This is a genomic window from Streptococcus caprae, from assembly GCF_042649745.1.
GTDB classification, from domain to species: domain Bacteria; phylum Bacillota; class Bacilli; order Lactobacillales; family Streptococcaceae; genus Streptococcus; species Streptococcus caprae.
The window spans coordinates 477-115,819 of sequence record NZ_JBHRZV010000050.1; the positions used below are offsets into that span (position 1 = coordinate 477).

91 protein-coding genes and 6 pseudogenes (1 of these 97 only partly in view) are annotated in these 115,343 nt (G+C 44.5%); 28 read left to right on the forward strand and 69 right to left on the reverse strand.

All coding sequences use genetic code 11. The features are described 5' to 3' along the window. Position 1: 1 nt before the first annotated feature. Both ACFORF_RS07985 and ACFORF_RS07990 read left to right on the forward strand, forming a co-directional pair. A pseudogene (locus ACFORF_RS07985) lies at positions 2-133 on the forward strand (helix-turn-helix domain-containing protein); the annotation flags it as partial. Then, positions 114-427 (forward strand): annotated as a pseudogene (locus tag ACFORF_RS07990) (transposase); the annotation flags it as partial. The pseudogenes ACFORF_RS07985 and ACFORF_RS07990, both read left to right, overlap by 20 nt. A 49-nt stretch (positions 428-476) precedes the next feature. Here ACFORF_RS07990 and ACFORF_RS07995 read toward each other — a convergent pair. The 5 genes from ACFORF_RS07995 to ACFORF_RS08015 all read right to left on the reverse strand — a co-directional run bounded on the left by ACFORF_RS07995 (position 477) and on the right by ACFORF_RS08015 (position 6,952). Further along, positions 477-1,406, reverse strand: a complete 930-nt coding sequence (locus tag ACFORF_RS07995) for an ATP-binding cassette domain-containing protein (protein WP_380427116.1) — start codon at positions 1,404-1,406, stop codon at positions 477-479. A gap of 9 nt (positions 1,407-1,415) precedes the next feature. Then, positions 1,416-2,468: an ABC transporter ATP-binding protein gene (locus ACFORF_RS08000; RefSeq protein ID WP_380427118.1), complete on the reverse strand. Its 1,053-nt coding sequence runs from the start codon at positions 2,466-2,468 to the stop codon at positions 1,416-1,418. 9 nt (positions 2,469-2,477) lie between these two features. Continuing rightward, positions 2,478-3,404, reverse strand: coding sequence for an oligopeptide ABC transporter permease OppC (gene oppC, locus ACFORF_RS08005; protein WP_380427120.1), 927 nt, complete (start codon positions 3,402-3,404; stop codon positions 2,478-2,480). Then, positions 3,404-4,903, reverse strand: a complete 1,500-nt coding sequence (locus ACFORF_RS08010; RefSeq protein WP_380427122.1) for an ABC transporter permease — start codon at positions 4,901-4,903, stop codon at positions 3,404-3,406. Before ACFORF_RS08010 ends, oppC begins: the two co-directional genes overlap by 1 nt. Positions 4,904-4,975: 72 nt before the next feature. Then, complete coding sequence (locus tag ACFORF_RS08015; protein WP_380427124.1) at positions 4,976-6,952, reverse strand: peptide ABC transporter substrate-binding protein; 1,977 nt, start codon at positions 6,950-6,952, stop codon at positions 4,976-4,978. Between the two features lie 384 nt (positions 6,953-7,336). Here ACFORF_RS08015 and ilvD point away from each other — a divergent pair, with 384 nt between their 5' ends. Next, positions 7,337-9,049, forward strand: a complete 1,713-nt coding sequence (ilvD, locus tag ACFORF_RS08020; RefSeq protein ID WP_380427125.1) for a dihydroxy-acid dehydratase — start codon at positions 7,337-7,339, stop codon at positions 9,047-9,049. A gap of 298 nt (positions 9,050-9,347) precedes the next feature. Beyond that, positions 9,348-9,808 (forward strand): annotated as a pseudogene (gene tnpA, locus ACFORF_RS08025) (IS200/IS605 family transposase). Positions 9,809-9,964: 156 nt separating this feature from the next. Here the strand turns inward: tnpA and ACFORF_RS08030 are convergent. From ACFORF_RS08030 to ACFORF_RS08075, 10 genes are all read right to left on the reverse strand, one after another. Further along, positions 9,965-10,306 (reverse strand): metal-sulfur cluster assembly factor, encoded by a 342-nt coding sequence (locus ACFORF_RS08030; RefSeq protein ID WP_380427346.1) that lies wholly within the window; start codon positions 10,304-10,306, stop codon positions 9,965-9,967. Between the two features lie 411 nt (positions 10,307-10,717). Continuing rightward, positions 10,718-12,136: a Fe-S cluster assembly protein SufB gene (gene sufB / locus ACFORF_RS08035; RefSeq protein WP_380427127.1), complete on the reverse strand. Its 1,419-nt coding sequence runs from the start codon at positions 12,134-12,136 to the stop codon at positions 10,718-10,720. 61 nt (positions 12,137-12,197) lie between these two features. Beyond that, positions 12,198-12,647, reverse strand: coding sequence for a Fe-S cluster assembly sulfur transfer protein SufU (sufU, locus tag ACFORF_RS08040; RefSeq protein WP_380427129.1), 450 nt, complete (start codon positions 12,645-12,647; stop codon positions 12,198-12,200). Continuing rightward, positions 12,634-13,860 carry a cysteine desulfurase gene (locus ACFORF_RS08045; protein ID WP_380427131.1) on the reverse strand — a complete coding sequence of 409 codons (1,227 nt, stop codon included), beginning with the start codon at positions 13,858-13,860 and terminating at the stop codon, positions 12,634-12,636. Before ACFORF_RS08045 ends, sufU begins: the two co-directional genes overlap by 14 nt. Positions 13,861-13,897: 37 nt before the next feature. Beyond that, the gene (gene sufD / locus ACFORF_RS08050; protein WP_380427133.1) at positions 13,898-15,160 is read right to left on the reverse strand and encodes a Fe-S cluster assembly protein SufD; all 1,263 of its coding nucleotides are present in this window, start codon (positions 15,158-15,160) and stop codon (positions 13,898-13,900) included. 84 nt (positions 15,161-15,244) lie between these two features. After that, complete coding sequence (sufC, locus tag ACFORF_RS08055; RefSeq protein WP_380427135.1) at positions 15,245-16,015, reverse strand: Fe-S cluster assembly ATPase SufC; 771 nt, start codon at positions 16,013-16,015, stop codon at positions 15,245-15,247. A 105-nt stretch (positions 16,016-16,120) separates the two neighbouring features. Beyond that, positions 16,121-17,281 carry a glycosyltransferase family 4 protein gene (locus tag ACFORF_RS08060; RefSeq protein WP_380427137.1) on the reverse strand — a complete coding sequence of 387 codons (1,161 nt, stop codon included), beginning with the start codon at positions 17,279-17,281 and terminating at the stop codon, positions 16,121-16,123. Positions 17,282-17,285: 4 nt separating this feature from the next. Continuing rightward, positions 17,286-17,996 carry an adaptor protein MecA gene (gene mecA / locus ACFORF_RS08065; protein WP_380427139.1) on the reverse strand — a complete coding sequence of 237 codons (711 nt, stop codon included), beginning with the start codon at positions 17,994-17,996 and terminating at the stop codon, positions 17,286-17,288. A gap of 135 nt (positions 17,997-18,131) precedes the next feature. After that, positions 18,132-18,983 (reverse strand): undecaprenyl-diphosphate phosphatase, encoded by an 852-nt coding sequence (locus ACFORF_RS08070; RefSeq protein WP_380427141.1) that lies wholly within the window; start codon positions 18,981-18,983, stop codon positions 18,132-18,134. A 271-nt stretch (positions 18,984-19,254) separates the two neighbouring features. Next, complete coding sequence (locus ACFORF_RS08075) at positions 19,255-21,171, reverse strand: DUF2207 family protein (RefSeq protein ID WP_380427143.1); 1,917 nt, start codon at positions 21,169-21,171, stop codon at positions 19,255-19,257. Between the two features lie 235 nt (positions 21,172-21,406). On the opposite strand from ACFORF_RS08075, the gene ACFORF_RS08080 reads away from it, so the two are divergent. After that, positions 21,407-22,975, forward strand: a complete 1,569-nt coding sequence (locus tag ACFORF_RS08080) for an ABC transporter permease subunit (protein WP_380427145.1) — start codon at positions 21,407-21,409, stop codon at positions 22,973-22,975. Positions 22,976-22,977: 2 nt separating this feature from the next. Beyond that, positions 22,978-23,718, forward strand: coding sequence for an amino acid ABC transporter ATP-binding protein (locus tag ACFORF_RS08085; protein ID WP_380427147.1), 741 nt, complete (start codon positions 22,978-22,980; stop codon positions 23,716-23,718). A 577-nt stretch (positions 23,719-24,295) separates the two neighbouring features. Here the strand turns inward: ACFORF_RS08085 and ACFORF_RS08090 are convergent. The 7 genes from ACFORF_RS08090 to ACFORF_RS08120 all read right to left on the reverse strand — a co-directional run bounded on the left by ACFORF_RS08090 (position 24,296) and on the right by ACFORF_RS08120 (position 32,120). Continuing rightward, on the reverse strand, positions 24,296-24,508 hold the full coding sequence (locus tag ACFORF_RS08090; RefSeq protein ID WP_380427149.1) for a helix-turn-helix transcriptional regulator: 213 nt from the start codon (positions 24,506-24,508) through the stop codon (positions 24,296-24,298). Beyond that, entirely contained in the window at positions 24,501-25,088 is a 588-nt protein-coding gene (locus tag ACFORF_RS08095; protein ID WP_380427151.1) for a DUF3796 domain-containing protein, read from the reverse strand. The genes ACFORF_RS08090 and ACFORF_RS08095 overlap by 8 nt, the downstream gene beginning before the upstream one ends. A gap of 314 nt (positions 25,089-25,402) precedes the next feature. After that, complete coding sequence (locus tag ACFORF_RS08100) at positions 25,403-26,296, reverse strand: SPFH domain-containing protein (protein ID WP_380427153.1); 894 nt, start codon at positions 26,294-26,296, stop codon at positions 25,403-25,405. Positions 26,297-26,396: 100 nt separating this feature from the next. Beyond that, positions 26,397-27,647 (reverse strand): threonine ammonia-lyase IlvA, encoded by a 1,251-nt coding sequence (ilvA, locus tag ACFORF_RS08105; protein ID WP_380427155.1) that lies wholly within the window; start codon positions 27,645-27,647, stop codon positions 26,397-26,399. A 1,145-nt stretch (positions 27,648-28,792) separates the two neighbouring features. Then, on the reverse strand, positions 28,793-29,815 hold the full coding sequence (gene ilvC, locus ACFORF_RS08110; RefSeq protein WP_380427157.1) for a ketol-acid reductoisomerase: 1,023 nt from the start codon (positions 29,813-29,815) through the stop codon (positions 28,793-28,795). Between the two features lie 132 nt (positions 29,816-29,947). Further along, positions 29,948-30,424, reverse strand: coding sequence for an acetolactate synthase small subunit (gene ilvN / locus ACFORF_RS08115; RefSeq protein ID WP_380427159.1), 477 nt, complete (start codon positions 30,422-30,424; stop codon positions 29,948-29,950). Continuing rightward, positions 30,417-32,120, reverse strand: coding sequence for an acetolactate synthase large subunit (locus ACFORF_RS08120; protein WP_380427161.1), 1,704 nt, complete (start codon positions 32,118-32,120; stop codon positions 30,417-30,419). Before ACFORF_RS08120 ends, ilvN begins: the two co-directional genes overlap by 8 nt. Before the next feature lie 286 nt (positions 32,121-32,406). On the opposite strand from ACFORF_RS08120, the gene pgfM1 reads away from it, so the two are divergent. After that, entirely contained in the window at positions 32,407-35,325 is a 2,919-nt protein-coding gene (gene pgfM1, locus ACFORF_RS08125) for a glycosyltransferase PgfM1 (protein WP_380427163.1), read from the forward strand. A 237-nt stretch (positions 35,326-35,562) separates the two neighbouring features. On the opposite strand, the gene ACFORF_RS08130 is transcribed toward pgfM1, so the two are convergent. From ACFORF_RS08130 to ACFORF_RS08145, 4 genes and pseudogenes are all read right to left on the reverse strand, one after another. Continuing rightward, entirely contained in the window at positions 35,563-37,158 is a 1,596-nt protein-coding gene (locus ACFORF_RS08130) for a glycoside hydrolase family 13 protein (RefSeq protein ID WP_380427165.1), read from the reverse strand. A 436-nt stretch (positions 37,159-37,594) separates the two neighbouring features. Continuing rightward, positions 37,595-39,043 (reverse strand): annotated as a pseudogene (gene gtfA, locus ACFORF_RS08135) (sucrose phosphorylase). 61 nt (positions 39,044-39,104) lie between these two features. After that, on the reverse strand, positions 39,105-39,935 hold the full coding sequence (locus ACFORF_RS08140; RefSeq protein ID WP_380427167.1) for a carbohydrate ABC transporter permease: 831 nt from the start codon (positions 39,933-39,935) through the stop codon (positions 39,105-39,107). 10 nt (positions 39,936-39,945) lie between these two features. After that, on the reverse strand, positions 39,946-40,818 hold the full coding sequence (locus ACFORF_RS08145; protein ID WP_380427169.1) for a carbohydrate ABC transporter permease: 873 nt from the start codon (positions 40,816-40,818) through the stop codon (positions 39,946-39,948). Positions 40,819-40,845: 27 nt separating this feature from the next. Here ACFORF_RS08145 and ACFORF_RS08150 point away from each other — a divergent pair, with 27 nt between their 5' ends. Next, a complete protein-coding gene (locus ACFORF_RS08150; protein WP_380427171.1) occupies positions 40,846-40,977 on the forward strand; it encodes a hypothetical protein in 132 nt (43 codons plus the stop codon). A gap of 5 nt (positions 40,978-40,982) precedes the next feature. Here the strand turns inward: ACFORF_RS08150 and ACFORF_RS08155 are convergent, their stop codons facing one another. Further along, positions 40,983-42,224: an extracellular solute-binding protein gene (locus ACFORF_RS08155; RefSeq protein ID WP_380427173.1), complete on the reverse strand. Its 1,242-nt coding sequence runs from the start codon at positions 42,222-42,224 to the stop codon at positions 40,983-40,985. A 9-nt stretch (positions 42,225-42,233) separates the two neighbouring features. Beyond that, positions 42,234-44,399 (reverse strand): alpha-galactosidase, encoded by a 2,166-nt coding sequence (locus tag ACFORF_RS08160; protein ID WP_380427175.1) that lies wholly within the window; start codon positions 44,397-44,399, stop codon positions 42,234-42,236. A 111-nt stretch (positions 44,400-44,510) separates the two neighbouring features. Between ACFORF_RS08160 and ACFORF_RS08165 the strand changes: the two genes are divergently transcribed. Next, the gene (locus ACFORF_RS08165) at positions 44,511-45,380 is read left to right on the forward strand and encodes an AraC family ligand binding domain-containing protein (RefSeq protein ID WP_380427177.1); all 870 of its coding nucleotides are present in this window, start codon (positions 44,511-44,513) and stop codon (positions 45,378-45,380) included. Beyond that, the gene (locus ACFORF_RS08170) at positions 45,349-45,564 is read left to right on the forward strand and encodes a DUF3237 family protein (protein WP_380427179.1); all 216 of its coding nucleotides are present in this window, start codon (positions 45,349-45,351) and stop codon (positions 45,562-45,564) included. The genes ACFORF_RS08165 and ACFORF_RS08170 overlap by 32 nt, the downstream gene beginning before the upstream one ends. 661 nt (positions 45,565-46,225) lie before the next feature. On the opposite strand, the gene ACFORF_RS08175 is transcribed toward ACFORF_RS08170, so the two are convergent. The 16 genes and pseudogenes from ACFORF_RS08175 to ACFORF_RS08250 all read right to left on the reverse strand — a co-directional run bounded on the left by ACFORF_RS08175 (position 46,226) and on the right by ACFORF_RS08250 (position 63,702). Continuing rightward, positions 46,226-46,897, reverse strand: a complete 672-nt coding sequence (locus tag ACFORF_RS08175) for a glucosaminidase domain-containing protein (protein ID WP_380427348.1) — start codon at positions 46,895-46,897, stop codon at positions 46,226-46,228. A 453-nt stretch (positions 46,898-47,350) separates the two neighbouring features. After that, a complete protein-coding gene (locus ACFORF_RS08180) occupies positions 47,351-48,364 on the reverse strand; it encodes an alpha/beta hydrolase (protein WP_380427181.1) in 1,014 nt (337 codons plus the stop codon). Positions 48,365-48,427: 63 nt separating this feature from the next. Further along, positions 48,428-49,363, reverse strand: coding sequence for an alpha/beta hydrolase (locus tag ACFORF_RS08185; protein ID WP_380427183.1), 936 nt, complete (start codon positions 49,361-49,363; stop codon positions 48,428-48,430). Between the two features lie 25 nt (positions 49,364-49,388). Further along, on the reverse strand, positions 49,389-50,909 hold the full coding sequence (locus ACFORF_RS08190; protein ID WP_380427185.1) for a sialate O-acetylesterase: 1,521 nt from the start codon (positions 50,907-50,909) through the stop codon (positions 49,389-49,391). Positions 50,910-50,924: 15 nt separating this feature from the next. Beyond that, positions 50,925-52,391, reverse strand: a complete 1,467-nt coding sequence (locus tag ACFORF_RS08195; protein WP_380427187.1) for a DUF1593 domain-containing protein — start codon at positions 52,389-52,391, stop codon at positions 50,925-50,927. Between the two features lie 9 nt (positions 52,392-52,400). Beyond that, positions 52,401-53,252 (reverse strand): MBL fold metallo-hydrolase, encoded by an 852-nt coding sequence (locus tag ACFORF_RS08200; protein ID WP_380427189.1) that lies wholly within the window; start codon positions 53,250-53,252, stop codon positions 52,401-52,403. 85 nt (positions 53,253-53,337) lie between these two features. After that, a complete protein-coding gene (locus tag ACFORF_RS08205) occupies positions 53,338-54,729 on the reverse strand; it encodes an MFS transporter (protein WP_380427191.1) in 1,392 nt (463 codons plus the stop codon). A gap of 515 nt (positions 54,730-55,244) precedes the next feature. Further along, positions 55,245-57,659, reverse strand: a complete 2,415-nt coding sequence (locus ACFORF_RS08210; protein ID WP_380427193.1) for a glycoside hydrolase family 2 TIM barrel-domain containing protein — start codon at positions 57,657-57,659, stop codon at positions 55,245-55,247. A gap of 135 nt (positions 57,660-57,794) precedes the next feature. Further along, positions 57,795-57,989 carry a hypothetical protein gene (locus tag ACFORF_RS08215; protein WP_380427195.1) on the reverse strand — a complete coding sequence of 65 codons (195 nt, stop codon included), beginning with the start codon at positions 57,987-57,989 and terminating at the stop codon, positions 57,795-57,797. A gap of 11 nt (positions 57,990-58,000) precedes the next feature. Next, positions 58,001-58,552 (reverse strand): hypothetical protein, encoded by a 552-nt coding sequence (locus tag ACFORF_RS08220; RefSeq protein ID WP_380427197.1) that lies wholly within the window; start codon positions 58,550-58,552, stop codon positions 58,001-58,003. Positions 58,553-58,676: 124 nt separating this feature from the next. Further along, positions 58,677-58,790, reverse strand: a pseudogene (locus ACFORF_RS08225) (type II toxin-antitoxin system RelE family toxin); the annotation flags it as partial. A gap of 121 nt (positions 58,791-58,911) precedes the next feature. Next, the gene (locus tag ACFORF_RS08230) at positions 58,912-59,208 is read right to left on the reverse strand and encodes a WXG100 family type VII secretion target (RefSeq protein ID WP_380427199.1); all 297 of its coding nucleotides are present in this window, start codon (positions 59,206-59,208) and stop codon (positions 58,912-58,914) included. A gap of 287 nt (positions 59,209-59,495) precedes the next feature. Continuing rightward, positions 59,496-60,488, reverse strand: a complete 993-nt coding sequence (locus ACFORF_RS08235) for an AraC family transcriptional regulator (protein WP_380427201.1) — start codon at positions 60,486-60,488, stop codon at positions 59,496-59,498. 221 nt (positions 60,489-60,709) lie between these two features. Continuing rightward, complete coding sequence (locus ACFORF_RS08240) at positions 60,710-62,053, reverse strand: family 43 glycosylhydrolase (protein ID WP_380427203.1); 1,344 nt, start codon at positions 62,051-62,053, stop codon at positions 60,710-60,712. A 96-nt stretch (positions 62,054-62,149) separates the two neighbouring features. Further along, positions 62,150-63,064 carry an AraC family transcriptional regulator gene (locus tag ACFORF_RS08245; protein WP_380427204.1) on the reverse strand — a complete coding sequence of 305 codons (915 nt, stop codon included), beginning with the start codon at positions 63,062-63,064 and terminating at the stop codon, positions 62,150-62,152. Between the two features lie 143 nt (positions 63,065-63,207). Then, positions 63,208-63,702 carry a YkgJ family cysteine cluster protein gene (locus ACFORF_RS08250; protein ID WP_380427206.1) on the reverse strand — a complete coding sequence of 165 codons (495 nt, stop codon included), beginning with the start codon at positions 63,700-63,702 and terminating at the stop codon, positions 63,208-63,210. Between the two features lie 244 nt (positions 63,703-63,946). Between ACFORF_RS08250 and ACFORF_RS08255 the strand changes: the two genes are divergently transcribed. The 5 genes from ACFORF_RS08255 (at position 63,947) to ACFORF_RS08275 (ending at position 72,243) form a co-directional block, all read left to right on the forward strand. After that, entirely contained in the window at positions 63,947-65,641 is a 1,695-nt protein-coding gene (locus ACFORF_RS08255) for a glycoside hydrolase family 3 protein (RefSeq protein ID WP_380427208.1), read from the forward strand. Between the two features lie 293 nt (positions 65,642-65,934). Continuing rightward, positions 65,935-68,730 carry an alpha-L-rhamnosidase gene (locus ACFORF_RS08260; RefSeq protein WP_380427210.1) on the forward strand — a complete coding sequence of 932 codons (2,796 nt, stop codon included), beginning with the start codon at positions 65,935-65,937 and terminating at the stop codon, positions 68,728-68,730. A 154-nt stretch (positions 68,731-68,884) separates the two neighbouring features. Further along, positions 68,885-69,541 (forward strand): beta-phosphoglucomutase, encoded by a 657-nt coding sequence (gene pgmB / locus ACFORF_RS08265; protein WP_380427212.1) that lies wholly within the window; start codon positions 68,885-68,887, stop codon positions 69,539-69,541. A 222-nt stretch (positions 69,542-69,763) separates the two neighbouring features. Beyond that, positions 69,764-70,657 (forward strand): glycoside hydrolase family 43 protein, encoded by an 894-nt coding sequence (locus tag ACFORF_RS08270; RefSeq protein WP_380427214.1) that lies wholly within the window; start codon positions 69,764-69,766, stop codon positions 70,655-70,657. Between the two features lie 35 nt (positions 70,658-70,692). Beyond that, positions 70,693-72,243: a glycoside hydrolase family 43 protein gene (locus ACFORF_RS08275; protein WP_380427216.1), complete on the forward strand. Its 1,551-nt coding sequence runs from the start codon at positions 70,693-70,695 to the stop codon at positions 72,241-72,243. A 52-nt stretch (positions 72,244-72,295) separates the two neighbouring features. On the opposite strand, the gene ACFORF_RS08280 is transcribed toward ACFORF_RS08275, so the two are convergent. The 9 genes from ACFORF_RS08280 to rhaB form a co-directional block, all read right to left on the reverse strand. After that, the gene (locus ACFORF_RS08280; protein WP_380427218.1) at positions 72,296-72,505 is read right to left on the reverse strand and encodes a hypothetical protein; all 210 of its coding nucleotides are present in this window, start codon (positions 72,503-72,505) and stop codon (positions 72,296-72,298) included. A gap of 19 nt (positions 72,506-72,524) precedes the next feature. After that, positions 72,525-73,694 carry an SIS domain-containing protein gene (locus ACFORF_RS08285; RefSeq protein ID WP_380427220.1) on the reverse strand — a complete coding sequence of 390 codons (1,170 nt, stop codon included), beginning with the start codon at positions 73,692-73,694 and terminating at the stop codon, positions 72,525-72,527. A gap of 143 nt (positions 73,695-73,837) precedes the next feature. Beyond that, positions 73,838-74,521 (reverse strand): ABC transporter ATP-binding protein, encoded by a 684-nt coding sequence (locus tag ACFORF_RS08290; RefSeq protein ID WP_380427350.1) that lies wholly within the window; start codon positions 74,519-74,521, stop codon positions 73,838-73,840. Continuing rightward, positions 74,518-75,603 (reverse strand): ABC transporter permease, encoded by a 1,086-nt coding sequence (locus tag ACFORF_RS08295; protein WP_380427222.1) that lies wholly within the window; start codon positions 75,601-75,603, stop codon positions 74,518-74,520. Before ACFORF_RS08295 ends, ACFORF_RS08290 begins: the two co-directional genes overlap by 4 nt. Before the next feature lie 335 nt (positions 75,604-75,938). Beyond that, positions 75,939-78,197: a bifunctional glutamate--cysteine ligase GshA/glutathione synthetase GshB gene (gene gshAB, locus ACFORF_RS08300; protein WP_380427224.1), complete on the reverse strand. Its 2,259-nt coding sequence runs from the start codon at positions 78,195-78,197 to the stop codon at positions 75,939-75,941. A gap of 195 nt (positions 78,198-78,392) precedes the next feature. Continuing rightward, positions 78,393-80,168: a pyruvate oxidase gene (gene spxB / locus ACFORF_RS08305; protein WP_380427226.1), complete on the reverse strand. Its 1,776-nt coding sequence runs from the start codon at positions 80,166-80,168 to the stop codon at positions 78,393-78,395. A gap of 247 nt (positions 80,169-80,415) precedes the next feature. Continuing rightward, positions 80,416-81,237 (reverse strand): rhamnulose-1-phosphate aldolase, encoded by an 822-nt coding sequence (gene rhaD / locus ACFORF_RS08310; protein WP_380427227.1) that lies wholly within the window; start codon positions 81,235-81,237, stop codon positions 80,416-80,418. Positions 81,238-81,411: 174 nt separating this feature from the next. Continuing rightward, on the reverse strand, positions 81,412-82,677 hold the full coding sequence (rhaA, locus tag ACFORF_RS08315; protein WP_380427229.1) for an L-rhamnose isomerase: 1,266 nt from the start codon (positions 82,675-82,677) through the stop codon (positions 81,412-81,414). Positions 82,678-82,719: 42 nt separating this feature from the next. Further along, positions 82,720-84,180 carry a rhamnulokinase gene (gene rhaB / locus ACFORF_RS08320; RefSeq protein ID WP_380427231.1) on the reverse strand — a complete coding sequence of 487 codons (1,461 nt, stop codon included), beginning with the start codon at positions 84,178-84,180 and terminating at the stop codon, positions 82,720-82,722. A 189-nt stretch (positions 84,181-84,369) separates the two neighbouring features. Between rhaB and ACFORF_RS08325 the strand changes: the two genes are divergently transcribed. From ACFORF_RS08325 to ACFORF_RS08345, 5 genes are all read left to right on the forward strand, one after another. Beyond that, entirely contained in the window at positions 84,370-85,323 is a 954-nt protein-coding gene (locus ACFORF_RS08325) for an AraC family transcriptional regulator (protein ID WP_380427233.1), read from the forward strand. 233 nt (positions 85,324-85,556) lie between these two features. After that, positions 85,557-86,411, forward strand: coding sequence for a DNA adenine methylase (locus tag ACFORF_RS08330; protein WP_380427235.1), 855 nt, complete (start codon positions 85,557-85,559; stop codon positions 86,409-86,411). Further along, entirely contained in the window at positions 86,401-87,213 is an 813-nt protein-coding gene (locus ACFORF_RS08335; protein WP_380427237.1) for a DNA-methyltransferase, read from the forward strand. Before ACFORF_RS08330 ends, ACFORF_RS08335 begins: the two co-directional genes overlap by 11 nt. Then, positions 87,210-88,118 (forward strand): type II restriction endonuclease, encoded by a 909-nt coding sequence (locus ACFORF_RS08340; protein WP_380427239.1) that lies wholly within the window; start codon positions 87,210-87,212, stop codon positions 88,116-88,118. The genes ACFORF_RS08335 and ACFORF_RS08340 overlap by 4 nt, the downstream gene beginning before the upstream one ends. A gap of 22 nt (positions 88,119-88,140) precedes the next feature. After that, entirely contained in the window at positions 88,141-88,578 is a 438-nt protein-coding gene (locus ACFORF_RS08345) for a hypothetical protein (protein ID WP_380427240.1), read from the forward strand. A 162-nt stretch (positions 88,579-88,740) separates the two neighbouring features. Here the strand turns inward: ACFORF_RS08345 and ACFORF_RS08350 are convergent, their stop codons facing one another. From ACFORF_RS08350 to ispE, 4 genes are all read right to left on the reverse strand, one after another. Beyond that, positions 88,741-89,559, reverse strand: coding sequence for an iron chelate uptake ABC transporter family permease subunit (locus ACFORF_RS08350; protein ID WP_380427242.1), 819 nt, complete (start codon positions 89,557-89,559; stop codon positions 88,741-88,743). Next, positions 89,549-90,259 (reverse strand): metal ABC transporter ATP-binding protein, encoded by a 711-nt coding sequence (locus ACFORF_RS08355; RefSeq protein ID WP_380427244.1) that lies wholly within the window; start codon positions 90,257-90,259, stop codon positions 89,549-89,551. The genes ACFORF_RS08350 and ACFORF_RS08355 overlap by 11 nt, the downstream gene beginning before the upstream one ends. Beyond that, entirely contained in the window at positions 90,256-90,702 is a 447-nt protein-coding gene (locus ACFORF_RS08360) for a zinc-dependent MarR family transcriptional regulator (RefSeq protein WP_380427246.1), read from the reverse strand. Before ACFORF_RS08360 ends, ACFORF_RS08355 begins: the two co-directional genes overlap by 4 nt. Before the next feature lie 191 nt (positions 90,703-90,893). Next, the gene (ispE, locus tag ACFORF_RS08365; RefSeq protein WP_380427248.1) at positions 90,894-91,742 is read right to left on the reverse strand and encodes a 4-(cytidine 5'-diphospho)-2-C-methyl-D-erythritol kinase; all 849 of its coding nucleotides are present in this window, start codon (positions 91,740-91,742) and stop codon (positions 90,894-90,896) included. Positions 91,743-92,115: 373 nt separating this feature from the next. On the opposite strand from ispE, the gene ACFORF_RS08370 reads away from it, so the two are divergent. The 3 genes from ACFORF_RS08370 to ACFORF_RS08380 all read left to right on the forward strand — a co-directional run bounded on the left by ACFORF_RS08370 (position 92,116) and on the right by ACFORF_RS08380 (position 93,646). Beyond that, complete coding sequence (locus ACFORF_RS08370) at positions 92,116-92,583, forward strand: DUF805 domain-containing protein (protein WP_380427250.1); 468 nt, start codon at positions 92,116-92,118, stop codon at positions 92,581-92,583. 86 nt (positions 92,584-92,669) lie between these two features. Further along, positions 92,670-93,062 carry a hypothetical protein gene (locus ACFORF_RS08375; RefSeq protein ID WP_380427252.1) on the forward strand — a complete coding sequence of 131 codons (393 nt, stop codon included), beginning with the start codon at positions 92,670-92,672 and terminating at the stop codon, positions 93,060-93,062. Positions 93,063-93,151: 89 nt separating this feature from the next. After that, a complete protein-coding gene (locus tag ACFORF_RS08380; protein WP_380427254.1) occupies positions 93,152-93,646 on the forward strand; it encodes a hypothetical protein in 495 nt (164 codons plus the stop codon). Between the two features lie 185 nt (positions 93,647-93,831). Here ACFORF_RS08380 and dinB read toward each other — a convergent pair whose 3' ends face one another. Continuing rightward, positions 93,832-94,926: a DNA polymerase IV gene (gene dinB / locus ACFORF_RS08385; RefSeq protein ID WP_380427256.1), complete on the reverse strand. Its 1,095-nt coding sequence runs from the start codon at positions 94,924-94,926 to the stop codon at positions 93,832-93,834. Between the two features lie 300 nt (positions 94,927-95,226). Between dinB and pflB the strand changes: the two genes are divergently transcribed. From pflB to ACFORF_RS08405, 4 genes and pseudogenes are all read left to right on the forward strand, one after another. Continuing rightward, positions 95,227-97,557 carry a formate C-acetyltransferase gene (pflB, locus tag ACFORF_RS08390; RefSeq protein ID WP_380427258.1) on the forward strand — a complete coding sequence of 777 codons (2,331 nt, stop codon included), beginning with the start codon at positions 95,227-95,229 and terminating at the stop codon, positions 97,555-97,557. A 288-nt stretch (positions 97,558-97,845) separates the two neighbouring features. Next, positions 97,846-98,268 (forward strand): hypothetical protein, encoded by a 423-nt coding sequence (locus tag ACFORF_RS08395; RefSeq protein WP_380427260.1) that lies wholly within the window; start codon positions 97,846-97,848, stop codon positions 98,266-98,268. A gap of 404 nt (positions 98,269-98,672) precedes the next feature. After that, on the forward strand, positions 98,673-99,326 hold the full coding sequence (locus ACFORF_RS08400) for a CHAP domain-containing protein (protein ID WP_380427262.1): 654 nt from the start codon (positions 98,673-98,675) through the stop codon (positions 99,324-99,326). A gap of 184 nt (positions 99,327-99,510) precedes the next feature. Beyond that, a pseudogene (locus tag ACFORF_RS08405) lies at positions 99,511-100,711 on the forward strand (transposase). A 608-nt stretch (positions 100,712-101,319) separates the two neighbouring features. Here the strand turns inward: ACFORF_RS08405 and ACFORF_RS08410 are convergent. The 3 genes from ACFORF_RS08410 to ACFORF_RS08420 form a co-directional block, all read right to left on the reverse strand. Next, positions 101,320-102,255, reverse strand: a complete 936-nt coding sequence (locus ACFORF_RS08410; protein WP_380427264.1) for a serine hydrolase domain-containing protein — start codon at positions 102,253-102,255, stop codon at positions 101,320-101,322. Between the two features lies 1 nt (position 102,256). Continuing rightward, positions 102,257-103,009 (reverse strand): CppA N-terminal domain-containing protein, encoded by a 753-nt coding sequence (locus tag ACFORF_RS08415; RefSeq protein ID WP_380427266.1) that lies wholly within the window; start codon positions 103,007-103,009, stop codon positions 102,257-102,259. Between the two features lie 236 nt (positions 103,010-103,245). Beyond that, on the reverse strand, positions 103,246-104,100 hold the full coding sequence (locus tag ACFORF_RS08420) for an MIP/aquaporin family protein (protein WP_380427268.1): 855 nt from the start codon (positions 104,098-104,100) through the stop codon (positions 103,246-103,248). A gap of 217 nt (positions 104,101-104,317) precedes the next feature. Here ACFORF_RS08420 and ACFORF_RS08425 point away from each other — a divergent pair, with 217 nt between their 5' ends. Continuing rightward, positions 104,318-106,594: a Xaa-Pro dipeptidyl-peptidase gene (locus ACFORF_RS08425; protein ID WP_380427270.1), complete on the forward strand. Its 2,277-nt coding sequence runs from the start codon at positions 104,318-104,320 to the stop codon at positions 106,592-106,594. Positions 106,595-106,831: 237 nt separating this feature from the next. On the opposite strand, the gene ACFORF_RS08430 is transcribed toward ACFORF_RS08425, so the two are convergent. The 8 genes from ACFORF_RS08430 to cysS form a co-directional block, all read right to left on the reverse strand. Then, positions 106,832-109,300, reverse strand: a complete 2,469-nt coding sequence (locus tag ACFORF_RS08430) for a heavy metal translocating P-type ATPase (protein WP_380427352.1) — start codon at positions 109,298-109,300, stop codon at positions 106,832-106,834. Positions 109,301-109,484: 184 nt separating this feature from the next. Further along, positions 109,485-110,399: an aminotransferase class I/II-fold pyridoxal phosphate-dependent enzyme gene (locus ACFORF_RS08435; protein WP_380427272.1), complete on the reverse strand. Its 915-nt coding sequence runs from the start codon at positions 110,397-110,399 to the stop codon at positions 109,485-109,487. Between the two features lie 609 nt (positions 110,400-111,008). Further along, positions 111,009-111,248 (reverse strand): 30S ribosomal protein S18, encoded by a 240-nt coding sequence (rpsR, locus tag ACFORF_RS08440; RefSeq protein ID WP_380427274.1) that lies wholly within the window; start codon positions 111,246-111,248, stop codon positions 111,009-111,011. Between the two features lie 75 nt (positions 111,249-111,323). Continuing rightward, positions 111,324-111,830: a single-stranded DNA-binding protein gene (locus tag ACFORF_RS08445; protein WP_380427276.1), complete on the reverse strand. Its 507-nt coding sequence runs from the start codon at positions 111,828-111,830 to the stop codon at positions 111,324-111,326. Between the two features lie 11 nt (positions 111,831-111,841). After that, positions 111,842-112,132: a 30S ribosomal protein S6 gene (gene rpsF, locus ACFORF_RS08450; protein WP_380427278.1), complete on the reverse strand. Its 291-nt coding sequence runs from the start codon at positions 112,130-112,132 to the stop codon at positions 111,842-111,844. Between the two features lie 198 nt (positions 112,133-112,330). Further along, positions 112,331-113,713, reverse strand: coding sequence for an LPXTG cell wall anchor domain-containing protein (locus ACFORF_RS08455; RefSeq protein ID WP_380427280.1), 1,383 nt, complete (start codon positions 113,711-113,713; stop codon positions 112,331-112,333). 122 nt (positions 113,714-113,835) lie between these two features. After that, the gene (locus ACFORF_RS08460) at positions 113,836-114,240 is read right to left on the reverse strand and encodes a Mini-ribonuclease 3 (protein WP_380427282.1); all 405 of its coding nucleotides are present in this window, start codon (positions 114,238-114,240) and stop codon (positions 113,836-113,838) included. Then, positions 114,233-115,343 carry the 3' portion of a cysteine--tRNA ligase gene (gene cysS / locus ACFORF_RS08465; RefSeq protein ID WP_380427284.1) on the reverse strand. Its footprint extends 233 nt past the window's final position, so only the last 1,111 of its 1,344 coding nucleotides appear in the window; its start codon lies off the right edge, out of view; it ends in the stop codon at positions 114,233-114,235. The genes ACFORF_RS08460 and cysS overlap by 8 nt, the downstream gene beginning before the upstream one ends.

Genomic DNA, 115,343 nt, shown 5'->3' on the forward strand with positions numbered 1-115,343 from the left:
TATGAGCTACTTACATCTTACCATAACTGAGAGAATAAAGATAGAGACTTATTTGGAATTAGGGTTAAAACCTTGCCAGATTGCTAATAAACTAGGTGTTCACAAGTCTACTATTTCAAGAGAAACAGGCCGAGCATTTCTTTGACCTGATACACGAGACACTCCCGAATGTGAATCCTATTTTTCAGACGATCTTTAAAACCTTTAAAAAAGACAGGGACAAGGTTATCAATGCCTTAGAGCTCCCTTACTCAAACGCCAAACTAGAGGCGACAAACAATCTCATCAAGGTCATTAAGCGAAATGCTTTTGGCCTTCGGAAGATGAAAACTTTGAAAAACGGATTCTGATCGCTTTGAACATTAAAAAGGAGAGAACATCTTTGTTCTCTCCATATGTTAGCTATAAGTCAACCCACTACAGTTGACAATGAGCCTAAACTAATGCTTTATGGAATTAATAAATTATTTAAAATTTCAATTAGATAATTTATTTTTGTATTCAGCAAGCTCTGTAGTATTGGCCCAAACAAAGTGACCTGGTGTAATCTCATGCATTTCTGGTTTATCAATACTATAATCATGTTGATTAGCATCATAAACAAGGAGTTGCTTTTGCCGTTCCAAAATCGGATCTGGAATTGGCACTGCTGATAAAAGCGATTGTGTATAAGGATGAATTGGATTTGTGAAAAGTTCTTCAGTCTCTGCAACTTCAACAATGACACCTTTATGAATAACCGCAATACGATCAGATATAAAGCGAACCACTGACAAATCATGAGCGATGAATAAATAGGTAAGACCTAAGTCGCGTTGAAATTCTTTCAGCAAGTTTAGAACCTGCGCACGAACAGACACATCCAATGCAGAAATCGGTTCATCAGCAATGACAAGTTCAGGTTCCATGACTAAAGCACGAGCGATTCCAATACGTTGACGCTGACCACCAGAAAACTCATGAGGATAACGTGTCAAATGTTCTGGCAAAAGCCCAACTTCACCTATCATTTTTTTAACTTTTTCCTTACGATCTTCTTCATTATCAAATAATTTAAAATTATAAAGACCTTCAGAAATAATATAGTCGACCGTTGCACGTTCATTCAGACTAGCCGCAGGATCTTGGAAAATCATTTGAATCTTACTGATTATCTCACGGTGCTTTTCACGTGTAACTTTGCCATTGATTTTCTCACCCTTGTAAAGGATGTCTCCTCCACTTGTATCATTGAGGCCAATAATGGCACGACCAATAGTAGTTTTTCCCGAACCAGACTCACCTACAAGAGAGAACGTTTCACCTTTGTTAATGAAAAAGTTTGCATTTTTTACCGCAACAAAACGTTTTTTACCTTCACCAAAGGAAATTTCTAAATCTTTAATTTCTACTAATTTTTCAGTCATTTCCTTCTCCTAATGTGTCAATGTAGTTTTTATTTTTTCATGAAGGTCACGAATCACCTCTGGTTTTTCAACTTTTGGTGCATCAGGATGCAAAAGCCAAGTTTTTGCCCAGTGAGTATCTGTAACTGAAAAAATAGGGGGATGTTCTTCGAAATCAATTTGCATCGCATAATCGGACCTCATTGCAAATGCATCACCTGGAATTTTTGTGTAGAGTGATGGAGGTGTCCCCGGAATAGAGAACAATTGTCCGTTAGCGTCCGCCAATTGTGGCAAACTCGAAAGTAGAGACCATGTGTATGGGTGACGAGGATCATAGAAAACTTCCTCTACCTGACCAAACTCGATAATCTCACCAGCATACATTACCGCCACCTTGTCTGCAATACTTGCTACAACTCCAAGGTCATGGGTAATAAAAATAGTCGTAAACCCATACTCTTTTTGCAAAGATTTCAAAAGATTAATAATCTGGGCCTGAATGGTAACGTCTAAAGCAGTTGTTGGTTCATCACAAATTAGGATATCTGGACGACAAGCCAAGGCAATCGCAATAACGATACGTTGACGCATCCCACCTGAATATTGGAACGGATACTCATTAAACCGTTTTTCAGCTTCAGGAATCCCGACTTTTTTCATATAGTCAATTGCCATCTCTTTAGCTTCTTTGGCTGATTTCCCTTGATGTTTGATGATAACCTCAGTAATTTGCTTACCAATCGTAACAATCGGGTCTAAACTTGTCATTGGATCTTGGAAAATCGTTGCGATTTTTGATCCACGAATCGATGTCCAGTCTTCATTCTTTGTCAATTCCGTCAGTTCTTGACCACGGTAGTTAATAGAACCTTGAGCAACACGCCCATTTGATTCTAACATTCCAGTAAAGGCACGAGTTAACACTGACTTACCTGAACCAGACTCACCAACAAGAGCCAAAACTTCACCTTCAACAAGTTGAAGAGATACATCACGAATTGCTGTTAGCACACGATCGCGAACATCGAATTCAACGACAACATTTTTAGCTTCTAATATTACATTTTTTGTTTCTGTCATATTAAACTCCTATCTATGCGTCCTTGGATCACTAGCATCCGCCAAATTTTGTCCAACAATATACAAGGATAAAGACACTAAAACAATCGTTGCCAACGGAATCCAAAATAGATAGGCATTCGTTGTGATGTTAGTAGCATAGTTTGAAATCAACCGTCCCAAACTTGGTGTCGTATACGGTAAACCTAGACCAAATGCCGACAGAAAAGCTTCGTAGGAAACATAGGCTGGAAGCATTTGAGAAATTTGAGTAACAATTACTGAGACTAACTGAGGCAACAAGTTTTTAACAACAATCTTAGATGTAGGAGTCCCCAAAGTTTGACTTGCTAAGTTGTATTCTAAGTCACGATAACGCATGATTTGTTGACGGATAAAGAAGGCAACACCAACCCAACCGGTAACAGTCATCGCAAAGATTAATTGCCAGAACCCAGATCCTAAAGCATAAGTCAAAACGATAATTGTCAACATTGACGGGATGTTTGAAATAATATTATAAATTTCAATCATAATACGGTCAATTGACTTAGAAACGCCCCAAATTCCACCAACAATAACACCAATTGAAATGTTAATAAAAGTTGCAATAAATGAAATCAGGATAGAATTACGGGCACCGAACCAAACGCCATCAAAAAGAGAATGACCGTTTTTATCAGTACCAAACCAATATTGAAGGTTAGGAGAGTTATAACGCTTTGAAAAATCGTTGATATTGCTTACATCGTTGAAATCATAATCAGAAAACATTGGATAGATAAAACTCATCGCAATGATAACAAGCAAAATAACAAGAAATACCTTTGTCGAACGTTTTCTAAAAAACTGCCGCAACACGGAATGCCAATAAGAATAAGACGGTGCGTCAATGACCTCGGAGGCGAAGTCATCCCGCTCAACAAAGCTAAATTTTGTTTTATCAAGAGTTGACATTATTTGCCTCCTTTCGTTGCAAGTTTAATTCGTGGGTCAAGGACAGTCATCAAGATGTCACCAAGCATTACAGCTAAAATTCCAAGAGCTGAGAAAATAAAGCTTAATCCAACAACCATATTATTATTAGAAGCTTGGATTCCATCAATCAATGTTTTACCCATACCTGGGAAAGCATAGATTTTTTCTGTCAATGTTGCTCCAACAATAACTCCTACGATAGCTCCTGGAATGTTCGCAACAATAGGAACCATTGAGTTTTTAAAAATGTGATTGTTGGAAATTTCTTTTTCAGATAACCCTTTTGCACGGGCGAAACGAACATAATCGCTCAACTGCTGATCGATGAGATAACGACGTACCCAAACAGCAAGTCCAGGAATACCCAAAACTGCAAGTACAAGAGCAGGACCTGCATAAGAGCGCCAATCATCTGCCCCGAGGGTAGGGAATGCATCTGGCCATCCAATCAGACCAGTCAAGAAACGAATCACATAGATTGTTGCAATACTTGGCACGGCCAACATGAAGGTCATTCCCATTGTCCCAAGAGAATCAAACCATGTGTCCTTAAACCGAGCCATGTAAACTCCAAGTGGGATACCAATCAAATAAGATAAAATGACACCTACAAGCCCTACTACAGATGAACTAAAGAGCATCGATGGGTCTTTATAATTGTTGGTTGTTGCAGTGTAGGCATCTCCCTTACCAAAGTTTGCAATGGTTTGTGCATCTAGACTATTTGGGTTTTTGTATGTTCGACTATAGATATTGATAGAACTATTTTTAGTGACCCCAGTTGGGAAAGTAACTTCCTTAGATTCAGTTTTACCTTGTCCTTGAGTAATAACTTGAAGAACTGAATACCCTTGGTACGTTGGATAAGAGTTCCCAAGGTTCAACGTCACGAAATTTTGATGAATATAAGGGAAACTACCGTTGAAATACAACAAGTACTTATGCTTTGTTCCTGAACCGACCACTGACCATCCGATAGACGGATCGTTTTCAATACGAACGTACCGCTCTAAGTCTGGATTTTCCTTATCCTTAATTTTCCATGGATGATCAATCTGAATAAGATGTGAGTAGAAATCAAAGATACGTTCATAAAGCGGAATCTCACGCGTTGCATAAAAAGTCTTGCTTTCTGGCAATTGCTTTAACGTCCATCCATTACCGAGTGATTTAACATATTTCTCGTAAATCGCCTTATTGGCATCGGTAACCTCAACAGTTACACTTGAATCAGACTCAGATGCCCCTTTTTGCAACTCTTTTGCGTTCAAATAGTCGATATAGCCCATGTTTTCATAGACTGTATTTTCGTAATCCGTTTTTTGATCAGGCTTGGCGGCCATTTTACTATAGTTAGAGTCTTGATTGAAAATTTTATGTCTCGGAACGAGCGCAAAAATTATAGCATAAATCAAGGTCGTAACCAAAAAAATGGACACTAATGATCTTAAGACACGGTTGAAAATGTATCTTTTCATTCTTTCCTCCAAAATCCAAAAGAACTCTCTCAATATTGCAGAGAAAGCTCTCTTGGAACAGTTCTTTATAGATTATTCAACGTGATCTGCCAATGATTCTTGGTATTCTGCGTTAGATTTTGCTTTCGCTTCTTGCCATTCTTTGTAGGCTGCATCATATTCTTTCTTAGTTACAGTATCTTCTTGAAGATCGATGTACTTAAATGATTCAGAACCTTTGATACCAGCCCAAGCAAATGAACCTGAGAATGGTTTAGCTTTAGAAACGGTTGGTGTACCACCACGAGTGTAGGTTGGCAATACATAAGATTGATCAGCCAAGTATGCCGCAGCTTTTGCATAAGCTTCATAGCGGGCATTAATATCTGTTGTAATAGCGTTAGCTGATTTCACCAATTCTTCGTACTCAACCAAGCCCACTTCTTTGGCAACATCAGATGCTGTTTCAGACGGATCAAGACCGATTTGGTGGAGGGATGCACCATCAGAATACTTAAAGATATCAAGGTATGTTGATGGGTCATTATAGTCAGGTCCCCAACCGGTAGCAGTTGAAAGGTCGAAGTCGTTTTGAGCCGCAGCTTCTGCATAGTAAGTAACGTTCATGTAAGTATCTTCGTCAAGCATTTGAAGATCAATGACTACGTTATCTGTTCCAAGTGACGCTTCAATCGTTTGCTTCATTGATTGAGCTGATTGTACTTGAATTTCACTGTTTTGAAGTACAGGCATATCAATATGAATTGGGAATTGAACACCATCTGCTTGAAGTGTTGATTTAGCAGCAGCCAATTGTTCTTTAGCCTTATCTACATTGTAAAGACCATCTTGTGCATCTGACAAGTTTACATCAGACCATTCAGAACCATATGAAGCAAGATTAGCCGTCACTAAGTCACCAAATGATTTTTCACCAGCACTTACAAATGTTGGAGGCACAAGCATGTTACGGATGACACCACTTGATGCATCTTCACCAACGTTTTGTGATGTATAAGCATTACGGTCAATCGCAAAGTTAAGAGCTTGACGGAAGTCTTTATTTCTCAATGCTTTTTGAGTTGATGTTTTTTGCTCATCACTTGTTTTTGAAGTATGTCCGTAAGTTGTACGGTTCAAGTTCAACGCAGCATAGTAGATTGTACCGTTTTGTGGGCCGTAGTAGATATTATCACCAAACTCTTTTTTGATTGAAGAATAGTTAGCAGATGTTGGGTAAACACGAGCACCAGTATAGGTTCCATCTGCAAATCCATTAATTAAAGCATCTGGATCTGAACCATCAAAGTAAGTCAATGCCACTTCTTCAATACTTACATTGTCAGCATCCCAATAATTTTCATTTTTCGCGAAGACCATTTGAGATTTACTTGTCAAGGCAGACAAGAGGTATGGACCTGAATAAAGGATAGAATCAGGTGATACAGACCCGTAATCTTCACCTTTAGAAGCAAGAAACTCAGCATTAACTGGGAACATAATACCCATAGTCATTTTTGAATTCCAGTAGCTTTCAGCTTGTTTCAGAGTATATTGAACAGTTTTTTCGTCAACTGCTTTTACACCTACAGTTGAGAAATCGCTTGTTTTACCACTAACATAATCATCCAATCCAACGATTGAACCTTGAACCAAATAGAGGGCTTCAGATTTGCCATCTGCAGCATGTTTAAGACCTGTTACGAAGTCTTCTGCTGTAATGTCACCATATTCTTCGCCATCAACTGTATACCATTTTGCATCATCGCGGATAGTATAAGTGTAAGTCAAGCCATCTGCAGAAACTTTCCAGTCTTCAGCCAATGATGGAACAAGATTGCCATACTCATCATTTTCAAGAAGGCCATCTTCCAAGTTGGCAACTACTTCCCCAGTTGTAGACTTGTTAGATATCGTATAGTCCAACGTTTCTGGATCTGAAGTATACACATAAGTGTATTTAGATGTCGCTGAACTTGATGAGCTACTTGAAGAACCACAGGCAGCGAGAACGCTTGCTGAGAGAAGTGTAACTGCTGCCGCAGCAAACCATTTTGTCTTTTTATTCATAAAAAAGCACCTCGATTTTTTTCTTTTTCAACAGACTAAAAGTCTATAGGAACTATTATAGCATAAACTAACCTTAAAGGAAAACGTTTTTTTCTGAAAATTTTGTCTAATCCTCTAATTGGGGTGAATTTCACTGATATTTCAAGTTTTTTGCCCCTTTAAAAAATTATCGTTTTTTCTTTTTCAATCACATATTTCTCTGAAAAGTAGAACGATTCTAAATTACATTGTTTTTAAAATAGGCATCTCCGGTAGAGTGAGAGAGAAAAACAGTTTTTCAAAGTTTTCGAAATTGTCTGATAAAAACAATTTTATAGGAAGTTCTTCAACTTTTTATGGTATAATGATTCTATCAATAGTGATTCTAAGAAAGAGGACAAGCTTATGGCTGACAAAGAACAATTAAAAGCCCTGCGTCATCGCTCATCTGTCTATGACAGCATGGTTAAATCACCCAACCGTGCCATGTTGCGTGCGACAGGGATGACCGACGACAGTTTTGAAAAGCCGATTATCGGGGTTATCTCCACCTGGGCAGAAAACACACCGTGTAATATCCACCTGCACGACCTTGGAAAACTGGCCAAGGAAGGCATCACAGACGCTGGTGGTTGGCCGGTTCAATACGGGACCATCACCGTTGCAGACGGGATTGCCATGGGAACACAGGGGATGCGTTTCTCCTTGACTTCTCGTGACATCATCGCAGACTCGATCGAGGCAGCTATGGGCGGACACAATGTGGATGCCTTCATCGCTATCGGTGGCTGTGACAAAAACATGCCAGGCTCTGCCATTGCCATGGCCAACATGGACATCCCTGCCATCTTTGCTTACGGTGGTACCATTGCCCCTGGCAACCTCAACGGGAAAAACATCGACCTGGTTTCTGTCTTTGAAGGAATCGGGAAGTGGAACAACGGTGACCTGACCGAAGAAGAAGTCCGTGAGATTGAGTGCAATGCCTGCCCTGGCCCTGGTGGATGTGGTGGGATGTACACTGCCAATACTATGGCAACAGCCATCGAAGTGATTGGCTTGAGCTTGCCAGGTTCTTCTTCTCACCCTGCTGAGTCTAAAGACAAACTCGATGACATCGAAGAAGCTGGACGCGCTATTGTTCGCATGTTGGAATTGGGTATCAAGCCATCTGACATCATGACCCGTGAAGCCTTTGAAGATGCCATTACAGTAACGATGGCCCTCGGTGGATCAACCAATGCAACTCTGCACTTGCTGGCCATGGCCCATGCTGCCAACGTTGAATTGACCTTGGACGACTTCAACGTCATCCAAGAAAAAGTGCCTCACTTGGCGGACTTGAAACCATCTGGACAGTACGTCTTCCAAGACCTTTACGAGGTCGGAGGCGTTCCTGCCGTGATGAAATACTTACTTGCCAACGGCTTCTTGCATGGCGACCGTATCACCTGTACTGGTAAGACCGTGGCAGAAAACTTGGCAGAATTCCCAGACTTGACGCCTGGTCAGAAGGTCATCATGCCACTTGAAAATCCAAAACGGGCGGACGGCCCGCTCATCATCCTCAAGGGGAACCTGGCTCCTGACGGTGCCGTTGCCAAGGTATCTGGGGTGAAGGTCCGCAACCACACAGGACCTGCTAAGGTCTTTGACTCAGAGGAAGAAGCCATCGAAGCCGTGCTGACCGATGAAATCGTTGATGGCGACGTAGTCGTTGTCCGCTTCGTTGGCCCCAAAGGCGGTCCTGGTATGCCCGAGATGCTTTCTCTGTCTTCTATGATTGTCGGTAAGGGACAAGGCGACAAGGTTGCCCTCCTGACAGACGGCCGTTTCTCTGGTGGTACTTACGGTCTGGTTGTCGGACACATCGCACCTGAAGCCCAGGACGGTGGACCGATTGCCTACCTCCACACCGGCGATATGGTAACGGTTGACCAAGATACCAAAGAAATCACCATGCACGTCTCCGACGAAGAAATCGAACGCCGCAAGGCTGAGACAGTCCTCCCACCACTTTATAGCCGTGGGGTACTGGGTAAATACGCCCACATCGTCTCCTCAGCTGCCAAGGGAGCTGTTACAGATTTCTGGAACCGTGATGATTCAGGCAAATAGACACAAACAAAAACAAGTTGAGCTGATTGGCTAAACTTGTTTTTTTATTATGTGACTTTAAGTCCGTCACGCTCCGCAGGTGCGTGACCAATAAACCACCCGCTATGCGGGTGCGCATCGCAGGTTATACCAAAAAACTCCAAACGCGATACAATAAAGGTGTTCAAGCCTATTGTAGAGCGAAAGGAGGAGAAAAATTATCCAGTGGATGATTTTTGCCGAAACCTAAAAATAAAAAAGTTGAGGGGCTCAAAAAGCACATAGTTTATCACACACAAAGTGGAAATGTAAATATCACATTGTGTTCAGCCCTAAGTATAGACGAAAAGTCATCTATAATCAATATCGAAGCAGTTTAGGAGAGATATTCCGCCGTTTATGTAGCTATAAAGGTGTTGAAATTATAGAAGGACATTTAATGCCAGATCATGTTCACATGCTAGTTAGTATTCCACCAAGAATCAGCGTTTCCAGTTTCATGGGCTATTTAAAAGGTAAGAGTGCTCTTATGATGTTTGATAAACACGCCAACTTGAAATATAAATTTGGCAATCGCCATTTTTGGGCTGAGGGATATTATGTGAGCACAGTAGGACTTAACGAAGCCACAATTAAAAAATAGATACAGGAGCAAGGAAATTATCCAGTGGATGATTTCTTCATGAGCTTAGAAATAAGAAGGCGAATTAACATGATATCGCACTTGATAAATTGAGTGTGAAAGAATACGAAGATCCCTTTAGGGATAATGGCAAGTAATACTAACGCCTCTTTAAGAGGCGAGTGACGAGTCAAAAGCGGTTAGGCTTGAACAAAGTGAAAGAGAGCAGCATAGGCGCTGGCTGGTGTCGTGGGCTTATAGCCCTTATTCAAACCACCCGTTTGACGGGTGGTCATGATTGCTCCATAAAGGTTTTACCGTGGCGAAATCCCCAGGAAAATTCGGCCGTAGCGGCTGATGCGGGTCATCTTCCAAACAGGAGAATAGGTCACCTGTACATCAACTGACTCAATGCCGTCAATTTGCTTGAGCTTATCTGCTACTTCAACTGGCATGGTGTCAGCACATCCACAGTTGGTATCCGTAAAAGTCATAAGGATAAACATATGTCCGTTTTCATCCAAATTGAGTTCGTAAATAAGACCAAGGTTATACATGTCCAACTCAATCTCTGGATCAATAATGGTTTCAAAGGTTTCAATCAACTGGTCTGACAAGGCTAAAGCTCGGTCGTTGATGACAATATCATCGCGCATACTCATTCAAATTTCCTCTTTTCAAAACTACTAGGTCCTATTTTCTCATAAACTCAATACTTTGACAAGAAGAATAAAGAATTTTCTGACTTTTTGAAAACAGTTTCTTTTTGCAACAGAAATAGAAATAAAAAATCACCCCTTTGAGAGGTGATAATTTCGTTAATCTAACACATAAGTGAGATAGGAGAAAGATTGGACGTTTCCCTATCCACCGAGAGCGTTAGCAGAAGAAAGTCTGAAGACTTTCCCGATTTCCCACTTCAGTCGGTAGACTAGTGGCACCAGCAAGCTTTATGGCTTACTGATTGCTCATTGATGAGAAGAAAGCTATCACTTCCTCTTATTTCCCGAGATCGTTAGGCATTTGTGTGCACCTAATCGCTAAAAAGCGATTAGGCGCTACACAAATTAGCCTACGCTCCCCTCCATCTCATAAGCAATCAAGCGGTTAAGTTCGACGGCGTATTCCATTGGGAGTTCTTTGGTAAATGGTTCAACAAATCCCATGACGATCATTTCTGTCGCTTCTTGTTCAGAAAGTCCACGGCTCATGAGGTAGTAGAGTTGCTCCTCTGAGATTTTAGAGACTTTGGCTTCGTGTTCTAAGGCAACTTGTGAGTTGTGGATTTCGTTGAAAGGAATGGTGTCAGACTTGGAGATATCGTCCATCAGGATGGTATCACATTCGATGTGGCTGACCGATTTTTTAGAATCCTTATTAAAAGTTACCTGCCCACGGTAGTTCACTTCACCGCCATTACGGGCAATTGATTTAGATACGATAGAAGATGACGTATGCGGTGCATTGTGAATCATCTTAGCACCTGTATCCTGGCGTTGACCTTTATTGGCAAAGGCGATAGACAGCATGGTCCCGCGAGCACCTTCACCGTCCAAAATAACTGATGGATACTTCATAGTTACTTCTGCACCAAGGTTGCCATCGATCCATTCAACAGTTGCATTCTTCTTGGCTGTTGCACGTTTGGTTACCAGGTTATAGACGTTGTCCGACCAGTTTTGGATAGTGGAATAACGCATATAGGCACCCTCGAGAGAGAAAATCTCTACGATAGCTGCGTGAAGACTAGCTGTCGAATAGGTCGGCGCTGTACACCCTTCAACGTAGTGGACGCTTGCTCCTTCGTCTACGATAATAAGCGTACGCTCAAACTGAGCAGTCGCTTCGTTATTAATACGGAAGTAGGCTTGGAGGGGAATGTCAACTTTGACACCTTTTGGTACGTAGATGAAGGTTCCTCCTGACCAGAAGGCTGAGTTCAGAGCTGCTAATTTATTGTCCGTTGGTGGGACCAGCTTAGCAAAGTACTCGCGGAACAAGTCTGGATATTCCTTGAGGGCTGTATCCGTATCGGTAAAGATAATACCGAGCTTGTCGTACTCTTCCTTCATATTGTGGTAGACCACTTCTGACTCATATTGGGCAGAGGCTCCCGCCAAATAAGCACGTTCTGCTTCTGGAATACCCAAGCGTTCAAAGGTTTCCTTGATTTTGTCAGGAACCTCATCCCAACTACGAGCCGGCTTATCTGATGGCTTTTGATAGTAAATCAAATCATCAAAGTTGATACCAGACAAGTCTGGCCCCCAGTCTTGCATAGGCATTTTGTTGAAGGTTTCCAGTGATTTGAGACGGAATTCCAGCATCCATTCTGGTTCGCCTTTTTCCTTAGACATGGCACGGACTACATCTTCACTGATTCCGCGACCTGTCGAGAAGATCGGTGTATAGTCATCGTGGAAGCCGTACTTGTACTCCTCAAGCTCAATTGGCTTGGGTTCTACTTTTTCATTTGTTTCAGACATAATGTCCCTTTCTTATTCATTTGTAACATAGCAGAGCTTATTGTATACCTGGGCTTACTGCCTAAAGCCCTCGGACTTGCTCATTATCTCTTTCAATGGCCTTTTTGAGGGCATTCCAGGAAAGGGTAGCACACTTGATACGCTGAGGAAATTTTGAGACCCCGGCCATGAGTTCTGCCTCGCCTAGCTTTTCCTGGTCAGGATTGGACTGGCCTTGGACCATCTGGGAAAAAAGTTCCGCTAACTCCAGGGCTTCTGCTTTACTTTTACCAATCACACTATCAGTCATCATGCTGGACGAGGCCGTCGATATGGTACAACCCTCACCCGCAAAGGCGATATCCTCAATAATGTCATCCTGAAACTTGACCGTCAAGGCAATGACATCCCCGCAGGTTGGATTGTTAAGCTGGAGGGCTTCAACTCCCTCTAGAACCCCATGATGATGGGGACTCTTAGAGTGATCCGCCACAACCGCCATATAAAGACTATCTAATCTAGAAAGCGCCATTGAAATACTCCTTTGTCTCAAGCAGGGCCTCAACCAAACGGTCACAGTCCTCCTTGGTATTATAAAGGTAAAAGCTAGCCCGTGCTGCCGAGTGGATCCCCAGATGGGTAATCAAGGGCTGGGCACAATGGTGACCGGCCCGAACAGCAACACCCAGATAATCCAGGGCAGTCGCCAAATCATGTGGGTGAACACCATCTAGGTTAAAGGCAATAACTCCCGCATGCTCTGCTGGATTCTGTGGACCGTAAATGGTCAAACCAGGAATGGCCTGCAATTTTGGCAAGACATAGGCTACTAACTCATCCTCATGGGCCTGGATGGCGTCCATTCCGACTGTTTCTAGGTAATCGATAGCTGCTCCCATGGCGATAGCCCCAGCGATGTTTGGAGTCCCTGCTTCAAATTTCCAGGGCAACTCTTTCCATGTTGCTTCTTGTTCATAGACGAAGTCAATCATTTCTCCCCCAAATTCAAAGGGATTCATGAGATTGAGTAGGTCTTCCTTACCATAGAGAACGCCTATTCCCGTTGGCCCCAACATCTTATGACCAGACAGGGTAAAGAAATCACAGTTCAACTCTTGAACATCAATGGCCATGTGGGGTGCCGACTGGGCACCGTCAACAACCATATAGGCTCCAACTTCGTGGGCCAGCTCTACTATTTCCTTAACAGGCGTGATGCAACCCAAAATGTTAGAGATGTGGGCAAGGCTGACGAACTTGGTCTTAGTTGTCAATTTGCTCTTGAGATCATCTAGATTCAACTGACCATCCTTTAGGTAGGCATAGACGAGCTTAGCACCCGTTTTTTGACAGGCCTGCTGCCAAGGAATGATATTGGAGTGGTGCTCCATGACTGAGATCAGGACCTCGTCATCCGGCTGGAGGGTTTGTTCTGCAAAGTGAGCCACCCAGTTAAGTCCCGTCGTTGTCCCTCGGGTAAAGAGGATTTCCTTGGTTGATTTGGCATTGAGGAAATGGCGGAGCTTTTCACGGCTAGCCTCGTACTGGGCTGTCGCTCGCTCAGCTAGGGTATGCACCCCGCGATGGACATTAGCATTATCCTCACGATAGTAGCGCTCGATGGTTTCCAAAACCGAGCGAGGCTTTTGGGTCGTCGCTGCATTGTCTAGGTAAACCAAGTTCTCATCGTGAACCAGTTGATCCAAGATTGGGAAGTCCTGGCGGATTTTCTGAGCATCTAGCATGGGCACTCCTTTCCACTAGCCGTGCATGCAAGACGGCCTAACGTTTGTCTAATTTTTTATCCAGCTCTGCAATCATTTCTTCACGGACAGAGGCAACAGGAATTTCTGTGATAACAGCTCCCAAGAAGCCACGAATGACCAAGCGTTCTGCTGTTTCCTTGTCAATTCCACGGCTCATGAGGTAGTACATATCCTCTGGGTCAACCTGACCGATAGAGGCTGCGTGTCCAGCTGTCACTTCGTTTTCATCGATAAGAAGAATTGGGTTGGCATCTGAACGCGCCTTGTCAGAAAGCATGAGAACACGGCTTTCTTGCTGGGCATCGGCACCCTTGGCCCCCTTGATAATATGACCAATTCCGTTGAAGGTCAAGGTTCCACGTTCTAAGATAACCCCATGTTGTAGAATGTGTCCAACTGAGTTATTCCCATAGTTGGTCACGCGCGTATCAACCCCTTGAACTTGTCGTCCAGAAGATGCTGCGACAACTTTTAAGTTGGCATGGCTACCGTTACCAATAAGGTCACTGTCAAAGTCTGCAACGACATTGCCTTCATTCATAACCCCGATAGCCCAATCTACAGAAGCATCGTTGCCAATGCGGGCCCGACGACTGATATAGGTTGTAACATTGTCACCCAAACGGTCAATGGCCGAGAACTTAATCTGACTACCAGCCTGGGCAATGACTTCAACCGTGATATTGGCGCTGGCTTTAGCATCTCCCTCACCGATGGTTTCAAAACGTTCCAAGTAAGAAAACTTGGTGTTACGACCAGCAATAATCAAGACATGCTTGTTAAAGGCCGTACTGCTAGCTCGGTCCTGAAGGAAAATTCCTTCAACCGGTTGGTCAACTTCAACATTGTCAGGGATGTAGAGGACTGCTGCGCTGTTGAAAAAGGCGGTATGGTGGGCCGCAAACTTATCCTCGTCAAAGGAAAGAGCTGTCCCAAAATGCTTTTCAACCACTTCTGGAATGGTTTCAAGCGCGGTCGGTAGGTCTGTGAAAACGACTCCTTGTTCGATGAGTTCTGCTGGCAGTTGCTCAAGCACGGTCTGTTTTCCCACTTGAACCAGCTTGGGATTGTCTCCAAGGGCTGTAAAATCTGGGACATTTGCAACTGTCTCGTCTTCTGCGATGGTATTATCCATAATCGCCCAACGGTGGAATTTCACCCGTTCAATGGTCGGCAAGGGCAATTGGTCAATGGCATCATAGGCAGCCTGGCGACGGTCTTGCAACCAGACAGGCTCAGCCTTGGCCTGCGAAAAAGCTAAAATGGCTTCTTTTGTCATAGTGATGCTTACTCCTTTTCAAATATTCTTTCGTGTAATGAGGTTGCCAGAAGGTCTATAGAGACTCTCTAGCCTTGGCATCTCTTAGACTTCTTCGCTGTACTCATAGCCGAGCTCTTCAGCAAGTTTTGCATAGCCTTCTTTTTCCAAGCGTTGTGCCAATTCTGGACCACCAGAAAGAACGACACGGCCTTCCATCATCACGTGGACCACGTCTGGAGTGATGTAGTTGAGGAGACGTTGGTAGTGGGTGATGATCATAGCACCAAAGCCTTCACCACGCATTTCGTTAACCCCTTTAGACACGACCTTGAGGGCATCGATATCAAGGCCTGAGTCGATTTCATCAAGCAAGGCAAAAGTTGGCTCCAACATGAGGAGCTGGAGGATTTCATTACGTTTTTTCTCACCACCTGAAAAGCCTTCGTTGAGGTAACGCTCTGCCATTTCTTCCTTCATGCCAAGGAGTTCCATCTTTTGGTCCAATTTCTTGATGAAGTCACGGACAGAGATTTTTTCCTCATCTTCCTTGCCAGCGTTCATGGCTGCGCGGATAAATTCAGCATTGGTAATCCCAGGGATTTCTGATGGGTATTGCATGGCCAAGAAAAGTCCCAAACGCGCACGTTCGTCAACTTCCAACTCAAGGATATTTTCTCCGTCAAAAAGGATTTCTCCTTCTGTAACTTCATAGTTAGGGTTACCCATGATAGCGGCTGAAAGGGTTGATTTCCCTGTCCCGTTAGGTCCCATGATGGCTGCGATTTCACCTGTTTTCAGAGTCAAGTTCACCCCTTTCAGGATTTCCTTGTCCTCGATAGACACGTGCAAGTTTTTAATTTCAAGTACTGACATGACAGACTCCTCTGAATTTCTATTTTTCAAGAGCTTGCGAGCAAGCTCACAATTCTTATCGATAATCATTATAACAAAAAAAGCCTTCCTAGGCTTTTTATGTGTTTATTTTTTAGATTTCTTCTGATAATTTTCCAAGACTTCCTGACGATAGCTAGAATTCCCAATAAATTTAAGGGTATTCATGAGAGGCTTACGATTTTTTCCCATGAGTTCGATATTTTCCAAGAAAATTTCAATCATAAAGGCAAAGCCAAGCAACATAAGAATGCCTCCCCAACGACTGGAAACGTTGAGCAGGAGCGATATCAGAGAAAATACGATAGCGATCCCATAAACCACTAAGACTGCTCCGCGATGGGTAAAGCCCATGGATAAAAGGCGGTGGTGCAAGTGCATACGATCTGGCTCATAGAATTTTTTCCCAGATAATTGACGCCGTAAAATCGCAAAAAGAGTATCAACAATCGGAACTCCTAAAACAATCATCGGAGAAACAACCGCAACTGCTGTGGCATTTTTCAAGCCTTGAAGAGAGAGGACCGCAATCATAAAACCAATGTAAAGTGACCCCGTATCCCCTAAATAAATAATGGCTGGGTGGTAATTGTAGGGGAAAAAGCCTGCAATCGCCATAATCAAAACAAAAATCGTCAGTGTCAGATAATAATCTGAATCAAAGAGAAAGAAGTTTGAAATGAGGCCCATAGTCGTCATGCTAATAATAGCAACACCTGAAACCAAACCATCTAACCCATCCAGGAAATTGACGGCATTGGTAATCCCAACAATCCAAATCACTGTAACCAAAAAGGTCACGAAGGGATTGAATTCAATCAGCGGACCTCCAAAGGGAATCTTAAAAGAATCAAACTGAAAGTCTGTAAAAAGGGCAATCACAACGGCACCAAGGACAATGCCAAGCATCTTCCATTTGGCAGAAAGTTCTTTGATATCATCAACAAACCCCGTTATAGCAATAATCAAGCCCCCCAGAACTACTGGAAGCATGTAGTCAAAATAGTAGTGGCCCATGTAGGGGTCGTGAAAGGCGATTGGCATCAAAATTAAGGTTGCAATCGTAAAGGAAATCACAATTGCGATACCGCCTCCACTAGGCATCGGAACCTTGTTAATCCGTCTGGCATTGGGATTATCCACTGCACCAATTTTTGGCGCGATAAATCGTACAACCGGTGTTAGCACTAGCGAGATTAGCAGAGTCCCAATGAGCACCAAAACGTACTCAATGGTAAATGTTCCCATCGTCTCACATCCTTACTGTCTTTAGACTCTCAATAGCCTGGTTATCAATCAACTGAACCCCATGTTCCCGCAGATAAGCTCGCGTTTTTGTTCCAGATTGAGCAAATTCCAACAATCTAGCATGCATTGCATCGGCGTAATACACAGGCTTCTCAATGAGATTAAGCAAAATAGTCAGATGATACTGTTCAGATTCCTTATAGAGTTCCGAAGCTTCCACTGGAATATCAAGTGAGTGCGCAAACTCCACCACTTCGCTAAGACGATTAAAATCAAGAATGTAGTGAACGAACTCGGCTGGTTCAAACTCTTCCTCGGCTAAATCCTCAGCCTTCTCAACTTCTGCCAATTGTTCGTGGGCCGCAACATCTCCATGCTTGGCCATGGTTTCTTCCAGAGTCTTGAAAAATTCATCCGGCGATAAGTGGGCTAATTCTTCCATGTTCGCCAACTCCTCAAAATTGAGGTTTTGATCAAGGTCTGACTTAGTCACAAAGACATCGATACGGTCCTGACGCGGTGTCACCCGAAAGCTGAGCATGCCTGTATTTTTAAAGGTCTCAGGCAAATCCAACTCATCCATAACCGTATAGAAGAATTCTTCAGTTTTTTCTTGAGGAATGAGAAAATCGCGGAGCTCCATGCCACGTTCTTCTAGGTCATCCATACTAATCGTGATTTTTAGCGTTGTATCGCTGATTTGTTTCATTTCCATATTAAGTATCCTCGCACGCGTAGTTCTTCCTATTATACTAGAAAAGTTAAGAGATTTCAATTTATAGCTTAGCAAAAGCCAAGACCAAAATAGCCTTGACTTTTAACGATTTTTAACAGATAGCTCTGCTATTGCCTATGCCAAAAGAAACTTAGCCAGAGCGTAGACTAAAATGATAACCCCTAGAGCAATGCGGTAGTATCCGAAAATCTTGAAATCGTGTTTTTTGACGAAATCGGTCAAGAAACGGATAACGTATAGACTGACGATGAAGGCCGTCAGCATGGCCACAAGCAGAATCAGGAACTGATTCAGGCTTATGTTGGCTCCGCTAATCAGGAATTTAAGAACCTTGAGTCCGCTAGCGCCAAACATAACTGGAATTCCTAAAAAGAAGGTGAATTCCGTAATCACTGGACGGCTGACACCAATCAACATGGCTCCCATGATGGTCGAACCGGAACGACTGGTCCCAGGCATAAGGCTAAGCACCTGGAAAAGTCCGATATAGAGGGCTGTTTTGTAGGACATCTTATTAAGGTCAGTCACTGTCGGCTGGATGTCCTCACGCGCATTCCTATTTTCTAACCAGATGAAAACAACCCCGTAGATAATCAGCATGAGGGCAACAGAAACGAAATTATGGAAGTGCGCTTCAAACCAATCATCCAAGGGCAAGCCAAGTACCATAACCGGTAAAATAGCAATGAGGACCTTGGCCCAGAGTTGCCAGGTTAACTGGACTTCACGCTTGGTTTTCCCTGGTTTGAACGGATTTAGGCGGTCAAAGTAAATGACCATAACCGCAATAATAGCTCCCAACTGGATAACCACATTGAACATTTCAAGGAAGTCAGCATTTTCCTGGGAAAACTTGATAAATTCCTGGACCAGAATCAAGTGTCCTGTACTAGAAACGGGTAACCATTCCGTAATCCCTTCAACAATCCCAAAGATAATAGCCTTTAGTAAATCAATAAATAACATATCATGCTCTCTTCTAAAGTAATGACTTTATTATAACAGGTTTTCTCCAGACTGGCTAGGAGATCGACGGGGGGGCACGCCAAACGTATGAAACAGCTATTTCCGAACTATGGTACAGTTTAAAGTAGGCAATTTCAACGGTTTTCCTATAGAGAAATTAGAAAATATAAAAGTATTATTGTAAAACTCCTGAATGTTGAAATACAGAAAGCTTTATTTTCTTGCTAAAATTCTTTCATGCGCTTGTCGTGCGGGGGGGGTTAGTCAAGAATTAGAAGGCACCACCGCCGCCGCCACCAAAGCCTCCGGAAAATCCACCTCCAGAGAAACCTCCGGAGCCTGAACTTGACGAAGGAACATGAAAGTTTTCAGCCTGGTGGGCAAGCTGCGAAGTTTGTGAAAAACCATGCGTTGACCGATAAAAACCGCTGTAAGCATAGGGATTCACATAAAAATCAGCGACATCTGACGAAGGTAGTTGGATATTGTGAACCTTGATGGCACGGCTGACCTTTTCTGCTTCACCAAAGAGGGTTGCGTAAACCAAAATCCGATTCCAAAGAACCAGCCCCTCCAGTTCAACCTTATCCATGTGCCCAATATCATGAATCATATTTTTAAAAGCATGCCAGCGATAGTATTCCTCAGCCCCTTCCAAGGTCAAAACACCGTCCCGCACATAGTGATGACGACTAACCCAGTAGAGGGTTCCAAGACCTAGCAATAGCAGAGCTGGATAAAGCCACAACCAAGTGCTAAAGGCGGTTGCTAGATAAGCCATGGACAAGAGCACCACCACAATCGGCGCAAGAGCCAAGAGGTTAGTCAGAAGAAGCCAAAGCCATTCTGACATTCCCAATGGTCGGTAGGCCACCCCAACATGATCACGTTCCAATTCTTGGTCAACTGTTTGCTTGAGCAGACGTAAATCGGCATCAAATTGCTTACCGACTTCTCTTCCCTTGGACCGAACTGAGCTTTCCTTAGTCTTGTCCTTGGTGTTCAAGAGAGAGGGAGCAATATGATACTGCTCAAAAATCTCAGAAGCCGACTTGTTGACATTGCCATTGAAGGCCATCAGAACCAAAACCTGTTCTGAGTCAGACAATTGGTCATAATCTTTCAGGTGAAATTCTTTTTTCTCTGTCTTATGATGAGTCGTAACAGTGATATTGCCTCGGTCAATCAAATCAAGAATAGTGGCTTGAATCAGATTTTCAAAGGAGAAGACATTTTTACTGAGGCCTGCTTGATTGGCTTCTAAGACGTCTAGCCCAAAGACCTGTTGAGACAGGACAAGCGGCGAAAGATTTCCTGGTGGCTCATAAAGCCTAGCCTTAAGGTCCTTTCCTGCTAAATTCCGATGGAAAAACTTCTTCATCCCTTCAAAAACCATGACCGCCAAGAGGCAAAGTCCCATGGTGCTAAAGGGGATAATCAGATAGAAAATCTGCTTAGCCTTTTTCGTATTTTTAGCAATATTAGCTTCAGTCTGCTTGAAATCAGCAGCCTTGTATTCTGATAAGCTATCCAAACGGGCCGAATTACTCAGTACGCTAACTGGCCATGAAGCATGAAGTTCTAGAGGACGCCCAGCAGACAGGTGAGACAAGTTTACTGTATAGGTCCCATCAGCTCCCCGACTGATATTCGGTTGGGTTCTGAAATACCCGGTATGGGCATAGAGTGCTGAACCTTGGACTGGTAGGCCAGAAATGGTCAGGGTCACCTCTCCTAAATCTTCATCCCAATCAGAAATCGGCACCCAGTGCAGCTCTGCTATGTCTTGATAAACATTGAGAAGGTTGGTCATCTGCCAAATAATACGGACTTCGACGACATCACCAGCCTGACCACCGTTATAGATTTTATACTGATAGCCGTCAGTAATCCGAGACAGGCTCGTCTCAGCCCCAACTGTCGAATCCTCCCCATTGATTTTCACACTGACATCAGCACCGTCAATAGTAAAGCCAAGTGGCAAAGTTCCAGCCTCACCTAGCGTTACATACTGACCATTGTAATCGTCGTCAAATTCATAGGTTACGGTCTCCGTGTAGACAGCCTTATTCTCCTCTGTGAGTTGTAAATCTCCCACATAAGAAGTAATGTCGTAGTCTACAGCCTGGACAGGGACCGTCCAGATTAAACCAAGGAACACAATCATCATACCGAGATACTTTTTCATAGGCATACTCCTTTATCTTACACCTAGTTTATCACATTTGAGAGATAGATTAAAGCGCTACCCTTAACTTTTAGGATTAAAAACAGCAACTGCCTCTTAAAGCCTATCGCAAAATTTTGAAACAGTTTTAAAATAGAATTTGTATGAAAGATTCCTGTATTTTTAATAGATGCTATTTGCAATAGCTCTACCTTTCTTGTAAAATAGATAGGATAGAATTTTTAAGGAGAATATCATGAAAAAACTTTGGTTAAGCTGTTTGCTTGCCCTGGCCATCATCTTTGGTGGTGCCAGTCAAGTCTCAGCTGATAACTACCTCCGTGTCGGTATGGAAGCGGCCTACGCTCCCTTTAACTGGACACAAAACGATGACAGTAATGGGGCCGTTCCCATTGAAGGAACTGACCAATACGCCAACGGTTACGATGTTCAAGTTGCAAAGAAAATCGCTGCTGCAACTGGCAAGGAATTGCTTGTCGTAAAAACCTCTTGGACTGGATTGATTCCAGCCTTGACCTCTGGTAAAATCGACCTTATCGTCGCTGGCATGAGCCCAACCGAGGAACGTAAGCAGGAAATCGATTTTACAGATACCTACTATACGTCTTATCCTGTTATCGTGGTTCAGGCCGACGGCGACTATGCCGATGCGACTAGCTTGGCTGATTTTTCAGGGGCTAAATTAACAGCCCAACAAGGCGTCTACCTCTATGACCTCATCGACCAAATCGAAGGCGCAACCAAGGAAACGGCCATGGGAGACTTCAACCAAATGCGACAGGCCCTCTCAGCAGGCATCATTGACGGCTATATTTCTGAACGTCCAGACGCGACTTCAGCTGAAAAAGCCGATAGCAAGCTGAAAATGATTGCCTTTGACGATGCCAAGGGATTCACCACTTCTGAATCTGACACGGCTCTGGCTATCGGTGTCCGCAAGGGTGAAGAAGATCTCAAGGCCCAAGTCAATGCTGTTCTTGCAACCATCTCTGAGGACGACCGCCTCAAGCTGATGGATGATATGATTAACGCTCAGCCATTGGAAGAGGAAGATGAAACCACTAAACCAAACTTCTTCGCTCAAATGGGAACCATTATCCAGAAAAACTGGAAATCCCTCCTTCGTGGAACAGGGATGACCCTGCTCATTTCCATCTTGGGAACGGTCATCGGGACCCTGATTGGTCTGGCCATTGGCGTTTTCCGTACCGCACCTAAGGCAAGCAATAAAGTTGCTGCAGCCTTCCAAAAACTCTTCGGCTGGTTGCTCAACATCTACATCGAAGTTTTCCGTGGCACACCTATGATTGTTCAATCCATGGTTATCTACTACGGAACAGCCCAAGCCTTCGGAATCAATATCAATCGCACCCTAGCGGCTATCTTTATCGTGTCCATCAACACCGGTGCCTACATGAGTGAAATTGTTCGCGGTGGTATTTTCGCGGTTGACAAGGGCCAATTTGAAGCGGCAACAGCTTTGGGAATGAACCACGGGCAAACCATGCGTAAGATTGTCTTACCTCAGGTTATCCGCAACATCCTTCCTGCAACTGGTAATGAGTTCGTCATCAACATCAAGGACACTTCTGTCTTGAATGTGATTTCCGTGGTCGAACTCTATTTCTCAGGAAATACGGTTGCGACCCAGACCTACCAATATTTCCAAACCTTTACAATTATTGCCATTATCTACTTCATTCTAACCTTTACGGTGACCCGTATCCTCCGTTACGTTGAAAAACGTTTCGACTCTGATACCTACACTACTGGCGCTAACCAAATCCAAACCAAGGAGTTTTAATCATGACAGAGCCTATTTTAGAAATCAAACAGCTTAAAAAATCCTTCGGTCAAAATGAGGTTCTGAAGGACATTTCCCTCAGCGTCTACAAGGGTGAAGTCATCTCCATCATCGGTTCATCAGGTTCAGGGAAATCAACCTTCCTCCGCTCCATTAACCTTTTGGAAACACCAACAGACGGACAAATCCTCTACCATGGTGAAAATGTCTTGGAGAAAGGCTATGACCTAACCAAATATCGTGAAAAACTCGGTATGGTTTTCCAATCCTTCAACCTCTTTGAAAACCTTAACGTCTTGGAAAATGCTATCGTGGCTCAAACGACTGTGCTCAAACGCGACCGTTCTGAGGCTGAGAGTATCGCCAAGGAAAATCTCAACAAGGTGGGAATGACTGAGCAATACTGGAAAGCAAAGCCAAAACAATTGTCCGGTGGTCAAAAACAACGGGTGGCCATCGCGCGTGCCCTCTCCGTCAATCCAGAAGCCATGCTCTTTGACGAACCAACTTCAGCCCTCGACCCAGAAATGGTTGGGGAAGTTCTGAAAACCATGAAGGAACTAGCCAATGAAGGCTTGACCATGATCATCGTCACCCATGAGATGGAATTCGCAAAAGACGTTTCCGACCGAGTCATTTTTATGGACAAGGGCTACATCGCGGAACAAGGAACACCGCAACAAATCTTCGAAACCCCTCAAGAAGCCCGCACCAAGGAATTCCTCCAACGCTTCTTGAAATAATGAGGTCACAGTCAGCATTTTAGGATGAGCAGATGCGTTCTACATTTGACAGCCACAGTTGCCCTTAAAGCAAGAAAACCCTGACGGTTCTCTCTAGATTACTATCTAGTAGGGAACTGTCAGGGTTCTTTTTTTCCGAGGAACGACCGTAGATATTCATATATATAATCTTAAATGCTAAAGTTGACCACGATAGGGCAACACATTTATTTTGATTTTAGAAGAGTATAATTTTCCTGCTTTCCTATTCATCCTATCCTCTTACAATCATGTGATAGGATTTGTTGGCCCAAGAGGACACCAATCTCCCTAGCATTTCCATCGCTAGAACAGCATAGGGTAAAATCGCAAAGAACAAAATAATAGACATCAAAAAGATACTTTTTTCCATAAAACACCTCGAGTTATCCCACTATTTTGCGGTCAATTCCTTATGTCGAGTCTATTATAACGCTCTACATTTTAAAATCAAGCACTTTGAGACAATCTGAAGAAAGTCTTTATCTTCTCTATTTTCACACAATTATGAATTTTATCAGCTGGCATGCTCAGCACAAACCAGTAAGTTTTTTCTTAACTAATCAAGCTTTGATTTCAGGCTAAAGAGTTCCTCTACCTGAACCTCAAAGACTTGGGCTAATTTGAGGGCCATTTCTAGGGACGGATTGTAGCGGTTGGCCTCCAAGTGCACAATCGTCTCCCGACGGACACCGATAAGCTGAGCTAATTCTTGCTGGCTGAGCTTTTTCGCCAGCCGATAGTCCTTGAGACAGGTTTTAATATTAGTCATGCAATTGTCCCAGTTTTTCAAAGATAAAGTAGGCGAGGTCAAAAGCTAACATCAGACCAGCTATTACGATTAAAACCATACCTGCCGATAGATTGACCTTTGTGAAGAAGAGTAAACCAGTCAGAACGAGAAGGCCGGACAAGGTCACACCCAAACAAACAGCAGCTGCCTTCCCAAGATTGATGTAGAGACGCTCATCAGGTTGCTCTGCTATTTTCTTAACCCCGAAAAAGATAGCGAAAAACAAACAAGCCGCTGATCCCAAACCTAGAAAGAGAGGCTTTAACCAGGTCGGGTCTGTCTCTGGTGTCACTAGCCAAATTCCAAGCCCGTAAATCGTAGCACTGGCAAAAATACTAACAGTATAAATCTTTTCAGTTAGGCCAAAATAGCCTTTCTTGTTCACATTGGGCTGAACCTTAAACAAGTGAAAAAGGGTAAGCACCAGACCCACCAAGCAAGCTGTCGAAGCCATAGCGATATGCTTTATCCAAGCTGGATGGCTAGCCGGAGTCAGCAACCAAATGGCTACAATCACAACTGCAAAGATCAAAATGACCTGTTTTTCTTTTTTCTTCATGGACTAATCTCCTTTTTGTGATATATTCGTAACTCGTTGTTTGTTATAAATATATCACTTCATAACTAAGTTATCAACTGAAAAGTGAACTATTTATAACATATCATTGAACTAAAAACTAACACCTATTGCATTTTAAATTCTAATTTATCAAGCTCTTTAAATGATTCTCCTTATACTCACTCAAAATAAAAACCGGACAAGGCAGGCGGCGGGCTGACGTTGCATAACTGAGGTTAAGCAAAGAATTCTAATAAGGTCTAGATTTGATTTTGGAAGATTATAAAAGAGCAGGCCACAGCCTGCTCTCTTACTTATTTATCTCCCTTAACCTTGAGGGCTGAGAGAATTTGAGTACGGATATCGTCCATGCCACCTGGTGAATTTGGCAAGAAGATGGTTTGATTGCCACCTGCTGCAAACTGGTTCATGGTATCCAGATATTGGTTGGTCAAAAGAATCGCCATAATCTGTTCTTCACTGAGTTCAACATTGGCTTCCTTGAGCTCTTGGATAGAATCTGCCAGACCATCGACAATGGCCTTACGTTGCTGAGCGATACCGACCCCATGAAGACGATCTTTTTCAGCTTCGGCTTCAGCCGCAGTCACGATTTTAATCTTGTCAGCGTTGGCAAGTTCTTGGGCTGCGACCCGTTTACGTTGAGCAGCATTGATTTCATTCATGGATTGCTTAACTTCGGCATCCGGCTCTACCTTGGTAATCAAGGTTTTAACAATGATATAACCATAGCTAGACATTTCTTCTGCCACTTGGTGTTGAACTTCCAAGGCGATTTCATCTTTTTTCTCAAAAAGTTCATCCAGGGTCAATTTAGGAACAGAAGAACGGAGCGCATCTTCGATATAGGACTTGATCTGTTCTTCTGGACGCATGAGCTTATAGTAAGCATCCATGACATTTTCTTCATTAACACGGTACTGAGTCGCTACGTTCAGAGTGACAAAGACGTTGTCTTGGGTCTTAGTCTCTACGACCAATTCACTTTGGAGCATCCGCAATTGAATCCGAGCCGCAATACTGTCAATTCCAAGCGGCAAACGGAGGTGAATCCCTGAGCCAGCAGTTTTTAAATATCGGCCAAAGCGCTCGATAATGACAACCGTCTGTTGGCGTACCACATAAAAACCACTAGCAATCACTGAGAAAATGACCAAAAGTATAAACAAAATAAAGATTACAGCCATAAAATTCATCCTAAACCTCTTTCTAGGGCCAACGCCCAAGCACCAACTCCTCAACCATGGCAGAGCGGTGGACACCACCCTCCTCATCGGTTGTAGAGCATTAAACTAATAAATTATAAAGACTTTCGTTGCCATGAAGGTTGATATAGCTACTGTCAAAAGCTTCCAAGCGTTCTAGGAAGGGTTCATAACCCTCGCGCTCAGCCAGGGTAATCCCAATCAGAACTGGCCCCGTTCCCTTGTTGGCACGCTTGATGTATTCAAACCGAGTGATATCATCATTTGGCCCCAAGATGTCATTAACAAACTCACGTAGGGCACCCGGACGCTGAGGGAAGTTGACCACAAAATAGTGTTTGAGACCTGCGTAGATGAGCGCCCGCTCCTCCATCTCAGGCATACGGTTGATATCATTATTACCACCGGAAATGATACAAACCAGGGTCTTGCCCTTGATCTTATCCTTTAGGACCTCAAGTGCGGCGATGGTCGCTGCCCCAGCCGGCTCTGCTATGATTCCCTGACGAGAATACATATCAATCAGAGACTCTGAAATGAGCCCCTCATCGACACCAACCAGCTTATCCACATACTTACGAGCAACCTCATAGGTATGTCGACCGACCTTTTGTACGGCAATGCCATCCGCAAACTTATCGATTTCCTCCAAACGAACAGGGTGTCCCTTGTCAAAAGCGGCCTTCATGGAGCGAGCCCCCATGGCCTCAACACCAATGACCTCAATCTCAGTCGCCACATCCTTCATGTAAGTCGCTACCCCAGCAATCAAGCCACCACCACCAACAGGGACCAAAATACTGTCGAAGGCAACACTCTCTTCTTGAGCCTGCTCATAAATTTCATAAGCCACAGTCCCTTGACCAGCCTGAACATTGGGATCATCAAAGGGATCAATGAAGGTCTTACCCTCTGACTTGGTGTAATCCTGAGCAGCCTGGGCAGACGCATCAAAGGTGTCCCCCACTAGCTTGATAGTTACATAGTTGCCACCAAAGAACTTAACTTGCCCAATCTTCTGTTGAGGTGTCGTCACCGGCATGAAAATGGTCGCAGGAATTTGCATCTCATTACAGGTATAGGCCACCCCCTGAGCGTGATTTCCAGCCGAAGCACAGACCACACCGAGAGCTTTTTCTTCATCGCTGAGCTGAGAGATCGCATAGTAGGCTCCCCGTAGCTTAAAGGAACGGACCTTTTGCATATTCTCCCGCTTAAGGTAAATCGTCGCCCCGTACTTCTCTGACAGGTAACGGTCAAAATCAAGCGGTGTTTCCACCACCACATCCTTCAAGACGTTATAAGCGTCTACAATATCTCTTGCTGTAATCATCTTCAAACCTCTTCAACTGACCATACTCCTCCAAGCTCAAAAGTAATACGTCGATATGGGTTACCCAGTTTTAATGAGATTTAGGCCAAACCACACGGCACGTTTAGAATGAATATGAAATATCAGTTTTTGTCAAAATTTTCTGTCTATTTATCCATTATAACAAAAAATTCAAGGATTGACATGATCAATCACAGACAAATTGTAAGTCTCCCAATCTTGGGATAAGGACAGAATACACTAAAATTACTTTCCTTGGTCAAGATTTCCTAAACGGTCGCTTTTCGTGCCTGAATGGTTGTGCCAGTTTAAAAAACAAATTTTTTGAAGTATTGTTATCCAAAATGAATTCTACCCGCATGCATCTGATGTTGTAGAACTGAATTTACGATGAATCCAAGAGATATGGATGACTAGATAATATCCTCATAAGAGATCGAACTTACTTTCAAGTTTAACTTAATTTTTATAATTGACAACTTTTTTCAAAAAAATAGTTGCTTCTTTTTGGTTTTTGTGTTATGATTTATTTAAAGGCTAGATAGTACGATATAACTATCAACAAGCTCCTTAGTTTAGTCAGTAGTTTACGTTCCCTTAGTTACTAATTGATACTGACACTAGAGAAGCACCCTTTTATTTGAGACACTCAAAAAGTACCGAATTCATAATGGGTACTTTTTGAGTGTATAAGCAAAATATCAAGGGAGACTCCCTAGCCTTCTAAATTTTATTAACAGATGAGATTGAAGTTGACAATAAAGCTAGAGTAAAATAATAAATTAGAACAAAATAGACAATAGTCAGTAAGAAATCCATTGTCTATTTTTGTAAAACTATTTCAGCGAAGTAAAGCGTAGAGTTGCGATAAAAATTTATCTATCAAAATGAAAGGTGAGTCAACCTAACAAAAAGTTCATCATATCTAATTTTACACTAACTAACATTTTAAAAAAGCAACAGCCTTGCTCCCCATCCTATGGAGAGTAAGGCTGTTGCTTAATTTTTTATGACTTGAGAAGGAGCAATCCACACTGGACCAAGCCTCACGTTTCAACTTCCAGGCTCGGACCTAAAACAGTCTCCCAGACTACCCTCGCTCTAACATTTTCGGGCTAGGGATTAATTTGGTCCCCCGGACCAAATTAATTATAAATACTGAAGTTGCTGTCGTCGTTTTGACTGACGAATGGCATTGCTTTACGGAGTTCTGCTCCGACTTTTTCGATTTCAAGGTCAGCTGCAGCATCGCGGTAGGCTTGAAGTTTTGGACGACCAGCCTTGTAGTCGTTAACGAAGTCGTTGGCAAATTTACCAGACTGGATGTCAGCAAGGACTGCCTTCATGTTTTCCTTAACTTGGTCTGTAATCACGCGTGGACCTGATACGTAGTCCCCAAATTCAGCAGTGTTCGAGATAGATTGACGCATTTTCTTGAAACCACCCTCGTAGCAAAGGTCAACGATGAGTTTCATTTCGTGAAGAACTTCGAAGTAAGCCAATTCAGGTGCGTATCCAGCTTCTGTAAGAGTTTCAAAACCAGCTTGAATCAAGGCAGTCAAACCACCACAGAGAACAGCTTGTTCACCGAACAAATCTTCTTCTGTTTCTTCTTTGAAGGTTGTTTCCATCAAACCAACACGGGCTGAACCAACTCCTTTTGCCCAATCCATGGCAATGTTTTTAGCATTTCCAGTTGCATCTTGGTAAACTGCGTAAAGTGCTGGTACACCAAAGCCTTCAGTATAAGTACGGCGTACCAAGTGACCTGGTCCTTTAGGAGCACACATGAAGACGTCAACATCAGCAGGTGCCTTGATGAATTCAAAGTGGATATTGAATCCGTGCGCAAACCCAAGTGCATTTCCAGCTTCAAGGTTTGATGCGATTTCATCGTTATAAAGGTCAGCTTGGATTTCGTCTGGAGCCAAGATCATGATAACGTCTGCTTGTTTCGTTGCTTCTGCAACTTCATAAGCTTCAAAACCATCTTCTTTAGCTTGGTCGAATGATTTACCTGCACGCACACCGATGATAACATCGTGGCCTGAATCACGCAAGTTTTGAGCGTGGGCATGTCCTTGTGAGCCGTATCCGATAACGGCGATTTTTTTGCCGTCAAGTGCTGCTACTTTTACATCTGCTTCGTATTGCATTGCTACTGCCATAATAATATCTCTTTTCTTTTTTTATTTTTATTAATGAGTTTGGGATTGCTTCCACTTTGTAAATCCTAAGGACTCAACCTGTAGTGACAGAATTAAGCTAGTACGGATTTCTAAGGATAAGGAAACAAATAGTTAATCACGGCTAAAGCCGGTTGCGCCTGTGCGGGCAATATTTTTAATGCCGTAGGGCTGAATGACACGCAGGAGAGCTTCGATTTTCTCACCATCTCCAGTCATCTGAATGGTAATGGTCTTGGGTGCTACGTCAATAACGCTGGCACGGAAGGGTTGAATTACCGCTAGAATCTCAGCCCGCTTTTGCGGTGGTGCTGAAACTTTAACCAAAATTACTTCACGCTCCAAATGGGGAATATCGGTGATATCACGCACCCGCACCACATCAATCATGCGGTTGAGTTGCTTGATAATCAGTTCGACTTCTTCCATACTCTCAACATCGATGATGACGGTAATTCGTGAGGTGTTTGGCTCCGACGTATGCCCAACAGAGATGGATTCAATATTGACCTGGCGTCTGGACAAGATACCAGTGAAACGATTGAGTACACCTGTTGAGTTTTTCATTTTGGCTGTTAACATTCTACGCATTGAACTTCACCCCCAACATTTCCGCATTGCTCTTACCAGCTGGCACCATCGGCTCCACATGTTCACGGTTAGAAATATGAACTTCGATTAACTTAGGACGATTGTCTGTAATCACCTTGAGGTCCTCTGCCAGGCTAGCTGGATTTGTGCAAGCATGGTAATCGATACCATAGGCTGCAGCCAGGAGTTGGAAATTCGGCTCATCGTCAAAGGACGACTGACTGCGGCGTTCATCGTAGAAGGACTCCTGCCACTGCCGAACCATACCAAGTGAATGGTTATTGATGAGGACCACCTTAATCGGCACTCCGTAACCATTGAGAATAGCCAATTCTTGGTTGGTCATCTGGAAGCCACCGTCTCCAACAAAGAGAACGACCTCTTTATCAGGATTGGCGATCTTAGCCCCAATAGCCGCCGGAATTCCAAAACCCATGGTCCCCATACCACCTGAGGTAATCAGTTGGCGAGGATTTTTATAAGGATAGAACTGGGCAGCCCACATTTGATGCTGACCAACGTCGGTAACGATGATAGCTTCACCATCTGTTAACTGACCGATGATTTCAATGGCTTCTTGCGGCTTGATAAAGGTCTCATCCTTATCGTAACCAAAGGGTGCCCGACGCTTGTTGTCCAAGACCTGAGCTATCCAATCGGCATAGTCTGTTTCCACCTGTTCAAAGGCTAACAAGGTTTCCAGCACTCTCTTAGCATCTCCGACCACAGGGATATCTGTCTTGACAACCTTGCCAATTTCCGCAGGGTCGATATCCGCATGAGCTACAACAGCATTTACTGCAAAGTCAGCAACACGACCAGTCAGACGGTCATCAAATCGGGCACCAATATTGATGATAAAGTCCGCATCTGTCAGAGCCATATTGGAAGCGTAAGAGCCATGCATGCCCCCCATGCCAAGGGACAGTTCATGCTGAACTGGAATCGTCCCTAGTCCTAACAAGGTTGAGACAACTGGAATACGATAACGTTCTGCAAAGGCTACCAATTCAGCCGTTGCATCCGCATAGTTGACTCCGCCACCTGTCAAAATGACAGGACGTTTAGATTGGCTCAATTGTTGCAGAATTTTCTTAACCTGCAAACCATTCGGTTCAACTGTTGGTTGATAGCTTGGTAAGTCCAAACTTGCATCATTATAATATTCTACGGTCATCTCTTGGATATTCTTCGGAATATCGATGACTACAGGTCCAGGACGACCAGTCGTCGCAATGTGCACCGCTTCTGTAATCACGCGCGGAATATCCGCCGTATCACGAATTTGGTAATTGTATTTGGTTATCGGCATGGTAATCCCGATAATATCTGCTTCTTGGAAGGCATCCTTCCCAATGCCAGGCATGGCTACTTGCCCCGTGAAGACCAGGAGAGGCACGCTATCCCCCATGGCATCCGCAATCCCTGTAATGGCATTGGTCGCTCCAGGGCCAGAGGTCACTAGGGCGACACCAAGTTTCCCTGTTGACTTAGCAAAACCTTCTGCCTCGTGCAGGGACCCTTGCTCATGTCGGCCAAGAATATGCCGAATTTGAGGATACTTGTAAATCGTGTCGTAAAGGGGAAGAACAGCGCCACCTGGATAACCAAAAATGGTATCGATACCCAGATCTAGTAAGGTGTCCAAGACCAACTCAGAACCTGACTTAGCTCTTTCAAGTTTTATGGTTTCCACACGAACCTCCTTTATCCATTTGCTATGTTCGAAATATTCAAACAATTTAAAAGCTTATGTACTATCATAACATTTTTAAGGAATAATGCAAGGGATAGCAAACAGAATTTTCAGAAATTATGGCAAAGTCCTCTATGAAGCAAAATTCAAGCGCTTCCCTCACATTTCCTCATCAATTCTCTCCCCAAATTAGTGGTATTTATGATAAAATAAAGACGTATAGTGTCTTAGAAAGGATCAGCTATTAAGCTGATAATATGAAAAAATGAAAAACCTTCCGAGCCGAATGATAAGCTGGTTTCGGTCCTTTAAAATAGACCGCAAAAAGCAGATTTTGACCATCAGTACCTTGGCCCCTATGGCCATTATTCTAGTCGTTTGGGCCATTATGGGAATGTTCCCATTTGGCAATAAATCTCAAATGGCCGTCGATTTTAGTCAACAATACATCGGACTTTATGGCTTTATGAAGCACACCTTACTGACAGGTGACTGGTCTGGCTTATTTTACTCCTTCTCCAAGTCTTTGGGGGGATCCATGATAGGGATCTGGGCCTATTATCTAATTAGTCCCTTTAATATCTTCTATCTCATCCTGCCTCTATCTAAATTTGTCTGGGCGGTCTTCATCAGTATCCTCTTACGCTATGGAGCCATGGGCTTTACTTTTGCCTTCCTACTCATCAAGCGCTATCGAGCTATGGAGTACAATCCCTGGCTGGTCCCACTCATGTCGACAGCCTATACCTTGTCTGGGATGATTGTCTCCTATCAGATGAATCCAATCTTCTACGATGCCTTTATCATGTTACCACTGGTGGTATGGGCCTTAGAAGAAATGATTGACGGTAAAAAACCGCTCCGCTATGTATTACTATTAGCCTTGATGGTCTTTTTCCAATTTTATATGGGCTATATGGCCTGTATCTTTATCGCACTCTATACACTCTACTATGCAGCGCCACGTCTGGCGATTGTGGGCGATTGGAAAATTAAGCTCAGCCATTACTTAAAAGCTGTCGTCCCAGTTATTCTCTATTCCTTGCTGGGCGTAGCTAGTGTTTGCTTCATCCTCTATCCAGTCTTTCTCAACCTCTTGACCAGTAAGGGGGCCTATGAGACACCCTGGACCTGGGCCTGGGCCTTCCAAATTAACCCCTTAGATATCTTAGCCAAACTGATGATCGGTGGCTTTGACAATACCTCAGGCTGGTCAGCTGGGCCAAACTTGCCAAATATCTATATCGGATCATTTGCTCTTATTGGTTTTCTTTTCTACTTTAAATACGCTAAGGCGCATCTGGCTCAAAAATGGGCTGTTGCTCTTATCTCCACCTTCTTTTTCTTCTCTATGACCCATGAGGCCACTAGCAAAATCTGGCATATGGGGCAAAACCCGGCTGGTTTCTTCTATCGTTTTACTTGGATAGTCTGCTTCTTCTTTGTTCTCTTAGCTTACCAAACCTTACGTGAAGAAATTAGAATTTCTGTGCGTGACCTCGCAATCGGTGCCTTTGTTGCACTGATTTCAGTCCTCTATGTCAACAGTCAGGACTACACCTTTATTTCCTTAAATCAGCCTGAGGCTCTCACAGCTTTCGTGACTGGACAAAAAACTTTGGTGTTGGTCCTGCTGATTGCTATCTTTGGTGGGTTGGCCTTGCTTGCTCATTCTAAAATAAAATCATCTACTGCCGCACGTCATGGTTCTATGACTTTAGCTGTCCTTACTATTCCTCTCCTATACTTTGGCTTGACAAAAGGAATTTTCTTTAGTCAAACCTTGCTAACGCTGATGACATGGTTGGCCGTCCTGCTCTTTCTCTTTGTTCAACCTAAACAAAAATGGGCATGGATTGCCTTGTCTGTGATGTCTGTCTTAGAATTAGGCTACAATGCCTATCTGTCGCAAGTAACCCTTGGTTATGCTGACGCTGATAAATTCACCAGTGCAACCTTACAGATGAAAGAACTGACTGACGTCGTCAAGAACTATAACAAGGCTGGTTTCTACCGTATCGGTTCAAGCTTTATCTACTCTAAAAACGATCCCTTCATTGCTTCTTATCCTGGGCTGAGCGCCTTCTCCTCCAACCTTGAAAAATCTACCGTCTCTCTCTTCAACTCCATGGGGGATGTTGGTGGGAATGCCTCAACCTATTACGCTAATGGGACCTTATTAACCGATGCCCTCTACGGGGTCCGTTATTACATGGACCGCAAAGACTACACCAATGAAGATGTTGAAAACAATCCTACGACACACTTCTTTAATCGCCGTAATAACCGGACGGATCTCAAAGCTACTTATAATCTCATTTATGAAAATGACCGCTTTGAAATCTACGAAAATCCAAACGTCTTCTCCATAGCCTACGGAACCAATCCAACAACTCGCAATATTAAATTTGGTCTTAATAACCCTGTTTCTAACCAGAACATTATTTTAGCTTCCATGTCTGGTGTGGAGCAAAATTATTTTGAGTATGTGGGAATCCCAACGATTGAGTTATCCAACATGGAGAAGGTCGAAGAAAATGGTAACGTTATTTACCGTCGAATCGACAAGAGCCAGCCAGGTTCTGTAATGGTTAAGTTTACCCCTCAAACTGACTATACCTACTACTTCCAAGCTCCTTATGCTCTGCGATCTTCCATGGGTAAAATCAGCATCATTGTCAATGGTGCCTACTACAACTACTCCCAGTCTTACGACCAAGTTCAACTATGGAACTTGCTGGACCGCAGCCCAGGACTTGAAACAACTATTACCCTCCAAACCTCAACCGAAGATGAGATTAACTTGACCAATATGGGGTTGGTTCGTGCCAATCAAACTGCTATCCAAGAGGTCCTCAATCAACGCTTGAAACAAAACATGACGGTTGATTCCTGGACCAACACCAACATTACTGGTTCGGTTGATATCACAGATGATAGTACTGTCATGATGACCTCTATCCCTTATGATGCTGGTTGGTCTGTAACCGTTGATGGGCAAGAAGTCGAAACCACTGCAGCTTGGGATAATAGCCTCCTCAGCTTCCCAATTACAAGTGGCAAACATAAGATTATCATCCACTATCAAACTCCAGGACTCTGGACTGGTATCATCATTTCCGTGTGTAGCTGGGTGCTTATCGCCTACCTCATTTGGTTGGAAAAAAGCAAAGCTCAGGAAGATATGAAAACTGCTAGAACTTAAATCAGCTTCATATTAAGAACATAACATTCGCCCCTCCATTCTGTTTGGAGGGGCGAATTTGTTTATGATAGACATGGATACTCAATCATATTTAGAATTAGATAATGCTGGTTGACGCAGGCATAAGAGAGTTAGGCAAGAAAACCTAAAGACTTATAGTTTTGATTTTGGAAGAGTATAAGCGAGTCAGCCAGGACAATCAATACTTACAAGGTTCAAGGGAAGTTTGAACGAAAACTATTTTTTAAAGACCAGAGCTTCGTATGGACGCAGCTTAGTGGACTGGTCCGCATAGTTTTGCATGAAGAACTCATAGTCGCTAATATCGTAGTCCAACTGATAGGCTTGATCTCCCTTGCCAAAGTTGACGATAACAATAAACTCATCGTTTTCATCAAATTTGCGGTAGGCCAAAACTTGTGGATTTCCGGCTTCAAGTCGCTCATACTGACCTTGGGCTAGGCATGGATAGGTCTTGCGGTGACGAATCAGCTCTTGATAGGTATAGAAAAGAGAATGTTCATCTGCCAGAGCATTTTCGACGTTGAGCCAGCTGTGGTTTTCATGGATGGCTAGCCATGGGGTGCCTGTCGTAAAGCCAGCACCTGGTTCGCTACTCCACTGAACAGGGCGGCGGGCGTTGTCACGGCCCTTGGTATTGATGGAGCGCAACAGGTCTTCCTTGCTGTAGCCTGCTGCAATCCGCTCTGCATACATGTTGCGACTTTCGATGTCGTCCGCCTCTGAGATATCGGCTATCGGATAGTTGACCATGCCGATTTCTTCCCCTTGGTAGATGTAAGGAGTCCCTGACAAGAAATGCAGGTAGATCGCTAACATCTTACCACTGATTTCACGGTAGGCAGAGCTGTCGTCCCCAAAGCGTGAAATAGCCCGTGGCAGGTCATGGTTATCCCAGAAGAGGGAGTTCCAGCCCTTGCCGACCAATTCTGTCTGCCATTTGGACATGACAGCGTGGAGATCCGCGGGCTTAAGCGGTGCCAAATCCCACTTATCAGGACCCTTCTGGTCCAAGAGAATGTGCTCAAACTGGAAGACCATAGAAAACTCACTACCATCTGGATTGGAATACAGCTTGGCATTGTCAGTATTAGCCGACCAGGTTTCACCCACTGTCACCACATCATGGCTGCCAAAGGTCGCCTGGTTGAGCTCCTTAATCAAGTTATGGAGCTCTGGACCGTCCGCTGTAATCAGCTGGTCTGGCTCCTTGCCAATCAGATCAATCACATCCAGACGGAAGCCGCCCACACCCTTATCCAGCCAGAAGTTAATCATGTCATAGATTTCCTCCTTGACCTTGGGATTTTTCCAGTTGAGGTCCGGCTGTTTGACAGAAAAGAGGTGAAGATAGTACTTGTTGAGGTGGGGAACATATTCCCAGGCAGAGCCTGAAAAGGCCGAGGTCAATTCATTTGGCTCATCTGCCCAGACATAGTAGTCATGATAAGGGTTGTCTGGCCCTTTTAAGGCTTCTTGAAACCAAGGGTGCTCGTCGGACGTATGGTTGAGAACCAGGTCCATGACCATCTTGATGCCATGCTTGTGACCTTCCGCAATTAATTCCTCCATGTCAGCCAGGGTTCCAAATTCAGGAGCAATATCCTCATAGTCGCTGATGTCGTAGCCGTTGTCGTCCATGGGAGACTTATAGACCGGACTGAGCCAAATGGCATCAATCCCCAACTTTGCTAGGTAGGGTAAGCGACTAGTAATTCCCTTCAAATCGCCGATTCCGTCTCCATTTGAATCCTGAAAGCTGCGCGGATAGATTTGGTAAAGGACTGCATTTTTCCACCAATCTGTTTTCATTGCTATACTCCTTCTATTCATTGAATATAATTTACGCAATCGTTTGCATTGTTTAGTAACTTTAGTTTAAGTCAGTTCTATCATTTTGTCAAGCACTGAAACAAAGAAATGTTCAGGCAGGTTGTCTTTGGAAATTCTCAAAATTTACATGCTCCTCTTCAAATTTTTGAAATATGCTAATTTTAATTGAAATTCAGTATAACCTTGACAAATAGTTGGTTTCAACTTGCCCTATCCAGGTACTACCTGCATCTCAAAGTTCATCATTCAACCAAATCTTCAAAAAGCTAAATTTGTTCCTAATCTCTTCCAAAATTAACCTGATTTTCAAACTGTAAATTTTTCTTCTTATTTTGTACATAAAAGCTCATAAAACTAGGATTGCTTATTTCCTGATTCTATGAGCTGTATACTTTGAAAATATTTGACTTCTTTTTTATAATACAATTTCTTTTGAACCTGTAGCGTTGGTTTCTGTGATGGTGAAGCTCTTGTCTGCCAAGTTTGCGACCAAGTGAGCATATACGCCTGCTTCTTGATTGTCCCAAGTGACGTCGATGGTGTTGGCATCTGTCATCTTGACAGCAAATTCGCCGTCAAAGGCTGGGCTTGTATTGCGGAACTTGAGGAGGTTAAAGAGGGATTTGACCACAGGACGCTCTACTTCATGTTTGATCTCATCCAAGTCATAGTAATGACGGTTGATGTTGCGGCCTTCTTTACTGCTTTCAAGGAGCTCGATGTCGTTTTCACCTGCCAAGAGACCTACGTAGTAAATCTGCGGAATACCTGGTGCAAAACACTGGAGGACCCGAGCCAAGAGGTAGGCTTGGTCGTTATTTCCAAGAGCAGAATAATAGGTACAGTTGATTTGGTAAATGTCGAGGTTGTTATAGGCTTCGGTGCTGTAAATCTTCTTGACATTGGCACCTTGGGCATAGAGGGCTTCACGCGTTGCCTCAGTTTCCTCGTCGGTCAAGAGATCTTTGACGTCTACAACTCCGATACCGTCGTGGGTATCCAAGGTTGTGAATTGCTTGCGTGGGCAAATTTCCATCCAGTGTACCAGACGGTTGACATTACCAGAATAAAGGGCATGGAGCACCAACATTGGCAGGGCAAAGTCATAGACATAGTAGTCTTGGTCGGCAATCTTTTGCTGAATAGTGTAATGTTCGTGGATTTCTGGCAGAATTTCAATGCCTTGTGGTGCCAGCAAATTGCGTGGGAAGTGCAACATTTCCCAAATGTCTGGCTCAACGAAGAAACAGTTAGTACCGATTTTCTTGTTGGCGTAGGCAAAGGCATCCAGACGGATAATAGAGGCACCGTGCCTAGCAAGGCCTTCCAGGTTGTCCTTGATAAAGTTGCGAGTAGTCTCTGTCGTCACGTCCAGGTCAATCTGCTGCTCATCAAAGGTACACCAGACCTTTTCTTCAGTGCCATCAGCAAACCGGGCAATACGATATGGTGCGCGTGGTTTACGCTTGTAGATCAATTCCACATCTTCTTGGGTTGGCTCGCCACCTGGCCAGAAGTTTTTGTAGCGGATAAAGAGATCGGCATAGGCAGACTCATCCTTTTTCTCCAAAAAGTCCAAGAAATACGGAGATTTTGCAGAAATATGGTTGATCATAAAGTCAAACATGAGGTAGTAGTCTTCTGCCAAGGCCTCGACGTCCTCCCAACTACCAAAGGCAGAATCCACCTTGGTATAGTCCATCGGTGCAAAGCCACGGTCTCCTGATGACGGAAAAAATGGCAGGATGTGCACACCACCAACGGTGTCTTTAAGCGGACCTTCCAAGACTTTTTTCAGGTCTTTGAGGTTCTTGCCAAGGCTATCCTAATAGGTAATCAGCATGGCTTGGTTTTTGATTTTCATGGGTGTCCTCCTACAAAAATATTATTACAAAATTCTAATTTTTCCAAAGCACACAAAACTATCATTTTACCGAACCACTGGTCATACCAGAAATGATGTTCTTTTGGAAAATCAAATAGACAATCAAAATCGGGATGATCCCAACAACGTAGGACGCAAAGCTAGGGCCGTAGTCACTGAAGTACATCCCTTGGTAATTGTATTGGAAAAGCGGTAAGGTCCACATGTTTTGGTCCTTATTAAGCACTAAGAGGGGCAAGAGAAAGTCATTCCAAATCCACAAGGCATTGATAATTAACACAGTTGCATGCATAGGCTTCATGAGTGGGAAGATAATCTTGCGGTACATGGTAAACTTGTCACAGCCGTCAATCGCTGCTGCTTCATCCATCTCAACTGGGACAATGGTCTTGATATAACCGACATAGAGAAACAATGTCTGCCCGATGGAGTAAGTCAAATAGAGAATGATCAAACCGAATTGGTTGTTCATATTCAAGGTGGACATGAGCTTGGTCATTGGTAACATGATAACCTGGAAAGGGACGAAAATACCAATAATCAAGAGAATGTACATGATAGCAAAGGCACGCTTGCGATCCATGTGACGAGCGATAGAGAAGGCCGCCATGGGCACTACCAAAATAATCAAGGCCACACCTGCTATCGTCAAGAACGCAGAGTTCATAAAGTACTGGACAACGCCGTCCTGGAAGAGACGCTCGTAGTTAGCCAGGGTAAATTCCTGAGGGAGACCAAAGAAATTGCCGGTGATTTCCCGCGTTGGCTTAAAGGAAGAAATAATAGTCATGACCAGCGGAATCAGCATGAGCAAAATACCGCCAAAGAGGATGAGGTAGACCCACCAGTTGGATTGTTTTTGTCGTTTCATAGTTCCCTCCTTAGACTTCAAAGCGTTTGGAAATGGTCATCTGAATGACAGAGATGATGGCGATAAAGACAAAGAGAATCACCGCCAGCGCATTGGCATAAGAAAATTGGTTGTTATTAAAAGCGTATTGATAAACCATAAGTCCTAGTGAGGTCGTCTTGCCATCAGGGCCACCACTAGTCAGGGCATAAATCAAGTCAAAGGCTGTCAAACCAGATTTCATGGCTAGAATAAAGACCATACTGATAGACGGCAAGAGGAAGGGCAATTCAATACGGAAGAACTGCTGGCTCCGGTTGGCCCCATCGATTTGTGCTGCTTCCTTGATATCTTCAGGAATACTTTGCAACCCAGCAAGGAAAATGATGATTGGCATCGCCAAGCCTTGCCACAATGCGACAAAAATAACGGATGTGATAACTGTATTTTCCTGTACCAAGAGGTTTTCAGATAACCAGTCAATGCCCAATACTTCACCAATTTGAGGAATACCGTAGTTAAAGAGTTGGCTGAAAATTAAGCCCAGAGTTACAGTTGACAGAACTGCTGGGAAGAAATACCAGGTCCGAAAGAAACCAACCGCCCGAATTTTGCGGTTGAGTAGAGTCGCCATCCAGATCCCCAAACCAATCTCTCCAATAATCAGACCAATGGTAAAGAGAACAGTGAAGGCTAAACTCTTATAGAAGTCAGGATTGCGGAGGATGTCTGTGTAGTTTTTAAGACCAATCACATTATAATCACTGGTCAGACCACTCCAGTCCGTCAGACTATAGAAAATCCCGTTAATCAGTGGGTAAAAGAAGAATACCACTTGCAAGAGGACAGGGATAGCCACGAACAGATAGGCCCAGTATTTGGCGATAAACCTTTTTTCTTTCATTATGTGCTCCTTTTTAAACATAATAGAATGGGTGTTCGGAAAACAGACAATTCGTCATCTGCTTTCCCAACCACCATTCAGTGGTTGAAACAAACAAGAGCCGGTAAAGTAACTATGACTGCTCACGCGCCCTACCAGCCCGATACTGTTTGTATCTAAAAAGATTATTTCTTCATAGTGTCAAAGAATGTATTCAAATCTTTTGCGAAGGTCTCTGCATCTGGATTTTTCACTTGTTTTACAACGATATTCCAGAATTCTTCTTCAGAATCCCATTCGCTGTGCAACCAAACCAAATGTTTGTCTGTGAAGGCATATTGCGTTACCCCTTCTGTTTCAGGGAACTTACCTTCTGTTTCAACACCTTTAACAGCAGTTGGTGAACCATCTACGTCATAGTATTTTTGCATCACTTCTGCGCTTGAGAGGTAGGCAAGGAATTTCTTCGCTTCTTCTGGATGTTTACTGTCAGCGCTGATAGAAAGGGCCAAGTCAGCAGCTCCAATCGTCAATTCTTGTCCGGCTTCTTTGCCAGGAAGAGCAAAAGTGCCCACTTCAAAGTCTGGTTTTTGCTCACGGATTACTGGCAAGGCCCAGATCCCTTGTGGCAACATAAGACCATCTCCAGACGCAAAGGCTGCAACGGCATCTGCGTATTTGGCACCTGAAGCACCTTTTTGACCGTTGTCTGTCAAGAGAGAAAGAACGTTGGCCACTTGTTTAGTGGTGTCGTCTGCCTTGATTGCTCCCTTGTCGCTAAAACGCAAGATATTTTGCGTCGCGTCAAATCCACCAGCTGTTGTCGCCCAAGCCAACTGACCGTAGCCGTTCAAACTCCAGTTGTCCGCAAGTGACAAGGCAAATGGTGCTTCGCCTTTTTCTTTGGCAACCTTGATGACATTTTCCAATTCTGCAAGAGTTATTGGCACTTCTAATCCCAACTCTTCAAATTTATCCTTGTTGTAGAAAATAGCATAAGCATTTGCGTTAAGTGGGAGAGAATAAATTTTCCCTTCCACTGCATAGGTATCCGCTGCGCCATCCGATAAATTAGATAAACCTGCTTCATCGTCCAATTCTAGAAAACGACCATCTGCCGCCCAGCCTTTAAAATCAGCATTTTGAGGATAAATATGAATGATATCCGGTGCTTCATTGTTAGCCATGCGGGTCTTGAGAACTGTCCCAGCATCTGGAACGCTGGTCAAGGTAACATCAATATCTGGATTTTCCTTTTCAAAATCTGCTACAATTTCATCTAAAGTCGCTTTCATTTCTCCCTTCTGAGAAAAGAATTCTAATTGAACCTTGTCACTATTACTATTACTGTTTGAAGCTCCACAAGCTGTTAACAAACTAGCACAAGCAAGAAAGGTAACTCCCTTTAACACTGTTTTAATTTTCATAAGTTCCTCCTAAATTGACTTAAAAATATATTGTACACTATAGAAATCTTTTTGAACATAGGGAATGATAACTCCTACATTCATAAGCTCATCGCCATAAAATGTTGCATCTAGTTGCTCGCAGTAATATCTAAAGTTAGGATTAAGTCCTCTTAATTTAACTTGAAGATAGGGAGCTTCTGGAACAGCCATTTTTTTAACGAAAGTAAAAACAACTTGACTTCTGTCCTCGTTAACGTAGTTGACCGCCATCGTATTCGTAGTTTTCTTAAGGCGGTATAATTGGCCATATTGCACGGTATGACGAATTGTTTTATAGGTGATAATTTGCTCTTTAATCTTCGATAATTCTTCCTGATTGAGTTGCATCAAATTAAGCTCATAACCAAGATTTCCCATCATTGCAACATTACCCCTAGTTTCGATTGGTGTTATACGACCCACTTGATGATTCGGAGTAGCTGAAACATGAGCTCCTATCGAAGCTACCGGGTAAATTAAACTGGTTCCTTCTTGAATGGACAATCGCTCGATAGCATCAGTATTGTCGCTTGCCCAAGCCTGAGGCATATAGTAGAGCAAACCAAGATCATTGCGCCCACCACCTCCAGAACAGGATTCGAATAAAATATCTGGAAAAGCAGTTGTCAACCGCTCCAAAACATTGTAAAGACCTAAAATGTATCGATGATGGAATTCATAACATTCTCCATTAGCCATTGTTTCCGGAATATTCGTGATATTACGATTCATATCCCACTTTACATAGCTAATATTCGCTGAATGCAGTACCTTAGAAACTGCATCAACAATATAATCACAAACCTCAAGTTGAGATAAATCTAATACCAATTGCTCTCTACTATAGACGTGGGACCGCCCTTTTATCTGAATAGCCCATTCTGGATGGGTGCGATAAAGTTCACTATCTTCTGATACCATCTCGGGTTCAAACCATAGTCCAAACTGCATCCCTAAATCATTAACTTCTTGGGCTAAATGAGACAAATTATTAGGTAATTTCTTAAGATTTACTGTCCAATCTCCCAATGAGGATTCATCACTATTTCGACGACCAAACCAACCATCGTCTAGAACCAAAAGCTCCACTCCAACCTTGCTCGCTACTTGGGCAAGATCAAGAATGCTTTCCTCTGTGAAATCAAAGTAGGTCGCTTCCCAGTTATTAAGGAGTATCGGTCGTTCTTTGTAAGCAAATTTACCACGTACGATGTGGTTTTTAATAAACTCATGATTTATTTGTGTCATACCAGACAATCCCTTATCTGTATAAGACAACAAGGCTTCTGGTGCTTGAAATGTCTCATTAGGCCCTAAAACCCATGAGAAACTCTCGTCATTTATGCCCATACCCCATCTAGTTGTATGAAGAGCTGAGGATTCAACAAAGGCTGTAAAATTTCCACTATAAACTAGATGACTCCAATAAATCTCTCCACTCTCTTCCCGGATGTCCTTTTCAGCAAGAGCCAAGAATGGCGTTCGTGAATGGCTTGAAGCCCCCCTTATACTTCCGATGCTATATTTTCCACTCGTAAGCGAGGTTCGTGTCCATTCCTTCTCATAAGCATATCGACCTGTTAGACTATGGATTTCCCATTCGTCATGTGGTAAATCTAGTGTAAACGACATGACTTTTTCTATTTTAGTAGGATAAGATCCAGTTTTAATACGGACCGATCTGGCCAACATACTCCTTGACTCGAAGACACTGTAGGAAAGAATGACTGTGATATCAGTTAAACTATCATAGAGTTCCAACTCTAAAGTCTCAACCTCCTCCTCACTCCCGTAACTAGCTGGTAAATTCTCCAAAATTTTCTTACCCTTAAATATTTCATAATTTCTATATTTCAAATCAAGGGCAATACCAAACTCATTACGCAAATCAACAGAGGCTGATCTGAAATCCCCAAGTCCGTTACTACTATACTCTAGCAATAACGTATCCAAGGAATAAGTTCGATTCCCCGATATAGGGCTAGGAGAGAAAGCCCTATCTCGATATGGGATTTTGTTATCAACTGAAAAATGTGAAATCCTTTTACCAAAATACCTATGAACAACCTGTTTGTTTTCTTGAACTTGAAGTATGTAAGAAAACTCTTTAGTTTTCAAGTGAAACAAGGCCTGTTCTTCAATAAATTCAATCACTTTTCTTTTTCCCCCAACAAATTTATAAACTCATTCTATCAATTGAAATCGCATCCATGAATAGTTTTTTGTTTTTAAAATATGGTATAATGTTGTCTATAAGGAGTTTCTATGAACGTTTTAAATACTTACAACGAATTCGATTCAAATCATTTTGAACTAAACGTTGACCATTACGGAGCAGAAATTTGCGATAAGGGTTATTCATTCGGACCTAGTATCCGTAGCAACTATGTCCTGCATTTCATTATTGAGGGACAAGGAACATTTACCATAAACAACCAAACGATTACCTTAAAAGAAGGTGACCTTTTTCTTCTTCCGAAGGACCAAGTTACCTTTTATCAAGCCGACAAGGAAAAACCTTGGACATATATATGGGTTGGCTTCTCTGGCTCACGTGCTCAGCAAATTTTAGAGTATACACAACTGCTAGAAACCTACTGCCTTCATTCAAACCTGAAATCTGACATTCTCAATCAAATGCTTGCAATTATTCAATTCGCGGATAAACCTTTAACAAGAGAGAGTGATTTATTGATGACTGGAGAACTCTATAAACTACTGGCTTTTCTTAGTGAGGAGTTCCCAAATCCGAGCTCTCGAACCTCAAACAACCTTGCTGATAGCTATGTTGAACAAGCTTTAAAAATTATCCATAGTCAGTATCATAAAAATTTAAAAATCACTGACATTGCTAATAAATTAGCCCTTAGTCGATCATATCTCTATCGTATTTTCAAAGAAAAAACAGGATTTTCACTGAAAGATTATCTATTAAAAATCAAGATGAACAGAAGTATAGAACTCCTTAGCGACCCTAAACTATCTATCTCAGAGGTAGCTAACTCTGTCGGATATACTGATTCTTTAATTTTTAGTAAGGTTTTCAAACAATATTTTAAGACCAGTCCTACAAATTATCGTAAATTCCATCAGGAAGTCTCCTATGACTCAGAAGAATTTACATCATCGCTCTAGCATGTCTATCACTGTTGATAGACCAATACTTGTCGGTCTGAGTCAGCAGCTTGGACGACGACAACTTATTCCCATTCTCTCAGGTAAAGTAACAGGTGGCGGATTACACGGGCTGGTTCTTCTAGGTGATGTTGATAGCCAAATCATTGTTCCTGATGGCATCTGTCAACTTTATACACGTTAGGATATCATGTTGGATAATGTTTCTTCTTTTCATAGTTAAGAATAATGGCATTCCCACCGTTTCTGAGGCCTATGTGTCTGCCGTACTTGCTGGTGAATTTTTGACCCTAAGTTATATTATTCACGCCCGCCATCCTTCGGGATACATGGATAAAATTTAGAATAACTTACCAAGTAACTCTTTATCTGTAAAGCCAAACGATTGCCGGACCAAGTTTCGTTGGATTTCTAGACTGTTAACTGATGCGCTGAAAGATGGCTTGCCTACGTCTTGCCTCAGCCAATGCACTAACTCCTCAACGTTAAAGATAACCGAAACCAGGCCTGTGCCATAGCGAGACCCTAGGAGGAATTTTAGCAATTTCTCTTTTATTTTTGGGAAGAGCATTGCCACCATCTCCAAAATAGTACTAACTTTATTTCTAAACTTTATACACAAAAAAATCACTAGATGCCTCAAATCTAGTGATTTTTCTGTATTCAAGTAAATGAGTTTCAAAAGACGATGATGCCAGACCAGAAATGACTGGAGCTAAAAACTTAAGGCTAGATAGTACTAAATTCATTCAATGAATTATATATCTTCAAGAAATAACTCTTATCAAGGGTAATTTGATATGAACTAGGCTTGTATAGTCATAGTTATACTATTTCCTAAAGCCTTATCTCCTCCCAGTATGAGTCAACCAGTTTTCATCCTCTTGGAGAATTTCTGGTGTTGTGTACTGACCGCGGTGCTCATTCCACACCAGAGTCCCGTCACTGGTTTCTTCAGAATAATAGCTGGCTACCGGCTCATCATAGGCCGTCAAACCATAGTATTCAATAATGGCATTAAGCTTAGCACCGTAGTTGGTATCTGTCGCGTAGAGTCCCGTCAAGGCTGCTGTAACATCTGCATAAGAGCTGCTGTTTGACTTACGGGCATTAGCATAGATTGGGGTATTCAACAAGTTTGCATAATCATAGAGCGAGCCAGCTACACTACCGTATGAACGGAAGTCAGCATAGATATTATAGGCTCTTCCAGTGCCATCGTCTTCCCAAGTTAACATAGAAACAGAATTCCCATTATAATCTCCCTTAATTCCAAAGAAATTATAGTAGGGTGCTTGACTAAGGGTAGACTGACCGTTAGACGACTCTAAGACCGCTTGAGCAATCATAACCGACGCATAGAGGTCATATTCTTGGCCAATCTGTCTTGCCGTTTCTCCGATGCTGTTGATAAAGTCAGCTGTTGTTTGATTGTAAGTCGTCTCCGCATTAGCAGTTTGCACCGGTTCTCTATAGGTTGTTAGGGCAAAAATAGCAGAGCTAGCAAGTAAGGTCATCAACCCAACTTTGAGAGTTGTTTTTAGAGTCGTTTTCATAGGTCACTTCCTTTTATTTCATTTTAATCTAATCTGTCAAATGGCCTCTATCAGTGCCTTTTTAAGACCTTTGATGACCTCAGTATAACAAAAGATTTTATAAAAACAAGCCCAAAACCCTATGAAATCAAGGTTTTCCGAAGTTTTCCACAAGCCCTTATCCACAGAATAGTTGTTGTTTCCACAAACAACACAAAATATGGGGGGAATTTGGCCAATTCTAGCACAAAATAACCAACTTTATCCACAAACTAGACCTAATTATCCACAGTTATGCACAGATTAAAATATTTTTGTGGACACTTTGTGGAAAACTAAAAAGAGCCAAAACGGCTCTAAATCCTTATATCATGAGGTTTTATGGTTCAAAGCTTTGCTATGGAACAAATTGTGCCAAAAAAACTGGGGATAAGTCTACTTCCAGGTATAATTCAACCAAGTTGTAAGGAGAGACTTCCACTGCTCGACCAGGGTACGGTCCTTGGCAAACTGAGGCATCTGCTCCTCGATGCAACCACCAAAGCCGTGTCCACCCTCCGCAAAGACATGAACCTCTGTTGATACACCCTTGCTCTTGGCGATTTTAGCCAGGTCAAAGATGTGTTCGGCTGGAACAACTTCATCATCCAAGGCGGCACAGATAAAGAGCGGTGCATCCCCTGACTGAACCCGGGTCCGCATGTCATACTGATCCGCAAAGGCATCCCGCTTTGCAGGGTCGTTGTAGATATCCACACCAGCGATAGCTGCTACGATTTTATCACCCTGTACGTGGATGGCAGGATAAATAAGCCCAGTTGCAGTCACGCGCGCTTCTACAGCATCAATCTCATCTGGAACATAGCTCGCATCTACAGCGCTGATGTAGTCCTTATTGCGGGTGACAAAGCTGGTCACGCCTGCCAGGTTACCACCTGCAGAGAATCCAATAATCCCGATATGGTCTGGATTGAGTCCCCATTCCCCAGCATGGTAGTGCAGGTAACGAAGAGCCCGCTGAGCATCGATGTACATGATTGGGGCCCGGTAAGGATAGGTCCGATACCAGAGGACATAGGCTGAGATACCTGCAGCATTGAGCATTTCGGCGATGTGCTGGCCCTCGTTGACCATGGACTTGGTCAGGTAGGCCCCACCAGGGCAGACCAGCATAGCCTTGTCACTGCCCTCAACGATATAAGGCACTAGGAAGGGCTGGTCCTCATAAGTCATCCCAGCTGGGCCGTGTTCAATTTCCTGGCGGTAGACCATGGTGTCATTACCCGACATGTCGCCCACCGTATCAGTCGTCTTATCCCAAATACCTGGGTATTTCTCAAAAAGGTCCTGGGGCGTGTATTCCTCATGGATATCCATGACGTCCGTCTTGCTCCCAGCGTGGTTTCCGGGGATACGCTCGCCCCAGATATAAAGTTTTTCTTGTGTCATTGTTTTCTTCCTTTCTATGGACAATAGCAGAGCAGGGCTCTAAGCCATCTCTGCCTCACTTTCTTATGCCCAGCGGGATTTTTCTTCCAGGGGCAGGGCAAAGCGTTTCTGCAACCAAGTATCTGCCAAATCAATCCACTGGCTAGCATCGCGATTGACCTCCGTCCAGGCTGCGGCGGTCGCTTGGGTAGCAAGAGCCAGCCCATGTGGTCCTTCTTCAAAAATATGCAATTCAAAGGGAATTCTCGCTTCCGCAAGAGCTGTTCCAAGACGCGTGGATTGGCTGACAGGAACCAACTGATCTCCGGCAGTCGCCCAGATAAAGGTCGGTGGTGTTGCCTCATCGACTAGCCGTGCCGCACTGGCTTGGAGCAACTGTTCCTCAGAAGGTGTCTCCGTTCCAAACAAGGATAGATTTGCCATTCTAAAGAGACCTTGAGCCATCTGATCTTGCCTTTTAACATGGGCCTCATGGGCAAAGTAATCCGTAATAGGATAGCCTGCGATAATCGCTGCTGGCTTGATTTTGTTGACATCAAAATGGTCCGTCACGATTGGCTTATTCCAATGGACACTGTAGTTGGTCACGTTATTTCCTCCAGCAGAAAAACCGCAAAGAGCTATCTTATCCGTGTCAATCAACCATTCTTCTGCATGGTCATGGATAAGCATGAAGGCGTGTGCGATATCATGAATGGCTGCAGGAAACACCGTATCTGTTCTGCCTTTGATCTGACCTGAAAAAACGCTCTCAAAATCATCATCTGCTTCTAAAAGGACATGGTAGCGAAGCACAAACGCATGGTAGCCCATACTCGCAAAGCGCAAAGCGACCGCTTCCCCTTCACGGTCTGAACAGTTCAGATAAGCCCCACCTGGACAAATCAAGACAGCAGGCCGCTTTTTCCCATCGAGCAACTCTGGAGAGTCACTAAGGACATAGGTTGTTAAATCAACATTGGTTCTGTTTTCATCTAACGTAAATCTTTCAATAATCATCTCATCACACTTTCTAAATCACTTTTTATAATTGAATTGTTTCGCAAAATGGCAGAGCGGGTATCCCTGCTTGATTATATAAATTGAGGGTCATCCAGTTGGATTGTCCCAAACTGACACGCAATTCTGTGAAATCCTTGGCCTCTGAAAACCTTAGGATCAGGTTATCCCGGTCAAGCCTCTCTGTGAAAGAGAGCGCCTCACCATTAGCCTCCACTTTCAGACATGCTACTCGCTCACCCCTAATCACCAATCCTTCTTCAGCATGGTTAAAATGAAGCACCACTTGACCCGCATCATAAGTTACACTTACGAGAGCAGGTCCATCTGCTTCTACCAAGTGGCCGTAGGTGTGTTTTTGGGCTAACAAGGCTAGTCGTTCCCCTACCGTCTTTTTATTTTTAGGGTGTATGTCAAATCGTTCGCCTAGATCAGAAATGGAGCAGAGGTAGGTCAAATTTGTTTCCTTGACTGCCTCCTGCTGGCAATTACGAATAATGTCATACCGAATAGCCTTATTCTCCAGCCAAGACTCATAACCTGGTAATTGAACGATATAAAAAGGTGTTTCTTCTCCAAAAACCTCACGCCAATCTTTGATGAGTCCCTTCAATAAAGATTTATAGTGGTACTGTTTACCCTCTACATCATTACTTTCTCCCTGATACCAGAGAATCCCAGCTATCGTTATATCCTTTAGCTGAAGAAGCATGTTCTCGTATAGACTGGCAGGGAGAGCTTGGGGCTGCAATGTGCTCCTATAGGTTTTGATTTCCTCACCCACATGTGTCAAGAAGGCCCCAAATTCCTCTGCTTGAACTGTCCTTGGCATCACCAATTCTCCAAAAGCATCTTCAAAAGGGAGCCCTCTGTTGTTCAGTGGAGAAGTGCGTTGCTTTTCCCAGTAAGCTGCCATATCTTCCTTGTTTAGCCAATCTTGGTAGGCATCGAAAGTTTCAGCATCTAGCTCTCGAATCGTTTCCAGTTTCATCCATGATTGGATTTTAGTGCCACCCCAGTTACAGCCGATGACCCCAATCGGGCTGTCTATGGCTCTTGATAAATGTTTCGCAAAATAATACCCAACAGCGGACCACCATTCTACATTTTGAGCATCTGTCATACGCCATTTGCCCATTTCTGAAAAATCAAAATATTCCACAGCCTGCGCAAAAGCCATTTCTGGCACATCGTAGAAATAAATGTGATCCGCCAGCTGTGACAGTTCTTCTTGAAGGTGCTTTTCATAGCGCATGTGGAATTCCATATTGGACTGGCCACCTGCTAGCCACAGTTGCCCGATAGCAAGACGCAAGCAAATCTCGTCTGAGTCTGTCGTCCAAACCCGTAATTCCTCTTGCCAAGAGGTCTCTAGAGGTGGCAGTAAAATCTCCCAATTGCCAACCTCATCAGCTAGAGTTTCCAGCTCACAATTTTGAAGACAAAGGGAAATCTTAGACTTCGGACAAGCATTGCCCCAAACTTTCTGGGGAGCACCTGCTTGAAGCAGCATATGATTTTGGAAATAAGGTGCAAGTTTTAACATGGGTTCACACTTTCTTTAGGCTACTGTTAAAATATAGCGTTGATAGGATTTTAATGGGGTTTCGGCTTGATTTGCCACCTCTAACAAGAGATGAAAGGTATCTCCTAGCTGAGCATCCGCAGGAATGGTAAAGGTGACTTCCGAACTGTCGCTTCCAGCCATAGGGAATTCCGCTTCGAGTAGCATCGGCTCAGAATGCTGGGCAATAGGAATCTCCATATCCCCTAGTTTCCCCATAACCATTTGAAGAGGTACTTGACTTAAGTCCCAATAGCTAGAGGCTTCATAATAGCAGGACCACTTGTAAGCCAAGGGGAAACCATTTGGATCACTGGCTGGATCGGATAAGGTGATGGTTTGCCCAGCTTGAACAGAGATATCGCGTGATTGTTCGGTAAACTCAGGGTAGTGCACCGCCTTATCGAAATGATCTGCAACACACCAGTTCGCTCTTGCCGCAAAATCTGCCTGAATGTCTGGAATCCAGCGAGCAATGCTGTACTCTGTCTCAAAACGGCCTGTCTCAGGGTTATAATCCGCAGACTTGTTACCGTAGGTTTTGCCAAAGAGAGAATCAAAGCGACCACCCCAACCGCCATATGTTGGGTGCTCAAACCCCCGCAACCCTTGCGCTAGGAGATAGAAGTATGAAGGAGAATCGCCTTCTGAGATAAAGGAGAAAGGTGCGACCTCTGGATGCTGGTCCAGGTAGTCCTGGGTCCCAAACTGATACTGATCGGGTTCCCCTTCCAGATAATGCCCATCCCCAATCAAGGCGTATTTGTCCAGCAGTGGCCCCTTATTCTTCAAGTGCGTTAAGAACCAATCTGGTTTAAAGACCTGCTGGGTTTTCTCAGGTAAGTAATGCCAGACATAGGCAAAAAAGCCAAAATTGGTGTAGTCGTTGATGACTGTCAAATCCCAGTTGGTCTTGATATAGTCATCATAGGTGTCGTCCTGATTGAGGATGATGTAAAGAACAATCTTGGCTTCGACCTTTTGCTTGATGGTCTGCCAATCGTCTGTCCCCTCATAGCGGTCTTGGATGGTCTTGAGGGCACGAGCCGTCGTATTGGTCCCACCCCAGGTCTGGATAAGGACCGGTCTTGGGTCATCATCCAAAAGGACAGAGACCATATGATTGGAGCCAGCGGTCTCTTCTGTCATCTCACCTTCATCAGTGATATTGCCGATATGATAGAGGCTGTGCAGATGGTCTGGACTTGGGTAGTCAGGGTCGTGCTTGATCAGGTTTAGGTAGACCTGGGCATAGCGGTCAATCATCTCTGGTATCCAGGTTGTCCCTGTCCAGCGGTAGGCTGGCTTGGTCGCAGTTCCACTATAATGAAACTTAGAAGAGGTCAGAATCAACCCAGCCACATCCAAGTCATTGGTATAGAGGAGAAAGCGGATAAAGGAATTCATGTCGTCAATCTCACCATCGGTCGTGACAATGGTGCGAGGTTTGGTTAGTCGAGTCATCTGGTCCTCCTAGTTACCGGTACCGTAAACTTTCAGCACTTCTTCTTTTACCACTATTATACTCCCTTTCCCCTGACGAATCCGACAAAAACTTGCGGAACGTGGATCCATTTCGATAAAGCGGTGGTTGAGTTTGTCTTCAATCCTTGCAGTCCCATCAAAAATCTTCTCAACCAGCTGGAGATAATCTTCCAGATAGGACTTGTCAATCGGAGCACCGTTATGGTTGGGCATGAGGTAGTCATAATGGTCGGCGTAGGCCTGTAAAAGCTCCGTATTTGCTTTGAAATTTAGCAGGCGCTCCTTGATATCATAGCTCTTAGCTGCCGCTTCATTCCGAGAATTTTCAAAGAGGATGACCTGAGCTGCCTCCATCTCATCCCCACAAAAGAGCATTCTCTCTCTTCTATCGAGGAAGAAAAGGGCCGAATTACAGTGGGCGGGCTGAACATCCAGCAGCTCAATGCTACGATTTCCAAGCTCAATGGTATCACCTGCCTCAAGGGTCAGGCGTTTATAGTTGGGAAATGGCAGGGCTGTTATGTCAAAGGGACCAGTATTTTTAGTTACGGAATGGTCATCAATCTCATGCCCCCGAGGAATCAGGACCTCTTCAAACTCACCATTGCCACCGGCATGGTCTGGATGAAAGTGAGTATTAGCACAAATAAGAGGCTTGTCCGTCAAGGACTCTGCGAAGGCCCGCAAGGTCCCAGACCCATAGCCTGTATCCAAGAGAAGAGCCTTGTCCTCACCTTCCAGCAGGTAAATATTCTGACTGCCCGACATAAAGTTAATCACCCAGGTACCGGGTCTAATCTGATAGGCCGTATAGGCCGCAAAAATTTCAAGTGGGTTCATGAAAAACTCCTTTTAATATCTTATAAACAAAGAAAGCCCTAGGTTCGCCTAGGGCTTTCAGTCACTAGGACTGTTTTTTGTTCAATTATGCTTCGTGGTTGTCATCTGAGTGGTCACGGATCATGGACTTCATTGCTGCGATATCTTCGCGGTGCTTATCTACTGGATTGAAGCGAAGTGCAAATAGCATCAAGAGACCAATCACTACTGGTGCACCAAAACGTAAGAAATTGATGGCAAACATTGTAGCTTCATTTTGTTGACCAATAGCATTAGGGACATAACCTACTAGTCCAAGAACAAAGAGAACACCTGAGTTGGTTAAAGCATTCCCACACTTCTGAGCAAAACCTTTGATAGATGAAATCACACCATTAGCTGAAATTCCCTCAGTAAACTGGATATAGTCAATAGCATCGTTCACCAAAACGTTAACCAAAGCATTTTGCATTGTTGAGAACATGGCAGCTGCAAAGCTGAGGACAACCAGAAGAATAAAATTTGTTTTACCAAAGAAGAAGAGGGCAACAAAGAAAATACCTGATGCAAAGACTGAGAAGGCCAATGCTTTTTGAGCAGTTTTCAAGTATTTAAGCACCAACGGCATAACCACCATCATTGAGATAATACCTGCTGGCGAAGTTAGTGCCATGTAAGTACCAATTAAATCTGGACGAGCCCAATAGTACATGACATAATAAACCGATGCTGCAAAACCTAAGCCATACCCTAGAGAAGCTAAAACCCAAACCACGATAAACGGTGCTAATTCTTTATGCTTCAAAATGCGTTTCAAATCTGCCGAAAGTGGGCGATCAGGAAGTGGTTCAATATATTTTTCCTTCGCAGACCCAAATAAGCCCCAGAAAGTTACGCAAGATAAGGCTCCAAGGATTAACATAAATGGAATATAACCATTTGAAACACCGAGAGTTGCTTCAAACCAAGCCTTGATATCCATACCAAATGACGAACCAATGGTAAAGGAAATCGCAGTTGCACCTGCACCCAATGAGATAATCAAGTTACGGTTGCGATCCTCTTTTACATGGGCTGGCAAAATAGCCATTTGTGGCATCGTGTACATCGTCACAGTCATCCCATAGCCAATATACATCAATAAGAAATACCACCATTTCCCAGATGCTGAGAAATCGGGTACGACCCAAACCATAGTGGCAAAGAAAGTGAGCAGCAATGGAGCAGGTAAGAAGTATGGACGATACCGTCCCCACTTAGATTTCGTACGGTCAGCCAAGACACCCATCATAGGGTCGTTAATGGCATCCCATAATGTTGCAATCAACATAATCAATGCACCAGATGTAGCACTAATTCCTAGGTTGTCCGTCATATGAATACTTAGGAATGATGCCATTGCAGCAGCAATTACCATGGCTGGCCCACTCACAGACGTCGCGTGGAAGAAGGCAAATTTGCCATCAAGTCTTTCGTTAGACTGTTTGTTTTGTTCCATTAGAAACCTCTCCTTTGTTTCTGATTTGTTTTTACATTCTAAGTATATCGTTCTGTAAACGGTTCCGCCATATCCAAAACGCCTATATCATGTGTTCATTTTATAGATTCAAATTAGGTAGGTGGAAATCAGATTCTCATAAACCAAGACTTAAACAGCTATAAAATAAGGGTTTCCTAGAATTATACGGACAATTCTCAACAATTTATACTATTCATTTTTGAGGTCACGATGTCTATTTCCTATTATGAAGAGACTAGATAAAGAACAACCGTTTTTTGAACAAGCGAAAAGCCCCAGCTTTCGCCAGGACTCTTCAGGAGATTTATGAAAAAGAAAAGTTTTTGAGCAAGTTCTTGAGACTTTAGTCGCTTAGCACTTGCCATGCAGAGACGTCCGTCAGTTCGGATGAAATCCGTAACGATTCGATAACATCTACTGCTAGGATGCTTATAGTATAGCCAGGCTGGCTTAAAGTAACCTAAACTAGACCTAAAACTTTTCTTAATGTACTTTTAAAATTCCAAGGTTACTTCTTCGGTTGCTGATTTGAGGGTCAGGCTAGCTGTTTCAGCGGTCTTGGTGACGATGATTTGGGCGCGGCCGTTGAAGGTCTTGGCAAAATTGTCCTTGTAGTCTTCCAAGGGTTTTGGATTTCCTGTACCGAAGCCTTGAAGAACTGCCCCTTGAAGGTCCGTGATTTCCAAATCAACATCCGCATCGTTGACGACGATGCCTGCTGCGTCTGAAATTTCAACAGACAAGTAGGTCAAGGCATCGGAAGCGTAGTCCACTGCTAACTTGAGACTTGCTGAGTCAGTATCCGCGGTAGCGAGCACGTTCTCTCCAATCACTTGACCGCCAGCGTAGTTGACCGCTCTGAGAGTCCCTGCTTGGTAAGGTAACTCAAAATAGGTGACAAAGGCCATGTCGTCTCCGACTGATTTTCTATCGATCAAAACATCATTCAAGTAGAGTTCAACCTCATTACCTGGGGCATAGACCTCAACAATGACCGACTGACCATCGACATCCGACCAGGTCCAAGAGGCCGTGCTATCTGAGATGACCCAAGGTGTCTTGATCAGGTTGCGACCATAGTGATGCGGGTTTTGAACTGCGATGTAAGGCTCCTGGCGCAGGCCAAAGACAACCTCACGGTAGTAAGACGCTGGACGGCGGAAACCTGTGATGTCAATGTCCCCGACGTAAGCCAGCTGGGCTGGGAAATAGGCACCAAAGCCACCCTCACCCCAGTTATAGGCAGGAATCCCCACACCGGCCTCACCGATGTAGTCCCAACCTGTCCAGGTGAAATCACCGATGACAGCTGGAGTCTTAGTGATAATGTCCCAGTTCTGGGCAATCTGTGGCGGATAGGTTTCAGAACCCACCATGACACGATTTGGGTAGTTGACACTGTCGCCTTCGTAGCGTGGCGTCATATAGTTGTAGCCCGCAATGTCAGTCGTTGACGCCGCAAATTCCAGGTTGCGAGAAACGGTATCGTGGCGAACAATGTTGTGCATCTGGGTCGCCATCATGGTCATGAAGTCATTGACGTTGCCCGAAAACTCCATATTGGCATCCGCTGCCAGGTCCGCCATAATGTCCATGATATCATCGCCAGCCGCAAAGACACCGTTGACTGCTGCTAGAGTTGGACGGCTGTTGTCGATAGATTTGAGGTGGTCGTTGATTTGACGGGCCAGGCGGCTGCCGTGCTTGGTCCCGATTTCTGGGATTTCATTCCCGATGGAGTACATGACAACTGATGGATGGTTAAAGTCGGTCTCCACCATGGCCTTGGTATCACGCTGCCATTTTTCATCAAAGACCAAACTATAGTCAAAGTCAGACTTAAAGCGGGTCCACATGTCAAAAGTCTCATCCATGACGTAGAGACCGAGCTCATCGCAGGCTGCCAAGAGGGCAGGAGCTGACGGGTGGTGGGACATACGGATGGCGTTGAAACCAGCCGCTTTTAGGATGGCAACCTGGCGGAGGTGGGCATCCTTGTAAGTTGCTGCTCCAATCAAACCGCTGTCGTGGTGGATACAGGCCCCGCGGAATTTAACCGCTTTGCCATTGACCAAGAACCCACGCTGACTATCAACAGATAGAGTACGAATGCCGATCGGGCTGGTATAGCTATCTATTGTCTCCCTGTCAACAACCAAAGCTGTTTCAAGGCTGTAGAGATAAGGTGTCTCGGCAGACCAGGTCTGAGGTTGGGACACTGTCAAAGCATAGGTCAAATCTGTCTTTTCTTGCGAGAAGAGGTAGTAAGAACGCTCATCTTGGCTGACCACATTGCCCTCAGCATCCCGTAGGGTCGTCACCACTTCAAAATCTTGAGGCAGGGTGCCTTCGTTATGAACAGGGAGCTTGATTTCCAGCTTAGCAAGGTCATCCGTCAATTCGGTCGTTTTGACCAAGCTACCCTTTGGTCCGATGTGTAGGGCTTGGCTGGTCAAGAGGTAGACGTCACGATAAATCCCTGAGCCGGTATACCAGCGGCCATTGCCCATGGCACCGTTACGAGCCTGAACACGGATTTCATTGGTCTTGCCAAAGTCTAGGTAGTCGTTGAGTTTTACATAAAAAGTTGTATAACCATTATGATTTTTGCCCGCTAGACGACCATTGACATAGACAAAAGCATTGGCATAGACACCCTCAAACTTGAGGACAAAAATCTTATCCTTGTCCGCCTCAGTCAGGTCCAGATAGGTCGCATAGGAGTAATTCTTCCCATCACGGAAACCTGTATTTCCTGAGTTAGGACTTTCTGCGTATGGCTTTTCAAAAATCATGGCATCATGGGGCAGGTTGACATCCGTAGCATGGCCAGGTACACTCCAGACCAGAGCGAAGGCATCCTTGTCCTCCCAAAACTTCCAGTTGGCGTTGAATAATTGTGCTTTCATAGGAACTCCTCTTCTTTTTCTTTTGATAAATAGCAGAGCTGTTGCTTTATACTGGTTAGTATACCGCTTTCTTTTCCTTTCTGCCATAGTCAAAAAAAATCTGACCTATGGTCATTTCCTAGGTCAGATTGGAGGTTAAGATTTTGAAAATTTTTTACTGAGGTGCAGAAAGAATTGATAGGGCAATTCCAATGCAACCCCAATTAAAATGTACTCTGGATGAGAATCCACCTTACCAAGGCTGACAGCACCCATAATCAGAAAACCAAGACTCACCAGCAATGTAATAATGGCAAGTGTGAGAAAAACCTTGTTCCGATGAGAAAACATAGGACTTCCTCCTAGTCTTCATAATCCACAGTCAGATAAACCCCGTCTTTGAGCAAACTAGACTTGGTGTAGCTGATCACTTTTCCATCCTCCAGTGCGGCCTGAGCTTTTTCTTCCCTTACTTTTCCCTCTAAGAAAATACGACCCGTCTGGCCAGCAGGAACTGGATAAGTTGTAATCGTCTCAAATCCCGATTCTACTGGGCTGTCAATGATGAAATCTCCTAGCCTGTAGCTTTTACCTGATGTCTCCGAATAGGAAACCTCCATCTCTTCCGCTTCTGCTTTTGCTTCAACCAAAGGGCCCTCGCGAAGAGTTTGAATTTCTGAGCTCTGGATCTGAGCATTCTTATCTAGCTGAGAACCAAAATCCTTCTCAAAAGCCTGCTCGACCGCACTACGCTCCTCCTTGCTTTTAAAGCGGTAGATGACTTGATTTTTCTGGTCATAAACCACATTGTCAGCTTGCTGGCTTTGATCACAGTCAAATCGCAAGGGCATAAAACCAAGAACAAAAACAAGTGCTATCAGAGCAAATGTAATTCTTTTTCCAAACTTTTTCATAGCTTTTCCTCCTTTGGAAACAAAGAAATAAAGCAAGGTTAACCTTACTTTATATTACCATGAAAACGTTTTATTTAGAAATGATTTGAAGTTATCCTCCTACTGTTGCTCTATTTAAATGGGCTTACTTGTAAATATCTTTTCTATGACCAATTTCAACTGCTAAGACAACCAACTGTTGATCTCTAATCTGACAAATTGCCCTATAATTACCAATTCTATAACGCCATAAACCTTTTCATTTTCCTTATATTTCTTTTCTATACTTTTTTAATTTTTTACAAATAACAAGACTTTTATCGACCATAAAAAATATGCGTAGGGAAGCCTCTGCTCCCCCTACGCATCATCAATCTATATTAAGACAAACCTGGAATTTGAGCAACAATATCAGCGTCAGTGGTTTCAATAATATTAGCTACACTGTTCAATTGTTGATTAATATCTTCAAGCAATTGTGCAAATTGCTCAATATTTGGAGCCAATTCATTGAATTGGATTTCAAAGCTATCAAATGCAGTACCAGACCAGTTTGAGGCAATGATTTCTTGTTCTGTACGCAATATAGATAAAACATCATGCACAGATTGAGAACCATTAATATACTTAACGGCAGAATCACGTAGTTCTTGAGGGGTTAATTTAATCAGTGTCATATGTAGACCACCTAAAACTTTTAAATTGATTTTAAACTAATTTATATATATAATTCAAAAATGTTTCTTCATAAGTAACAAAAACTAAAACTCTATGTTTTATTGTGTTTTTTGTCACTTTTTATTGCTAGTTAGTGATTTTTTATGCATATAATTTAACCTAACCACCTTCAAAATCAAAGCCCATTTAGATTGAAACTATTAAAGGATTAGGTGATAAATGAGAACATTCTATTACCCGCTTATCCTATCCACCGATGCAACCAATAACCTTTCCTTACATCCTCCTACTTCTGCTCCCTGAATTCGGCTGGACTGAGGCCGACAGTTTTCTTGAAGATTTTGTAGAAATAAGAAGGGTTTTCGTAGCCGACCTTAGTAGCGATTTGTTCGACGGGAGCCTTGGTGTACATGAGGTAGTTGGCAGCCACGTTGACCCGCTGGAGGTGAATCAGTTTGATGAAAGACTTGCCCGTGTGCTTTTTGAGGTAGGACGACAAATAGGACGGGTTGAAGCCAAAGTGCTCACCCATGTCTTCTAGGGTGATGGTCGCATAGTTTTTCTCAATATAGAGTAAAAGCGACAGAAGGGTGTTCTCCGTTTTAGCTGCCGTTCTGACCTGAGGCTGACTGTTCTGGGTCAGCCGAATGAGCCGGGCAAAGAGAATCAGCAGGGACGAATGAATGATCTGGTTGGACTGGCCATCACTATGAAAGTATTCATAGACAATATCGTCAATCGTCTCTGCTATTTTCCCCTCCCCACGAGAGCGAAAGACGGTGTACTGGGGCTGACTATGGACATCCTCGGTCGGCATGAAAAAGAGGAGGTTAGTCAGGTTAGAAGTGCTGGTGTTTTGGCGGATAAAGTCCAAATCAGTGATGGAAAAGGCGTTATTTTTGAGGGTGATATTGATAACGACATCCTCATCGCCAATAGGCTGGTTTTGGTGGGGCGTGTAAGCTCCAACGATGAGTAGGTCTCCTTGATCCAGGACCACCTGTTCGTGCTCAAAATCGATGGTGGTCTGACCCTTCAAGGGCGTAATGATGTCAATGTAGTCATGGACATGCCAAGGGACATAGGAATTGACGGGGTTAACTGTGATGACAATAGGCTGAGGATTTTCCTCTAGGCCCACATCAAGGGTCTGGAAAAATTCATAGACAGGATCCTTGCCCACTCTGCCATAAGTATTGGGTTTAAAAATCTCTGTCATTTGAGACCAGTCGTGCTTGACGACGTACTTGGAAAGCTCCTGTAAAATTTGTTGGCGCATGCTTTTGTTTTCTCCGATTTATTTCTTCTATTTTAGCAAGAATAGGGAGAGAAAGCAAAGGGGTAATAGCTGAGCAACTTCTTAACGATTAGAACCGACAAGCTAGAGTGAAGAAGGAACTATCTGGAGGGAGAAGTTTAGTTTTCAACACTTAAAAAAACAGTATCCCCTCCCGACTTCAGTTCAGGACTTGATACTGTTTTTTTCTGATATTTATTTAACTAGGCCAATAGGAGGCTGTGCAGGATAAAGTCCTCTGACCGATCGATGGACAGGGTCACCTCGTATAAGCCTGCTGGAGCATTGAGGTCTGCATGAAGGAGCTTGCCATCTCTTACTTGAACAGTGCTGACCCTTTGACCGTTAAAGAGAACGATTAAGGTTGCCGAACCTGTAGCCTCAACCTCGATATTCTTCCAAGTATCCTGGTGTTCAATATAGCGGAAAACGATTTTGTCTCCAGCCTGGACATTGGTCACTGCCTCACCGTGGCGCTCATCGACATCAATATAGGCTTGCCCCTCCAATTCACAGGCTTGGTAGCCATAGATTCTTTCTCCAGGAGCAAATGGCTTGCCAAGACCTTGGGAGGTCATCTTGACTTCATCTATGCTGCCATCAGGATTGATGGTGATTGGTTCAATGCAGAGTCTTCTGTAGCGTTGACTATTGCGACTGGACCGATGGTAAAACACGTACCACTGGTCTCCAAATTGCTGAATAGAGCCATGATTGTTCCAACTCTGAGGGTCACAACCCTCGTTATTGATAATGACGCCTCCATAGGTATAGGGACCCAAAGGATGTTTACTGGTCGCATAGGATAGAGAAGTCGGCTTGCCGTAGGCAATGGAAGCATAGACAAAATAGTAGGTATCTCCAATTTTTCGGATGGAAGATCCTTCGTGGAAGAAATGCTCCTCCTCAGTCACCAGACCGTCAACCTGGCTGTCCAGGTCCAATGAAGTCATATCAGGATTGAGCTTGGCACCGTGCGAGAACAACTGCCCCCCAAAATAATAGGCTTGGTCATCCTCATCGATAAAGACCGCTGGATCAATGCCACCGATTGGAAAACGCGACAGCTGGGTGAAGGGCCCTGTTGGCGAATCCGAAATTGCAACCCCTTCGCTGTCATCCGGCATACAAAAATACAAAAAGTAGGACCCATCTTTATGGATGGCATCAGGGGCAAAAAGCAAGGGAGGTTTGGGACCATTGGCTTCTTCTTCAAACTTGGCCTTCTCATCCGTATGGTCCATATCTGCCAACATTTTTTGGATAAATGGAGTGGGCTTAGACCAATCAATTCCTGGATAATGGGGAGCTTCTGGGTCGTTGAACCAGGGAACATCCTGCCCTGAAAGGGCCACAGAATGAATGGTCCACTCCTTCATATCAGCCGTTGAGACAACATGGTACTCTTCCGAACAAAAGACATCCTCTCGATTGTCAAAAGAACCATAGAGATAAAGCTTGCCATCAGGCATCTGGTGAGCTTCCACATCTGGCACATGATAAGAGAGTGGTAGGATGGGATTTCTGGTATTTGACACTGTTTCCATACAGTAACCTCTTTTCTTGGATTATCTTCAGTATAGAACTTTTTGTCAAGAAGACCATCTCAAATACTAGGTTCTACTATGTCAAAATCAACGATTCTAATTTAAAAATAAGCGGGGGTAGTCCCTTAACTTCACGCCAAACTCTTGTTCAAATTTCTGATAAAAGTGATAGGCATTGGACATGCCAACCAGATCCATAATATGGGCAATGGGAAGACTTGTCTCATCCAGAAGACGCTTGCTTTCCTTTAGCCTTTCTTCTAGCAAGAGCTGTTTAAAGGTCTTACCATAGGTTTGTTTAAGCAGGGCCGATAGATAATTCGGACTGTAATGAAAGTGATTCGCTGTCTCGGTCAAGGTCACTTGGGCTAAATGAGAGACCATGTAGGCTAAAATCAGCTTTGGCGACTGATTGGTTCGATTTGGTCTGGTCATGGTCAGGGATTTTTCACGGGACAAGAGGGTCAAGAGAATTTCCAGACTAGCCTGTAAGATTGATAAACTGGATTGTTGGGGTTCAAAGTAATCCAAAAGCATAAGGCCAATCACATGCCGAATACGATCTCCTTTTATCCCACTGTAAACCAAGAACTGGTCGTGTTGGCTATCGTCACCCAGACACTCCTCCAAGAAAGAAACCAGGGTTTCATCCTCTAAACTCAGCAAGCGAGACCGCTTCAAAAAGTGACTGGGAAAGATAATATTGATCACGATGTCATCCCTGCCATGAGGGCTGGTCGAGTGAACAACATTTCGGTCCAAAATGACTAGATCTCCTTGGTGGAGCTGGTAGGTTTGTCCGTTCAAACCCTGCTGGGACCTGCCTTGGTAAACATAGCAGATTTCAATATAATCTTGCCGGTGCTCAGGAACACGGATAAAACGAGGCTGTTTAGAGATTTCCAGACCATCCAGCGAGGTCATCTTAAAAAGCGGCAGCTGATCCTTGGCTGTAACAGACCTCTCAACCTTAAAATGTTGGGCTATTTCCCGGGTCGTTTGCCCCTGCAAAGCTAGACGCTCAATGTGATTATAACGGTGTAAAATTTTTTCAGGGCCACATCATCCATGGCGAACTCCTTGACTTGTTTTTCCAGAAGCACTTCCTGATGGCCTAATCGCTTAGACTCGTTCTGGCTGGACGTTCCTCATCCTCACAAACGTTCCTGCAGTTTCTCCACAAAGAGGTAGGCAGCTGGGCAGATGAGGGTATTTTTGAGGGTCAGGTTGTTGATCTGGTAGATTTTCTTGCGGTCCGTATGGGGAAAGGCAGCGCAGGCCTTGGGACGGACATCGTAGATGCTGCAGAGGTTGTTCTCGCCTAAAAAGGGGCAGGGCATGGACTTGAAGACCTTGTCGCCATCCTCGTCCACCTGCAGATACATCTCCTCAAAGGCCGGCAATTTCATGCGAAAATGCTTGGCAATCCGCGTGATGTCCGCCTCGGTAAAATCTGGTCCCAGGGTCCGGCAGCAATTAGCACACTGGGTGCAGTCGATCTCTTGGAAGACTTCATGGTGGATGTCTTGGACGATTTTATCCAGGTTTTTCGGGGCCTTTTTCTTGAGAGTGGCCAGAAACTTGCGGTGCTCCTTCTGTTTTTGCAGGGCCAGTTGCTTGTATTTTTCGATATCGACAGCTTGCATCATGGTCGTCACTTTCTTCTGAGGGTAGTGTCTTGATTATAGCATAGTTGCCTGGGAAATAGTAGAACCCCGCACGCGCTCAGTGCAAGGCTCCGCTATTTTCCCAACCACAGATGACCTGTGAAATGAACACACCTTTTCTTTTTTTTCACAATGGAAAACCCTTGCAGGCTGGTGTAAAATGGTAGGGTAAATGAGTTTGGGCACTGCGCCCACTCCTAATCATGGTAAACTAAGGAGAGAACACATGGTAAATCTTAAAGCCAATCCCTATCACTTAACAGACGAGCAAGTGGCCTATGTCGAGGGCAAGGTTGCTGCGATGACCACCGACGAAAAAATCGGCCAACTCTTTTTTGTCATCGGTCAGGATGAGAAAATGGTCAACTTGGATGATTTCATCGACAAATACAAGCCTGGTGGCATGATGTACCGCCCAGGTCCAGCTGCCGACCTCAAACGTCAAATCCAGCAAATCCAAGGCCGTTCAGATATTCCACTCTTTTTCGCAGCCAACCTTGAGTCTGGCGGAAATGGTATCATCGCAGAAGGAACCTGGTTGGGAATGCCCCTCCAGATGGCGGCCACAGACGATACCGATGCAGCCTTTCAACTAGGTAAGGTGGCCTCCTACGAGGCCAACCAAGTCGGCTGTAATATGAGTTTTGCACCGATTGTCGACATTGACTACAATTTCAAAAACCCAATCACCAATACTCGGACCTTCGGCTCTGACCCAGCCCGCGTTCTCCGCATGGCACAAGCTCAGATCAAGGGGCTCGATGAAAACCAGGTTATCCCAGTCATCAAGCACTTCCCTGGTGATGGAGTCGATGACCGCGACCAACACTTGCTCTCCAGTGTCAACAGCCTCTCAGCTGATGACTGGTCAGCCACTTACGGCAATATCTACAAGACTCTCATTGACGAGGGCGTGCCAAGCGTTATGATTGGCCATATCTTCCAACCAGAATGGGAACGCAAACTGCAACCTGGTATCGAAGATAAGGACCTCAAACCAGCATCAGCTTCTAAACTCTTGATTGATGGTCTCTTACGTTCTGAACTTGGTTTCAACGGAATGGCCATGACCGATGCAACTGCCATGGTCGGCTATAACGTTATCCTGCCACGTCAGGAATTGTTGGTCGAAACTATCAACGCTGGTATCGACATGATTCTCTTCAACAAGAACATTGACGAAGACTACGCAGCCGTCACTGAGGCTGTCGCAAATGGTACGATTTCCGCAGACCGTTTGGACGAGGCTGTGACCCGTATCTTGGGAACCAAGGTCGCTCAAAATTTGGTGACAACCGATGGAAAACTGGGCATTGCTATTCCAGAAGAATTGGTCCTTAAAACAGAAGAACATTTGGCCATCGCAGAGCAAATCGCCAAGAAATCTGTGACCCTGGTCAAAGACCGTGATGGCATCCTGCCAATCTCTGCTGAGAAAACACCTCGTGTTCGTCTGGTTGTCCTCGGGGATTCTGACGGCGGTGGCTTCAAAGAAGGGGGCAAGGTGACAGACCTCTTCAAGGATGGCCTTGAAGCCCTCGGTTTCCAAGTGACTCCTTACGCCATGGACTTCCATGAAATGTTTGAAGAGGGTGTTGAAGATTTGCAAAACAAATTTGACCTGGCCTTCTACGTGGCAAACGTCGAAACCGCCTCTAACCAAACGACAACCCGTCTCAACTGGATTCAACTCATGGCTGCCAACGCCCCTTGGTTTGCGGCCAGCATTCCAACGGTCTTTGTTTCAACCGCCAACCCTTACCACCTCTACGACGTGCCATTCCTGTCAACCTTCGTCAATGCCTACACTGGTAACCCTGCCAGTGTTGCGGCGGTTCTGCGCAAGGTAACAGGGCAAGAAGACTTCGAGGGTGTGAGCCCAGTCGACGCCTTCTGCGGCGACTTCCAAGCTAAGTTATAAGACCAGATTGGAGCGCTTAAACTAAAGCATAATTTGTCAGACGCAGTGGTTGAGTGGGGTCTAATTCGCTGATTTTATCAGCTTTTAGAACCCTAACGAATGACGCAATCCTTGTTTGCTTTATTTCCAACCTCAAACAGCCCTATCGGCTGTTTAAGCTATGCGGAGGTGGGAGTGAAACGGTCTAAGAAGAGACCGTTTCAGCCTGAGCCCAAAAAACTCAGAAGCGAAGTAAATCGAACTCTTCAAGTTACCGATTTTTGTCCACTCTCTATTTCATAAAGGAGAAAATCATGAACATCTACGATATTACCATTAACCATATGACGGAGCCGGTCGGTTTTGAGCTCAAGAGCCTCCATGTGGCCTTCAAAATCGAGGCTGACCACTACGAGCCCGTGACCAAGCAAGTAACGATCACAGCTGATGACACTGTCCTTTATCAGTCTGAGGCTGTGGCTTTTGACACCAACAGTTTTGACCTCAACCTTGACTTGGCTGCCCGCACCCGCTATGATGTGACTGTGACTGTTGCAACAGCAGCTGGTGAGGTTTCAGGGACTTCATTCTTTGAAACAGGGAAAATGGCAGAGCCTTTCACAGCACAGTGGATTGCGAACAGCAACAAGGACCTTCAAAACACCCTTTTCCGTAAGACCGTAACCCTTGATAAGCCGGTTGCCAAGGCTCGCTTATATATGACAGCGCTTGGTCTCTATGAAACTTACATCGATGGTCAAAAAGTTGGTCAAGAATTTTTAGCACCTGGCCAAACGGCCTATGACCAATGGGTTCAATTGCAAACCTACGACGTGACAGACAGCTTGACTGCTGGTGAGCACGAATTCCTCATCTCAACTGCTGATGGTTGGTTCAAGGGACCTTACGGCTTTATCGAAGGTGTAGATTGTATCTACGGCGACCAACATCGTGCCCTGGCTGAATACCACATCACCTATGAAGACGGTTCAACAGAAGTCATCACGACAGATAAGACTTGGGAAACCACTGCTGGCCAAGTCACCAAGTCATCTATCTACTACGGTGAAGACCGCGATGACACCCTGGAAATCACAGGTTGGGAACCTGTTGCGATCGTTGACGGTAATTTTGACGTCTTGACAGACCGTCTCAGCCTGCCACTCGTGGTCAAGGAAACCTTGGATGTGGTTGAAGTCCTTAATACTCCTGCTGGTGAAACCGTCCTTGACTTTGGGCAAAACCACGCTGGTCTCTTCCGCTTCTATAACCGGACTCCAAAAGGCACTAAGATTTTCTTGCAAGTCGGTGAAATCCTGCAAGAAGACAACTTCTACAACGGTAACCTCCGCTCTGCCCGTGCTGGATTTGAATACATCTCAGACGGTGTTGAGAAATGGGTGCAACCAAAATTCACCTACTATGGTTTCCGCTACATGAAGGTTGAGGGACTTGATACTGTCAACCCTGACGACTTCAAGGCTGACGTAGTCTACTCCGACATGGTGTCAACTGGTGACATCACTACCAACAATGCCAAGGTTAACCGCCTCTTCCAAAACGTTATCTGGGGACAAAAAGGGAACTTCTTTGACGTACCGACTGACTGTCCACAACGGGATGAGCGTCTCGGCTGGTCTGGTGATGCCAACGTCTTCTCAAACACAGCCCTCTTTAACATGGATGTTTATGCCTTCTACCGCAAATACCTGCGCGATATGGGCATTGAGCAAGACCTTAACGACGGTCGTGCGCCTATGTACGCCCCATCCTTTGGTAACCAAGACGGTGGTGGCGCCATCTGGGGTGATGCGACAACCTTTGTTCCATGGAATACCTACCAAGCGACTGGCGATGCCAGCATCTTAACCGAGCACTACGACTATATGAAGGCTTGGGTGGATTGGATTGGTCGTCAAACCAAGACAGAAAATCTCTGGACTGGTGGTTTCCAATTCGGTGACTGGTTGGCCTTGGACGGGGAAAACCCAGCCATGCCAACTGGTAAAACAGATGAGGACTTTATCGCCTCTATCTACTACCACTACTCAGCCCATATCGTTGCTGAAACAGCTAAGCTGACTGGCAATACTGCTGATGCAGATTTCTACGCTCAGCTATCCGCCAATATCCTCGACGCTATCCGCAATGAATTCATCTCCAACAACGGTCGCCTCACCATCGATACGCAGACTGCTTATGCTCTCGCTCTACAATTTGACCTAGTGCCTGAGTACCAGCGCCAACGTGTCGTGACAGACCTGGTAGCTCGCCTACACAAGGACGACGACCACCTCAAGACTGGCTTTGTCGGCACGCCTTTCATCAACCAAATGTTGTCTAAGTTCGGCCACCACAAACTGGCGACCAAGATTTTCCTTCTGGAAGACCTGCCAAGCTGGCTCTATGCGGTCAACATGGGAGCAACAACGGTTTGGGAACGCTGGAACTCTGTTGAGCCTGACGGCAGCATGAACCCTGAGGGCATGAACTCCCTCAACCACTACTCTATCGGTGCCATCATGGAGTGGGCCTACAAGTACGTGGTCGGCATTCGCAACGGCAAGGACGGCTACCGCGAGTTCGATTTTGCGCCTGAGTTCGACTATCGTTTGGATACTGTAAACGCGCATTTTGATTCAACTTATGGTAAAATCGCTGTCGCTTACCAGATTGAGAGCGATGATGACCATACGATTATCGTTAACTTGACCGTGCCATTTGGTAGCACTGCCCATGTTACTCTCCCACGCGCAGAAGACGTGACCGTAACGGTAAATGGCGACGCACATGAGGGTGGCCAATTTGACCTAACAGCAGGTAGCTACGCCATCAGCTATGTCCCAAGCAAGAACTATATCGAGCACTACACAGCTGAGACAACTGCTGCTGAAATTATGGCTGACACTTACCTCGTCGAGCAGATTGATGCCATCGACCCAGTCCTTGACTTCTTCCGCAAGGACCCAGGTGCTGTTCACGGCGGTCTTGGGAAGATGTCTCTGGCTAAGCTCAACGCTATCCTGCCATTCATCACCATCTCTGATGAGAACTTGGCAAAAATTGCTGAGGTGTTGGAAGCTACGCCAATCCTCGCCCAACGTAAATAATACTCTTCCAAAATCAAACAGTAGAAATAAGGAAGGTGAACGACACGTCTTTCTCTTCGTCACATCTACTGAAATTCGAGGAATAAGGAACTATAAGGATAGAGTCTGTGGCAAAAGCCACAGACTTGTCCTGCTTATCACGAAAGGAACTCTTATGTTTAAAGGTGCACTTTTTGATTTAGACGGTGTTATCGCCGACACCGCTGTTTACCACTTCGCAGCTTGGCGCCAGTTGGTCAAGGACCATTTTGACGCTGACCTTCCTGACAGCCTGGAAGAAAAAACCAAGGGCGTTAGTCGCGAGGATTCGCTCCGGGTTATCTTGGATTATCTAGACATCACAGTCCCAGAGGATACTTTTGTAGCTCTGGCTGCGGAGAAAAATGACGCCTACGTCAAGGCCCTTGATGCGGTGACAGAGGCTGATATTTTGCCTGGAATTACTGATTTTATTTCAAACTTACGGGATCAAGGTGTCAAACTAGCTCTAGCCTCAGCCTCTAAAAATGGTCCCCTGATTTTGGAAAAGTTGGGCCTATCAGATGCCTTTGATGCCATCGCTGATCCTGCCAAGGTCGCTGCTGGCAAGCCTGCCCCTGATATCTTTATCGCTGCTGCCCAAGGCCTGGGACTACAATCAACTGACTGTATCGGTGTGGAAGATGCTGTCGCTGGCGTAACCGCCATCAATGCGTCAGGTGCCTTCTCTGTTGCTGTCGGTGGCGATGAACTCAGCCATGCCAACCTTCGCTTTGACGGAACAGCTGACTTGGACCTCGAAGCTATCAAGGCTGCCTACCAAAATCACTAATACTCTTCCAAAATTAAAACTAAACGTCGTTAGGTTTCCTTGCCTAACGCTCTTATGTCTGCGTCAACCTGCCTTGTCTCTTTTGATTTTGAGTGAGTATAAACTACTTACAAACTGATAGAGGACGTTTAGGAGGTCTGCACTAAACTAACCTTTAGTGTGGACAACTCGACCTCACTACTTATTTCAATATTTGTCAATCCCCATAACCAGGAGACTACCATGAAACGAACTGACATTAATATCCGTGACCCTTACGTCCTAGTTCACAAAAATAAGTACTATCTCTACGGCACTCGCAGTGCAACGACCTGGTCGGATGCGGACGGCTTTGATTGCTACGTCTCTACTGACCTTGAGAACTGGGACGGACCCATCGAGATTTTCAAGCGCCAGCCTGATTTCTTTGCCACCCAAAATTTTTGGGCGCCTGAAGCCTATGCCTACCAAGGCAAATTCTATCTCCTGACAACCCTGGGTGCCAAGGACCGCCAAAAGGGAGTCTATCTGCTTGAGGCTGACCAACCAACTGGGCCTTTCCAACTCGTCAGCAACCGTCTGACGCCAGAGGATTGGGCCGCCATCGACGGCACCCTCTACTTCGAGGACGGCAAACCCTACCTCATCTTCTCCCATTCCTTTGAGACCTCGCCCGATGGTGACATGTGTTTGCTTCCCCTGTCGGAGGATTTACGGCAACCCATAGCAGAGCCCGTCACCCTATTCTCAGCAGCTGACGCCAGCTGGGCTAGACCCATTCCCTTTGCCAAGGCTGAATTCGGTCTCGACGGCGATGTGTACTTCACCGACGGACCTTCAGTCTTTCAAGACGCAGATGGTGAGCTCTTTATGCTCTGGTCAAGCTGGGGAACACAGGGTTACGCAGTCGGCCTTGCCAAGTCTGAGACCGGTCTGGTGCGAGGACCATGGTGTCAGCTGGACATGCCACTTTTTGGCGAAAATGGCGGCCACGCTATGATCTTTACCGACCTGGATGACCAGCTCCGCTTTGCCTACCACTTCCCAAATGACCACTACAAGGAAATGCCACAATTCGCCGACCTGGTAAAAATTAACGGCAACTACCAACTGGAAAATCGCAGCGACCTGCGCTAACCATGACTTAAAGCTCAAACTAAAAGGAGTTCCCCATGACCGTAACCCACTACCAAAACCCTATTCTACGAGGCATGTATCCTGACCCCTCTATCGTGCGGGTCGATGACACCTACTACATGGTCAATTCGACCTTTGAATATTATCCTGGTATCGCTCTGTCCAAGTCGACAGACCTCCTCAACTGGACCAAACTGCCAGGAATTGCCACCCAGCCCAGTCAAGCTGACCTGCGGACATCTAAATCTAACGAAGGCATCTTTGCCGTCTGCATTCGTTACCACGAAGGGCATTTCTACGTCATCACGACCAACTTCGCGGAGTTCAAGAACTTCATTATCCGCGGTACCCTAACCGCTGACGGTGAGTCCATCATCTGGGAAGATAGCCGTGTGGTGGTTGACATTTTCGGGATTGACCCTGATCTCTACTTTGAAGACGGTCGAACCTATGTTCAATTTACCGGCTACATCGATGACAAGGGCACCAAGGCCATCCAGCAGGTTGAAATTGACCTTGCGACGGGTGCTATCCTTCGTGGACCTGAGGTCTTGACGCTGGGAACTGGCGGCCGCGATGTCGAAGGTCCTCACATCATCAAGCGGGACGGCTGGTACTACCTTTTGGCTGCAGAGGGCGGAACTGGCATGGGCCACATGATTACCATGTTCCGAGGCAAGGACCTCTGGGGACCATTTGAAGGGGCACCGCAAAATCCCCTCTTTACCAACCGCGACCGTGCTGAGGAAGCCCTGCAAAACATCGGCCACGCGGACCTCTTTACGGATACTGACGGCAACTGGTGGCTAACCTGCTTGGCAACTCGCCCTGCCTCTATCGGCTTTGTCAAGATTACCAATATCGGTCGCGAAACCCTGCTCTATCCTGTTGATTGGTCGGGGGACTGGCCTGTCATCTACACTGGCGTTCCAGCTCAAGATGTGGATATGACTAACTTCCCAAACCACGCTAAAGTCTTGGCAACACCACAGACATTCACACCTTTTGTGGATACCTTTGAAGCAGATACCCTCAATCCTGAGTGGGTGAGCCTCCGCGATAGCCTGGAGAACCGTCTGACACTCGGTGGCGGAAAACTCAGTTTGACCGGTTCTGACCTGCGTTTAACTGACCTCCTCACTCCAAGCTTTTTGGCCCTACGTCAGACCGAGCACGCTGAACGCTTGGCCCTTAATGTTGATGCAACTACCACTGAGGTCAATAGCGGAGCTTTTGGTATTGCCGTGACCATCAACACCGAACACTACGGGGCACTTCTGGTTGAAAAGTCTGAGTCTGGCTATCAAATCATCAAGGCTGCTCAGGTGCTTGATATCGCCCTCCATGAGGTCGTTGGAACCCTGCCAAGCCTGCCAGACCAATTGATTTTGGAACACGGTCCGACCTTTAAACGCTTTACAGCCAAAACCGCTGATGAGACCATCAGCTTTGACCTTCATGCCCAACACTTCTCCAACGAGGCCATCGCCGCCCTTAACACAGGCGATTTTGCCGGTCTCTATGTCCTCGATGACGCCACAGTGACCATCACTAAGGCCGTCCGTGAGACTGTGGAAGAGGCCTAATAGTCGACCAAGCAAGGTCTACTATTCGTCAAAATCAAAAAGATATCATCATTTAAATAAACCTTGCCTTATCCTTATTTTCGACTTGCCGTATCCAAGTACCGTCTGCGTCCCAATGCCTGGTCTCAAGACTCCTCATGCGACTATAGGCCGTATGGTTGACTGTGCTAAACACAAAGTAGGCCGGCATCAACTCAACAGTTTTCTTAAGATTTTGAGAGAGTTCTATCACACTAAGTACAGACAAAATGAACTTCGCCAAGCGAAGTTCATTTTGTCGTTTATTTTTCTAGTGGATGAATTGTAACTCCTTTTACAACCCGGTTAACTGTACCCGTTGGTGATGGAGTATCAGGCAGGTTCTTGCATTTGAGAGCCGCCATAACTGAGAAGGTTTGGGCAAAGAGCAGGTAAGGGAATCCAAGGAAGGCATCTGGTAAATCTTGCGCTCCATCTGCCAAGACAAAGACATTAGCTTTGCTATCTTCCAAAGGTCTGCTAGAAAGCACCACTAAATCAGCAACAATTTCATCACCAGCAACTTCGTTGATCAAGTCAATATCGTACTGGCGCGTATAGGCATCGTTTGAAGTCAAGACAATAGCCGCTGTCTTTTCATTGATAAAGGATTTTGGTCCGTGACGGAAGCCCATTGGCGTTTCATACATGGTCGCAATTTGACCAGCTGTCAGCTCTAAAATCTTAAGCTGAGACTCATGAGCAACACCATAGAAGCCACCTGCCCCAAGGTAAATAACACGCTCTAGTTCCAAATCAACCAAGGTTTGAACAAAGTCTTCACGGTTTAAGACATCACGTCCTAAACGTGCAATGGTCTGTACCCACTCTCCCTTTTGTTCAAGGCTGGCAGGAGAGAAGACCAGAAGGGCCGTCAAGGACATACAAGAGAAGCTACCGGTCATGGCAAAGCCCTTGTCATTTGAGCCTGCAGGTTGCAAGAGCAAGAGAGTGTGCTCATCTCCTTCAGAAGCTTGAGCCAGTTGTCCCTCTGGTGCACAAGTGATATTAACAAAGTAAGCATCTTGGACAAGCGCTCGCGTCACATCAACTGCTGCTAAGCTCTCTGGCGAATTTCCACTGCGGGCAAAAGATACCAAAATTGTAGCTACATCTTCTTGGAGATAATCCTGTGGACGGCAGACAATCTCCGTTGAACTAACAGGCGTAAAGCGAATAGTTTTCAAATCGTTGACTTGGTTGAGGTAATTGCTTACACTCTGGCCGACAAAGTCAGAGGACCCCGCCCCAGTAAAAATCACATGAACAAAATCATGCTTGTCACGAATACTACTGATAAAGTCTTCAATCTGATCCAGTTGGTCCACATAGAGCCCGTAGGCCTCTTCCCAAAGGGAAGGCTGTTGGAAAATCTCAGGTACCGTGATGCCAGCCCCTAATTTTTCTAATTCTTCTTTTGCTAGTTGATACATAAACGCCTCCTTAATGGTTATAACCAGTTTTTCTCCATTATACCCCTTCAGTGATTCTTTGTCAATATAGAGTAGGTTAATATATTTATTTCAGGGTAAAATGGCAGAGCAAAACCCCACTGTTTCCAGCAGGGTTTCTAAGACTATGCTTTTCGTTTTAATTTCTGGTCCTCCAGATGATAGACCGTATCGACCAGGTTCAGCACGCGCTCATCATGGGTAACCATGACAACCGCCGTCTGACGCTGCTTGGCCTCCTGGCGCATGAGTTCGACCACCTGACGCCCGCGCTTGCCATCCAGACTAGCCGTCGGTTCATCCGCTAGAATCAAACTCGGTTGGTTAATCAAGGCTCGGGCGATTGCAACACGCTGCTTTTGCCCGCCCGAGAGTTGGTGAGGTAAAAACTTGCGTTGATTGGTCAAACCAAACTCCTCAACCAACTGGTCTAAACGTCTCGTCAGCTCTGCCTTATCCTGCCTCAAGGCCTTGGTCGCCACTAGGGATAACTGCTGGTCTACATTGAGGTAGAGCATGAGCTGATGACTTTGAAAGACAAAGCCAATCTTCTCTCGGCGAAGGGCTGTCCGTGCCTTATCCGTCAGTCCTGTCACATCCTGACCGTCAATCCATATACTGCCCTGATTGGGAGTCAAGAGCAGACCTGCAATGGAGAGAAAGGTACTCTTCCCACTCCCTGATGGCCCCAAAATCGCGACAAATTCACCAGGTTCAACCATCAAGGCCAACTGGTCCAAAATCACATTTTCTTCCTGACCATCTTGGTAGGACTTGCCAATGTCCTTTAATTGTAAAACTGCCATCAGGCCTCACCTCCTCCAATAATCTTAACCGGATCAATCTTCAAAATCTGTAGACAGGATATCAAAATACTCAGAATTGCCATGCCAACAAAACTGGCTGAAGCAATGATACTACTGGTCAGATCGACAGCCACTGGCACCTTGTCTGGCAAGAGGGACATGGTGAGCAGCGCCAGCCCATTGCCCATTAAAACCCCGACCAAGGCCAAGAAAAAGCCTTGAAGGAACTGCTGCCCTATGATTTCACCGCTGGAGAGACCAACCGCCCGCATAATACCGAATTGTTGCCGCTTTTGCAGGCTGATGATGTAGAAGAAAATCCCCAAAATCGCCGCCGACACCACCAAGAGCACAATAGAAATCAGGTTAATGGTCAGCTGCTGGGCCGTATAGCCAGGCACGTTGCCAATCAAATCCCCCCTACTGAGGAGGCTAAGGTCCTTAATTGTGACTTGCCCAGGCTTTTCAAGCAAGGCTAGAGCTTGGACACTCTCTTGATAGGCAGGGTTTTGAGCCGTCTTCATGGCTGTCAGAGTCTCAGCCGTGATATAGGCTACTGGCGCAAAGGTATAGGACTGGCTCGGGACAAAACCGACTACCTTTAGCTCCAGCTCAGACTTGCGATCCTTGACCACATCGCCCACTTCAAGGCCTTCTTCCTCGAAGGACTGGCTGAGCAGAACGCCATTTTCAGTCGCCTTCAAACCAGAACCCGACAGAATCTCTGGCACCAACTCACTGTCTGCTTCCACCGCCAGGTAGACGACATCCAACTTATCTTCTGAGTCCTTTGGGGCCATAGCAGAGCGTTCAACAGAGAAAGGAATGGTCTCCCGATCCAGCTCCTCTTCAACCTGCTGTTTCTGGTCCTGACTGATGCTCGAGTCAGCCAAGAGGCCCTTGGCATCTTCTGACAGGACAAAGGCCTCCGCAGGCATGGCCTCAAGCACACCAGACGACTGCTCCGCCAATCCACCTGCCAGCCCCGTCAAAAAGACCACCATATACATCATCAACACAATTAACAGCTCGATTAAGAGGTATTTCTTCCAATGAAACCGAACCTCAGCCCAAACTTGACCCATCACTTCTCCTTCTTTCAATCAAGGGCCTTTAAAAGCCCACTAACATGAACTCATTATACTCCTTTTGAGAGGGAAATACGATTGAGAATGACTGAATTCTGTCTTATTGCAAATTTTGGACATTAACAGTCCCTGCTAATACCCACTAAAAGCTCATAGGACAAGACAGGTTGACGCAGACATAAACAGGTTAGCTAACAATCTAGAACTCTGATGTTAAAAAATATTAACCTCATTGTCGCTATTCTCCAGTCAATTTTCACTCCAAAAAAACCAGCCCTTGTCCCCTCAGGGAGGGGAGACTCTGGACTGGTTGATTTTTCTACTTAGGCTTGCTAGGGATACTCTGGATAGAGCATCTTCAAAACATCTGTTGTCAGACGACGGCTGGTGCCATAGGCTGGGAAGATATGCATCATCATCATGGGATTGAAATTAGCCTCAATAATACCGTAGCTAGTCGGGCTGGTCTCAGCTGGCAGGTGGATGTCAGGGATGATGAAGTCAACACCGCAGACCTCTGCCTGCATGGCCTTAGTAATCGCCACGGCAATTTCCTTATAAGAGGGGTGAACCTCATCCGTCATATCGATAGAATCTCCTCCCGTGCTGATATTGGAATTTGCTCGGAGATAGACCTTTTGGCCCTCAGGCACGATACTGTCTGCCCTCAAGCCTTGGGCCTTGAGCTGAAGAACTTCCAAGTCCCCCAATTCAATCTTTTTGAGCGGTGTAGACTTGCCATCCCCTCTGAGGGGATTATCATTTTTAGCCTCAATAAGCTGGGCAACCGTGGATTTGCCATCACCAGTGACATTGGCAGGAACCCGCAGAAGGACAGCCCTAGTCTCGCCTCCCAAAACAAAGAATCGGTACTCTGTCCCTGCCATAAAGTCCTCGACCATGACTTCCTTATCCTCCAGGAGAGCTAGGCGAACAGCCTCCAAAAAGTCTGCTTGGTCAGTCGTCCCCTCTTCAAAGATACTGATGCCCAGTCCAAAATTAGTTGACTTCGGTTTAATCACGATCGGCCGTCCCTTAACGCGGTGAAAGACCTGCCCTGCCTCCTCAAGATTGGTCACCTGAATACTGTCTGGCACTGCAAAACCAGCCTGAGCCAGGACCTTCTTGGTCACAACCTTATTCTCCATAATGAGCGGAGAGATATAGCTATCATGACTGGTCATATTGCCATTCTTGACGTACTCGATATGGTCTCCAAAGGTCAACTTGACAAACTGGTCTCGCTCATCTAAGATTTCCAGACCAAAGCCATACTGGATAGCATCAGCTAGAAAGGCCTGGGTTGAGAGTTCCATATTGGCGAAGGCCTGGAGGCCAAATGGCCGGTCTAGGACTGCAGTCATATTGGCTTGCGCCAGGTCTAAGCCTAGGTCGCGAACACTACCTTTCTCTTCCACAGCCTGGAAAAGCTTGCCTGCCAGCGTCAGCTCAGGTTGCTGCAGTTGCTGAATCTTCTGGGCCAAAATCTCTCGGTCTGAGGCTGGCAAGTGGAGCTGCTCTGCCATTGCTTCTAAAACAGCAAAGAAGTTCATCCCTTCATCGAGGTCCATAGCAGAGCTTAGTGGATGGCTGAGGGCCGTCGCTTCCTTGAGGTCTCTCCCACGCTGGATGTCCGCCTCCGTCAGCTCATCATCGTCCAGCCACAGGAGCCCCAAGAGGAAGAGGTGGATAAAGCGAGCATCCGCCTCAGTAATCCCATAGGGAGCAAAGGGGTTGAGGTCAAAAATGCGAAACTCCAGATACTGGATGCCCTTATCCAGCAAATCAAGGACCGACTGGCTCCCCCTAAAACGCACGCTCTCATAGAGTTCCTTCTCCGCAATCAAGTCACCGCTGTCAACCAGGCGACAAAGACTGGCCGCGTAGGCCTCCAAACTAGCAAAGGAAACCTGAACATGGGGCTGGTTGACATAGCCAAAAGAACTGGAGCGAATGGAACGCACAGGCTCTGTCAGTACATCCCCACCTTTAAAATAGGCCTCCGGTGCCCAGGGAGCTGCCCCCAGCAGATAGACCAAAATCCATTGGTAGCGTAGGAAACGCTGGGCCAGAGTCATATAGACGCGATTGCGAACTTGAGCCAAGGACTCACCATCCTCCCTCAAACTCATCAGAAAGGCTTCCGTCAAGCCAAAATTATAGTGAATCCCAGACACCATCTGCTTGTACTTGCCGTATTTTTGTGTCAGATATTCCCGGTAACGCGTGTCCACCTCACCCATCTGGGCCTCTAAAATATGGTCCGCCTCAGGCAGGACAGCTGGAATCGATAAGGGCCAGAGCAATTCTCCCTTTGGTAAATGGCTGAGCGTCACCTCGTGGATGGCCCCCAAAAATCGCAGAGCTTCTGCACTGCTTGCAGTCACAGGCGAGATTAACTCTAGCTGAGACTCTGCAAAGTCAGTCTGAATGTAAGGATGAAAAGAGCGATCTCCAAAGGCAGACGGATGGCCCATCTGGCTTAACTTCCCGTCAGCCAACACCCGTTGCCCTTCCTTTTCCAGTCCAATCGTGGCCTGAGTAAAAAGCCCCTCAAGCCCACGCTCCAAAATCACTTGTCTAATGTTCATCCTATCACTTCCTTTTCTATTCTCTTACAATCGAAACCATCAAAGAAATTGCTCTGCCTTAACACATATTATGAAAGGTCATTATAGGTCTACCTTATCAAAAAAACAGGATTCCCGCAAAAATTTTTGAACGAAATCAGAAAAAATCCCAGACACATTCGAGCCAGGGATTTAAATGGTTAGCAAAATTGTTGCTTAGTTGTAGTTACGAGACTCCAAGCCTTCTTCAGCGAGGTATTGGCTGAATGGGACAAGCTCTTCTGCTTCGTATTTTTCACGGAAGGCCGCGATTTCTTCAGCAGAGTAAGCTTTTGGCTCCAAGCGCAATTCTGGTGCTTCAACTGGGATTGGACGGTGTTGTGTGATGCGAGCATCAATCACGATTGTCTTACCAGCTTTGTTGAGTTCAACAGCTTCTTTCACAACAGCATCGATGTCTTCGATTCGGTTAACAGTGAAACCAACTGCGCCTTGTGCTTCCGCAATCATCTTGTAGTCAGGGTTTGTGAAGTCAACACCAAACAAGTGTTTGTTTGTGTCTTCGTATTTGTTCTTGATGAAGGCATACTCAGCGTTTGAGAAGACAACGTTGATAACTGGCAAGTTGTATTGAACGTTCGTAATCACGTCTGGGTAGCACATACCAAATGCCCCGTCACCCATGATGTTCCACACTTGACGGTCTGGGTTGTCTTTCTTAGCAGCAATACCACCAGGAAGGGCGATACCCATTGTTGCGAACAATGGAGATGTACGCCACATGTTCTTAGGTGTCATGTGCAAGTGACGAGTAGATGTTTGCGTTGAGTTACCTACGTCGATAGAGTAGATGGCATTTTCGTCAGCAAATTTGTTGATGGCGTTGTATACTTGGTACAATTGCAATTCGCCTTCCGTTTTGCCTTCGAGTTTGTTCATGTAGTCGCGCCAGTTTTGGTTGTTCTTCACAACTGCACGCCACCATGGAGTAGACTCAACTGGGTTTACTTTTGCAAGGATTGCTTCAGTAGCGTCTTTCACATCACCAAGGATGGATGCATCGAGGGCATGACGTTTACCAAGTTTGTAAGGGTCGATATCCACTTGGATGAATTTTTCAACGTTTTTGAAGGTGTTGTATACTTCTGAGAATGGGAAGTTACAACCCATGAAGAGAACAGTGTCTGCTTCGAAGATTACTTCGTTGGCAGATTTCCAACCAACACGGTAAGCTGAACCAGTCAACCCTTCGTAGTTCCACTCGAAAGCTTCGAAGTTTTTACCAGTTGTAATGATTGGAGCTTTGATTTTGCGAGACAATTCAGTCACGACTTCACCAGCACCAACACCACCGAAACCAGCGTAGATTACTGGACGTTTTGCGTTGTTAAGGATTTCAACCGCTTTGTCGATTTCAACTTGGTTCAAAGCTGGTGCAACAAATGTACGGTCATAAGTACCTGATCCGTAGTAAGAGTCAGCATCGATTTCTTGGAAACCAAAGTTTACAGGGATTTCAACAACAGCTGGACCTTTTTTAGCGATTGCAGCACGGCAAGCTTCGTCGATAACTTTTGGCAATTGCTCAGCGTATGCTACACGTTTGTTGTAGACAGCAACGCTTTGGTACATTGGGTTTTGGTTCAACTCTTGGAAAGCATCCATATTCAATTCGTTAACTGGACGTGAACCAAGGATAGCAAGCATTGGAGTAGCATCCATCGCGGCATCGTAGATACCGTTGATCAAGTGAGTGGCACCTGGTCCACCTGAACCAACGCAGACACCGATTGATCCGCCGAATTTACGTTGCATAAGCGCTGCAAGAGCACCAGTTTCTTCGTGGCGAACTTGCAAGAAGTTGATATCTTTGTCTTCTGCAAGAGCATCCATCAAAGAGCTCAATGTCCCTGAAGGGATACCGTAGATTGTATCAACGCCCCAAGTTTTGAGGACGTTCAACATAGCTGCTGAAGCTGTAATTTTAGTCATTTCGACAAAACCTCTTTTTTATTTTTTACCCTATAAAAACGCGAGCGCATTCATTGAGTATTACATAGTCATATTACCACTTTTTCTCATCAAAGGTAGTGGATTTTGCTTAGAAAATTAAAATTGTTACCACATTCACAATATTTGCTCGATTTTTCACATATTTCAACTCTAGAAAGACAGTGTTTCTTCAGATCTTCAAGAGAAAAAACAGACCAGAACTTCCGTTCTAGCCTGCTCTGCTATTTTACAAATCAAGGAAACCTGCATGAGGGGTCATGCCGAAAAATTCTGCGATTTCTTGCAATTCTTGGTCTGTGATTTCTTGGAGGATTTTACCTCCTTGGGCTCCAACTTGTGAGAAGATCATGGCTGCTTTTTCGATAACTTCAACAAGGCCATACGTCTCATCAAGGGTCACACCTGAAGCAAAGAGACCATGGTGTGGCCAAAGAACCGCTTGGAATTCAGCCATTTTTTCGGATGTCTTGACACCGATGTCGTTGGTCCCTGGAGTCATGTAAGGAATCACACCGATCCCTTGTGGGAAGACAACGATAGATTCTGCTTGCATCTTCCAAAGGATACGGGAAAGATGACGCTCATCTAGTGGCTGCGTAAAGCTCATGGCAATGAGGTTTGTTGGGTGGCAATGGAAAACCACGCGCTGCTCTGGATTCACCTTGAGGCGCTCGATGTGGCTCATGAGGTGGCTAGGGAATTCTGATGTTGGTTTGCCGCCATCTTCAAAGCCCCAAACGATGTCGTAGCTTTGGCCATCGGCAGAGATTTTAACCAAACCAAGGTCCAAGGTTGGGCGGCTGTAAACGTTACGGAAATAGCGACCAGTCCCTGTCACCAAGTAGTAGTAACCAGCAATGGCAGAGGCATCAAAGCCAAGCTCAAAGCTCGCTTTAACCTCGTGAACGTCCTCGTAGCTCTCTACTTCTTCTGCCAGGAGACGGTAAGATACATTCCCACCATTACGCTCATCCCAGTAACGGTTATAAGATTCACGTGTCACTTCACGCATGTTCAATACATAAGGAGAATCAACAAATTTAGTCATGTTTAAGATACCAAGGCCGACTAGAAAGCGACCGAAAAATAGGAAATCGTAGAAAATCCTGATTTTCGAACCGATTTATCTTTTTTCCGAGCTTTCCGGCCGGGTTCAGTTCCTTTCTTTTTCTATCAAATAGTTCTTATTTTTACAAGTGCCGTTGCAGACCTTGCAGTTTAATTAGTTACGTTCTGCCAAGACTTTTTCTTCGTAGGCACGCACCTCACTCAACCAGTCAAGGCCAACAGGGACACCGTTTTGTTCACAGAAGTAGTTCCAAACATCGCTATAAGGGAAGTCTTTCAATTCTTCTGTGTAAGCCAAACGTGAAGTAAAGTCAAAGTTGTTTTCCATTTCTTTAAGCTTCTCTGTTGGTTCAAGAAGCGCTTTAAGAAGGGCTTTTTGAGTGTTACGTGTTCCGATAACCCAAGCAGCGATACGGTTGATGGTGGCATCAAAGAAGTCAAGGCCAATCACTGTCTTATCGAGTAAGTTGTTGCGGACGATTTCTTTGGCAATGTCTTGCAATTCATCATCCATGATGACCACGTGGTCAGAATCCCAGCGCACTGGACGAGACACGTGAAGCATGAGGGCTTTTTCGCTAAAGAGAGAAAGGGAAGAAAGTTTGTTAGAAATCACTTCAGTTGGGTGGAAGTGTCCAGCATCCAAGAGGATAGCCTTGTTACGGGTCAAGCCGTAGCCCATGTAAAATTCATGAGAACCAACTGTGTAGGCTTCTGCTCCAAGTCCGAAAAGTTTGCTTTCAACGGTATCCACGTTGTATTTCTCATCGATCTCAACAGAGAAGATTTCGTCTAAGGACTCCATGAGGCGTTTACGTGGAGCAAGGCGGTCAACTGGGTTGTCTTTGAAACCGTCTGGTACCCAGAAGTTGGTGTAGCAGGTTTGACCCAATTCTTTACCGAAGTATTCGGCCACACGACGGCTGCGTTTTCCATGTTCAATCCAGTAGTCACGAACTTCCTTGTCTGGGTGAGACAACGTGAAGCCATCTTTCATCATTGGGTGTGAGAAGAAGGTTGGGTTGAAGTCAAGTCCAAGTCCTTGTTCTTTCGCCCAAGCTACCCATTTTTCAAAGTGTTTAGGCTCGATTTGGTCCAAGTCAATAGCTTCATCTGTATCAAGGTAGATGGCATGGAGGTTGAGTTTGTGTTTTCCAGGAATGAGAGAGTAGGCTTTTTCAAGGTCTGCACGAAGCTGATCAGGCGTGTGGGCCGCACCAGGGTAGTTCCCTGTTGACATGATCCCACCAGTCGTTTCACCAGTTGGGTTAAGGAAACCTTTGACATCATCCCCTTGCCAGCAGTGCATAGAAATCTTGATATCTTGCAATTTTTTAAGGGCTGCATCTGTGTCAACACCGACAGCGGCATAGCGTTTTTTAGCAGCTTCATAAGCCTGTGCAATTGTTTCAGTTGTCATCTTATTTCTCCAATTTTCTATTTTATTAAAGTATTTATAGTGCTAAATATCAAAATCTTTCAAAACCGCTCGTTGATAGCTCTCGAGGTGGTCTCGGTCAGCCAATTCCTGCGGTGTAAAGGTCTCAAAGGCCATGTTGTCGTCCAACCAAGCTCTCGCTTCTGCCAGGCTGGCAAAGTCACCTAAGGCAATGAGTTGTACAAGGACATTTCCAATAGCCGTCGCTTCACCTGGACCAGCCACAACTTCCTTACCAATGATGTCAGCTGTCAGCTGATTGAGCAGGGAGACGTTGGAGCCACCACCGACGATGTGGAGGCAGTCAAGGGCTTTCCCTGTCAATTTCTCCAGACGCTTCCATTCATGACCATAGGCCAAGGCTAGATTTGAGTATACACACATGACCAATTCGCCCAGGGTTTCTGGAACCACAGCTCCCCGCTCACGACAGTAGGCTTGGATTTCTTCAATCATGTTGGCTGGGTTGGTAAAGCGGTCATCATTGAGGTCCACATACTGAAGGAAGGGCTCAACTTGAAAGGCCTGCTCTGCCATTTCCGCAAAGGAATACTGGTAATCCGTCATGCGGGCAATTTCTTGAACTGTCCACATCCCCGTGATGTTCTTGAGGAAACGGTAGGTCTGATAGGCACCCCACTCGTTGGTATAGTTGGCCTCAAAGGCATCGCTACCCGTCAATGGCACAGTGTTTTCGACCCCAATAAGGGACCAGGTCCCACTAGAGATGTAGGCGTAATTGTCGCTCGTCGCAGGAACTCCGACAACAGCAGAGCCAGTATCATGGGTCGCCACCGCAATAACTTGAGCTTGAGGCAAATCATAGGCTTCACGCACCTCTGGCAGAAGCTCGCCAACCACCTCACCCGTCTCGATGAGGTCTGGGAACTTGCTACGAGGAATATCCAGCAGAGCTAACAAATCCGCGTCATAATCACGCGTATGAATGTTGAGGAACTGGGTCGTCGACACGTTAGTCACTTCCCCGAAAGCCTTGCCAGTCAAGCGGTAGGCGATGTAGTCGGGCACCAGAAGAATCTTATCCGCCTGAGCCAAGAGTTCCTTATCTTCAACATAGAGCTGGTAGAGCGTATTGAAATTCAAGAACTGAATCCCAGTCTTATCATAGATTGTCTGCTTAGGAATTCGTGCAAAGACCTGTTCCATGATGCCGTCTGTCCGAGCATCCCGATAGGCTACTGGCTCGGCTAACAGGTCACCATTGGCATCAATCAAACAGTAATCCACTGCCCAAGTATCGATTCCAATCGTACAGTTTTCAACTCCCAAAGCCTTGACCTTGTGCAGACCTTGCAGAATTTCCTCTACCAGGGTCGTCACATTCCAACGGTCATGGCCGCCCTTGAAGGTGAAGCCATTTTTGAAACGGTGCACTTCATCAAGCTTGAGCTGGTTGTTTTCCTTGGATGCCAGAATCACACGACCACTAGACGCTCCAATATCAACCGCAACGTGATAAGTCATAGTTGCCTCCTTTATTTCCGTATCGCTTGCGATTTCTCGCTCGCTTTAACTACTCCTATTTAACCTTATTTCAAAATATGTTACAATGTCAGTAGCTTTGTTATGCTGTATCAAATTTACAGTTCTCTCTATTTTTGCTTTCTTTTTTAAAAATAGCAGAGCTGAACTATTGACAGAAAGGCTTTCGCCATGGATTTAGAGACACTTTTACTTTCAGAAACCGAACATGAAACTTTGCAGAAAAGACGAGGATTTGTATCAGATTTATCCGATTTGAACACCCTCTACTCCGATGGCCTGCCCCACCTGTCCTCAAGTTTCTTTTTCCAGAACAAGGACATCTACATCAGCAAACACAACCGCTATGGCGATTATCCTGAGCACTCCCATCAATTTTTCGAGCTCAACTATGTCTACCGCGGTTCCTGCACCCAGGTCATCAACGGTGAGAGTCTCCAGCTCCAGCAGGGCGACATTCTCCTCATGGATACCAACTCCCGTCATGCCATCAAGGCCCTGGGCTCCGGTGACATCCTCATCAACATCCTCTTTCAAAACCATGAGATTTCCATCGATTGGTTGAAGGAATTGCAGAGCAAAAAAAGCCTGCTCTACCGCATGCTCCTCAAATCTTCTGATAGCGGACAGGCCAACCACTACCTCTACATGCCAGCTGAAACAACCCAGGCCAGCCAGGCTACGCTCGAACGCATGATGACCGAGTACTTCTTCCCCCAGGCCTTCTCTGAAAATATCATCAGCCAGTCCCTCCCCATCCTCTTCTATGAGTTGGCCCGGGCCCTGCCAGAAGCCAGCACAGATGAACTCCTAACGGACAACACACCCTATCTCCAGGCCCTGGACATTATCGATCGAGAATTCTCAGACTTAACCCTTCAAGGCCTGGCAGACAAGCTGAACTTCAACAAGAACTATCTCAGCAACCTCATCAAATCCAAGAGTGGCCACACCTTTACCGAGCTGGTCACCCAACGCAAGCTCATGAAGGCCCAGTTGCTCCTACAAAGCACCCGCATGCCCATCCACGAAATTGCGACCACCGTTGGCTTTTCCAACAAGACCTATTTCTACGACAAGTACAAAATCCTCTTTGGCCACGGACCAAGGGAAGAACGAGAGTGAGGACTTGCAGAATCACTGTTCTACCTGCATCGTGCCAACACTTCTGATTTGGGCTATCCCAGACCCAGCCTGCACTCTTCGACAATCTGAAAATGAGGCCGGGCAAAAACTCTCAGAAATAGTAAAAGTCTTAGGATAATGTCATCATAAAACATTGATTCTAAGCCTTTTTATTTGAAAACTGGGATGAACTAGTTCTTCTAACGGTGCCTGCTATATGGTATAATGTCATTATGAAATTATTACAAAAAAGTCAATCGACTTTACAGCCTTTTACTAAATGGACTGGCGGGAAGCGCCAACTGCTTCCAGTTATAAAATCTCTTATGCCAGACGATTATAATAATTACTTTGAGCCATTTATTGGTGGCGGAGCAGTTTTTTTCGACCTCATTCCTAAAAAAGCAACTATCAACGATTTTAACAGTGAACTCATTAACTGCTACCATCAAATAAAAGATAATCCTGAAAAGCTAATTGAGTTGCTTACTGAACATCAAAAAAATAATTCAAAAGAATATTATTTAGAACTACGCTCTGCTGACAGAGACGACAGAATCAATGATATGACCAATACTGAACGAGCTGCTCGTATCATGTATATGTTACGAGTAGATTTTAATGGCCTGTATCGGGTTAATTCTAAAAATCAATTCAATGTCCCATACGGCAGATATAAAAATCCAAAAATTGTTGATAGTGAGCTAATCTTATCTATTTCAAGTTATCTTAACAATAATGATATTTGTATTTTAAATGGGGATTTCGAAGAAGCTATTAAAAATGTTCAAGCCGGGGATTTCGTCTATTTTGACCCACCATATATACCTCTTTCGGAGACGAGCGCTTTCACCTCTTATACTCATGAAGGATTTTCCTATGAAGAACAAGTTAGATTACGAAATGTCTTCAAAAGACTAGACAAAAAAGGTGCATATGTTATGCTATCAAATTCATCTAGCCCTCTCGTCGAAGAATTATATGAAGGATTTAATATTCATAAGGTAAACGCAATTCGGACTAACGGAGCGAGAGCCTCTAGTCGTGGAAAAATATCAGAAATTATCGTAACTAATTATGTCAAATAACGAATATAAGTATGGAGGAGTTCTAATGACTAAACCATACTACCATAAAGACAATGCTATACTTGTTCATGCTGACACTTTTGAATTTTTAAAAAAAATGAAGCCAGAAAGTATGGATATGATTTTCGCTGATCCGCCCTACTTTTTAAGTAACGGAGGGATGTCAAATTCGGGTGGACAAGTTGTTTCCGTGAATAAGGGTGACTGGGACAAGATTTCGTCACTTGAAGAAAAACATGATTTTAATCGTCGTTGGATTCGATTAGCTAGGCAAGTTTTAAAACCCAATGGCACTATATGGATTTCGGGCAGTTTCCATAACATTTATTCAGTTGGGATGGCGTTAGAGCAAGAAGGATTTAAAATACTTAACAATATTACGTGGCAAAAGACAAATCCCGCACCGAATCTCTCTTGTCGCTACTTTACACATTCTACTGAGACGATTCTTTGGGCAAGAAAAAATGATAAAAAAGCTCGTCACTATTACAATTATGACTTAATGAAAGAGTTGAATGACGGCAAGCAAATGAAAGATGTTTGGACGGGTGGACTAACCGCAAAATCAGAAAAATGGGCTGGCAAGCATCCAACCCAAAAACCAGAATATCTTTTAGAGCGAATAATCTTAGCAAGCACAAAAGAAAATGACTATATTCTAGACCCTTTTGTTGGTAGTGGCACAACTGGAGTAGTAGCAAAGAGATTGGGGCGCAGATTTATTGGCATTGATGCAGAGAAAGACTATTTAAGAATAGCCAAAACAAGACTAAATAAAGAAAAGAAGAAGGAGACTATGTGAATTTAGGAAAGTATATAAATTTATCAGCTGAAGATAGATTAAAATTATTTTTATCAACATTGTCCGTAACTAACCGCACTCCAGAATATTATGTGAACTGGTTCAAGGTTGAGCGAGAAACTAGACAATTTGAATTAGAATTAAATACACTTAACTACCTTATTGGAAAAGAAAATATTCGCGAAGAAGCTCTCAAACTATTCGTAAAACAGCCAGATTTGTTAAAAGCTGTTCCTACTCTAATAGCAAGTCGGGATAAAATTTTAGATATTCTGACGATCGATGAAGATGATAATATGGTTTTTGACAAACTTGATTTTTCGAAAATTGATACAGAACGAATTTCAGAATATATTGATTTTGTTGAAAAATCTGGATTATTGGACTTTTTACAAAATAAAGCCAAACGTTCATTAGTTGACTATGTTTATGGGGTTGAGGCTGGATTAGATAGTAACGCTAGAAAAAATCGTAGCGGAACAACTATGGAAGGTATCTTAGAGCGCCATGTCGCCAAACTTACAGATAAACTAGATTTAGAATGGAAAGCTCAGGCCACTGCTCCGTTTATCAAAGAAAATTGGGGTATAAGTGTTCCCGTGGATAAATCTGAACGTCGTTTTGACGTAGCGGTTTACTCCAAAGAAAAACATAAACTGTGGCTAATTGAGACCAACTATTACGGTGGGGGTGGAAGTAAACTCAAGGCTGTTGCTGGGGAGTTTACAGAACTCAGTCAATTTGTAGCAACTTCGCCCGACAACGTCGAATTTATTTGGGTAACAGATGGTCAAGGTTGGAAAACAGCGCATCTACCATTAGCAGAAGCTTTCGGGCATATAGTGAATGTGTTTAATTTAAATATGCTGAAAGAGGATTTTTTGTTAGACTTATTCAATAGATGAAATTATACAAGGTAATTTTCATATGAAGATTGATTTTCAAGATAAGACTTTTATTAAAAAAAGTTTCAATCAAGATGGTTACGTATTAGACTTTTCCAACTCTAAAATTAGTGATTTCACTTTTCATTCCATAGGAGTAGATATTCAAGGAGAATATCAACTGTCAAAAGGAAAATATTTTGAAGCTTTTGTAATTGAAGGCTCTGATGAACTGGTGCTTAGATTATCCTTGGACTTACTTCGCTATTATGAAAATCTTCCCGATTCGTCTATTGAAAAAATCGAAGAGAGAACAATTCAAGCTGAGAAATTAAAAAAGCGTCTCTCATCTTATAAAGAAACCTCCGTAGAATATCCTTCAGAGACTGCCCAAAATATGTCATCATATTTCGATAGCTCATATATAGATAAACAAATATCAATCATGTTAGATATGATTGGGGAATCTCCTACGAAATGATAAAGGGGAGGTCACGGTAAAGAATTATCTTTCAAAGAGCTTCTCCCGAGGTATGCTCCTTTAGTTGTTTATTCTTCAGTAACATTGATAAGTTTTATATGAGCTACTTACATGGTTAAAAAAGGTTAGATAAGTAAAAAACGGCAAAATGCCGTTTTTTACTTATCTAACCTTTTTTAACACCAGCTGCACCACATTAACCAAGAGGAAAATTCCAATAAAAATCATAGTGATGGTCGCACTAGCAGGAGTCTCCGCATAGTAGGACAGGATAATCCCTGACACCATACCGACAAATCCAACCAGCATCCCGATGACAATCACAGCCTTAAAGCTCTTGCCCAAGCGCATAGCAATCGAGGCCGGCAGGACCATAATGGTCGAGACCAAGAGTGCTCCAGCAGCAGGTATGGTCAGGGAAATCGCAATCCCTGTCACGATATTAAAGGCAATAGACATGAGTCTCACCGGCAGTCCATCCACATGGGCTGTATCTTCATCAAAGGTTAGCACGTACATGGGTCGCATAAAGAGAGCAGTCAACAGCAAGACCAAGCCAGCAATAGAAAAGAGAAAAATCACCTGCTCTTGACTAATTGTGATAATGGAACCAAAAAGATACTGATCCAGACTCATGCTACTGGTCCCACTGGATTTGCTGGTCACAATCAGGGAAATCGCAAGTCCCATGGACATCAGAATCGCTGTTGAAATTTCCATATAGTGCCGATAAACGGTCCGCAGGTATTCCAAGACAACCGCTGCTACCGTTACGACAAGCATGGTCATCCAGGTCGGTGACACGCCTAGAGCCAGTCCAAAGGCCACCCCAGCCAGCGAAACGTGACTGAGCGTATCGCTCATCAAACTTTGACGGCGGAGAATCAGAAAGAGCCCCAAAATCGGTGCAAACAGGCTGATGGCAATGACTGCCCACAGAGCCCGAAGCATAAAATCATAGGCAAAAACCTCAGTGAGCATGGCCAACCTCCTCTCCATCCTTTTCGTGGACATTGAAACACCGCCACGGCAGACTTTGATTCCGCACTAGGTGAATATTACGGTCTACATAGTCCCGAACTTCATCTGGATCATGGGTAATCATAAGCACAGCCTTACCATGATTGTGGGCAGAATGGTGCATCAATTCATAGAAGGTCTTGGCCGTCCCACTATCCATTCCCGTTGTCGGCTCATCCAAGATAAAAATATCAGGATCTGAGGCAAACATACGAGCGATAACAGCCCGCTGTTTTTGCCCACCAGACAGACTACCTATCCGCTTATGCCGATTCTCCCACATGCCAACAGACTCAAGACTGGCCTTAACATGTTCCTCGTCGTGCTGATTCAAGCGACGAAACCAGCCCTGACGCGGGTAGCGTCCTGATTTAACAAATTCATAAACAGTTGAGGGAAAGCCTGCATTGAAACTTGAAATTTGTTGGGGTAAATAAGCAATGCGGAGCTTACGACCGCTGGTACTTTCCTTGGCAATCTCAATATGACCTTGCTTGGGGGTTAAAATTCCCAAGGTCGCACGGATCAAAGTGGACTTGGCTGCCCCATTTTCTCCGGTCAAGGTGACAAATTCCCCCGAGTCCAGATGGTAATTAATCCCTTCCAGAACGGGCTCTTCATCGTATTGAAAAGACAGGTCTTTTACAGTTATATATCTCATTCTTGTCTTTCTAATTCCTGGGATAGGGTCTGGATAAAGCGCGCAATCACTGTTTGCTCTTCCGATGAAAATTGATTGATGACCCCATCGTAAGCATGAAGTGTGTCCTCATGATGGTGACTATGTTCTCGAGCAATAGGCTCAGCTTCTGCCGTCAGTGTAAAATAAGACACCCGTGCATCCTCCGTATCTTTGACAGAGGTCAACATTTCCTTAGCCACCAGGCTTTTGACAGCCTTGGTAATAGCCGCCTGACTAACATTAAGGCGCTTGGCCAAATCCGTATTGGTCAGGCGTTCCTCAGCCAAGAGCATGAGAATATGCTCCTGGGTGTTGGTCAACTTGACCTCGCTCTTACATTGTCCAATCAGCAACTCCAGCTGATTTTCTGCCTTGAGAACGATTTGGTTCATCAACCCATCTAATTCTTCTGCTAAAGCCATGAGGCCCTCCTTCTGATGCACGAGACATCCTTTACTTGACTGGTTAATTATATCACAAAAAATAAAAATCTGCGGACTTTTTTTCTCAGATTTTCTACTTTTTAGAATCCTTTAAGACTTAGTTTCTAGCTCTTCCTAAACCATAGCAGAGCTGGGACCTCACGCAAATTCGCTACTCCCTTAAAACCCTGCTACAGAGTTCTGACCTTATAAACTTCTTTGCAGAATCCCTTCATGCTATTAAAGACACGCTCCGCCTTTTTCTCTGTACGACAGAGGGCAAAGACTGTTGGACCAGACCCACTCATCAGGGCAGCATCCGCACCACACTTGAGCATGCGGTCCTTGACCTTCTGGATAAAAGGCTTCCGAGCAATGGTAATGTCCTCCAAAGAATTCCCCATGTGGGCTACGACACCATCAAAATCCTGAGCAACCAAGGCAGTCCTGAGACCATCGATGTCAACCCGCGAAATCTTGTCAGGTTCAATCTCCTTAAAGATAGTTCGCGTCGAAATCCCAAAATCCGGTTTCACGAGAACAACCCAGTAACCAAATCGACTATTGAGGCACTCAACAATCTCGCCCTTGCCGCTGATAAGCGCACAGCCAGCATTGAGACAGTAGGGCACATCGCTCCCTATGGCAAAGCCAATCTCAACCATTTCTTCCTGCGTCATCTGCAAGTTCCACAATTGATCCAAGGCCCGAATAGTCGCAGCAGCATCAGATGACCCACCACCGAGACCAGCACAGATAGGGATATGCTTCTCTAAACTAATCTCCACACCAGTCGTCAGCCCGTACTTTTCCTTAATCAGTAGGGCCGCCTTATAGACATCATTTTTATCATTGAGGGGCATGCGATGACTATTAGAAACCATGACGATTTCATCTGTCGGTAAATCGCGAACCGTCACGTAATCGTTGAGATCGACACTAGTCATAATCATGGCCAACTCATGATAGCCATCTGGACGCTTGCCCACAATATCCAAGCCCAAATTAATCTTAGCCGGTGCTTTTTCGATAATTTCCATAGACACTCCCCCTTTCCGTCAGCAATAATAGTCCCATTATAACAAAAAAATCACCTTAAACCTAGTTCAAATTGATACTATTTTTACATGGTCGGTAGTTTCAGTTTACTCAAAAATAAGAATAATAAGTGAAATCCATCTAAATCTTACCCACTACCAATGAAAAACAGAACTTAGTCTGAGACTAAATCCTGTCGATTTCGCTAGATTTCTCATACGACATTCTGGTTGAGTGATCGCTAGAGCTTACTTTGAAAATTCAGATCTATTTTTAAAGTTCATATATCATTTAAAAACTTGATAATGGGTGATAGTATTATAGAATACAATATGTTATAATAAAGGAGTTATTTAAAGTTTTAAGGAGAATTTTATGATTAACGCCTATAAACAGTTTTGGAAACGTTATACTGATTTTAGTGGTCGCTCAAGTCGCTCAGAATACTGGTGGTCCTATCTTTGCCAAGTCTTGATTACTATTCCATTTTCCCTTATCCTCTTCTCTGGTGCGATGTCCGTCTTTATGTCAATTCTTCCTTACATTTCAGAAAGTGGTGAACTAACTGGAATATCTGAGGAAATGGTTGCCTCTATCATTTTAAATCAACTCTTCTCACCCTTGATGATTTTCGCCTGGTTAGCCCTGCTGATTTTTGGACTAGCCTCTATCGTTCCAGGTCTTGCAATTACGGTTCGTCGTCTTCGCGACGCTGGCTTCCACTGGGCCTTCCTCTTTATTTCATTGATTCCTTACGTTGGAGGCTTAATCCTAACCGCCCTCCTCATCTTCCCAACCAAAGAAAAAGAGCAAGACCAAGCAAATAATAACTTTAGAGAATAGTAACAAGAGTCATCCAAGTGATGACTTTTTTCATAACCTTTGTATAATTGCGTTGAAAACGCTTTACCAAAAAAAGGAGTTCCATCATGACAGAATCATCTCCAAAACTACTGACTATCAGTCTATATGTCTTGATAATCTATCACAGTCTAACCATTCTGACCTCTCTGCTGAGTGTAGTATCTAGTTTGGGTTTCCTCAGTAATCCTGAGCAAAATGTCGGTATTGCTATGATTTTTATCCTCGGCCTTGCAGAAATCCTCTTCTCAACCTATGTCATCTGGATGACTTGGACCAATCTCAAACATTTAAAAACACAAACTGGGAGCTTTGACTCTATTCCTTATTACATCGCCATAGCTCTTGTCCTTTTATCCCTTCCCTATTTATTCGCATCTATTAATTGGACTGGTCTAGCTTTTAGCCTCTGCTACTTGGCCTTTCTAATAGCCATCATTTTCCAGGATAGTAAAGTCTAGCACTTATCTTTTTGATTGAAAACAATAAATTTCACCTAATCATTAGAAAAATATGATAGAATAAGGCTATCAAACTTTAGGAGGTTTATATGATTTCATATGAAAAAGTGAGGCAGTCTCTAAGATCAACGACCATTGGTATTATAATAGTCTCTATTATTGAGGTCATTATTTATGGATTTGTCTTGGGAGGTCTAGTCCTCACTCAAGCTATGCTGACAAATGATGAGTATCGTGCACAATTGGATGCACAACTAGCCTCGCAAGGGATCAGTAGCTCAGATGTCGCTGCCACTATCACCCCACTAGACATGGCTCTTTTGGCCTTTTTTGCCTTGATTAGCCTCGTTATTACAATCTTTGCCATTATCAATCTTTCGCGTTTGAAACATGGCAGAGCGATTATCATGGTTCCCTACTATTTGGGAGTTGCCTTCGCTGGATATGGCATCATCTCTGGTTTACTGAAATTCGCTCTCGTAACCGTAGCAATCCAGGCCCTTATCCTAGCCCTCTTCATCTATGCTCTCCTACAGGCTCGAAAATTACTGGAAGTAGAAGCTACTGATAACGATAATTTTTAATTAAAACCCAAAGAGGCTGGGCGTAAAGTCCAACCTCGCTATATAGAATTCGTTTTAACATTTTAACGCAGTAGTTGAATGGTTGTTTCGTTGACGTTTTACGCTCCGAACCAAGCCTATTCAACTATGCGGGGGTGGGGAGACGAACTCTTTTTTTGCTTTTAGGAGTTCCTTCCCACTCCCTTTTATAATTCTAGGAGAATACTACTCTTGCTGTCCTCCAAGTTGGTCAGCGTTACTCCCAGTAAGCGAATGCCTGAGGCATTTTCTTCTAAACTGTCAAAAATATGACGGGCATGGAGATTGATGAGGTCTGCATCGTCGGTTGCTACCTCCAAGGTTTCCCGCTTGGTCAGTGTCGAGAAGTCAGCATAGCGGACCTTAAGGACAATACTCCTGCCCTTACGCCCATGCTTGTGCAAACTTGCTGCCACGCGCCTAGCATTTTTTTCAATCTCAGCAAGAATATCTTCCTGGGTAAAAAGAAGTTTGCCATAGGTTCGTTCACTACCAATCGACTTGCGGATGCGATTGGGCTTGACCGGTGAATTTGAAATTCCCCGAGCCTTGCGGTAGAGTTCATAGCCGAAACGGCCAAACCTGTCAATCAGAACATGTTCGGGAACCGCCTGTAAATCCGCCCCCTTGTAAATGCTCATCTCATGAAGTCGCTCAACTGTCTTTTTTCCCACACCATGGAACTTCTCAATGGGGAGCTCCTTTAAGAAATCCTCCGCCTGGTCTGGCAAAATCAGTGTCAAGCCTTTAGGTTTTTCAAAATCCGAAGCCAATTTCGCTAGAAACTTATTGTAGGACACCCCAGCTGAGCAAGTTAGGCGGAGTTCCTGCCAGATATCATACTGAATCATCTTAGCCACCTTGACTGCTGAGGACAGTCCCAGTTTATTTTCCGTGACATCCAGATAGGCCTCATCGACCGACATGGGCTCTACCAAGTCCGTATAACGGTAGAAAATCTGCCGAATTTGCTGGCCAATTTCCTGGTATTTTTGATAATTACCCGAAATAAAAACAGCCTGAGGACAGCGATTATAGGCCTCCTTAGAGGACATGGCCGAGTGTACACCGAACTTCCTGGCCTCATAATTACAGGTTGAGACGACACCCCGTCCACCTGTCTGTCTCGGATCGCTCCCAATAATCACCGGTTTTCCGACTAGCTCAGGATTGTCCCTTTCCTCGACCGCAGCAAAAAAGGCATCCATGTCAATATGGATGATTTTTCTGGACCGATCATCAAGCAAGGGATAAACTAGCATCGCAACCTCCGTTTTTCTTCACACTCAGTCTATCATGTTTTAGAAAAAAATTCTGCTCTAAGGCTAATTTGACAGCAAGGCTCTGCTATTTGATAAGATGTTTTCATGAAAACAGAATAGTTTTTTCACGAATGTTTCAAAGAAATACATATTTATAATACAGATTCTCCGGACTCAATCACTGTATTATAAAAGAAACCGCTAAAAACCTCGGTTTTTTCTGTTGCAATCGGTTACTATGTGATAAAATAAACTTGTAGCTGTAACAGATAACTGTTACTAGAAAATAGGAGAACACAAATGGCAACTGTTAAAACTAACACAGATGTTTTCGAAAAAGCTTGGGAAGGCTTTAAGGGAACTGACTGGCGTGAAAAAGCAAGCGTAACTCGCTTTGTTCAAGCAAACTACACCCCTTATGATGGAGATGAAAGTTTCTTGGCTGGCCCAACTGCTCGCTCTCTTCACATCAAAAAAATCATTGAAGAAACAAAAGCTCACTATGAAGACACTCGTTTCCCAATGGACGTAGATCGTGCAACTTCAATCGCTGATATCCCAGCTGGTTACATTGACCAAGAAAACGAAGTGATCTTCGGTATCCAAAACGATGAGCTCTTCAAACTTAACTTCATGCCTCGTGGTGGTATCCGTATGGCCGAAACAACTCTTATCGAGAACGGCTATACTCCAGACCCACTCTTGCATGAAATCTATACTAAACACGCTACTACTGTAAACGATGGAATCTTCCGCGCTTACACTTCTAACATTCGTCGTGCTCGCCACAGCCACCACGTATCTGGTCTTCCTGATGCTTATTCTCGTGGCCGTATCATCGGTATGTACGCTCGTTTGGCCGTTTACGGTGCTGACTTCTTGATGCAAGAAAAAGTCAACGACTGGAACTCAATCACTGAAATCGACGAAGAAACTATCCGTCTTCGCGAAGAAATCAACTTGCAATACCAAGCCTTGCAACAAGTTGTTGCCCTCGGTGACCACTACGGTGTTGACGTTCGTCGTCCTGCTGAAAACACTAAAGAAGCTATCCAATGGGTAAACATCGCCTTCATGGCAGTTTGTCGTGTGATCAACGGTGCTGCAACTTCTCTTGGTCGTGTGCCAATCGTTCTTGACATCTACGCTGAACGTGACTTGGCTCGTGGAACTTTCACTGAGTCTGAAATCCAAGAATTCGTTGATGACTTCGTGCTTAAACTTCGTACTGTTAAGTTCGCTCGTACAAAAGCATTTGATGAAATCTACTCTGGTGACCCTACGTTCTTGACTACTTCTATGGCAGGTATGGGTAACGACGGTCGTCACCGTGTTACTAAGATGGACTACCGTTTCTTGAACACGCTTGATAACATCGGTAACTCTCCAGAACCAAACTTGACTGTTCTTTGGACTGACCAATTGCCTTATTCATTCCGTCGCTACTGTATGGCAATGAGCCACAAACACTCTTCTATCCAATACGAAGGTGTGACAACAATGGCTAAAGACGGTTACGGTGAAATGTCATGTATCTCATGTTGTGTATCACCACTTGATCCAGAAAGCGAAGACGAACGCCACAACATCCAATACTTCGGTGCTCGTGTCAACGTTCTGAAAGGTCTCTTGTCATCATGGAACAACGGTTACGACGATGTCCATAAAGACTACAAGGTCTTCGATGGCGTTGAACCAAACACTGACGAAATCTTCGACTATGACAAAGTTATCAAGAACTTTGAAATCGCCCTTGACTGGTTGACAGATACGTATGTAGATGCCATGAACATCATCCACTACATGACTGACAAGTACAACTACGAAGCTGTTCAAATGGCCTTCTTGCCAACTAAACTTCGTGCCAACATGGGATTCGGTATCTGTGGATTTGCCAACACTGTTGACTCACTCTCAGCAATCAAGTACGCTCAAGTTAAACCAATTCGTGACGAAGATGGCTTCATCTACGACTACGAAGTAACTGGCGACTTCCCACGCTACGGTGAAGATGACGACCGTGTAGATGACATCGCGAAATGGTTGATGGAAGCCTTCTTCACTCGCCTTAACCGTCACAAACTCTACAAGAACGCTGAAGCAACTGTGTCTATCTTGACCATCACTTCTAACGTGGCTTACTCTAAACAAACAGCTAACTCACCAGTTCACCGTGGTGTATACCTCAACGAAGATGGTTCAGTGAATACGTCTAAAGTAGAATTCTTCCCACCAGGTGCTAACCCAACGTCTAAATCACGTGGTGGTTGGTTGCAAAACTTGAACTCACTCGCTAAATTGAACTTCAAGCACGCAAACGACGGTATCTCATTGACAACTCAAGTTTCTCCACGTGCACTTGGTAAAACATTTGACGAGCAAGTTGGTAACTTGGTAACCATCCTTGACGGTTACTTCGAAAACGGTGGTCAACACGTTAACTTGAACGTTATGGACCTTAACGATGTCTATGAAAAAATCATGGCAGGCGAAGATGTTATCGTACGTATCTCAGGTTACTGTGTCAACACTAAATACCTCACTAAAGAACAAAAAACTGAGTTGACTCAACGTGTCTTCCACGAAGTCCTCTCCATGGATGATGCTGCTAAAGAATTATCTGGCAACTAATCTATCAAAAAATAGGATTTAGCCTAGCTAAGTCCTGTTTTTTTAATTTTAAAATCCTTACTAGATGAGGCAGAGTGACACAGATAGAACGTAAGTTTGCTAAGTAAATTTTACATTCGCAAGTTTGGTTTTAGAGGAATCTATAGCCGAATGACAAGCTTTGAAACAAGGCGGTAAGATGCAGACAGTACTTGGGTATGACAAGTCGAAGACAAGGATGTCGCAAAGTTAATTCAATAGACTGATATTTTTTCCTTTTACGAATGATAGAGTGAAAGGAGTTTTATTATGAAAAAAATTATACTCGTTGTTCTCTCACTCAGTCTTGCCCTGATTTGTTTTAGTCTGGCCACTTCTGCAGATAGTGTCACAAACCTCCCCTCTGATGGTTTGCCACAGCTGACCATCACCGAAGTCAAGGCTAAAATTTCTAAAAAGGAAACCTTTTATCTCCTTGTAGGTCGTGAGGACAATGTGGATACTCAGCTAGCTCAGAGACAAGTCCAAGAAGCCCAGTCTTCTGCCACCAAACCCATCTACTTCCTCTCCACCAAAGGGATGGACAGCAAGACCTATAAAGCCTTTACGAGAAAGTACAATATTCGAATTGCCGCCCACCTCGCAACCTTCTCTGACCGCAAACAGACCTCGGTATATGATAAGGAATGGACCAATGGCCCAGCCTTGGTTGAATTTTTAACAAGTTTGTAAACCCCTACCATTGAGGTGATACCAATAACGTGATTTCAACCAACTCTTAAAACTTTCTCAATCAATATAGACTGTCTCTTAAAAACAAATATTGGCATTTCCAGACCAAAAGTTCATTAACTAGGGCATTACAATTCATCTAGGCTAAAATAAAACCGCTTCGTTCTTTAATAAAGTTCAATGTCGTTATCTATGCATGGGTAAGTCTTGGTCTCTTCATCTATGGATAATTTTCTCAAAAAGATAAACAATTGAAGTTTAATTTTCTCATTTAAATCTTATTGTAAGAATGTTTGCTTATTCCTCATAGATATGTGATATGTTTTCTTGGACTTGTTACATAATTTTATGGGAATTTGATACATTCACTTGATAGAATACGGTATCTTACGGAGGAAAATATGATGGATAAGAATAAAGTTATTTTGGGACAGTCTTTAGCCTTAGCTGCCCTAGCAACAGCAGGTCTAACCCTATCGTCTGAAGCTAAAGCAGATAGTTACACCATTGCATATGGGGATTCGTTTTATAGTATTGCTCAGGCTTATGGTATAGATGCCTATGAACTAGCGGCAAATAATGGCATGGGAATCTATGATCTTATTTTACCCGGACAAACTCTTGAAGTGCCGCAGGGAAGCCTTTCAGCAGAGGTTACAACTGAACAAACGGTAACAACCACTGTTGCTTCTGAAAATGGCTACTATTTAGAGGGGTACGACTATGAACAAGGAATTAATTATCCTGTCGGGCAATGCACATGGGGTGTTCAAAAATTAGCCTCATGGGTCGGCAATTTTTGGGGGAATGCCTCTGATTGGGCAAGTAATGCTCAAGCTGCTGGCTTCGCTGTTGGACAGACACCTACAATTGGTTCGATCATTGTTTGGAACGATGGGTCTTATGGCCATGTTGCCTATGTAACGGCTATCGCAGATAATGGACAAATTCAAGTTTTAGAGGCAAACTATAACGGTAAACAATGGATTGACAATTATCGTGGCTGGTTTACTCCTAGCAGCTCGGAAGGGATCATCTCTTATATTTACGCCCCATAAAGAAGAAGGCAGAGTAAAAAACCTAAAAAATAGAAAATGCATAGAACATCGCCATAAAAAGGGGCTCTATAATTTCTGTAGTGGGTAAATTCCCCGCAGAGATTATGGAGCCTTTTTGAATGTAGAAAAAAGTCCCATATGACTTACAATGAAAAGCGACTAAACCATCATTAGAAAGGCTCATATGGAACAGTTCAATTTTATCACAAACCTACTCGGAATAAAAGACCCTAATATTACGATTTTGGATGTCATAGATGCTGGAACCCACAAGGAAGTCCTCGCCAAGCTGGAGTACCAAGCTCCCAAATGTCACAACTGCCAAGCTCAGATGGCTAAATATGACTTCCAGAAAGCCTCCAAAATACCTTATTTGGAGTGCGCTGGCTATAAAACCCTGATTCGTCTAAGTAAGCGCCGTTTCCGCTGTTCTAATTGCGGGAAAATGGCTGTCGCTGAAACTTCACTGGTCAAGAAAAACCACCAAATTCCCGTCATTCTCAATCAGAAAATCGTCCAAAAATTGATGGAGAAAGTCGCCATGACAACCATTGCAGAGAGTTTGGCGGTGTCAACCACAACGGTCATCCGAAAGTTAAAGGAGTTCCAATTCAAGACAGACCTAACCTGGCTGCCAACTAACATGAGCTGGGACGAGTACGGTTTCAAGAAAGGCAAAATGAGCTTCATTGCGCAGGATTTCGATTCGTTCAAAATCATCACAATGGACATGTTCAGCCCTTACTACGACATCGCTAAAAAACTGTTTCCGAATGCCAAAATCGTCCTTGATCGTTTCCACCCCTCGCTTTCGAATTTCTTAGCTCGAGGCTAAAATAGTCCACTGGACTATTTTACTCCAACACATGAGCTGTGCCATGAACAGACTACGCGTCCAAATCATGAACCAGTTTGACCGGAAGTCCCCTGAGTATCGGGAACTCAAGCGCTATTGGAAACTGATTCAGCAGGATAGTCGAAAGCTCAGCGATAAACGCTTTTATCGCCCGACTTTTCGCATGCACTTGACTAACCAGGAGATTGTCGCTAAGCTGCTCAGCTATTCCTAAGAACTGAAAGAGCATTACGAGCTTTATCAGCTCCTACTTTTCCATTTCCAAGAGAAGCAAGCTGACCAGTTTTTTGGACTTATCTATGAGGCTCTGCCAGCTGTCGATCCTATCTTTCAGACAGTTTTCAAGACCTTTTTGAAAGATAAGGATAAGATTGTCAACGCTTTGGAACTGCCTTACTCCAACGCTAAACTCGAAGCGACAAACAATATCATCAAGGTCATTAAGCGCAACGCTTTTGGCTTTCGGAACTTTGAAAACTTTAAAACTCGTATTTTCATTGCCTTGAACAGTGCAAAGGGCTGGGGATAGCCCTTTGCAGCTTGTCTCCCGAAAATGCGGGAGAGACAAGAACGAGAGAAGACAAGTCCTGTCCTCTCTCGGTGTTAAATAGGGCAACCCACTACAGTTGACAAAGAGCCTAAAAAGGCTGTTTCTATGCATTTTTAGTTTATTTATTTTTTGAAGAAAAACTAGAATTAAAACGATGACTCAGACGCTTCATGTTCATATAGGCTTCATGTCTTTATGAACCTTATGCTCTCATAAAAAACATTTATTTTAATACGGGCCCCGTCAGACCAATATTCTTATTTCTTCTGTCGATTTTTTCGGTAGTAAAACATTTCAACTCCAGGGAGTAAAACTAAAGGACCGATGAGTAAAAAGAATCGAACAAGAGCGAGAAACCCACTAAGCCAACTTATCCCCCCAGAAAAACGGTCACTGCAGTAGAGAGCGGACTAGGATCAGGACTCCATAGTGTAGGTACCATATCATTGAAGCAGGATAAAGAATCAATAACCCAAGAAGTCAATTAAACTCTTCAAAACTTACAGCTAATAGATGGTAAAGAGACCACGATAAGAGTGGAAATGATGAAACAAGAAAACCAGTTATCCGAATCTTCCTATCTGTTTTCATCGTAAACTCTCCTTAATCACATCCCGTAACTCCCGACGTTTTGCGATCCATAGCGGTCTATCATCATAGTTGTAGGTGCGATTGGTCAAAAAGATAACAGCCTGGTGGGCTCTGCGATTAACCATGACAAAAGGTCCGGTATAACCCGTGTGGTCAATCCAGTCTCCGTCTAAGTTCCAACCTAGGGAACGTGGCTTGTCAGGACTACCATAATTTTGCCAAAGATTAGAGGCAAAGTCATCCTCTAGATAGTGCTGGCAGAATTGCTTTAGGTCTTCTATCGTTGAAAACAAACCTGCAGAACCGCAATGGACACCCAAGACCTTGGCCTTGGGATCATGGACCTGTCCCGTAGTAATCCCTTTAACCGTAGGAACGGCTTCTAGACGTGGACCAAAACTCGTCTTAGCCATTCCCCATTTCTGGAAAATACGTTCATCAAACAAGACATCCAAGGGCTGATCCAAGGGCTGACCCAATAGCTTTTCCAACAAAAATCCCAGTAAAATAAAGTTGATATCCGTATAATGGAATCCTTTATCATCTGTGACCTTAATCTCATGAATGGCCTGTTTAAGGGCCGTTTCATCTAAATCGTCTCGATTTGGAATAAAGGGATCGATACCAGAGGTATGGGTCAATAGTTGGCGAATGGTCAGACTAGAATCCTCTACTTGGGGATAATACGATTTCAAGGCTCTGTCTAACTCCAACTTCCCCGCCTGAATCAGAAAAATCAGCAGGGTCGCAACTCCTACAACCTTAGAGACTGAAGCTAGATCATAAACCAAGCCTGGTTCTGTAGCTCTGCCATCTTCACTCTCTCCAAAGTAAAATTCCTGCCAAACTCCTTGGTCAAAAATGGACAAACTCGCCCCAGGATAAAGATTATCTGCTATTTGCTCCTTAATCTTCTCAAGAATTGCTTCCATCTTATTTTTTAAACCAGAGTTCTATCTTGCTGGTATCTGAGATGACCAGTACCGTTTCTTTCCTATCCAAATAAACGGACAAGCCCTTGTCTTCAAAATAGGTCTTAAGAGCCTGCATGTCTTGGTCCTTAGGTACCGCAAACTCCAAGATTTCAAGATCCCAGGCAACATTAGGTTCAAGCTGTAAATCTGGTCCTATAACCTCTTTAAACCCAATTGATACAGGCAGGGTCTCACTAAAAATAGCATCATAAAAATCTGTCGCAACTGTAGAATCAGGAACATTAAGAACAAGGCCAGAAACTTCAAAATCTTGGAGACCTTGGAAATCAGGAACAGGTACCAACTCCGGTCTCACACACACTTCAAGACTTTCAAGGTCATTTTCAGCATGCAAAATAATCCTATCATTTTCAGGAGATAAGACCTCAAACGCGTATGCTTTGGTGCCTCGATAAACTTGTACAATAGACTCCGAACTGGCTAAAAGTGCCTCAATGTCTTTAGGGTCTTTGGCTTTAATGTAGAGTGTATTCAATTTTTTAGGACCCTCAACAGCTCGAGTTCGCATAGAAGGCGATTCCTCAATCACAAAGCGAGTCTCTGTCTGCGTATGCCCTGAGAAGAGGGCAATAGCATTTTCTTCATAGTAGCACTTGAAACCTAAAATGGTCTCATAAAAAGCAATGTTTTGATCGCGATTATTAACGCGTAATACAGGGTATGTAAAGGTTGTGTTTTCTAATACTGTCATTCTTTTTTCCTCGTCCTATTATTGTAAATAAAAGTTATCCATTTGACAAGAATTTATAGGCAATGCTCACCTCTCTGTCAAAAAAGGCAGTTATCCCTAATAGCAACATTTTTAGCCTATCCTAGCAATACTAGACGGAGACTTGATAAATTTTGACATCAGCCACCATAATAAATTAGAATTTTTTCAAAATAGATTCTAGCTGAATCATGAGAAAAGAGGCTCTAGGAGCCTCTCTAACGATAGAGGATAATATAAAGTCCTGCTGCGGCCAAGGCTCCAAGTATAGGAATCAAAGCTGGTACCCAAGCATACCACCATCGTGACGAACCTTTACCGGTCCCTAAAATCGATTTTGGCAAGATATGGTGCAGCAAACGAGGAGATAGATCTCTAACTGGATTGAACGCTCCTCCTGATACGCCTCCTAGAGCTAAAATGAGCCCCCCATACAAGAACCCTCGCGTTAAGTAAGTTAAGCTGATACTAGCACTCAGAACATCTGAAATTGTCGCAAAAGCTTGGGCTGTCGTATAAGTCCCCTTATATTGGTTAACAATCGTCTGTACACGCTCAGCCCCAAAATAATGAGTCGTCAAGGCCAGGACTCCGAACACAAAAACAAAGGTACCAATAAACTCTGCGGTACTCGTAGCAACCAAGATTGGGCCACGACTTTGTCGCTTCTGCTGATCAAGGGTTGGTACAGTTGCAAAAGCTGATAAAATGTTTGCAGGATTGCGACTATTTAAGAAAAACGTATTATAAATGGCAACCAGCAAAATCTGTCCAAAGAAAGCACCGAAGAATTGGGCGACAAGATAGGGGAGAACATGGGCCCAAGAAAAGTGCCCGGAAGCAGCTAATCCAATCGTCACTGCTGGGTTAACGTGAGCTCCCGATACATTACCAAACATGACTGAAACTACCAGCAAAGCAAGACCATAACCTACTGCAATTACAGGCCAGCCTGCATTAGTCATCTTGGTACCTTTTAAACGAACATTGGCAATGACCCCATTTCCAATTAGGACAAAAATAGCGGTCGCAAAGAACTCACTAATGTACTTCACTGCCCAAGAATAATTCATAGCACTCCTCTTTCTAACTGTTTCAATACCCATACGAGAAGGGGCAATCGCAAGAGAAAAGCTCTGCCATTGACCCCATCAAAATCTTTAATAGTAAATTTAGACAATCTTTATTTTATCAAGTATAATGAGTAATGTAAAGGCAGGAGCAGTAATAAAATAAGATTTAATGTTTTTAATGGTTCTGTTACCTCAATTTGTAGAAAGAGACCCCGCTATGAAATATAATCAATACTCCTACATCACCCCTAACCAAGACCAAATACTTGCAGATTGGGCAACCTTAGGCCTGACAATAGATCAAGGTCAAGAGGGCAAAAAACAGTTAGAAGACTTTGTCCGCCAGCTCTTCTTCCACTATCCCAACACTGATATCCCTCTGAGCAATCTCCTGGCGAATTGGGAGACGGATCTACTGAGTTTCTTTCAGTCCGACCAATCGCTGACGAAGAATGTTTTTGACATGGTTGCTCTGCAACTACTGGACTTTATTCCTGGTGTCGACTTTACAGACCTTGAAAAATTCATGGTTGATATTAACTTTCCTGTCCGCTATCAGGAGGAAAATATCCTCTCAAGTCTCCACCACTTGCTGGCCAGCCGGCGTAAGGATGGCGTGACGCTAGTTGATTTCTTGGTCAACCAAGGCCTCATCCCTGCCGACAATGCCTACCATTATTTTAATGGCAAGAGCCTAGCAACCTTTGATGCCACTCAGGTCCTCCGCGAGGTTGTCTACGTCCAGGCCCCTGTCGATACCGACCAAGATGGTGACTTGGACCTGATCAAGGTTAGCGTTATTCGACCAAGAACCAACCACAAGGTCCCTGCTGTCATGACCGCCAGCCCTTATCACATGGGAGTTAACCCGGTTGCCAGCGACAAGCTAATCTATAAGATGGAAGGTAGTCTAAGTGTCAAGGAGCCTAAGACTATAACGGTTGAAGACCGTGACTTCTCACCTTTAGACACACCTGAACTCGATTTGCCAGAGGGGCCAGCTGAAGAAACTTTTGCCAGCATTCGTAGCTTCACCCTCAATGATTATTTCCTTCCACGCGGTTTTGCCAACCTCTATGTATCCGGCGTTGGGACAGCGGGCTCCACAGGCTTTATGACCTCTGGTGACTATCAGATGATTGCCGGCTATAAGGCTGTCATTGATTGGCTCAATGGCAGAGCAGTCGCCTTTACCAGTCCCCTACGCACCAAGACCGTTCAGGCCAATTGGTCCAATGGTAAGGTCGCGACAACTGGAATCTCCTATCTAGGAACCATGTCAACAGGGCTTGCGACGACTGGTGTCGATGGCCTCAAGGTCATCATTGCAGAGGCTGGCATTTCTTCCTGGTATGACTACTACCGTGAAAATGGCCTCGTCAGCAGCCCTGGAGGCTATCCAGGTGAGGACTTGGATAGTTTAGCTGCCTTCACCTACTCACGGAGCTTGGTTCCTGGTGATTTTCTCCGTCAAAAAGATACCTATAACCGCCTCTTGCAAGACCTCCTCATCAGCCAACTAGACCGCGAGACCGGTGACTACAATCAATTTTGGCATGACCGTAACTACCTCATCCACGCCGACAAGGTCAAGGCCCATGTGGTCTATGTTCACGGCCTCCAAGACTGGAACGTTGCCCCAAGACATGTCTATAACATCTTCAACCGACTGCCTGGAACAGTTCAAAAGCACCTCATTCTCCACCAGGGACAACACGTCAACATGCATAACTGGCAATCCATTGACTTCCGTGAGAGCATGAATGCCCTATTAACCAAGGAATTATTGGGACTGGACAATGATTACGACCTGCCGACTGTCATCTGGCAGGACAACCAAGGTGAGCAGACTTGGTCAAATGTCGACCAATTTGGTAGCGGTGACTGGCAGGTCTTCTCACTGGGGAATGGCCAGCAGACCATCCCTAACGCCTACCCGCAAGAGCAATTTGAAACCTACTGCAAGGACTTTAATGCCTTTAAAGCTCAGCTATTTGACGGTAAAACTAATGCTGTCGTGATGGATATCCCGCTGACAGAAGACCTGACCATCAACGGACCTGTTCAGCTGAATCTGACGGTTAAATCTTCGACTAACCTGGGGCTCATCTCTGCTCAACTGCTGGACTTTGGGCCAAGCAAGCGCCACGGGGATACGCCCCGGATGGTCGCTCCCAAAACGGTTGACTACGGCCGTGGATTCTCCAAGGACAACTTGGAAGAATTGCCTTTTGTAGAGAGTCCGCACCGCGTCATCACCAAGGGAAGCCTCAACCTGCAAAACCGGACTGAGCTACTAACCGTTGAGGCTGTAGAACCAGACCAATGGATGACCTTGAGCTATGACCTACAGCCAACCATCTACCAGCTCAAGGCAGGAAATCAGCTTCGTCTGGTCCTCTATACAACCGACTTTGAGCACACGGTTCGCGATAACCAAGACTACGAACTGACTGTCGATCTGGACAAGTCTTCAATCAGTGTTCCTAGGTAATAATACTCACTCAAAATCTCAATAGACAAGGCAGGTTGACGTAGACATAACTAGTGTTAGGCAAGGAAACCTAACAACGTATAAGTTTGATTTTGAAAGAGTATAAAAATAAAAGACTTGATCAAGCATCAATAAGAATGCTTGACCAAGCCTTTTTTGTTCTGCTTTAAACACAATAATCAGGGCTCAGAATGCTAGTTAACCTCGATTCTACAGAAGTACCAATTGTTTAAGATTTTACACTCTAAACTGCTTCAATCGCAGAGCATTAAGTAAAACAGAGACGGAGCTAAGGCTCATGGCTGCACCTGCCAGCATAGGATTAAGAAGGGGACCGCCAAAGAGATAGAGGAGACCCATGGCAATCGGAATCCCGATAACATTATAGGCAAAGGCCCAAAAGAGGTTCTGCTTGATATTACGCATGGTCGCCTTGGAGAGCTTCATGGCTGTCACAACAGTAGTCAAATCTTGCGACACCAGAACGACGTCCGCTGACTCAATGGCCACATCCGTTCCTGAACCGATGGCTAAACCGACATCTGCCTGAGCAAGAGCAGGCGCATCGTTGATGCCATCCCCAACCATGGCAACCACCTGGTCGCCTGACTGGAGTTCCTTGACATGACTGGCCTTTTCTTCCGGCAGGACCTCACTCAGGACACGGTCGATTCCTAATTCTCTCGCGATAGCCTGAGCGGTAGTGGTATTATCACCCGTCATCATCACCGTTTCGATTCCCATCTTATGGAGTTGGGCAATAGCAGAGCGACTAGACTCTTTCAAGCGATCCGCAATAGCTATCAGGCCGATGAGTTCCTGACCGAGCGCAACGAAGATTGGAGTCTGGCCAGAACTGGCTAATTTCTCTGCATCTGTTTGAGCCTCAGTCAGTTCAATTCCCTGCTCAGTCATCCAGCGGGCATTGCCCAGGTAGAGGGACTGACCATCTACTTGAGCCACTAAGCCATGACCTGGCACGGCTTGAAAGTCGGTCATATTTGGTAAACTCAAAGCTTGCTCCGTCGCTTTCTGAACAATAGCTTCTGCCAGAGGATGCTCTGACCCTTTTTCTGCAGAGGCTGCAAGAGCGAGGACTTCTCGGTCCGACAAGCTTCCATAGGTCAGGAGTTTTGTGACCTCGGGCCTTCCTTGAGTCAAGGTCCCAGTCTTATCAAATAAAACGGTCTGAACTGCTTGAAGTCCTTCAAGGGCTGGAGCAGATTTGATTAAAATCCCGTGCTCCGCTCCCTTTCCTGTCCCAACCATAATGGCAGTCGGAGTGGCCAGCCCCAAAGCGCAGGGACAGGCAATAACCAAAACGGCTATCAGGATACTGAGGGCAAACTGCCAGGACTGACCACCGAGGCTCCACCAGGCTAGGGCAGCCAGAACTGCCAAGCCCATGACTACGGGGACAAAGACCGCTGATACGCGGTCAGCCAAGCGAGCAATGGGAGCCTTGGACCCCTGGGCATCTTCAACCAGCTGGATAATTTGCGACAACATGGTGTCTTTCCCAATTTTTTGGGCTTCAAACTGGAAGGATCCATTCTTGTTGATAGTTCCTCCGACGACCAAGTCTCCCTGGGTCTTTTGAACCGGTAGCGCCTCACCTGTCAGCATGGATTCATCAATGCTGGAAGAGCCTTGAGTGATAGTACCGTCGACAGGTATTTTCTCACCAGGACGGACCAGCAAAATCTGACCCACTTGAACTTGCTCTAGAGGTATATCCTTTTCTTGGCCATTGTCAAGAATCCTAGCAGTCTTTGGCGCTAGTCCCATAAGGTGCTTAATGGCATCCGAAGTCTTACCTTTGGAAACAGCCTCCAAATACTTGCCCAGGGTAATCAGGGTCAGAATCACACCTGCAGATTCAAAATATAAGTCTGGATGAGCTCCGCTATGGTCCACAGAACCCAGCCCCAGAGCTATTGTCGTGACTAAGCCCTGCAAGAGGGCAGCAGTCGTTCCTACTGCAATCAGTGAATCCATATTGGGATGACCCTTAAAGAGGGTTTTAAAGCCCTTGGTATAAAAGCTTCGACCTAGATAGACCACTGGAAGCACCAGGAGAATCTGAGCCAGGGCATAGTTCAGTGAACGGTGCTCTGGATGCAAAAAGTGAGGCAGGGGCAGGCCACCAAAGGGCAACATGGGACCCATGGCAATATAAAGTAAGGGAACCGTAAATAGGGCGGACCAACTAAAACGACGCCAGAGTTGTGCTGTTTGGGATTCTTTTTTAGCTGGGGTCTCTTGATTATCAGCCTTTAGGCTAGCCTTATAGCCACTAGCTTGAACTCCCTCTTTGATGGTTGCAACATCCACCCTTTCTTTATCGTAAGTGACAGAAAGGGTTTCTGTTGCCAAATTAACCACTGCCTCCGACACCCCATCTAAGCTTTGGACGGCTCGCTCAACTGTTGCGGCACAGGAAGCACAGGTCATCCCTTCGATGGCAAATTGAATCTTCGCTTTATTTTGAGAATCCAGTGACCTGATGTCATAGCCTGCTTCCTGAACGGTTTCTTGTAAGTCCTCAAAGGTCAAGCGTTCAGGGTCGAAATCAATCGTCACTTTTTCCCTTGCCAGATTGACACTGGCTTCTCGAACACCTTCGACTTGTTGAAGAGCCTTTTCAACACTTGCAGCGCAGGAGGCACAAGTCATGCCAAGGACTTGGTACTGTTCTTTCATGATTTCTCCTTCTCTATCGTTTACATCTGTAAATATATTATAGCCTAATGCCGGAGAATTGTCTACAAACGTAAATTTATTATGGTTTTAAAAAGATCCCTAGGGATCTTTTTAAAAGACGAAGATCAAAGCTAGACAGACCAAATCAATCCATCAACCCCAAATGCCAAGCAGTCATAATCTTATCTTAGGACAAGCGTCGTTTGAATTCCTCATAGCCAAAAGATTTGACGGCGGTGAGCTGATTGTCCCCATCTGCCGCCATAATAGTGGCCAGTGGCATGCCGTTGAAGGTATTAGTCTTAACCATGGAATAGATGGCCATGTCGCAGAAAATCAAACGACTCCCAATTTCCAAGGGCTGATCAAAACTATAGTCGCCGATGATATCACCGGCCAGACAGGTTGGCCCACCAAAACGATAGGTGTAGGCCTTCTCACCAGGCTGACCACTGCCGATAATGTCAGGCCTGTAAGGCATCTCCAACACATCAGGCATGTGGCAGGTCGCAGAGGTATCTAAAATAGCATTGTGCACGCCATGGTTTTCAGTCAGGTCCACAATCCGCCGCAGGTCAGAACAGATGCCATAGTAGGTCGGGTTGTTGACTAAGACAGCCTTGACCTCCGAATACTCAGCCAGGGTCTTCTCCAGCTCTTCCAGGGGCATCCCCGTTGAAATCTCCAGTTCAGGCTGCAAGGGAGTGGTCACATAAACTGGTAGGCCACCACACATGACCAGGGCATTGATGACGGATTTATGGACATTGCGGGGCAGGATAATCTTGTCTCCTGCCTTGATGGTCGCAAAAATCATATTCTGCACCGCACCGATTGTTCCATTGACCATGAAGAAGGCATAGTGGGCCCCAAAGGCTTCCGCTGCCAACTCTTCTGCCTCCTTGATGACTGAAACCGGGTGGCCCAGGTTGTCCAACATCTTCATGGAGTTGGCATCCATGGACACCGCCTGTTCTCCTAGAAAGGCCGTCAGGTCACGACTGGACCGTCCCCGCTTATGGCCCGGCACATCAAAGGGCACCACCCGCCGCTCCTTGAGGGCTTTTAAGGCCTCTACAATGGGCATTCGCTCTTGCTTCATCTTTCTCCTTCCACACAAAAAAAACTCAAGCAAGGAAGCCTTGCTTGAGTCTGAGTTGGTTAAAATCCTGCAAAAATCCCACCCCACCCGGTGATTGTGACTTTTTGTGTAGAACGTTAGAGTCTATATAGCATGTCTTACTTTTACTACTCTTACCAATCGTTTTCACAAGCATAAGGTCAACCTTATGTCATAAAAAATTTGAGTCGACAGCCTTAGCCATCTCTTCAATGGGCGCGAAGCCCCTCTACTACATCAAACCTGTTTCTTTCATCGCCAAGCCTGTATATTCTGGTAGCAGTGACTCGGTCAATTTATAAAAACAGCAATAAGTTTGGCAAAGTAATACTCGCCTCTCTCGTTCGCAATATGATTTGCAAAGGCCATACTGCACTATTTTAGAGAAAATAGCAATGTTTTTTTATTTTTCCAAAAAAACATTCGCATTTTGTTTTTGTCATCAAACTAATTTAGAAGTTATCATAGAGAATAGAACCTTAAGATTTCCTTCTTTTGCTTACGTTACCCCTACTGCCTCTATTTATTTTTTTGAGGATATTTCTGTCCTAGTGAAAAACAAAAAAAGAGGCCATAGGGACCTCCTTTTGATTAGTCTTCGTTTACGTATGGTAAAAGTGCCATTACACGTGCACGTTTGATAGCAGTTGTTACTTTACGTTGGTTTTTAGCTGAAGTTCCAGTCACACGACGAGGAAGAATTTTTCCACGTTCTGAGATGAAACGGCTAAGAAGCTCAGTATCTTTGTAATCAACATATTCAATTTTATTCGCTGCGATGTAATCAACTTTTTTACGGCGTTTGAATCCGCCACGACGTTGTTGAGCCATGTCTTTTCTCCTTTATATATTTCTAGTGAGGCTATCAGTCTTAGACTGCTCAGCCATTCGTCCATCTAAATTAGCTTAGAATGGAAGATCGTCGTCTGAGATATCCACTGGACTTGTATTGCCAAATGGACTATCGTCACGACCGAAGTTTGGTGTTGATTGTGTTGGCTGCGCAGAATAACCACCCGCTGTGTTGTTGCCACCTCCAAAGGAAGCGTCAAATCCACCAGCATTGTAGCCACCACCCTGGCCTTCACGTGTAGCACGACTTTCCAACATTTGGAAGTTTTCCGCCACAATCTCCGTTACATACACACGTTGACCTTGTTGATTTTCATAGTTACGGGTCTGAATACGACCAGTGACCCCAATCAAGGCACCCTTTTTAGCCCAGTTAGCCAAATGCTCAGCTGGCTGGTTCCAAATCACACAGTTGATGAAATCGGCTTCGCGTTCGCCATTTTGGTTCTTACGGATGCGGTTAACCGCCAGGGTAAAGGTTGCTACAGCAACATTATTGGGTGTGTAACGCAGTTCAGCGTCTCGGGTCATGCGACCGACAAGTACTACATTATTAATCATAAAACACCTGCTTACGCGTCAAGTTTGACGATCATGTGACGAAGAATGTCAGCGTTGATTTTTGACAAACGGTCGAACTCGTTAAGAGCGACAGCGTCAGTTGCTTCAACGTTAACGATGTGGTAAAGTCCTTCACGGAAATCTTGGATCTCGTATGCAAGACGACGTTTTTCCCAATCTTTTGATTCAACAACAGTTGCACCGTTGTCAGTCAAGATAGAATCAAAACGTTCTACCAAAGCAGCTTTTGCTTCTTCCTCAATGTTTGGACGAATAATATAAAGAATTTCGTATTTAGCCATTGATGTTTCCTCCTTTTGGTCTAATGACCTACACTCCTTGGCGCAGGTAAGTGAGGGATGCTCACAAGACACTATTCTATCAAAAAAAATCCATTCTGACAAGCAAAAACATCGTGTTCGCTCCGAAAAGTTAGTAACTAGAGGAAACAAAAAAACTCAAGGATAGAAATTCCATCTTTCCCTGAGTTTTAATAGTGATTACTGACGTTTTCTTAAGCCTGCAGCAATACCGAGTAACACGATGAAACCTCCCATAAGTGTTACAAATGAAGCTTGGTCACCAGTTTTGGGTAATGATTTTTTATTGGTTGTTGAGCTTGTAGTGGTTGGATTAGCAGATGGCTTAGGCGAACCTGTTCCTTTGTTGGAGGATGTCGTAATTGTAGTTGATGTTGTACTATCTTTAGCAACAATAGCTAGAGCAGCAGCTGTTGATGGCTCTTCAGCTTCGCTATTGGCATGTTTTAGACCCATACGGATAGCTTCAACTTCAGTCATCACTTGGTTCGTTTCACGATTATCGTTTCCAATATGCTCTTCATAATAGAAATAAACTTTAGTTTTCGTTAAACCTGTTTTTGAAACATAAACTTTACGGTTAGGATCTGAGCTGCCAATCTGGTTACTAGTAGTTGTAGTCGAAGGCTCAGTAGTTGACACCGTGGTGGTTGTCGTCGGAGCTTCAGTTGTTGTATTTGTAGCTGGTACAGTGGTTGTATCAAGAACAGTTGATTTTGTAGTTGTCGTAGTCGGTTCAGTAGTAGTTGGAGCCACAGTTGTTGTAATCGGCACAACTGTCGTGGTTGGAGCTGTAGTCGTTTGAGCTTCTCCTGACGGCAAGGTTACCCATTTTTCACCATAGAAGGTTCTATTCGTTGAATACGACACACCTTTGACCACAATCTTATAGATTCCTGATGGAATCCCCTCAGAGAAAGTTACTGTTCCTCCAGTATAAGCTGTTAAATCTTCGCTATGAGAATAAATACTAGCACTTCCACCCAATCCAACTTGATTACCCGCTTGGTCATAGGCTTCAATTGAAAAAGCTGTTGTAGAATCTGCTGCATTAATCAAATTCCCCGTAACACTAAGACGAGTATTTGAAAGAGGAGAAACATTAACGCTTAACCCTTCAGAAGCTGAAAAATCTATAGCACTAGCACCACTGAGAACATAGGTTCCCTTCTCGTTGCCATACTCGATTTCAATCAAGCTTGAATTTACTAATGTTAAATTATAAAAATCAAATCGACCATCAGCTGAGACCGGAGCTGTTCCCAAGGTTTTTCTAGCACCAGTTTCATCTAAATAAGTCAGATAGACTGTTGCATTTCGACCAATATTCCCCTGAGTTCCCCACTTGCTCGTATCCGCTTGACCTGTGATATGGTAACGATAACTGCTAAGAGAGCCATTAGGAAACACTTCTTTTGTCACTGTTGCACTAGCTATAGTTGACGGAAAATTTGCAGTATCAGCCGAGACAATATAAGTAGGTGAAACGATTGCTTGAACTCCTAAACCTGCAGTAGCCAATGTAACACTAGCTAAGAACCCATAAACTTTTCTCTTATTCATATCTGATTCTCCTTTAAATAAGCTTTCACTGTAATTATAGTCAACTGAAGATAAAAAATCAAATAAAAATACAAAAATTACGACACATTGTTCGTTTTTAAACAAAAGAAGGTGTCACCTGACTACCTTCCAATTTCTTCTACTTTTTGAATACACCAGTCCACCAACTCCTCCAACCGCTCGATTTGCCCGGTCATGTGGAGGTAGCCGATGACCGCCTCAAAACCGGTCGAAATCTTGTAGGTCACCACATCGGTGTTCTTAGCCTTGGTCTGGCTGTTGGCATTGCGACCACGTTTGAAAATTTCGATTTCTTTGTCGGTCAATAGCTGCGCGTCTAAGAGGGCTTGAACCAGCATAGCCTGAGCCTTGGCAGACACATAGTGGGTTGCTAAGCGGTGCAGCTGATTGGGCTTGGTCTGGCCCGTCATGATGAGATGGCGGCGAACATACATGGAGTAGACCGCATCCCCCTCAAATGCCAGGGCAATTCCGTTTATCAGGTTTACGTCAACAGCATTAATCACGCGTCCACCTCACCCCATCCTTAGTATCTAGGAGTTTGATACCTTTTTCAGCCAGTTCATCACGGATACGGTCTGCGGTAGCAAAATCACGGTTGGCACGGGCTGCTTGACGCTCCGCGATTAGCGCCTCGATGTCACTATCCAGCACTTCTTCCGTAAAGAAAATCCCAAAAACTTCTAGCATTTTAGCTAAGGCGGTCTTGACGCTGTCTGTGTAGTTGCCAGAGTTAATCCACTTGGCCAAGTCAAAGACCACAGTGATACCATTTGCAGCGTTGATGTCATCGTCCATGGCTTCTGCAAAGCGGGCCACAAAGTCTGCCAAGACTGCTTCATCAGCTGTCTCCGTTAGCGGTTGCGTGTAGGCATTTTTGAGGTACTTGAGGTTGGTTGTCGCATCGTGAATAGCTTTCTCGGTAAAGTTGACAGGCTTTCTGTAGTGCTGGGTTGCTAGGAAAAAGCGAAGCACTTGGCCGTCAACGGTCTCCAGCATATCATGAACGGTCACAAAATTCCCCAAGGACTTGGACATTTTTTCATTGTCCACGTTGACAAAGCCGTTGTGGAGCCAGTAGTTGGCAAAGGTGCGACCTGTCTTGCACTCGCTCTGGGCGATTTCATTGGTGTGGTGCGGAAATTCGAGGTCGGCTCCGCCACCGTGAATATCAATCGTATCACCTAAGATTTCAGTCGCCATGACCGAACACTCGATGTGCCAGCCTGGCCGACCAGGACCCCACGGGCTGTCCCAGGACACTTCGCCTGGTTTGGCTGACTTCCAGAGGGCAAAGTCCAAGGGGTTTTCCTTGCGGGCTGTTTCCTCGTCCGTCCGTCCGCTGGCACCGATTTCTAGGTCAGCTAGGGTTTTGTTGGCTAACTTGGCATAGTTTTCTGCCTTTTCCACCCGAAAATAGACATCGCCTTCAGCCTCATACGCGCAGCCTTTTTCCAAAAGAACCGTGACAAAGGCGATAATCTCGTCCATGTAGTCCATAACACGGGGATTTTGGGTCGCAGGCTTGACGAAGAGCCGATCCGTGTCTTCCATGAAGGCTGCGATAAACTTGTCCGTCAGCTCTTTTGGCGTCATGTCGTTCTCTGCT

Excerpts from the sequence above, each read along its gene's own strand:
- ACFORF_RS07995 (WP_380427116.1), bottom strand. The coding sequence starts at position 1,406 with ATGACTGAAAAATTAGTAGAAATTAAAGATTTAGAAATTTCCTTTGGT.
- ACFORF_RS08000 (WP_380427118.1), bottom strand. The coding sequence starts at position 2,468 with ATGACAGAAACAAAAAATGTAATATTAGAAGCTAAAAATGTTGTCGTT.
- oppC (WP_380427120.1), bottom strand. The coding sequence starts at position 3,404 with ATGTCAACTCTTGATAAAACAAAATTTAGCTTTGTTGAGCGGGATGAC.
- ACFORF_RS08010 (WP_380427122.1), bottom strand. The coding sequence starts at position 4,903 with ATGAAAAGATACATTTTCAACCGTGTCTTAAGATCATTAGTGTCCATT.
- ACFORF_RS08015 (WP_380427124.1), bottom strand. The coding sequence starts at position 6,952 with ATGAATAAAAAGACAAAATGGTTTGCTGCGGCAGCAGTTACACTTCTC.
- ilvD (WP_380427125.1), top strand. The coding sequence starts at position 7,337 with ATGGCTGACAAAGAACAATTAAAAGCCCTGCGTCATCGCTCATCTGTC.
- ACFORF_RS08030 (WP_380427346.1), bottom strand. The coding sequence starts at position 10,306 with ATGCGCGATGATATTGTCATCAACGACCGAGCTTTAGCCTTGTCAGAC.
- sufB (WP_380427127.1), bottom strand. The coding sequence starts at position 12,136 with ATGTCTGAAACAAATGAAAAAGTAGAACCCAAGCCAATTGAGCTTGAG.
- sufU (WP_380427129.1), bottom strand. The coding sequence starts at position 12,647 with ATGGCGCTTTCTAGATTAGATAGTCTTTATATGGCGGTTGTGGCGGAT.
- ACFORF_RS08045 (WP_380427131.1), bottom strand. The coding sequence starts at position 13,860 with ATGCTAGATGCTCAGAAAATCCGCCAGGACTTCCCAATCTTGGATCAA.
- sufD (WP_380427133.1), bottom strand. The coding sequence starts at position 15,160 with ATGACAAAAGAAGCCATTTTAGCTTTTTCGCAGGCCAAGGCTGAGCCT.
- sufC (WP_380427135.1), bottom strand. The coding sequence starts at position 16,015 with ATGTCAGTACTTGAAATTAAAAACTTGCACGTGTCTATCGAGGACAAG.
- ACFORF_RS08060 (WP_380427137.1), bottom strand. The coding sequence starts at position 17,281 with ATGGGAACATTTACCATTGAGTACGTTTTGGTGCTCATTGGGACTCTG.
- mecA (WP_380427139.1), bottom strand. The coding sequence starts at position 17,996 with ATGGAAATGAAACAAATCAGCGATACAACGCTAAAAATCACGATTAGT.
- ACFORF_RS08070 (WP_380427141.1), bottom strand. The coding sequence starts at position 18,983 with ATGTTATTTATTGATTTACTAAAGGCTATTATCTTTGGGATTGTTGAA.
- ACFORF_RS08075 (WP_380427143.1), bottom strand. The coding sequence starts at position 21,171 with ATGAAAAAGTATCTCGGTATGATGATTGTGTTCCTTGGTTTAATCTGG.
- ACFORF_RS08080 (WP_380427145.1), top strand. The coding sequence starts at position 21,407 with ATGAAAAAACTTTGGTTAAGCTGTTTGCTTGCCCTGGCCATCATCTTT.
- ACFORF_RS08085 (WP_380427147.1), top strand. The coding sequence starts at position 22,978 with ATGACAGAGCCTATTTTAGAAATCAAACAGCTTAAAAAATCCTTCGGT.
- ACFORF_RS08090 (WP_380427149.1), bottom strand. The coding sequence starts at position 24,508 with ATGACTAATATTAAAACCTGTCTCAAGGACTATCGGCTGGCGAAAAAG.
- ACFORF_RS08095 (WP_380427151.1), bottom strand. The coding sequence starts at position 25,088 with ATGAAGAAAAAAGAAAAACAGGTCATTTTGATCTTTGCAGTTGTGATT.
- ACFORF_RS08100 (WP_380427153.1), bottom strand. The coding sequence starts at position 26,296 with ATGGCTGTAATCTTTATTTTGTTTATACTTTTGGTCATTTTCTCAGTG.
- ilvA (WP_380427155.1), bottom strand. The coding sequence starts at position 27,647 with ATGATTACAGCAAGAGATATTGTAGACGCTTATAACGTCTTGAAGGAT.
- ilvC (WP_380427157.1), bottom strand. The coding sequence starts at position 29,815 with ATGGCAGTAGCAATGCAATACGAAGCAGATGTAAAAGTAGCAGCACTT.
- ilvN (WP_380427159.1), bottom strand. The coding sequence starts at position 30,424 with ATGCGTAGAATGTTAACAGCCAAAATGAAAAACTCAACAGGTGTACTC.
- pgfM1 (WP_380427163.1), top strand. The coding sequence starts at position 32,407 with ATGATAAGCTGGTTTCGGTCCTTTAAAATAGACCGCAAAAAGCAGATT.
- ACFORF_RS08130 (WP_380427165.1), bottom strand. The coding sequence starts at position 37,158 with ATGAAAACAGATTGGTGGAAAAATGCAGTCCTTTACCAAATCTATCCG.
- ACFORF_RS08140 (WP_380427167.1), bottom strand. The coding sequence starts at position 39,935 with ATGAAACGACAAAAACAATCCAACTGGTGGGTCTACCTCATCCTCTTT.
- ACFORF_RS08145 (WP_380427169.1), bottom strand. The coding sequence starts at position 40,818 with ATGAAAGAAAAAAGGTTTATCGCCAAATACTGGGCCTATCTGTTCGTG.
- ACFORF_RS08150 (WP_380427171.1), top strand. The coding sequence starts at position 40,846 with ATGGGTGTTCGGAAAACAGACAATTCGTCATCTGCTTTCCCAACCACC.
- ACFORF_RS08155 (WP_380427173.1), bottom strand. The coding sequence starts at position 42,224 with ATGAAAATTAAAACAGTGTTAAAGGGAGTTACCTTTCTTGCTTGTGCT.
- ACFORF_RS08165 (WP_380427177.1), top strand. The coding sequence starts at position 44,511 with ATGAACGTTTTAAATACTTACAACGAATTCGATTCAAATCATTTTGAA.
- ACFORF_RS08170 (WP_380427179.1), top strand. The coding sequence starts at position 45,349 with ATGACTCAGAAGAATTTACATCATCGCTCTAGCATGTCTATCACTGTT.
- ACFORF_RS08175 (WP_380427348.1), bottom strand. The coding sequence starts at position 46,897 with ATGACCTTACTTGCTAGCTCTGCTATTTTTGCCCTAACAACCTATAGA.
- ACFORF_RS08180 (WP_380427181.1), bottom strand. The coding sequence starts at position 48,364 with ATGACACAAGAAAAACTTTATATCTGGGGCGAGCGTATCCCCGGAAAC.
- ACFORF_RS08185 (WP_380427183.1), bottom strand. The coding sequence starts at position 49,363 with ATGATTATTGAAAGATTTACGTTAGATGAAAACAGAACCAATGTTGAT.
- ACFORF_RS08190 (WP_380427185.1), bottom strand. The coding sequence starts at position 50,909 with ATGTTAAAACTTGCACCTTATTTCCAAAATCATATGCTGCTTCAAGCA.
- ACFORF_RS08195 (WP_380427187.1), bottom strand. The coding sequence starts at position 52,391 with ATGACTCGACTAACCAAACCTCGCACCATTGTCACGACCGATGGTGAG.
- ACFORF_RS08200 (WP_380427189.1), bottom strand. The coding sequence starts at position 53,252 with ATGAACCCACTTGAAATTTTTGCGGCCTATACGGCCTATCAGATTAGA.
- ACFORF_RS08205 (WP_380427191.1), bottom strand. The coding sequence starts at position 54,729 with ATGGAACAAAACAAACAGTCTAACGAAAGACTTGATGGCAAATTTGCC.
- ACFORF_RS08210 (WP_380427193.1), bottom strand. The coding sequence starts at position 57,659 with ATGAAAGCACAATTATTCAACGCCAACTGGAAGTTTTGGGAGGACAAG.
- ACFORF_RS08215 (WP_380427195.1), bottom strand. The coding sequence starts at position 57,989 with ATGTTTTCTCATCGGAACAAGGTTTTTCTCACACTTGCCATTATTACA.
- ACFORF_RS08220 (WP_380427197.1), bottom strand. The coding sequence starts at position 58,552 with ATGAAAAAGTTTGGAAAAAGAATTACATTTGCTCTGATAGCACTTGTT.
- ACFORF_RS08230 (WP_380427199.1), bottom strand. The coding sequence starts at position 59,208 with ATGACACTGATTAAATTAACCCCTCAAGAACTACGTGATTCTGCCGTT.
- ACFORF_RS08235 (WP_380427201.1), bottom strand. The coding sequence starts at position 60,488 with ATGCGCCAACAAATTTTACAGGAGCTTTCCAAGTACGTCGTCAAGCAC.
- ACFORF_RS08240 (WP_380427203.1), bottom strand. The coding sequence starts at position 62,053 with ATGGAAACAGTGTCAAATACCAGAAATCCCATCCTACCACTCTCTTAT.
- ACFORF_RS08250 (WP_380427206.1), bottom strand. The coding sequence starts at position 63,702 with ATGATGCAAGCTGTCGATATCGAAAAATACAAGCAACTGGCCCTGCAA.
- ACFORF_RS08255 (WP_380427208.1), top strand. The coding sequence starts at position 63,947 with ATGGTAAATCTTAAAGCCAATCCCTATCACTTAACAGACGAGCAAGTG.
- ACFORF_RS08260 (WP_380427210.1), top strand. The coding sequence starts at position 65,935 with ATGAACATCTACGATATTACCATTAACCATATGACGGAGCCGGTCGGT.
- pgmB (WP_380427212.1), top strand. The coding sequence starts at position 68,885 with ATGTTTAAAGGTGCACTTTTTGATTTAGACGGTGTTATCGCCGACACC.
- ACFORF_RS08270 (WP_380427214.1), top strand. The coding sequence starts at position 69,764 with ATGAAACGAACTGACATTAATATCCGTGACCCTTACGTCCTAGTTCAC.
- ACFORF_RS08275 (WP_380427216.1), top strand. The coding sequence starts at position 70,693 with ATGACCGTAACCCACTACCAAAACCCTATTCTACGAGGCATGTATCCT.
- ACFORF_RS08285 (WP_380427220.1), bottom strand. The coding sequence starts at position 73,694 with ATGTATCAACTAGCAAAAGAAGAATTAGAAAAATTAGGGGCTGGCATC.
- ACFORF_RS08295 (WP_380427222.1), bottom strand. The coding sequence starts at position 75,603 with ATGGGTCAAGTTTGGGCTGAGGTTCGGTTTCATTGGAAGAAATACCTC.
- gshAB (WP_380427224.1), bottom strand. The coding sequence starts at position 78,197 with ATGAACATTAGACAAGTGATTTTGGAGCGTGGGCTTGAGGGGCTTTTT.
- spxB (WP_380427226.1), bottom strand. The coding sequence starts at position 80,168 with ATGACTAAAATTACAGCTTCAGCAGCTATGTTGAACGTCCTCAAAACT.
- rhaD (WP_380427227.1), bottom strand. The coding sequence starts at position 81,237 with ATGACTAAATTTGTTGATTCTCCTTATGTATTGAACATGCGTGAAGTG.
- rhaA (WP_380427229.1), bottom strand. The coding sequence starts at position 82,677 with ATGACAACTGAAACAATTGCACAGGCTTATGAAGCTGCTAAAAAACGC.
- rhaB (WP_380427231.1), bottom strand. The coding sequence starts at position 84,180 with ATGACTTATCACGTTGCGGTTGATATTGGAGCGTCTAGTGGTCGTGTG.
- ACFORF_RS08325 (WP_380427233.1), top strand. The coding sequence starts at position 84,370 with ATGGATTTAGAGACACTTTTACTTTCAGAAACCGAACATGAAACTTTG.
- ACFORF_RS08330 (WP_380427235.1), top strand. The coding sequence starts at position 85,557 with ATGAAATTATTACAAAAAAGTCAATCGACTTTACAGCCTTTTACTAAA.
- ACFORF_RS08335 (WP_380427237.1), top strand. The coding sequence starts at position 86,401 with ATGTCAAATAACGAATATAAGTATGGAGGAGTTCTAATGACTAAACCA.
- ACFORF_RS08345 (WP_380427240.1), top strand. The coding sequence starts at position 88,141 with ATGAAGATTGATTTTCAAGATAAGACTTTTATTAAAAAAAGTTTCAAT.
- ACFORF_RS08350 (WP_380427242.1), bottom strand. The coding sequence starts at position 89,559 with ATGCTCACTGAGGTTTTTGCCTATGATTTTATGCTTCGGGCTCTGTGG.
- ACFORF_RS08355 (WP_380427244.1), bottom strand. The coding sequence starts at position 90,259 with ATGAGATATATAACTGTAAAAGACCTGTCTTTTCAATACGATGAAGAG.
- ACFORF_RS08360 (WP_380427246.1), bottom strand. The coding sequence starts at position 90,702 with ATGGCTTTAGCAGAAGAATTAGATGGGTTGATGAACCAAATCGTTCTC.
- ispE (WP_380427248.1), bottom strand. The coding sequence starts at position 91,742 with ATGGAAATTATCGAAAAAGCACCGGCTAAGATTAATTTGGGCTTGGAT.
- ACFORF_RS08370 (WP_380427250.1), top strand. The coding sequence starts at position 92,116 with ATGATTAACGCCTATAAACAGTTTTGGAAACGTTATACTGATTTTAGT.
- ACFORF_RS08375 (WP_380427252.1), top strand. The coding sequence starts at position 92,670 with ATGACAGAATCATCTCCAAAACTACTGACTATCAGTCTATATGTCTTG.
- ACFORF_RS08380 (WP_380427254.1), top strand. The coding sequence starts at position 93,152 with ATGATTTCATATGAAAAAGTGAGGCAGTCTCTAAGATCAACGACCATT.
- dinB (WP_380427256.1), bottom strand. The coding sequence starts at position 94,926 with ATGCTAGTTTATCCCTTGCTTGATGATCGGTCCAGAAAAATCATCCAT.
- pflB (WP_380427258.1), top strand. The coding sequence starts at position 95,227 with ATGGCAACTGTTAAAACTAACACAGATGTTTTCGAAAAAGCTTGGGAA.
- ACFORF_RS08395 (WP_380427260.1), top strand. The coding sequence starts at position 97,846 with ATGAAAAAAATTATACTCGTTGTTCTCTCACTCAGTCTTGCCCTGATT.
- ACFORF_RS08400 (WP_380427262.1), top strand. The coding sequence starts at position 98,673 with ATGGATAAGAATAAAGTTATTTTGGGACAGTCTTTAGCCTTAGCTGCC.
- ACFORF_RS08410 (WP_380427264.1), bottom strand. The coding sequence starts at position 102,255 with ATGGAAGCAATTCTTGAGAAGATTAAGGAGCAAATAGCAGATAATCTT.
- ACFORF_RS08415 (WP_380427266.1), bottom strand. The coding sequence starts at position 103,009 with ATGACAGTATTAGAAAACACAACCTTTACATACCCTGTATTACGCGTT.
- ACFORF_RS08420 (WP_380427268.1), bottom strand. The coding sequence starts at position 104,100 with ATGAATTATTCTTGGGCAGTGAAGTACATTAGTGAGTTCTTTGCGACC.
- ACFORF_RS08425 (WP_380427270.1), top strand. The coding sequence starts at position 104,318 with ATGAAATATAATCAATACTCCTACATCACCCCTAACCAAGACCAAATA.
- ACFORF_RS08435 (WP_380427272.1), bottom strand. The coding sequence starts at position 110,399 with ATGAAGCAAGAGCGAATGCCCATTGTAGAGGCCTTAAAAGCCCTCAAG.
- rpsR (WP_380427274.1), bottom strand. The coding sequence starts at position 111,248 with ATGGCTCAACAACGTCGTGGCGGATTCAAACGCCGTAAAAAAGTTGAT.
- ACFORF_RS08445 (WP_380427276.1), bottom strand. The coding sequence starts at position 111,830 with ATGATTAATAATGTAGTACTTGTCGGTCGCATGACCCGAGACGCTGAA.
- rpsF (WP_380427278.1), bottom strand. The coding sequence starts at position 112,132 with ATGGCTAAATACGAAATTCTTTATATTATTCGTCCAAACATTGAGGAA.
- ACFORF_RS08455 (WP_380427280.1), bottom strand. The coding sequence starts at position 113,713 with ATGAATAAGAGAAAAGTTTATGGGTTCTTAGCTAGTGTTACATTGGCT.